At 39.6% G+C, this 85,533-nt stretch carries 89 protein-coding genes, 3 rRNA genes and 2 other annotated features; of the genes, 85 read left to right on the forward strand and 7 right to left on the reverse strand.

The genetic code is table 11. From position 1 onward, the window contains the following. The 66 genes from ACLIBH_RS08025 to rpsI form a co-directional block, all read left to right on the forward strand. Positions 1 to 95 (forward strand): 23S ribosomal RNA (locus tag ACLIBH_RS08025); the annotation flags it as partial. A 143-nt stretch (positions 96 to 238) separates the two neighbouring features. Continuing rightward, positions 239 to 354 (forward strand): 5S ribosomal RNA (gene rrf / locus ACLIBH_RS08030). Between the two features lie 557 nt (positions 355 to 911). Next, on the forward strand, positions 912 to 1,379 hold the full coding sequence (locus tag ACLIBH_RS08035) for a CtsR family transcriptional regulator (RefSeq protein ID WP_439316189.1): 468 nt from the start codon (positions 912 to 914) through the stop codon (positions 1,377 to 1,379). A gap of 12 nt (positions 1,380 to 1,391) precedes the next feature. Then, a complete protein-coding gene (locus ACLIBH_RS08040; protein ID WP_439316190.1) occupies positions 1,392 to 1,946 on the forward strand; it encodes a UvrB/UvrC motif-containing protein in 555 nt (184 codons plus the stop codon). After that, positions 1,943 to 3,007, forward strand: coding sequence for a protein arginine kinase (locus tag ACLIBH_RS08045; RefSeq protein WP_439316191.1), 1,065 nt, complete (start codon positions 1,943 to 1,945; stop codon positions 3,005 to 3,007). The genes ACLIBH_RS08040 and ACLIBH_RS08045 overlap by 4 nt, the downstream gene beginning before the upstream one ends. A gap of 15 nt (positions 3,008 to 3,022) precedes the next feature. Next, positions 3,023 to 5,449: an ATP-dependent protease ATP-binding subunit ClpC gene (gene clpC / locus ACLIBH_RS08050; RefSeq protein WP_439316192.1), complete on the forward strand. Its 2,427-nt coding sequence runs from the start codon at positions 3,023 to 3,025 to the stop codon at positions 5,447 to 5,449. 300 nt (positions 5,450 to 5,749) lie between these two features. Then, positions 5,750 to 7,123: a DNA repair protein RadA gene (radA, locus tag ACLIBH_RS08055; protein ID WP_439316193.1), complete on the forward strand. Its 1,374-nt coding sequence runs from the start codon at positions 5,750 to 5,752 to the stop codon at positions 7,121 to 7,123. A 326-nt stretch (positions 7,124 to 7,449) separates the two neighbouring features. Continuing rightward, the gene (locus ACLIBH_RS08060) at positions 7,450 to 8,559 is read left to right on the forward strand and encodes a PIN/TRAM domain-containing protein (protein WP_439316194.1); all 1,110 of its coding nucleotides are present in this window, start codon (positions 7,450 to 7,452) and stop codon (positions 8,557 to 8,559) included. 368 nt (positions 8,560 to 8,927) lie between these two features. After that, a complete protein-coding gene (gene gltX / locus ACLIBH_RS08065) occupies positions 8,928 to 10,400 on the forward strand; it encodes a glutamate--tRNA ligase (RefSeq protein ID WP_439316195.1) in 1,473 nt (490 codons plus the stop codon). Between the two features lie 42 nt (positions 10,401 to 10,442). After that, positions 10,443 to 10,667, forward strand: a binding site (T-box leader). Between the two features lie 183 nt (positions 10,668 to 10,850). Further along, a complete protein-coding gene (cysE, locus tag ACLIBH_RS08070) occupies positions 10,851 to 11,522 on the forward strand; it encodes a serine O-acetyltransferase (protein ID WP_439316196.1) in 672 nt (223 codons plus the stop codon). After that, on the forward strand, positions 11,503 to 12,903 hold the full coding sequence (cysS, locus tag ACLIBH_RS08075) for a cysteine--tRNA ligase (protein WP_439316197.1): 1,401 nt from the start codon (positions 11,503 to 11,505) through the stop codon (positions 12,901 to 12,903). Before cysE ends, cysS begins: the two co-directional genes overlap by 20 nt. A gap of 3 nt (positions 12,904 to 12,906) precedes the next feature. Then, positions 12,907 to 13,302 carry a Mini-ribonuclease 3 gene (locus ACLIBH_RS08080; protein ID WP_439316198.1) on the forward strand — a complete coding sequence of 132 codons (396 nt, stop codon included), beginning with the start codon at positions 12,907 to 12,909 and terminating at the stop codon, positions 13,300 to 13,302. A 15-nt stretch (positions 13,303 to 13,317) separates the two neighbouring features. Continuing rightward, the gene (gene rlmB, locus ACLIBH_RS08085) at positions 13,318 to 14,070 is read left to right on the forward strand and encodes a 23S rRNA (guanosine(2251)-2'-O)-methyltransferase RlmB (protein WP_439316199.1); all 753 of its coding nucleotides are present in this window, start codon (positions 13,318 to 13,320) and stop codon (positions 14,068 to 14,070) included. After that, positions 14,067 to 14,576, forward strand: coding sequence for an NYN domain-containing protein (locus tag ACLIBH_RS08090; protein ID WP_439316200.1), 510 nt, complete (start codon positions 14,067 to 14,069; stop codon positions 14,574 to 14,576). Before rlmB ends, ACLIBH_RS08090 begins: the two co-directional genes overlap by 4 nt. Positions 14,577 to 14,717: 141 nt before the next feature. Continuing rightward, positions 14,718 to 15,371, forward strand: coding sequence for an RNA polymerase sporulation sigma factor SigH (sigH, locus tag ACLIBH_RS08095; RefSeq protein WP_439316201.1), 654 nt, complete (start codon positions 14,718 to 14,720; stop codon positions 15,369 to 15,371). 107 nt (positions 15,372 to 15,478) lie between these two features. Continuing rightward, positions 15,479 to 15,628 carry a 50S ribosomal protein L33 gene (gene rpmG, locus ACLIBH_RS08100; RefSeq protein ID WP_439316202.1) on the forward strand — a complete coding sequence of 50 codons (150 nt, stop codon included), beginning with the start codon at positions 15,479 to 15,481 and terminating at the stop codon, positions 15,626 to 15,628. Positions 15,629 to 15,646: 18 nt separating this feature from the next. Next, positions 15,647 to 15,826: a preprotein translocase subunit SecE gene (gene secE / locus ACLIBH_RS08105; protein ID WP_439316203.1), complete on the forward strand. Its 180-nt coding sequence runs from the start codon at positions 15,647 to 15,649 to the stop codon at positions 15,824 to 15,826. 200 nt (positions 15,827 to 16,026) lie between these two features. Next, complete coding sequence (gene nusG, locus ACLIBH_RS08110; RefSeq protein WP_439316204.1) at positions 16,027 to 16,560, forward strand: transcription termination/antitermination protein NusG; 534 nt, start codon at positions 16,027 to 16,029, stop codon at positions 16,558 to 16,560. A 347-nt stretch (positions 16,561 to 16,907) separates the two neighbouring features. Beyond that, positions 16,908 to 17,333, forward strand: coding sequence for a 50S ribosomal protein L11 (gene rplK / locus ACLIBH_RS08115; RefSeq protein ID WP_439316205.1), 426 nt, complete (start codon positions 16,908 to 16,910; stop codon positions 17,331 to 17,333). Positions 17,334 to 17,492: 159 nt separating this feature from the next. Next, positions 17,493 to 18,188: a 50S ribosomal protein L1 gene (gene rplA / locus ACLIBH_RS08120; RefSeq protein WP_439316206.1), complete on the forward strand. Its 696-nt coding sequence runs from the start codon at positions 17,493 to 17,495 to the stop codon at positions 18,186 to 18,188. A 103-nt stretch (positions 18,189 to 18,291) separates the two neighbouring features. Beyond that, positions 18,292 to 18,437, forward strand: a sequence feature (ribosomal protein L10 leader region). A 28-nt stretch (positions 18,438 to 18,465) separates the two neighbouring features. Further along, the gene (gene rplJ / locus ACLIBH_RS08125) at positions 18,466 to 18,963 is read left to right on the forward strand and encodes a 50S ribosomal protein L10 (protein WP_439316207.1); all 498 of its coding nucleotides are present in this window, start codon (positions 18,466 to 18,468) and stop codon (positions 18,961 to 18,963) included. Between the two features lie 61 nt (positions 18,964 to 19,024). Next, positions 19,025 to 19,390, forward strand: coding sequence for a 50S ribosomal protein L7/L12 (gene rplL, locus ACLIBH_RS08130; RefSeq protein WP_439316208.1), 366 nt, complete (start codon positions 19,025 to 19,027; stop codon positions 19,388 to 19,390). A gap of 229 nt (positions 19,391 to 19,619) precedes the next feature. After that, positions 19,620 to 20,240 (forward strand): class I SAM-dependent methyltransferase, encoded by a 621-nt coding sequence (locus tag ACLIBH_RS08135; protein ID WP_439316209.1) that lies wholly within the window; start codon positions 19,620 to 19,622, stop codon positions 20,238 to 20,240. A 517-nt stretch (positions 20,241 to 20,757) separates the two neighbouring features. Then, entirely contained in the window at positions 20,758 to 24,294 is a 3,537-nt protein-coding gene (gene rpoB / locus ACLIBH_RS08140) for a DNA-directed RNA polymerase subunit beta (protein WP_439316210.1), read from the forward strand. 131 nt (positions 24,295 to 24,425) lie between these two features. Beyond that, a complete protein-coding gene (rpoC, locus tag ACLIBH_RS08145; protein WP_439316211.1) occupies positions 24,426 to 28,031 on the forward strand; it encodes a DNA-directed RNA polymerase subunit beta' in 3,606 nt (1,201 codons plus the stop codon). A 238-nt stretch (positions 28,032 to 28,269) separates the two neighbouring features. Then, positions 28,270 to 28,548, forward strand: coding sequence for a 50S ribosomal protein L7ae-like protein (locus ACLIBH_RS08150; protein ID WP_439316212.1), 279 nt, complete (start codon positions 28,270 to 28,272; stop codon positions 28,546 to 28,548). 196 nt (positions 28,549 to 28,744) lie between these two features. Then, complete coding sequence (gene rpsL, locus ACLIBH_RS08155) at positions 28,745 to 29,161, forward strand: 30S ribosomal protein S12 (protein WP_439316213.1); 417 nt, start codon at positions 28,745 to 28,747, stop codon at positions 29,159 to 29,161. Positions 29,162 to 29,203: 42 nt separating this feature from the next. Then, complete coding sequence (gene rpsG / locus ACLIBH_RS08160) at positions 29,204 to 29,674, forward strand: 30S ribosomal protein S7 (RefSeq protein WP_439316214.1); 471 nt, start codon at positions 29,204 to 29,206, stop codon at positions 29,672 to 29,674. 44 nt (positions 29,675 to 29,718) lie between these two features. Next, entirely contained in the window at positions 29,719 to 31,797 is a 2,079-nt protein-coding gene (gene fusA, locus ACLIBH_RS08165; protein WP_439316215.1) for an elongation factor G, read from the forward strand. A 117-nt stretch (positions 31,798 to 31,914) separates the two neighbouring features. Then, the gene (tuf, locus tag ACLIBH_RS08170) at positions 31,915 to 33,105 is read left to right on the forward strand and encodes an elongation factor Tu (protein WP_439316216.1); all 1,191 of its coding nucleotides are present in this window, start codon (positions 31,915 to 31,917) and stop codon (positions 33,103 to 33,105) included. A 1,010-nt stretch (positions 33,106 to 34,115) separates the two neighbouring features. Further along, a complete protein-coding gene (gene rpsJ / locus ACLIBH_RS08175) occupies positions 34,116 to 34,424 on the forward strand; it encodes a 30S ribosomal protein S10 (RefSeq protein ID WP_439316217.1) in 309 nt (102 codons plus the stop codon). A 32-nt stretch (positions 34,425 to 34,456) separates the two neighbouring features. Further along, a complete protein-coding gene (rplC, locus tag ACLIBH_RS08180; RefSeq protein ID WP_439316218.1) occupies positions 34,457 to 35,089 on the forward strand; it encodes a 50S ribosomal protein L3 in 633 nt (210 codons plus the stop codon). A 25-nt stretch (positions 35,090 to 35,114) separates the two neighbouring features. Further along, positions 35,115 to 35,738 (forward strand): 50S ribosomal protein L4, encoded by a 624-nt coding sequence (gene rplD / locus ACLIBH_RS08185; protein WP_439316219.1) that lies wholly within the window; start codon positions 35,115 to 35,117, stop codon positions 35,736 to 35,738. Further along, the gene (gene rplW, locus ACLIBH_RS08190) at positions 35,738 to 36,025 is read left to right on the forward strand and encodes a 50S ribosomal protein L23 (RefSeq protein WP_439316220.1); all 288 of its coding nucleotides are present in this window, start codon (positions 35,738 to 35,740) and stop codon (positions 36,023 to 36,025) included. The genes rplD and rplW overlap by 1 nt, the downstream gene beginning before the upstream one ends. 29 nt (positions 36,026 to 36,054) lie before the next feature. Beyond that, positions 36,055 to 36,885 carry a 50S ribosomal protein L2 gene (gene rplB / locus ACLIBH_RS08195; RefSeq protein WP_439316221.1) on the forward strand — a complete coding sequence of 277 codons (831 nt, stop codon included), beginning with the start codon at positions 36,055 to 36,057 and terminating at the stop codon, positions 36,883 to 36,885. Between the two features lie 141 nt (positions 36,886 to 37,026). After that, positions 37,027 to 37,305: a 30S ribosomal protein S19 gene (rpsS, locus tag ACLIBH_RS08200; protein ID WP_439316222.1), complete on the forward strand. Its 279-nt coding sequence runs from the start codon at positions 37,027 to 37,029 to the stop codon at positions 37,303 to 37,305. An 18-nt stretch (positions 37,306 to 37,323) separates the two neighbouring features. After that, positions 37,324 to 37,665 carry a 50S ribosomal protein L22 gene (rplV, locus tag ACLIBH_RS08205; RefSeq protein WP_439316223.1) on the forward strand — a complete coding sequence of 114 codons (342 nt, stop codon included), beginning with the start codon at positions 37,324 to 37,326 and terminating at the stop codon, positions 37,663 to 37,665. A 3-nt stretch (positions 37,666 to 37,668) separates the two neighbouring features. After that, positions 37,669 to 38,310 (forward strand): 30S ribosomal protein S3, encoded by a 642-nt coding sequence (gene rpsC, locus ACLIBH_RS08210; RefSeq protein ID WP_439316224.1) that lies wholly within the window; start codon positions 37,669 to 37,671, stop codon positions 38,308 to 38,310. A gap of 18 nt (positions 38,311 to 38,328) precedes the next feature. After that, positions 38,329 to 38,763, forward strand: coding sequence for a 50S ribosomal protein L16 (gene rplP / locus ACLIBH_RS08215; RefSeq protein WP_439316225.1), 435 nt, complete (start codon positions 38,329 to 38,331; stop codon positions 38,761 to 38,763). Further along, on the forward strand, positions 38,753 to 38,953 hold the full coding sequence (gene rpmC / locus ACLIBH_RS08220; protein ID WP_439316226.1) for a 50S ribosomal protein L29: 201 nt from the start codon (positions 38,753 to 38,755) through the stop codon (positions 38,951 to 38,953). Before rplP ends, rpmC begins: the two co-directional genes overlap by 11 nt. Positions 38,954 to 38,977: 24 nt before the next feature. Beyond that, entirely contained in the window at positions 38,978 to 39,241 is a 264-nt protein-coding gene (gene rpsQ, locus ACLIBH_RS08225) for a 30S ribosomal protein S17 (RefSeq protein ID WP_439316227.1), read from the forward strand. A gap of 40 nt (positions 39,242 to 39,281) precedes the next feature. Next, positions 39,282 to 39,650 carry a 50S ribosomal protein L14 gene (gene rplN, locus ACLIBH_RS08230; RefSeq protein ID WP_439316228.1) on the forward strand — a complete coding sequence of 123 codons (369 nt, stop codon included), beginning with the start codon at positions 39,282 to 39,284 and terminating at the stop codon, positions 39,648 to 39,650. Positions 39,651 to 39,691: 41 nt separating this feature from the next. Then, the gene (gene rplX, locus ACLIBH_RS08235; protein WP_439316229.1) at positions 39,692 to 40,003 is read left to right on the forward strand and encodes a 50S ribosomal protein L24; all 312 of its coding nucleotides are present in this window, start codon (positions 39,692 to 39,694) and stop codon (positions 40,001 to 40,003) included. Positions 40,004 to 40,029: 26 nt separating this feature from the next. Further along, the gene (rplE, locus tag ACLIBH_RS08240; RefSeq protein WP_439316230.1) at positions 40,030 to 40,569 is read left to right on the forward strand and encodes a 50S ribosomal protein L5; all 540 of its coding nucleotides are present in this window, start codon (positions 40,030 to 40,032) and stop codon (positions 40,567 to 40,569) included. A gap of 27 nt (positions 40,570 to 40,596) precedes the next feature. Next, positions 40,597 to 40,782 carry a type Z 30S ribosomal protein S14 gene (locus tag ACLIBH_RS08245; RefSeq protein WP_336263704.1) on the forward strand — a complete coding sequence of 62 codons (186 nt, stop codon included), beginning with the start codon at positions 40,597 to 40,599 and terminating at the stop codon, positions 40,780 to 40,782. Between the two features lie 28 nt (positions 40,783 to 40,810). Beyond that, positions 40,811 to 41,209 (forward strand): 30S ribosomal protein S8, encoded by a 399-nt coding sequence (gene rpsH, locus ACLIBH_RS08250; RefSeq protein WP_439316231.1) that lies wholly within the window; start codon positions 40,811 to 40,813, stop codon positions 41,207 to 41,209. 28 nt (positions 41,210 to 41,237) lie between these two features. Then, positions 41,238 to 41,774 (forward strand): 50S ribosomal protein L6, encoded by a 537-nt coding sequence (gene rplF / locus ACLIBH_RS08255; RefSeq protein ID WP_439316232.1) that lies wholly within the window; start codon positions 41,238 to 41,240, stop codon positions 41,772 to 41,774. Positions 41,775 to 41,799: 25 nt separating this feature from the next. Continuing rightward, complete coding sequence (gene rplR / locus ACLIBH_RS08260) at positions 41,800 to 42,162, forward strand: 50S ribosomal protein L18 (protein WP_439316233.1); 363 nt, start codon at positions 41,800 to 41,802, stop codon at positions 42,160 to 42,162. 23 nt (positions 42,163 to 42,185) lie between these two features. Further along, a complete protein-coding gene (gene rpsE, locus ACLIBH_RS08265) occupies positions 42,186 to 42,689 on the forward strand; it encodes a 30S ribosomal protein S5 (RefSeq protein WP_439316234.1) in 504 nt (167 codons plus the stop codon). Positions 42,690 to 42,702: 13 nt separating this feature from the next. Beyond that, a complete protein-coding gene (rpmD, locus tag ACLIBH_RS08270; RefSeq protein WP_439316235.1) occupies positions 42,703 to 42,885 on the forward strand; it encodes a 50S ribosomal protein L30 in 183 nt (60 codons plus the stop codon). A gap of 31 nt (positions 42,886 to 42,916) precedes the next feature. Continuing rightward, a complete protein-coding gene (gene rplO / locus ACLIBH_RS08275) occupies positions 42,917 to 43,357 on the forward strand; it encodes a 50S ribosomal protein L15 (RefSeq protein WP_439316236.1) in 441 nt (146 codons plus the stop codon). Next, positions 43,357 to 44,652: a preprotein translocase subunit SecY gene (secY, locus tag ACLIBH_RS08280; protein WP_439316237.1), complete on the forward strand. Its 1,296-nt coding sequence runs from the start codon at positions 43,357 to 43,359 to the stop codon at positions 44,650 to 44,652. The genes rplO and secY overlap by 1 nt, the downstream gene beginning before the upstream one ends. Before the next feature lie 117 nt (positions 44,653 to 44,769). Further along, the gene (locus tag ACLIBH_RS08285) at positions 44,770 to 45,414 is read left to right on the forward strand and encodes an adenylate kinase (RefSeq protein WP_439316238.1); all 645 of its coding nucleotides are present in this window, start codon (positions 44,770 to 44,772) and stop codon (positions 45,412 to 45,414) included. A 177-nt stretch (positions 45,415 to 45,591) separates the two neighbouring features. Next, complete coding sequence (locus tag ACLIBH_RS08290; RefSeq protein ID WP_439316239.1) at positions 45,592 to 45,927, forward strand: KOW domain-containing RNA-binding protein; 336 nt, start codon at positions 45,592 to 45,594, stop codon at positions 45,925 to 45,927. Continuing rightward, the gene (infA, locus tag ACLIBH_RS08295; RefSeq protein WP_439312422.1) at positions 45,905 to 46,123 is read left to right on the forward strand and encodes a translation initiation factor IF-1; all 219 of its coding nucleotides are present in this window, start codon (positions 45,905 to 45,907) and stop codon (positions 46,121 to 46,123) included. The genes ACLIBH_RS08290 and infA overlap by 23 nt, the downstream gene beginning before the upstream one ends. Positions 46,124 to 46,149: 26 nt before the next feature. Then, positions 46,150 to 46,263: a 50S ribosomal protein L36 gene (gene rpmJ / locus ACLIBH_RS08300; protein ID WP_029267374.1), complete on the forward strand. Its 114-nt coding sequence runs from the start codon at positions 46,150 to 46,152 to the stop codon at positions 46,261 to 46,263. A 25-nt stretch (positions 46,264 to 46,288) separates the two neighbouring features. After that, entirely contained in the window at positions 46,289 to 46,651 is a 363-nt protein-coding gene (gene rpsM, locus ACLIBH_RS08305) for a 30S ribosomal protein S13 (protein ID WP_439316240.1), read from the forward strand. Positions 46,652 to 46,674: 23 nt separating this feature from the next. After that, on the forward strand, positions 46,675 to 47,064 hold the full coding sequence (gene rpsK / locus ACLIBH_RS08310) for a 30S ribosomal protein S11 (RefSeq protein WP_439316241.1): 390 nt from the start codon (positions 46,675 to 46,677) through the stop codon (positions 47,062 to 47,064). A gap of 307 nt (positions 47,065 to 47,371) precedes the next feature. Then, positions 47,372 to 48,316 carry a DNA-directed RNA polymerase subunit alpha gene (locus ACLIBH_RS08315; RefSeq protein ID WP_439316242.1) on the forward strand — a complete coding sequence of 315 codons (945 nt, stop codon included), beginning with the start codon at positions 47,372 to 47,374 and terminating at the stop codon, positions 48,314 to 48,316. Between the two features lie 285 nt (positions 48,317 to 48,601). Then, positions 48,602 to 48,955, forward strand: coding sequence for a 50S ribosomal protein L17 (rplQ, locus tag ACLIBH_RS08320; RefSeq protein WP_439316243.1), 354 nt, complete (start codon positions 48,602 to 48,604; stop codon positions 48,953 to 48,955). A gap of 479 nt (positions 48,956 to 49,434) precedes the next feature. Next, the gene (locus tag ACLIBH_RS08325; RefSeq protein WP_439316244.1) at positions 49,435 to 50,274 is read left to right on the forward strand and encodes an energy-coupling factor ABC transporter ATP-binding protein; all 840 of its coding nucleotides are present in this window, start codon (positions 49,435 to 49,437) and stop codon (positions 50,272 to 50,274) included. Beyond that, positions 50,250 to 51,119 carry an energy-coupling factor ABC transporter ATP-binding protein gene (locus ACLIBH_RS08330; RefSeq protein ID WP_439316245.1) on the forward strand — a complete coding sequence of 290 codons (870 nt, stop codon included), beginning with the start codon at positions 50,250 to 50,252 and terminating at the stop codon, positions 51,117 to 51,119. The genes ACLIBH_RS08325 and ACLIBH_RS08330 overlap by 25 nt, the downstream gene beginning before the upstream one ends. Next, positions 51,116 to 51,916 (forward strand): energy-coupling factor transporter transmembrane component T family protein, encoded by an 801-nt coding sequence (locus tag ACLIBH_RS08335; protein ID WP_439316246.1) that lies wholly within the window; start codon positions 51,116 to 51,118, stop codon positions 51,914 to 51,916. Before ACLIBH_RS08330 ends, ACLIBH_RS08335 begins: the two co-directional genes overlap by 4 nt. 45 nt (positions 51,917 to 51,961) lie before the next feature. Beyond that, entirely contained in the window at positions 51,962 to 52,702 is a 741-nt protein-coding gene (gene truA / locus ACLIBH_RS08340; protein WP_439316247.1) for a tRNA pseudouridine(38-40) synthase TruA, read from the forward strand. 254 nt (positions 52,703 to 52,956) lie between these two features. After that, a complete protein-coding gene (gene rplM, locus ACLIBH_RS08345) occupies positions 52,957 to 53,394 on the forward strand; it encodes a 50S ribosomal protein L13 (RefSeq protein ID WP_439316248.1) in 438 nt (145 codons plus the stop codon). 19 nt (positions 53,395 to 53,413) lie between these two features. Continuing rightward, positions 53,414 to 53,806, forward strand: coding sequence for a 30S ribosomal protein S9 (gene rpsI, locus ACLIBH_RS08350; RefSeq protein WP_439316249.1), 393 nt, complete (start codon positions 53,414 to 53,416; stop codon positions 53,804 to 53,806). Positions 53,807 to 54,287: 481 nt separating this feature from the next. On the opposite strand, the gene ACLIBH_RS08355 is transcribed toward rpsI, so the two are convergent. The 3 genes from ACLIBH_RS08355 to ACLIBH_RS08365 all read right to left on the reverse strand — a co-directional run bounded on the left by ACLIBH_RS08355 (position 54,288) and on the right by ACLIBH_RS08365 (position 57,189). After that, positions 54,288 to 54,896, reverse strand: a complete 609-nt coding sequence (locus ACLIBH_RS08355) for a response regulator (RefSeq protein WP_439316250.1) — start codon at positions 54,894 to 54,896, stop codon at positions 54,288 to 54,290. 4 nt (positions 54,897 to 54,900) lie between these two features. Next, positions 54,901 to 56,031: a sensor histidine kinase gene (locus tag ACLIBH_RS08360; RefSeq protein ID WP_439316251.1), complete on the reverse strand. Its 1,131-nt coding sequence runs from the start codon at positions 56,029 to 56,031 to the stop codon at positions 54,901 to 54,903. A gap of 93 nt (positions 56,032 to 56,124) precedes the next feature. Then, positions 56,125 to 57,189: a fatty acid desaturase gene (locus ACLIBH_RS08365; RefSeq protein WP_439316252.1), complete on the reverse strand. Its 1,065-nt coding sequence runs from the start codon at positions 57,187 to 57,189 to the stop codon at positions 56,125 to 56,127. Positions 57,190 to 58,422: 1,233 nt separating this feature from the next. Between ACLIBH_RS08365 and ACLIBH_RS08370 the strand changes: the two genes are divergently transcribed. The 5 genes from ACLIBH_RS08370 to ACLIBH_RS08390 all read left to right on the forward strand — a co-directional run bounded on the left by ACLIBH_RS08370 (position 58,423) and on the right by ACLIBH_RS08390 (position 64,354). Beyond that, positions 58,423 to 59,460 (forward strand): TRAP transporter substrate-binding protein, encoded by a 1,038-nt coding sequence (locus ACLIBH_RS08370; RefSeq protein ID WP_439316253.1) that lies wholly within the window; start codon positions 58,423 to 58,425, stop codon positions 59,458 to 59,460. Between the two features lie 113 nt (positions 59,461 to 59,573). Continuing rightward, positions 59,574 to 60,092: a TRAP transporter small permease gene (locus ACLIBH_RS08375; RefSeq protein WP_439316254.1), complete on the forward strand. Its 519-nt coding sequence runs from the start codon at positions 59,574 to 59,576 to the stop codon at positions 60,090 to 60,092. Further along, a complete protein-coding gene (locus ACLIBH_RS08380) occupies positions 60,089 to 61,363 on the forward strand; it encodes a TRAP transporter large permease (protein WP_439316255.1) in 1,275 nt (424 codons plus the stop codon). Before ACLIBH_RS08375 ends, ACLIBH_RS08380 begins: the two co-directional genes overlap by 4 nt. Before the next feature lie 280 nt (positions 61,364 to 61,643). Beyond that, positions 61,644 to 63,107, forward strand: a complete 1,464-nt coding sequence (locus ACLIBH_RS08385; RefSeq protein WP_439316256.1) for a protein adenylyltransferase SelO — start codon at positions 61,644 to 61,646, stop codon at positions 63,105 to 63,107. A gap of 353 nt (positions 63,108 to 63,460) precedes the next feature. Continuing rightward, entirely contained in the window at positions 63,461 to 64,354 is an 894-nt protein-coding gene (locus tag ACLIBH_RS08390; RefSeq protein WP_439316257.1) for an ROK family protein, read from the forward strand. Between the two features lie 91 nt (positions 64,355 to 64,445). Here the strand turns inward: ACLIBH_RS08390 and ACLIBH_RS08395 are convergent, their stop codons facing one another. Next, on the reverse strand, positions 64,446 to 65,123 hold the full coding sequence (locus tag ACLIBH_RS08395; protein ID WP_439316258.1) for a GntR family transcriptional regulator: 678 nt from the start codon (positions 65,121 to 65,123) through the stop codon (positions 64,446 to 64,448). A 258-nt stretch (positions 65,124 to 65,381) separates the two neighbouring features. Between ACLIBH_RS08395 and ACLIBH_RS08400 the strand changes: the two genes are divergently transcribed. The 7 genes from ACLIBH_RS08400 to ACLIBH_RS08430 all read left to right on the forward strand — a co-directional run bounded on the left by ACLIBH_RS08400 (position 65,382) and on the right by ACLIBH_RS08430 (position 73,265). Next, a complete protein-coding gene (locus ACLIBH_RS08400) occupies positions 65,382 to 66,764 on the forward strand; it encodes a YfcC family protein (protein ID WP_439316259.1) in 1,383 nt (460 codons plus the stop codon). A 132-nt stretch (positions 66,765 to 66,896) separates the two neighbouring features. Further along, the gene (locus ACLIBH_RS08405; RefSeq protein ID WP_439316260.1) at positions 66,897 to 68,039 is read left to right on the forward strand and encodes a saccharopine dehydrogenase family protein; all 1,143 of its coding nucleotides are present in this window, start codon (positions 66,897 to 66,899) and stop codon (positions 68,037 to 68,039) included. Positions 68,040 to 68,303: 264 nt separating this feature from the next. Further along, positions 68,304 to 69,209 (forward strand): phosphate/phosphite/phosphonate ABC transporter substrate-binding protein, encoded by a 906-nt coding sequence (locus ACLIBH_RS08410; RefSeq protein WP_439316261.1) that lies wholly within the window; start codon positions 68,304 to 68,306, stop codon positions 69,207 to 69,209. A gap of 106 nt (positions 69,210 to 69,315) precedes the next feature. Further along, positions 69,316 to 70,086, forward strand: coding sequence for a phosphonate ABC transporter ATP-binding protein (phnC, locus tag ACLIBH_RS08415; protein WP_439316262.1), 771 nt, complete (start codon positions 69,316 to 69,318; stop codon positions 70,084 to 70,086). Further along, positions 70,083 to 70,880, forward strand: coding sequence for a phosphonate ABC transporter, permease protein PhnE (gene phnE / locus ACLIBH_RS08420; RefSeq protein ID WP_439316263.1), 798 nt, complete (start codon positions 70,083 to 70,085; stop codon positions 70,878 to 70,880). Before phnC ends, phnE (ACLIBH_RS08420) begins: the two co-directional genes overlap by 4 nt. Continuing rightward, positions 70,877 to 71,662: a phosphonate ABC transporter, permease protein PhnE gene (gene phnE / locus ACLIBH_RS08425; protein WP_439316264.1), complete on the forward strand. Its 786-nt coding sequence runs from the start codon at positions 70,877 to 70,879 to the stop codon at positions 71,660 to 71,662. The genes phnE (ACLIBH_RS08420) and phnE (ACLIBH_RS08425) overlap by 4 nt, the downstream gene beginning before the upstream one ends. A gap of 25 nt (positions 71,663 to 71,687) precedes the next feature. Beyond that, complete coding sequence (locus ACLIBH_RS08430; protein WP_439316265.1) at positions 71,688 to 73,265, forward strand: bifunctional metallophosphatase/5'-nucleotidase; 1,578 nt, start codon at positions 71,688 to 71,690, stop codon at positions 73,263 to 73,265. A gap of 68 nt (positions 73,266 to 73,333) precedes the next feature. Here ACLIBH_RS08430 and ACLIBH_RS08435 read toward each other — a convergent pair whose 3' ends face one another. After that, positions 73,334 to 76,324 carry an EAL domain-containing protein gene (locus ACLIBH_RS08435; protein ID WP_439316266.1) on the reverse strand — a complete coding sequence of 997 codons (2,991 nt, stop codon included), beginning with the start codon at positions 76,322 to 76,324 and terminating at the stop codon, positions 73,334 to 73,336. A 579-nt stretch (positions 76,325 to 76,903) separates the two neighbouring features. On the opposite strand from ACLIBH_RS08435, the gene ectA reads away from it, so the two are divergent. The 4 genes from ectA (at position 76,904) to ACLIBH_RS08455 (ending at position 81,573) form a co-directional block, all read left to right on the forward strand. Continuing rightward, positions 76,904 to 77,428, forward strand: a complete 525-nt coding sequence (gene ectA / locus ACLIBH_RS08440; protein WP_439316273.1) for a diaminobutyrate acetyltransferase — start codon at positions 76,904 to 76,906, stop codon at positions 77,426 to 77,428. A 62-nt stretch (positions 77,429 to 77,490) separates the two neighbouring features. Further along, positions 77,491 to 78,744: a diaminobutyrate--2-oxoglutarate transaminase gene (gene ectB / locus ACLIBH_RS08445; protein WP_439316274.1), complete on the forward strand. Its 1,254-nt coding sequence runs from the start codon at positions 77,491 to 77,493 to the stop codon at positions 78,742 to 78,744. A gap of 468 nt (positions 78,745 to 79,212) precedes the next feature. Beyond that, positions 79,213 to 79,929, forward strand: a complete 717-nt coding sequence (cwlD, locus tag ACLIBH_RS08450) for an N-acetylmuramoyl-L-alanine amidase CwlD (RefSeq protein WP_439316267.1) — start codon at positions 79,213 to 79,215, stop codon at positions 79,927 to 79,929. Between the two features lie 588 nt (positions 79,930 to 80,517). Continuing rightward, complete coding sequence (locus tag ACLIBH_RS08455; RefSeq protein WP_439316268.1) at positions 80,518 to 81,573, forward strand: P-loop NTPase; 1,056 nt, start codon at positions 80,518 to 80,520, stop codon at positions 81,571 to 81,573. 104 nt (positions 81,574 to 81,677) lie between these two features. Here the strand turns inward: ACLIBH_RS08455 and gerD are convergent, their stop codons facing one another. Continuing rightward, complete coding sequence (gene gerD / locus ACLIBH_RS08460; protein WP_439316269.1) at positions 81,678 to 82,301, reverse strand: spore germination lipoprotein GerD; 624 nt, start codon at positions 82,299 to 82,301, stop codon at positions 81,678 to 81,680. 242 nt (positions 82,302 to 82,543) lie between these two features. Between gerD and ACLIBH_RS08465 the strand changes: the two genes are divergently transcribed. Continuing rightward, positions 82,544 to 83,185, forward strand: a complete 642-nt coding sequence (locus ACLIBH_RS08465) for a KinB-signaling pathway activation protein (protein WP_439316270.1) — start codon at positions 82,544 to 82,546, stop codon at positions 83,183 to 83,185. A gap of 142 nt (positions 83,186 to 83,327) precedes the next feature. Here ACLIBH_RS08465 and pdaB read toward each other — a convergent pair whose 3' ends face one another. After that, the gene (pdaB, locus tag ACLIBH_RS08470; RefSeq protein ID WP_439316271.1) at positions 83,328 to 84,086 is read right to left on the reverse strand and encodes a polysaccharide deacetylase family sporulation protein PdaB; all 759 of its coding nucleotides are present in this window, start codon (positions 84,084 to 84,086) and stop codon (positions 83,328 to 83,330) included. A gap of 459 nt (positions 84,087 to 84,545) precedes the next feature. Between pdaB and ACLIBH_RS08475 the strand changes: the two genes are divergently transcribed. Both ACLIBH_RS08475 and ACLIBH_RS08480 read left to right on the forward strand, forming a co-directional pair. Further along, entirely contained in the window at positions 84,546 to 84,758 is a 213-nt protein-coding gene (locus tag ACLIBH_RS08475) for a hypothetical protein (protein WP_439316272.1), read from the forward strand. Between the two features lie 641 nt (positions 84,759 to 85,399). Next, positions 85,400 to 85,533: ribosomal RNA gene (locus tag ACLIBH_RS08480) — 16S ribosomal RNA — on the forward strand; the annotation flags it as partial.

Below are 85,533 nucleotides of genomic sequence, written 5' to 3' on the forward strand. Positions count from 1 at the left end.
AAGATCCCTCAGAGACGATGAGGTTGATAGGTCCGAGGTGGAAGCGTGGTGACACGTGAAGCTGACGGATACTAATAGATCGAGGACTTAACTAACTATTTTTGGCTGATGATGCCCATTGATGAAACAATTCTTATTTAGTTTTCAAGGTATGAATAAAAACCCTTGACTTTTTCTCAGAAACACTTATAATAGAAAATGTCGCTAAAAAAGTACGCGATTAACAAATGAACAACGGTCTGGTAGTTATAGCGGAGAGGTCACACCTGTTCCCATACCGAACACAGCAGTTAAGCTCTCCAGCGCCGATGGTAGTTGAGGCTTTGCCTCTGCAAGAGTAGGACGCCGCCAGGCGATATGAATTTCAAAAAGAGTGTAACTTATCATTATTGGTAAGTTACACTCTTTTTCGTATGTACGGAATAATCCCGGCCTTATATTGAATATCGGACTCTCCCTTATTGTGCTGCGGGTTGAAGCTAACATAATAATAAGACGAAAAAATACACCCATATTCTCTTTTTTGGTACCTTTAAATTGTAACATTTATAGGAGCGGCTCATTTTTAAGTTGCCATATACAGGTAAAATTATATGATTGGTTTGATGTAGTTGAACGTAAATACCTTAAGATTACGACATAGTTAATCGGGCCTTATACTATGTTAAAAAACCTTTTATTTTTTTGGTTTGGCTTTTAAGCTTGTTTTTATTTGCATAAATACAAGAGATCTCTATATAGCGAAAAACAGTAATTAGAGGTTTTGAATTCTCTTCAATTGTCTATTATATAGAGAGAGGGAAAAATTATTGGCAAGCGAAGCAAATTGACGTATAATATGAATATAGTCAAATATAGTCAAAGTCAACAATAAGTGGATAACTCCGTATATTGATAGAGGGGGAGGGTTCATGAGTAATATTTCGGATATTATTGAGGCTTATTTAAAAAAAATACTCCACGCAAAAGGAAAAAATATGATTGAAATTAAGCGCAGTGAAATTGCAGATCAATTTCAATGTGTCCCTTCACAAATTAATTATGTAATTAATACACGGTTTACAGTGGAAAAGGGATATATCATCGAAAGTAAACGTGGTGGTGGTGGATACATTCGAATTTTTCGAATTGAACACCAAAAAGCTTCTGATTTAATCGATGACATCATAAGCATGATTCATCCAGCTGTTTCTCAACAGGCCGCAGCGGATATATTAGAAAGATTACTGGAGAAAGATGTAATTACATTACGAGAAAAACGGATGATTTTAAGTGCTGTTGATCGAGACGTGATTTCTGTTCCTTTACCAATTCGGGATGAAGTACGTTCCCGAATTTTAACAGCGATGCTGACAACGTTAAAATACTTAAATAAGTAAGGAGGATGTATCGTGGAATGCCAAGAATGTCATAAACGGCCAGCTTCTCTGCATTTTACACAAGTTATTAATGGGAGTAAGACGGAAGTGCATGTATGTGAAGTTTGTGCTAAGAAAAAAGGCTATATGACATATCCAGAAGAAGGGTATTCATTGCACCATTTACTGTCAGGTTTGTTTAATTTTGAAAGTCCATCACTCGATAGTCATCCTCACGCACCTTTTCAACAAACTCAGGAATTACAATGTCCAAAATGCAACCTTACTTTAAGCGAATTTCAGCGTGCAGGAAAGTTTGGCTGTGCAACTTGTTATGATGCATTTTCTGAAAAACTTGATCCAATTTTTCGTCGCGTTCACAGCGGAAATACGAAGCACTATGGGAAGATACCACGACGAAAAGGCGGAAGTTTACATACTAAAAAACAATTGGAAGCGTATCGGAAGAAATTGCAGCAATTAATTGAGAAAGAAGCATTTGAAGAAGCTGCCACGGTCCGAGATAAAATTAAACAGCTTGAGCAAAAAAGTAATGATGATCGTAAGGAAGCGGGTGATGACTTATGAGCTTGCAAGAGTTTATGAACGAAGCGGTTAGCCCTTGGATGCGTGTAGAAGCTCCTAATAGTGATATTGTGCTGAGTAGCCGAATACGTCTTGCCCGAAACTTGGAAAAAACGGCTTTTCCTACGGTAGCAACCGAAGACGACTTAAAACGAATTCAACAGTTTTTTAAGCGTACGTATGCTCATAAGTCTTTTCAAAACTATACAGATCTAGAGTTCGTTTCTATTAGTGACTTAACGCAAATTGAAAAACGAGTCCTTGTAGAGAAGCACTTGATTAGTCCGTATCTCGCGAAGCAAGCAACGGCCGCGGGGACAATCATTTCAGAGAATGAACAAGTTTCGGTTATGATAAATGAGGAAGACCATATACGTATTCAGCTTTATTATCCAGGATTTCAGTTAAAAAAGGCATTAGAGGAAGCTTTTTTGTTCGATGACTGGCTAGAACAGCAAGTGGATTATGCATACGATGAGACGAAGGGTTATTTAACGAGCTGCCCGACAAATGTTGGCACAGGCATGCGTGCTTCGGTAATGATTCATTTGCCAGCTCTAGTGTTTACGAAGCAAATTAACCGAATGCTACCAGCAATTAATCAATTAGGGTTTGTGGTCCGAGGCATATACGGAGAGGGCAGTGAAGCGCTTGGTAACATTTTTCAAATATCCAATCAAATTACATTAGGTAAATCGGAGCAAGACATTGTAGAAGATTTACAAAGTGTTGTTGGTCAATTAATTGAACATGAGCGAACAGCACGAAGCCACTTAATGGAGCAATCATCGATTGGATTGGAAAATCGTATATTTCGTTCTTATGGTGTATTGGAATATAGCCGAATTATTGAATCTAAAGAAGCTGCAACATGTATTTCTGATGTCCGACTAGGGATTGATCTAGGTATCATTAATCATATATCGAAAAGTATTCTAAATGAATTAATGGTATTAACGCAGCCGGGGTTTTTACAGCAATATGCAAAGAAAGTTTTGAAAACGAATGAACGCGATGTATTACGTGCCTCGTTGATACGAGATCGTTTACAATTGGAAAAATAGAAGGAGGAACGTTATATGATGTTTGGACGATTTACGGAAAGAGCACAAAAAGTATTAGCGCTAGCCCAAGAGGAAGCTGTTCGGTTAGGACATAATAATATTGGTACGGAGCATATATTGCTTGGGCTTATTCGTGAAGGCGATGGAATAGCAGCAAAAGCATTACAGTCTCTCGGACTGGAAATAAAAAAAATACAAGAAGAAGTTGAGCAGCTAATCGGCAAAGGGAAACAGCCAATGCAAACAATACATTACACTCCGCGAGCAAAAAAGGTTGTTGAATTATCACAAGATGAAGCTAGAAAATTGGGTCATTCATACGTAGGCACGGAACATATTTTACTCGGGCTAATCCGTGAAGGAGAAGGAGTAGCAGCACGTGTATTAAATAACCTTGATGTTAGTTTAAATAAAGCAAGACAGCAAGTGCTTCAATTACTTGGAACGAATGAATCACAAGCGAATCGCCAAGGAAGAGGGCAAGCATCGAGTGCAAACACGCCGACATTAGATTCCCTAGCGAGAGACTTAACAGCGAATGTGAAGGAAGGAAATGTTGATCCGGTAATTGGACGGGATAAAGAAATCGAACGAATTATTCAAGTGCTTAGTCGACGTACAAAAAATAACCCAGTATTAATAGGAGAGCCTGGCGTAGGTAAAACAGCAGTTGCTGAAGGTTTGGCACATCAAATAATAAACAATGAAGTGCCTGAAATTCTACGTGACAAACGAGTTATGACGCTCGATATGGGAACGGTAGTGGCAGGAACAAAATACCGAGGTGAATTTGAAGATCGTCTAAAAAAAGTAATGGATGAAATTCGTCAAGCAGGGAATATTATACTGTTTATAGATGAGCTGCACACACTTATCGGTGCTGGAGGAGCAGAAGGAGCGATTGATGCTTCCAACATATTAAAGCCGTCGCTTTCACGTGGCGAATTACAGTGTATTGGTGCAACAACGTTAGATGAGTACCGGAAGTATATCGAAAAAGATGCCGCTCTTGAACGAAGATTTCAGCCAATTCAAGTAGATGAGCCTACTTTGGATGAAACAATTCAAATATTGCAGGGACTGAGAGATCGCTATGAAGCACACCATCGAGTGACAATTACCGATGATGCGATTGAAGCAGCTGTCCAGCTATCTAATCGATATATTACGGAACGATTTTTGCCAGATAAAGCGATTGATTTAATTGATGAGGCTGGCTCAAAAGTACGCTTACGCTCTTATACAATTCCACCTAATTTGAAAAAGCTCGAGGAAAAGCTGGAGGAAATTCGAAAAGAAAAGGATTCTGCTGTTCAAAGTCAGGAATTTGAAAAAGCAGCCTCTTTAAGAGATACAGAGCAACGGCTCCGAGAAGAATTAGAAGATACGAAAAATAAATGGAGAGAAAAACAAGGGCAAGAAGACACCGAGGTTACAGTGGAGGATATAGCAAGCGTCGTTTCTGTTTGGACGGGAGTTCCTGTATCTAAATTAACGAAAGACGAAAGTGATCGTCTGTTAAATATGGAGGAACTATTGCATAATCGCGTAATTGGCCAAACGGAAGCAGTACATGCTATTTCAAAGGCAATCCGACGTGCTCGTGCAGGACTTAAGGATCCGAAGCGACCAATCGGTTCATTTATTTTCTTAGGCCCGACAGGTGTCGGGAAAACCGAATTAGCTCGTGCATTAGCTGAAGCAATGTTTGCTGATGAAGATGCAATGATTCGTATTGATATGTCGGAATACATGGAAAAACATGCAACTTCGCGATTAGTCGGCTCGCCTCCTGGATATGTTGGTTATGAAGAGGGGGGTCAACTAACGGAAAAAGTCAGACGCAAACCATACTCGGTTGTTCTATTAGATGAAATTGAGAAGGCACATCCTGAAGTATTTAATATTTTGCTACAAGTACTTGAGGACGGTCGATTAACGGATTCGACTGGGCGAGTAGTTGATTTCCGCAATACCGTGCTTATAATGACATCGAATGTCGGCGCGAGTGAATTAAAGCGTAATCGATATGTGGGCTTTAACTTGCAAGAAGAAGGCCAAGAGCATGCAGATATGAAATCAAAAGTGACAGAAGAAATGAAAAAAACATTTCGACCTGAGTTTTTAAATCGAATTGATGAAACAATTGTTTTCCATTCCTTGGAGAAAAAGCATATGAAAGATATTGCTGCTTTAATGTTGAAGCAATTACAAACACGCTTAAAGGAACAAGAGATTGAATTTACTTTAACGGATCGGGCGATTGAAAAAATCGTTGAAGACGGATATGACCCTGATTACGGTGCTCGTCCTTTAAGAAGATCGCTCCAAAAAAATGTAGAAGATTTATTATCCGAAGAGCTATTAAAAGGGACAATTAAAAAAGGTGAAAAAGTGAAAATTGGTCTAAATAATAAGGGAGAACACATTGTTCTAGCTTGATTTATTCTTTATTTAGAAACGAGAAGTCGGATGAAACGTGTAGCTTGTTTTATCCGACTTTTTGCTGTAATTCCTGTAATAGGCAGTACAAATCGGCTACATATCAATTCTGTTTACCAAAGTCTTTTTCAAATTTAAAATGTGGCAAATTGGTGGAATGAATGGGTGGAATTGATAGGAAGTTGTAACCTCCTTAAGGCATAAATGGTTTATAATAAGAATAGATTGATAAAGTCTGCATCTCAGCATTTCAACTTCTGTCGTCGCGTACTGGATCAATAGAAGAAAGGTCGGATTGCATTGTCTAAACGAAAAACAAAATTTGTTTGTCAGGAATGTGGGTATGAATCTCCTAAATGGATGGGGAAATGCCCGAGCTGCATGAACTGGAATACATTAGTAGAAGAAATTATATCCAGGGACGCTGCGAAACGAAATTCGGCGAATTGGAATGTTCAAGCTGGTAAGACACCAGAGAAGCTTACTGCGATTACGTCAGAAAAAGAGCCGAGAGTAACGACATCGATGAAAGAGTTTAATCGTGTGCTTGGTGGAGGGATTGTACCAGGGTCACTCGTCTTAATCGGGGGGGATCCAGGAATTGGTAAATCTACGCTGCTATTACAAATATCCGCCCAGTTAGCGGATAAGGAATTAACCGTTCTTTATATATCAGGTGAAGAATCGACCCAACAGACGAAGCTTCGAGCAGACCGGCTCGCTATACGTTCCGAGCATTTATTTGTTTTATCGGAAACAAATATGTTAGATATAAGTCAGCAAATTGAACAATTGAAACCGAATTTTGTCGTAATTGATTCCATTCAAACTGTTTTTCGAGAGGAAATAACGAGCGCACCCGGGAGTGTTTCCCAAGTAAGGGAGTGTACGATGGAGTTAATGAAAGTAGCCAAAACGTATAGTATTCCTATCTTTATCGTTGGCCATGTTACGAAGGAAGGTGCAATTGCCGGACCAAGAATGTTGGAGCATATGGTTGACGCGGTTCTTTATTTTGAAGGTGAGCGCCATCATACGTACCGCATTTTACGAGGGGTGAAAAATCGATTTGGCAGTACGAATGAGATGGGGATATTCGAAATGAAAGAAGAAGGCTTGCGAGAAGTAATGAACCCTTCAGAAATCTTTTTGGAGGAGCGATCACAAGGAGCGGCAGGCTCTACCGTTGTCGCCTCAATGGAGGGTACAAGACCAGTATTAGTAGAAATACAAGCATTAATAGCCCCATCCAGCTTTGGAAACCCTCGAAGAATGGCAACCGGAATTGATACGAACCGGGTACCGTTATTAATGGCAGTATTAGAAAAGCGAGTTGGGCTAATGCTGCAAAACCAAGATGCATATATTAAGGTTGCCGGAGGTGTAAAGCTTGATGAGCCAGCAATCGACTTGGCGATCGCTGTTAGTATTGCTTCCAGTTTTCGGGATCAACCAACGAAACCAGAAGACATTTTTATTGGAGAGGTTGGTTTGACTGGAGAGATTAGGCGTGTCTCGCGTATTGAGCAACGTGTAAAAGAAGCGGCAAAGCTCGGCTTTAAGCGAGTGATTTGCTCGGCGAACAACTTAGACGGGTGGACTATTCCACAAAATATACAAGTTATTGGCGTAGAGACAGTCCAAGAAGCCTTGCATTTATCAGTAGAAAAATAAGGTGAGGTTGGGAAAAAAGGCCTAAAGACAATTTGACAACACTATAATAGTATGCTAGAATTTTATGTTTGCTCAATTGACTGTTTTTGTTTGCTGTGCTATGATTTATTTGAAATCATTTTCTTTTAAATTGGTATTACTATATACGCTTATGCTTATTCAACTTTTTAAATGGGTCGCTCGTGTTATGAGTGACTACTCACTTGCAGCATCGCTCATCTATGTGGAGCAATCGGTTTGGTGATTTAATTTTTAAATAGTAGTTATACATTATTTAGATTATATTTTTTTTATTAGGTAATAATAAAGGCAAGGAGGTGTCAGCGTTGCTGAAAAAAATAGTGCATTTATTCTTTGTTATAACGGGAGGTACCATAGGGTATTTATACGTACCAGACATTGTAAAACTATTGAATTTTACGGAGGCAAACTGGGTAGCATCCCCATACTTAGGATCGGTTTTAGGGGCTATTATATTGTTTCTTATTTCTTATTTGTTAGCTGACTATATTGTTGGATTTTTAAAATGGGTTGAAGAAGGGCTCATTAGAGTTCCAGTGGGTGATTTGTTTTTTGGTAGTTTAGGTTTAATTTTAGGTTTAGTTATCGCTTACTTAATAAATATTCCGTTACAGGACGTAAGTATTCAAGTCGTTTCGCAAGTTATTCCGCTCTTTTTAACAATTATACTCGGTTATTTAGGTTTTCAAGTCGGCTTTCGACGTAGAGAAGAGTTTGTCAATTTATTAAATGTGAATCGACGAGAGAAGACTAAAAAACGCACGAATTCGAACGATGATTTAGAAACAGACGACTTTCCGGCCAAATCGAAAGCAAAAATATTAGATACGAGCGTAATAATCGATGGTCGAATTGCTGATATTTGTCAAACAAATTTTTTAGAGGGTCCGATTGTTATTCCTCAATTCGTGTTGGGAGAATTGCAGCATATCGCAGATTCGTCAGACGTACTTAAACGAAATCGCGGCAGACGTGGCTTAGATATTTTAAATAGAATTCAAAAAGAGCTTGCTGTAGATGTTGAAATCTATGAAGGGGATTTTGAAGAAATTCATGAAGTAGATAGTAAATTGATTAAGCTGGCAAAGCAAATTGATGGTATTGTTGTGACGAATGATTTCAATCTAAATAAAGTATGTGACTTTCAAGGTGTACGCGTGTTAAATATTAATGATTTGGCGAATGCAGTGAAACCGGTCGTTCTTCCTGGAGAGGAACTGATGGTTCAGGTTATAAAAGATGGCAAAGAACAAAAGCAAGGTATTGCATATCTCGATGATGGTACAATGATTGTTGTTGAAGAAGGTCGAGAGTATATTGGTAAGAAAATAGAAGTGCTAATAACGAGTGTTTTACAAACATCCGCAGGAAGAATGATATTTGCCAAACCAAAATTACTTGAAAAAGCATTATAAAAAAGGTATAACTATAAGGGATATAAAAGTGATAACAAGCTATGTTATCGCTTTTTATTGTCTGTTTTTAGTTGCTGCTTTCTCTAACAGACTACACAATCCGATTTTAAAACGAAGACTATGTACCAGTTCGTATAGCAGACTGACTCAATTGGTGCAGCGCAGTTTCTCTATTTTAAAAGACTGCAATTACTTGCGGATTGTATCATATGGGAATCAGCCTACGTTTCATTAATTGAGTACATGATAGAAATGATAAACGATTTAAATTGTTACTATAATAGAAATGTAACTTTTATAGCGTTAAAAAATGCGATGCTTGATTCGTGCCGTATATATAGGCATATAAAACGAGAGGGGTACAATGGATGACAAACGACGTTCGAGTAAGATATGCACCAAGTCCGACTGGCGACTTACATATTGGTAATGCGCGTACAGCTTTATTTAATTATTTGTACGCTAAACACTTTAATGGGAAATTTATTATCCGTACAGAAGATACAGATGCTAAGCGAAATGTAGAAGGCGGAGAGGCGAGCCAGCTAACTTTTTTAAAGTGGTTAGGTATAGAATGGGATGAGGGTGCAGATATTGGTGGGGATTTCGGTCCATATCGTCAAATGGAGCGTTTAGATATATACAAAAAACACGTCAATGATTTGTTAAAGCGTGATTTAGCATATGAATGTTTTATGACGGCTGAGGAATTGGAAGAAGAGCGTGAAGAGCAGCGGGCAAATGGACAAGTTCCTAAATATTCTGGTGCGCACGCTCACTTAACTGAGGCAGAAAAAGAAGCTTTTCGTAATGAAGGCCGGAAACCAAGCATTCGCTTGCGTGTCCCGAAAAATCGTACGTTTACGTTTCGTGACCTTGTAAGAGGAAATATTTCTTTCGATTCCAGTGACTTTGGTGATTGGGTTATTGTTAAGAAGGATGGCATTCCAACGTATAACTTTGCAGTAGCAATTGACGACTACTACATGGAGATTACACACGTATTGCGTGGAGAAGAGCATATTTCGAATACGCCAAGACAGATGATGGTTTATGAAGCATTTGATTGGAAGCCACCACAGTTTGGCCATATGACACTTATACTAAATGAAGATCGAAAGAAGCTTAGTAAGCGAGATCAGCATATATTGCAATTTATTGAGCAGTACCGCGATTTAGGATATTTGCCTGAAGCGTTATTTAACTTTATTACATTGCTAGGCTGGTCACCTGTTGGAGAAGAGGAGATTTTCAATAAGGAAACTTTAATTGATATTTTTGATCCGGCGCGCCTGTCTACCTCTGCTGCCGTATTTGATGTTCAAAAGCTGAAGTGGATGAACGGAGAATATATAAAAGCAGCGGACTCAAAAACAGTAATTGACTTAGCGTTGCCACACTTAATCGAGGCAGGCAAGGTTTCTAATGATATGGATGATGCTAAGAAAAAGTGGGTAGAAGAAATTGTTAAACTCTACCATGAACAATTACGTTTTGGTGCCGAAATAGTAGAGCTTACCGACTTGTTCTTCAAGCAAGAGATTGACTACGATGAAGCGGCGCAGGAAGTGTTAGCGGGGGAACAGGTGATTGAGGTACTACAAGTTTTTGCCGATAAATTAATTCACTTAGATGAATTTAAAAGCGATAAAATAAAGGAACAAATTAAAGCGACACAGAAAGAAACGAAGCATCGGGGCAAAAAGCTGTTTATGCCTATTCGAGTAGCTACTACAGGGCAAACTCATGGACCTGAACTCCCAAAAGCGATTGAGCTGTTAGGGAAACAGGTTGTTTTAACAAGACTTGATCAAGTATTAAGTGACTTAGAAGCAGAATGATTCACAAATTCATTGGGATGTAATATAGTATAAATACGAATAGACTGAACGTGGAAAAGGAAAAGTAGAAAGCAATTGACTCGCACAGAGAGAATCACCATCGGCTGAAAGTGATTTCTAGTTGCTGCTTTTGAAATGCCCCTTTGAGTCCATAATGGAAATGATAGTACATTATGGCGGATACTCTACCGTTACAAGAGTCAAAGCTGGAAGCATCGTAGGTTGGTGCTTCAAACAGAGTGGGACCGCGTCGAAAGCGCCTCTGTGTATGAATAATACACAGAGGCGCTTTTTTTCGGTCAGTACGAACGGTCATTTTTCACTTATTAGGTAAATGATGTGCGATGATACAGTATAATCAGCAGCTTTCCACGATTAAGGGCGGTTTGCAGCCTAAATACGCCTAAGGCAAATAGATTAGTTAATTATTTCAAAGAGGAGGCAGCGAATTTGGGGATTTTTAAACGAATGAAAGAAGACATGGATGTCGTTTTTGAACAAGATCCAGCAGCACGTACGTATATTGAAGTTTTTTTGACATATTCTGGTTTGCACGCAATATGGGCACATCGTGTAGCGCATGTATTATATAAACGTAAATGGTTCTTTTTGGCAAGGGCGATTTCTCAGCTGAGTCGATTTTTTACGGGGATAGAGATTCACCCAGGAGCGAAAATAGGCAGACGCTTTTTTATTGATCATGGTATGGGCGTCGTTATTGGCGAGACGTGTGAAATTGGTGATAATGTTACGATTTATCAAGGTGTAACATTAGGTGGAACAGGTCATGAAAAGGGGAAACGTCATCCGACAATTAAAAGTAATGCACTTGTAGCAACTGGCGCGAAGGTCCTTGGTTCAATTACCGTAGGAGAAAACGCTAAAATAGGTGGAGGCTCTGTTGTTTTACATGATGTACCAGATCATTCAACAGTAGTTGGTATACCAGGACGTGTCGTTAAGCAAAAAGGGAAAAAAGTTCGTCGTGATTTGGATCATCACAAATTACCCGATCCTGTGACAGATAAATGCAATCAACTCCAAGCAGAAATTGATGAATTGAAAGAAGAAATTATGAAGCTGAAAGAAGGGGAGCATACGCATGTCGATAACAATTTATAATACAATGACACGAAAAAAGGAAATGTTTAAACCGATAATTGAAAATGAAGTAAGCATGTATGTTTGTGGGCCAACCGTCTATAATTATATTCACATAGGGAATGCCCGACCAGCAATTGTATTTGATACCGTTCGCCGCTATTTTGAATATAAAGGGTATCATGTTAAATATGTGCTTAATTTTACCGATGTTGATGACAAAATTATTGCCGCTGCCAACAAAACAGGCGAAAAGGTTAGTGATTTAACGAATCGTTTTATTGATGCTTATTTAAAAGATGTGGAAGCACTAGGAGTAAAACGAGCGACACATCATCCACGTGTTACAGATACGATGGAGGAAATTATTACGTTTATTAAAGGGCTTATCGACAAAGGATTCGCCTACGAAGTTGCAGGAGATGTTTACTTTAAACCACGCGAGTTTGAAGCATATGGAAAGCTTTCAGATCAATCTATAGATGAGCTTCGTTCAGGCGCTCGCATTAAAATTGGTGAAAATAAAAGCGATCCGCTCGACTTTGCATTGTGGAAAAGTGCTAAGCCAGATGAAATTGCATGGGATTCTCCATGGGGAAAAGGGAGACCTGGTTGGCATATTGAGTGTTCGGCTATGGCCAAAAAATACTTAGGTGATACGATTGATATTCACGCTGGTGGGCAGGACTTAGCGTTTCCACATCATGAAAATGAGATCGCTCAATCAGAGGCGCTAAACGAGCAACCGTTTGCGAACTATTGGATGCATAACGGCTATATGAATATTGATAACGAAAAAATGTCTAAGTCGCTAAACAATTTCATTTTGACGAAAGACTTAATTGACCAACATGACCCGAAAGTGCTGCGCTTTTTTATGTTAAGCGTTCACTATAGAAATCCGATTAATTTTACAGACGAATTACTATTAGGTGCGAAAAATAGCTTTGAGCGCATCCAAACGTCTTACTTTAATTTACAGCACCGACAAAAAACAAGCATGAATCTTGTAGATCATGCGGATGAATGGATCGGGAAAATAAATAGATTAAAGCAGCAATTTGAAGCAGCTATGGAGGATGACTTTAATACAGCAAATGCAATTTCTGCTCTATTTGAGCTGACGAAAGAGGCTAACCTATACGTAACGTTGGATCAGACAGATGCGAACGTGATTACTGCTTTTCAACAAGTCATTTCAGAGCTATTAAACATTCTCGGAATTCCTCTTGCAGAAGCGGGCGAACTGCTGGATGACGAGGTTGAAGCGTTGATTGAAGAACGCGCAGCAGCAAGGAAAAACCGAAACTTTGAACGAGCAGATGAAATTCGCGATATGCTACAAGAAAAGAATATTATTCTTGAAGATACGGCACAAGGACTTCGTTGGAGAAGGGGCTAAGTAATGACGCTTGATCCGAAACAAGTTAAAAGTTTAACACTAGCATATATGGGTGATGCGGTATATGAATTGCATGTACGAAAATTTCTCATTCAGTCTGGTGAAATAAAGCCGAATTCGCTGCACCAAAAAGCCGTTACTTTTGTGTCTGCAAAAGCTCAAGCTTACTGTGTCCGTCACTTACAGGAACATGCGCTTTTAACCGCTGAAGAAGAACGTATCGTGCGGAGGGGGCGGAATGCAAAAGCGTCTGCCCCAAAAAACACAAGTGTTCAAACGTACCGATTAAGTACAGGGTTTGAAGCATTGATTGGGTATCACTATTTGGCAAATAATAAACAAAGATTAGATGAACTGCTCGCTTTATCTATCCAATTAATAGCAGGAAGTGAAGCATAGGAAGGAATGTGAAAAATGGCCGAAGAAGAATTGATTATAGGGAAAAACCCTGTTTTAGAGGCGCTAAAGTCAGGTCGATCTGTAAATAAAGTGCTACTCTCTGAGCAACTACCTAATAAAGCAGTCCATCCGTTTGTACAAGCGTGCAAGCAAGCGAATGCGGTAATGCAAAAAGTACCTAGGAAAAAACTGGATCAGTTAACGCAGGAAAATCACCAAGGAGTAGTTGCCTATGTTGCATCTTATCCGTATGCAACAATTGATGATTTATTTGCTCGAGCTGAACAGAACGAAGAAGCACCATTTTTTGTAATCTTGGATGAATTGGAAGACCCTCATAATTTAGGGTCAATTATACGTACTGCTGAGGCTGTAGGGGTACACGGTGTAATCATTCCGAAGCGCCGATCTGTCGGATTGACAGCCACCGTTGCAAAGACAGCATCAGGCGCATTGGAGCACGTCCCTGTCGCTCGTGTAACAAATATAGCGAATACAATTGAAGACTTAAAAAAGCGGCATGTTTGGGTTGTAGGTACAGAGGCAGAAGCTACCGAAGACTATCGCGTGCTTGATGGACAGCTACCAATTGCTCTAGTTGTAGGGAATGAAGGAAAGGGAATGAGCAGGCTAGTAAAGGAGAAGTGCGATTGGACGATTAGCTTGCCGATGAAAGGCCATATTTCTTCATTAAACGCATCAGTCGCTTGTAGCTTGTTGCTTTATGAAGTATTTAGAAAGAGACACCCATTGGGAGCATCTCAATGAATATTTTATTAGTTGATGGGTATAATGTCATTGGTGCTTGGCAGGAACTCCAAGCACTAAAGCAGACCGATATGGAGCAGGCAAGAGATCGCCTTGTTGATTTAATGGCCGAATATCAGGCATATACAGGCACGCGAGTCATTATTGTTTTTGATGCGTATTCGGTTAGCGGCAGAGAAAGAACGTACAATGTCCATCACGTTGAAGTTATTTATACGAAAGAAAAGGAAACAGCGGATGAACATATAGAAAAGCTGATTAAATCACTAAAAAACATAAAAAACCAAGTGTACGTAGCAACTTCTGACTATACGGAGCAACGAACGATTTTTAGCCAAGGAGCATTACGTCTGTCCGCAAGAGAATTACTGGAAGAATTAAATCAAATCGAAAATCGAATTGAAAAAGAGGTAAGCGAACAACGAAAATTGAAGCCACAATCTAAGATAAATCTGAATCGCCAAACGTTGGAGATATTTGAAAAATGGCGAAGAGGGAAAGTTTAAGCACGAATTTGTCGATTACTCTATTACTATTTTGTCAGAAAAACAGTTTTATTGACGAGCCGCTGAATTATATTGATGTTTCATAAGCCTTGTTGTATAATGACCTTTAATAATGGCTGTGTTACGGTCAGGGGGTCATACATGGTGGCTGTCAATTCAATAAGAAAAGTAGATGTTTGCTTTCGCTCGATGATGGATGAAGAAATAATACATATGGTAAAGCAAGGCAATAAGCTCGCGCTTGATTATTTAATAGAAAAATATAAGAACTTTGTCCATGCGAAGGCACAAACGTATTTTTTAATTGGTAGTGATCGGGAGGATGTGATTCAAGAAGGTATGATTGGTCTTTATAAGGCTGTTCGTGATTATGATGGGGACAAGCTCGCCTCATTTAAGCGATTTGCTGAGCTATGCATTAAGCGACAAATCATCACTTCCATAAAAACAGCGACAAGGCAGAAGCACATCCCTTTGAACTCTTATGTCTCGCTCGATAAACCAATTTATGATGAGGAGTCAGAGCGTACATTGCTCGATGTTATCGCGGGGTCAAGAGCGATTGATCCACAGGAACTTTTGATCAACCGGGAAAAATTCACCTTTTTAGAAGGTAAATTATCTGAATCATTAAGCGATTTGGAAAAGAATGTGCTCCACCTCTATTTGGAAGGGTGTTCCTATGAGGAGATATCCGAGCAATTGAACCGCCATATAAAATCGGTCGATAACGCTTTGCAGCGAGTGAAGCGCAAATTGGAGCAATTCACCGAATCAAAAGAGCTCGTATTATAAAGCTGCTTCATACGAATGTAACGGAAAATATGCCCTTTGTTATTTGACATCAAAAGGCAGACGTGCTAAAGTGTAAAAAGCAAAAACCCTGATTAGGGATGATGAAAATGAATAAAAAAGTAACGTTAGCTTGTTCCGTATGTGCAAGCCGTAATTATACAACGAACAAAAATTCTTCCGCCAACGAGAACCGTTTGGAAGTAAAAAAATTTTGCAGTAGATGCCAACACCACACGTTGCATCAAGAGACAAAATAGGCAGTTTGGAGGAACAAAGTGAATATCTTTAAATTTTTAAAAGATGTATCTCGAGAGATGAAAAAAGTAAGCTGGCCTAAAGGTAGAGAATTGACCAGCTACACGATAACTGTTATTGTAACGGTAACATTTGTAGCGCTTTTCTTCGCGATTGTTGATCTAGGAATTACGCAAGTTTTAAACAACATTTTTGAATAATTAGCTAGATAGTATGCTATAATAAAAATTATTGTAATTATTACCAACAAAAACCCGCACATAACGGGTTTTTTTAATATGGTTTAAATTATACTACCTGCGTTGGTTGGATTGCTTTAAACGTGAATTTAGAAAAAGTGCTATACAAGCTTAATAAACACCGAAAGGGAGGGAAGGGCAAACAAAGTTGACCCGAATGAATGGAGAAGAATTGGTATGTTGTTCATACGTATTCTGGATATGAAAATAAAGTAAAAATGAACTTGGAAAAACGAGTAGAGACGATGGGGATGGAGGATAAAATCTTCCGTGTTATTGTCCCTGAAGATGAAGAAACGGAAATTAAAGATGGCAAGAAAAAGGTCTCTAAAAAGAAGTTTTTCCCTGGCTACGTGCTTGCCGAAATGATTATGACGGACGACTCTTGGTACGTTGTTCGTAATACACCAGGTGTTACGGGATTTGTAGGATCAAGTGGTCAAGGAACAAAGCCGACGTCTTTATTGCCGCATGAAGTAGATGCAGTATTAAAGCGTATGGGAATGGATGAAAAGGTTGTCCATATTGACTTTGAACTAAAAGAGAATGTTCGTGTTACGGATGGTCCATTTTCGGATTTTACAGGTACGATCGAGCATATTGATTTAGATAAACAAAAGATTAAAGTACATGTAAATATGTTTGGCCGTGAAACACCAGTCGAACTTGATTTTTCTCAAATCGATAAACTGTAAAAGATGGTAAAGATTACAGGTCTGAAGTGCGAATTGTGAAGGTTGCTTCCATTGCGTGTTGATAAAAGGATTACGCACGAATATAGTCTCGATAAGAGTGCAAAAGGGATTGTCCCGCTGTGCTCTTGCTTTTATATCCATAACATCTGCCGTACTGCTGCAAATAAAAAAATAAAATCATTATGTATTATTCTTGCATTCTATCTTAATTCATGCTAAAATTTTTTTGTTATTCATGTTCTCAAACCATTGGGATTGTGTTAACAGGAGTGGGAGGGTAATCCATATCTTTTAAATGAGAGAAGGAACCCATTTACCACATCACGGACTTTAAGGAGGTGTGTTTCGTGGCTAAAAAAGTAATCAAATTAGTAAAACTGCAAATTCCTGCAGGTAAAGCCAACCCGGCGCCGCCAGTTGGACCAGCATTAGGTCAAGCGGGAATTAACATTATGGGATTTTGTAAAGAATTTAATGCACAAACACAAGATCAGGCTGGTTTAATTATTCCGGTTGAAATTACAGTGTTTGAAGATCGTTCATTTACATTTATTACGAAAACTCCACCGGCTGCTGTTTTGCTTAAAAAAGCAGCGGGTATTGATAAAGCTTCCGGTGAACCGAACAAAAACAAGGTTGCCGTAGTTAAGCGTGATAAAGTAAAAGAAATTGCTGAACTAAAAATGCAGGACCTTAACGCCGCTGATGTAGACGCAGCGATGCGCATGGTTGAAGGAACAGCGCGCAGTATGGGTATTACGATTGAAGACTAACTTTTAATGCTAAAGAGGTTGCGGAGGCGCAACCTTTTTCATGAATATGTAGGCTGGCTTGCTTTAAAAAAAGTCGCTTGCATATGTTTGTAAAAGTACGTCTGTGCTTTTATAAGTGGGAGGTAGTACCGTTATTACCACAATAAAGGAGGAAATAGAATGGTTAAAAGAGGTAAAAAGTATCAAGAAGCGGTCAAGCAAATTGATCGTTCAAAAACTTATGATATAAAAGAAGCAGTTGCGTTATTGAAAGAGGTTGCTAAAGCGAATTTCGATGAAACTGTAGAAGTTGCTTATCGTCTTGGCGTTGATCCGAAAAAAGCAGACGAACAAATTCGTGGAGCGTTTGTATTACCACATGGTACAGGGAAAACACAACGCGTTCTTGTGTTTGCAAAAGGTGAAAAGCTAAAAGAGGCCGAAGCGGCTGGAGCGGACTACGTAGGCGACCAAGATTTAATTAATAAAATTAATCAAGGTTGGTTTGACTTCGACGTTATTGTTGCTACACCAGACATGATGGCTGAGGTTGGTAAACTTGGTAGAGTACTTGGACCAAAAGGATTAATGCCAAACCCGAAAACAGGCACAGTAACTTTTGAAGTTGAAAAAGCAGTGAACGATATTAAAGCAGGTAAAGTAGAATACCGTGTTGATAAATCAGCGAACTTGCACGTTCCTCTTGGTAAGTTATCCTTTGAGAACGATAAGTTAGAGGAAAACTTTAATGCGATGACAGAGACAATTGTCAAAGCGAAGCCACAAGCATCTAAAGGGACTTATTTACGAAATGTAGTCATTACTTCAACGATGGGTCCTGGAATTAAAATTGATGTTTCCGGCTTTCGTAAATAACAATCGGACTTGCTTCGAGTAAAGTAGCGTTTCTTTTGTGCATTCACTTGCAATTGCATGCTTGACTTATAACAAGATATCCGCTATACTTTAGTGCGTCTTAATAAAAAAATACGTTGTACCGTAGACAGTAGGTGCGAGTAATTCGCTTAATTTCCTGCCGAGGTGTTTAAAGCAAGTGATAAATCGTTGTGATGTTCATTTGTATAAAAGCCTCCATGTCTACGTGGAGGCTTTTTTGAATCGGTATGATGAGAGGAACTCAGGAGGTGGAAAAATGGCTAATGTTGATCAAAAGAAACAAGTAGTAGAAGAAATTTCAACTCATTTTCGTGAAAGTCAGTCAACGGTATTCGTTGATTACCGTGGATTAAATGTTGCTGAAATTACGCAATTACGTAAAGAGCTGCGTGAAGCTAACATTGAATATAAAGTGTATAAAAACACGCTAGCACGACGCGCAGCTGCAGAAGTTGAGCTTGAAGGCTTGCAAGATACGCTTGTAGGACCAACGGCTGTAGCGTTTAGTAAGGAAGATGTTGTAGCACCTGCTAAAATTATTGATAAGTTTGCTAAAGAGCACGAAGCATTGGAAATTAAAGGCGGCGTAATTGAAGGAAAGGTTGCAACTGTTGACCAAATTCAAGAGCTAGCGAAACTTCCAGATTACAACGGTCTTGTATCTATGTTGTTAAGCGTGCTTCAAGCGCCAGTGCGTAATCTTGCATATGCTACAAAAGCAATTGCAGAACAAAAAGAAGAGCAAGAAGCGTAAGTTTCATCGGATTATAATGATTCGGAATATAAATTAAAACAATTATTAGGAGGAAGAACAGATGACTAAAGAACAAATTATTGAAGCAGTTAAAGAAATGTCTGTTTTAGAATTAAACGATCTTGTTAAAGCAATCGAAGAAGAGTTTGGTGTAACAGCTGCAGCTCCAGTAGCAGTAGCAGGCGCAGCAGGTGGCGGTGAAGCTGCTGAAGAGCAGTCTGAATTTGATGTTGTACTAACGGATGCAGGCGCATCTAAAATTAAAGTTGTTAAAGCAGTTCGCGAAATTACAGGTCTTGGCCTAAAAGATGCGAAAGAATTAACAGACTCTGCTCCAAAAGCAGTTAAAGAAGGCGTGTCTAAGGAAGAAGCTGAAGAAGTTAAAACAAAACTTGAAGAAGCGGGCGCATCTGTAGAAGTAAAATAATGATATTTAAAAGCTCGTCAATGATTTGACGAGCTTTATATATCCATTTTATCCTCGCAACATACTTGTAAAGTCATGTTTTATTGAACACTCCAAAGTACGCTAGCGGAAAACAGCTGGCATTTTATTTAATTGTCCCGTACTAATACGCTGATGGTTTAACCATTTTTGTCATCAAGAACTGTAAAAAACGGCGTAATTGTAAAAAGCTTATAAGAGGTGCTGCAGCATGTCGGAGCATTATTATTCCAAAAGCCCAAAATCAAAGCGTTCCCCTAAAACGTGGACGTATCATCTAAAGGGAAACGATTATACGTTTACGAGCGATGTCGGTGTTTTTTCCAAAGATGAAGTAGATTTTGGATCACGCTTATTAATTGAACAATTCCAATTGCCGCCAGTCGAAGGAGCGCTACTGGATATGGGATGTGGATATGGACCGATCGGAATAGCCCTTGCTGCACAATTTAAAGATCGCGAAATTGTAATGGCAGACGTTAACGAACGAGCGCTTCAGCTTGCAAAGGAAAATGCCAAGCTAAATGACGTGACAAATGTGTCGTTTGCAAACAGTGATGGGTTCTCGACAATATCGACTCCCGAATTTGCGGCTATTGTAACGAATCCGCCAATTCGGGCAGGTAAGAAAGTGATTTATAAAATGTTTGAAGAGAGTAAACGGTTTTTATGTAACCAAGGTGAGCTCTGGATTGTAATACAAAAAAAGCAAGGTGCACCATCTGCGAAGGAAAAATTAGAGGGTGTTTTTGGGAATGTGGAGCTAGTAGGACGCAGCAAAGGCTATTACATATTAAAGTCCGTAATGGTTGACCAGTCCAATTCGATATGATACTATAGTTTAATGCTACAATGGAGTTATTTTGCCCCAAACGAAGTGAGGGGGCTGCACGTATAAATTGGTATAAACTGGAGAGAATAATTAAAATGTAAGGCATACTACGTTCATTCTCTGCAGCTTTTTCATACCAAAATTTCACATTTTTATTTAAGGTTTTATTGGTGGACTCACATGGATTGGGGACTTCATTTTATATATTTACTAAATTATATAGCTAACATATGCATTTAGCAATAATAAAAATAGTTATTATTGTGCGCGTAATGGACGAATGGTGCATTTACGACGCGCAGGCGGCTTGTGTTTAGTTAACAACCGTTTTCTTGTCTGCTAAAAAAATAATAACCTAAATTATGAAATAGCACAAGGGATTAAAAGCAAGATTGTTAATTTGATTAGTGGAACATTTGTTATTAATAATCGGAAAGCATGAGGGGTATGAGCCCGCCGGCTTTCTGACTTATATATATTTTCATTTGAAAAATGTTTGATTTGAGGGGTGAAGCAGTTGACAGGTCAGCTAGTTCAGTATGGGCGTTACCGCAAACGGAGAAGTTATGCACGAATAAGTGAAGTTTTGGAATTGCCAAATCTTATCGAGATCCAAACGGCTTCCTATGAGTGGTTTTTGGAGGAAGGATTAAAGGAAATGTTTGAGGACATTTCGCCTATTGAAGATTTTACAGGGAATTTGTCGTTGGAATTTATCGATTACAGCTTGGGGGATTATAAGTATCCGATTGAGGAATCTAAGGAAAGAGATGTTACTTATAACGCACCACTTCGTGTAAAGGTACGTCTAATTAACAATCAAACAGGTGAAGTAAAAGAGCAAGAAGTATTTATGGGCGATTTCCCGCTCATGACAGATACGGGAACATTTATTATTAACGGAGCGGAACGTGTAATTGTATCTCAGCTCGTTCGATCGCCGAGTGTTTATTATAATGAAAAAATAGATAAAAACGGAAAAAGAGGCATGACAGCGACTGTAATTCCAAATCGAGGCGCATGGCTAGAGTTAGAGACGGATGCACGTGATGTCGTATATGTTCGGATTGACCGTACAAGAAAGCTTCCGATTACTGTTTTACTTCGTGCGCTCGGCTTAGGAACCGATCAGGAGATGATCGATTTAATCGGCGATAACGAATATTTAAAGAATACGCTTGAAAAAGATAACACGGAAACAACGGAAAAGGCTTTGCTTGAAATTTATGAGCGTTTACGTCCTGGCGAGCCACCGACAGTTGAAAATGCAAAAAGCTTACTCGTATCTCGTTTTTTTGATCCGAAGCGGTACGATCTTGCACATGTCGGTCGTTACAAGATGAATAAAAAGCTGCACATTAAAAATCGACTCTTTAATCAAGTGCTAGCTGAAACAATTGTTGATAAAGAGACTGGTGAAGTGCTGGCAGAAAAAGGCGATAAGATCGAGCGTAAACTATTAAACAAATTAATTCCTTATTTAGATAACGAAGATGAAAAGCTTGGTGAAAAGACGATTGATCTTCGAGATGGCGTGCTTGACGAGGAGGTTCCTGTTCAGTCTATTAAAATTATGGACCCTACTGATCCAGAAGGTGAAAGGGAATTAACTGTTGTAGGCAACGCAAATGTAGACGAGGATGTTAAACATATTACTCCTGCAGACATTTTGGCGTCTATTAGCTACTTCTTTAATTTGCTGCATCGAGTTGGAGATACAGATGATATCGATCACTTAGGAAATCGTCGATTGCGCTCTGTCGGGGAATTATTACAAAACCAATTCCGTATAGGGTTATCCCGGATGGAACGTGTCGTTCGCGAGAGAATGTCCATTCAAGACACGTCTAGTATTACGCCACAGCAATTAATTAATATTCGACCTGTCATTGCTTCGATTAAAGAGTTTTTCGGAAGCTCGCAGCTGTCTCAATTTATGGACCAAACGAATCCACTCGCAGAGCTAACGCATAAGCGTCGTCTATCTGCATTAGGACCGGGTGGATTAACGAGAGAGCGAGCTGGAATGGAAGTGCGAGATGTTCACTATTCCCACTACGGGCGTATGTGTCCGATCGAAACACCGGAAGGGCCAAACATTGGTTTGATTAACTCGCTGTCGAGCTTTGCAAAGGTAAATAAATTTGGCTTTATTGAAACACCATATCGTAGAGTCGATCCAGAAACGGGTAGAGTGACCGCAGATATCGATTACTTAACAGCTGATGAAGAAGATAATTATGTTGTTGCACAGGCGAATGCTCGCTTGGACGAAGAAGGTAATTTTATAGATGAAGAAGTTATCGCGCGCTTCCGAGGAGAGAACACAATTGTTCCACGCGAACAGCTTGATTATATGGATGTATCACCAAAGCAAGTCGTATCTGCTGCAACAGCGTGTATACCTTTCTTGGAAAATGACGACTCCAACCGTGCGTTAATGGGAGCAAACATGCAACGACAAGCGGTTCCGTTATTACAGCCGGAAGCTCCAATTGTTGGAACAGGTATGGAGTATGTTTCTGGTAAGGATTCCGGAGCAGCAATAATTTGTCGAAATAGCGGTATTGTTGAGCGTGTTGAAGCAAAAGAAATTCATATTCGTCGAATTTCTGAAGTGGATGGCAAAGAAGTACGTGGCGATGTCGATCGTTATCGTTTAAGTAAATACATTCGTTCCAACCAAGGAACTTGTTACAATCAACGGCCGATTGTGCGGCTCGGCGACCGTGTTACTAAAGGTGAAGTACTTGCAGATGGTCCTTCGATGCAGGATGGTGAGTTAGCATTAGGTCGTAACGTACTCGTCGCATTTATGACATGGGAAGGCTACAACTATGAAGATGCGATAATTATGAGTGAAAATCTCGTTAAAGATGACGTGTATACTTCGATTCACATTGAAGAGTACGAATCAGAAGCGAGAGATACGAAGCTCGGACCGGAAGAAATAACAAGAGATATACCGAACGTTGGAGAAGACGCCTTAAAGAACTTGAATGAAGATGGAATTATCCGTGTCGGTGCAGAAGTTTCTGACGGCGATATCTTAGTAGGGAAAGTAACGCCGAAAGGGGTAACAGAGCTATCTGCAGAAGAGCGGCTGTTACATGCGATTTTCGGTGAAAAGGCTCGAGAGGTTCGAGATACTTCTTTACGTGTACCGCATGGTGCTGGCGGAATTGTACTCGACGTTAAAATATTTAACCGTGTAGATGGCGACGAATTAAAGCCAGGCGTTAACCAGCTTGTCCGCGTTTATATTGTCCAAAAACGAAAAATATCTGAAGGGGACAAAATGGCTGGTCGACACGGGAACAAAGGGGTAATTTCAAAGTTACTACCAGAAGAAGACATGCCGTTTCTTCCAGATGGAACACCAGTAGATATTATGTTGAACCCACTTGGCGTACCGTCACGAATGAATATCGGACAAGTGTTTGAGCTTCATTTAGGGATGGCAGCAAAACAGCTCGGCATCCACGTTGCATCTCCAGTATTTGATGGTGCAAACGAGGAGGATGTATGGAGCACATTGGAAGAGGCAGGCATGCCAAGAGACGCTAAAACGGTCCTATATGACGGTAGAACAGGTGAAGCTTTTGATAACCGTGTCGCTGTTGGAGTATCTTATATGATCAAGCTTTCTCACATGGTTGATGATAAGCTACACGCTCGCTCTACTGGACCATACTCGCTAGTTACACAACAGCCATTAGGCGGAAAAGCGCAGTTTGGTGGACAGCGATTTGGTGAAATGGAAGTTTGGGCACTGGAAGCTTATGGGGCAGCATATACACTGCAAGAAATTCTTACTGTTAAATCCGATGATATTGTTGGACGGGTGAAAACGTATGAATCTGTAGTGAAGGGCGACAATGTTCCAGAGCCTGGTGTACCTGAATCATTCAAGGTTCTTATTAAAGAGCTTCAAAGCTTAGGTATGGACGTTAAAATGCTTTCCAGTGATGAAAAAGAGATTGACCTGCGTGAACTAGAGGACGATGAGACACAGACGGCAAGCAAATTAAATCTCGAAATCAAACAAGACTAAAAAGGATCGGAGTGTTGGCTTAAATTTTAAAGTCAACCTCCCTAACCTTTTGTTTCTGATATGCTTGGCATGAAGCCGAGATTTCTAATAGAGCTTTGGTTAAATCGGACATTAAATGGGAGGTAGGCCCCTTGCTAGATGTAAATAACTTTGAATTTATGAAAATTGGTTTAGCTTCATCGGAAAAGATACGGTCCTGGTCTTATGGTGAAGTTAAAAAGCCAGAGACAATCAACTACCGCACCTTAAAGCCGGAAAAAGATGGCTTATTCTGTGAGCGGATATTTGGCCCTCAGAAAGACTGGGAATGTCATTGCGGGAAGTATAAGCGTGTACGTTATAAAGGCGTTGTTTGTGATCGTTGTGGAGTCGAGGTAACGAAATCCAAAGTGCGCCGCGAACGTATGGCACACATTGAACTTGCAGCTCCTGTTTCGCATATTTGGTACTTTAAAGGTATTCCAAGCAGAATGGGACTCGTACTAGATATGTCGCCACGAGCGCTTGAGGAAGTGCTGTACTTTGCAGCTTATGTTGTTACCGATCCAGGAAACACACCGTTGGAAAAAAAGCAATTACTCTCTGAAAAAGAGTATCGTACGTATTATGAAAAATATGGCAATGTATTTAAGGCAGAAATGGGTGCCGAAGCCGTCCGTAAATTATTGCAAGATATCGACTTGGAAAAAGAAGTTGCTGCTTTAAAAGAAGAACTTAAAACAGTGCAAGGACAGCGACGAACACGTGCAATTCGACGCTTGGAAGTGATGGAGGCATTCCGGCATTCCGGAAACGATACGTCTTGGATGATTTTAGACGTATTGCCAGTTATACCACCGGAAATTAGACCAATGGTCCAGCTTGATGGAGGGCGTTTCGCAACATCCGATTTAAATGACCTGTATCGCCGGGTAATTAACCGGAACAATCGTTTGAAGCGACTGCTCGATCTAGGTGCACCAAGCATTATCGTTCAAAACGAGAAAAGAATGCTACAGGAAGCAGTCGATGCATTAATTGACAATGGCCGACGTGGTCGTCCGGTAACAGGACCAGGAAATCGTCCGTTAAAATCGTTGTCCCATATGTTGAAAGGGAAGCAAGGACGATTCCGTCAGAACTTGCTCGGAAAGCGTGTAGATTATTCCGGTCGTTCCGTTATTATCGTAGGACCGAGCTTGAAAATGTACCAATGCGGCTTGCCAAAAGAAATGGCGTTAGAGCTATTTAAGCCATTTATTATGAAAGAGCTTGTTGGTCAAGGTATAGCTCATAACATAAAATCTGCTAAGCGAAAAATAGAACGTGTGCATCCAGAAGTATGGGATGTACTTGAAGAAGTAATTAAAGAGCACCCTGTATTATTAAACCGTGCTCCTACGCTACACAGACTTGGTATTCAAGCGTTTGAACCGACACTTGTCGAAGGGCGGGCAATTCGTCTTCACCCACTCGTTTGTACAGCTTATAATGCGGACTTTGACGGGGACCAGATGGCTGTTCACGTACCATTATCTGCAGAAGCTCAAGCAGAAGCACGTATTTTAATGCTCGCTGCGCAAAATATTTTAAACCCAAAAGATGGGAAACCAGTTGTTACGCCTTCACAGGACATGGTACTGGGGAATTATTACTTGACGATGGAGCGTAAAGGAGCAATTGGAGAAGGGAAAGTATTCAGCGATGTAAATGAAGCGTTAATTGCTTATCAAAATGGATATGTACATTTACACAGCAGAATCGCCCTCCATGCGGGCAGCTTAAATAATAAAACTTTTACAGATAAACAGCATAACCAGTTGATTTTGACTACAGTTGGTAAAATAATATTTAATGAAATATTGCCAGATTCTTTTCCATATATTAATGAGCCGACGAAGGCCAACTTGGAAATTGAGACGCCTGAAAAGTATTTTGTAGAAAAAGGTGTCAATATTAGAGAAGAAATTGCAAACCGAGAGCTAGTAGGCCCGTTTAAGAAGGGCATTTTAGGCGATATAATCGCTGAAGTGTTTAAGCGGTATAAGATTAGTGAAACGTCAAAAATGCTTGATCGAATGAAAGACCTAGGCTTCCATTACTCAACTCGTGCTGGAATGACTGTAGGCGTCTCCGATATCGTAGTTTTGAAGGAGAAAGGCCAGCTGCTTGAGGAAGCACAGATTAAAGTAGATAATGTGCTTAAGCAATTCCGTCGCGGTTTAATAACGGAAGAAGAGCGATATGACCGTGTCATTTCAATCTGGTCGGAAGTAAAAGATATTATTCAAGATAAATTAATGGGTTCATTAAGCAACGAGAATCCGATCTTTATGATGAGTGATTCCGGCGCACGTGGTAATGCTTCTAACTTTACACAGCTTGCTGGTATGCGTGGATTAATGGCTAACCCGGCTGGAAGAATTATTGAACTTCCTATTAAGTCAAGCTTCCGTGAAGGATTGACGGTACTTGAGTACTTTATATCTACCCACGGTGCACGTAAAGGACTTGCCGATACAGCGCTGAAAACAGCCGACTCTGGTTATTTAACTCGTCGACTTGTTGATGTTGCCCAAGATGTAATTGTACGAGAAGCGGACTGTGGAACAGATCGCGGACTTACTGTTACGTCATTAAGTGTAGGATCTGAATTAATTGAACCACTTATTGACCGTCTCATTGGTCGAACGTTATTCGAAACAGTGACACATCCGGAAACAAATGAAGTGATTGTTGAAAGAGACACAGTCATAACGGAAGATCAAGGAAAACAGATTGTAGATGCGGGTATTGAAGAGGTAACAATTCGTTCCGTATTCACGTGTAATACAAAACATGGCGTATGTAAAAAATGTTATGGCCGCAACCTTGCAACAGGAGATGAGGTTGAAGTTGGTGAAGCGGTTGGTATTATTGCTGCACAGTCCATCGGTGAGCCTGGTACACAGCTGACGATGCGTACATTCCACACAGGTGGAGTTGCTGGTGATGATATTACACAAGGTTTGCCGCGTATCCAAGAGCTATTTGAAGCTAGAAATCCAAAAGGGCAAGCGGTAATAAGCGAAGTCCATGGTACCGTCGATGAAATTAAAGAAGTAAAGGATAAGCACGAGATCGTTGTTCAAGGTGAAATTGAGAAACGTTCGTACGCTGTCCCTTATAACGCTCGTTTAAAAGTAGCAGTCGGAGATGAAGTAATCGCCGGTCAAGAGCTAACAGAAGGTTCTGTTGACCCGAAAGAGCTATTGGAAGTTCAAGGCATCGAAGGTGTTCAAGCCTACTTGTTGCGCGAAGTTCAGCGCGTTTATCGTATGCAAGGGGTTGAAATCGGCGACAAGCACGTAGAAGTAATGGTTCGTCAAATGCTTCGAAAAGTTCGGGTTATTGAATCTGGAGATACAGATGTTCTACCAGGCTCCTTGCTTGAATTGCATCAGTTTAAAGAAGCAAATGAAAAAGTTTTAAAAGAAGGAAAGCTTCCTGCTGTGGGAGAGCCAGTGTTGCTAGGAATTACAAAGGCATCACTTGAAACGGACTCCTTCCTATCGGCTGCATCCTTCCAGGAAACGACGAGAGTATTAACAGATGCAGCAATTAAAGGGAAAACCGACGAATTGCTCGGTCTGAAAGAAAACGTCATAATTGGTAAACTAATTCCTGCTGGTACAGGAATGCAACGATATCGCAAAATTAAATCAGCGTTGGATTTACCGGAAGAAGAAGTGGTCGAACAACCGGAAATTGTCCAATAATGATTTGTGAGCAAAAGCATTCTGTAGCCTACGAGCTGCGGAATGCTTATTGCATTCGTTTATTGAGTGTAGCGGTTTGGCTACAAAACTTACGCTCGTATGTTAATGATTTATTTTTATGTATCGTTAACAAGTAAATTTATTTAAAAAAAGATAGAAAAACAAGTAAAAAAGTAAGGTTTATGTTGACATTAAAATACGAGAATGGTAATATAACCAAGGTGATTCCGAATTTTACTTGTTTTCCATGGAGGAAAGACTGATGTCTTATGAAAAAGTGACTCAGCTTAAAGCACGTACAATTATCGGAACAAAACAAACGCTTAAAGCAATGAAAAACGGTGAAATAAGCGAATTGTTTATCGCCAATGATGCGGATCATCAAGTTACAGAAAAGGTAGTTGAACTAGCAAATCGTTTAAATATACCTTGTAATTATGTTGATTCGATGAGAAAGTTGGGAGCTGCCTGCGGAATAGAAGTAGGGGCATCCACGGTGGCTATAAGACAAAAGTAGTTTTGATGAATCCATTCATGAAGACTTTGTTTTTTGCCCGAACATGAACCACCTGGATGTGTGGGCTAAGGATTCGATGGTGCGGTTAGTGCATTAGCTTCGTTTAATGAGGGTAATGTATTAAGATGATTTGGATGTTATCTATTATATAGTAATATCCTGTCGATACATTATTTAGTAGAAAGGAGGACAATATATGCCTACAATTAATCAACTTATACGTAAAGGTCGTGTAAGCAAACCAAAGAAGTATGATTCACCAGCACTTAACAGAGGGTACAACAGCTTTAAGAAAAAGTTTACGAATGTAAACTCCCCACAAAAACGTGGCGTTTGTACTCGTGTTGGTACACTTACACCGAAAAAACCGAACTCTGCACTTCGTAAGTATGCGCGTGTTCGTTTGTCAAATAATATGGAAGTAACTGCATATATCCCTGGTATTGGTCACAATCTTCAGGAGCATAGTGTAGTATTGCTTCGTGGTGGTCGTGTAAAAGACTTACCAGGTGTTCGTTATCATATTGTTCGCGGTGCATTAGATACTGCAGGAGTAGAAGGACGTGCACAAGGCCGTTCTAAGTATGGTACGAAGAAACCAAAAAGCAAATAATAAGATGATCGTGATATAAGAACGAGGAAAGGAGGGGGACATATGCCAAGAAAAGGATCCGTACCTAAAAGAGATGTCCTACCAGATCCGCTTTACAATTCAAAATTAGTTACACGCTTGATTAATCAAATTATGATTGATGGTAAACGTGGAAAAGCACAAAAAATTCTTTACAATGCATTTGAGCTTGTTTCTGAAAAGAGTGGCCAAAATGCAATGGAAGTATTTGAACAAGCGATGAAGAATGTTATGCCGGTATTAGAAGTACGCGCTCGTCGTGTAGGTGGTTCTAACTACCAAGTACCGATGGAAGTACGCCCAGAGCGTCGTCAAGCACTAGGCTTAAGATACATTGTGAACTACTCACGCCTTCGCGGAGAAAAAACAATGGAAGAACGACTTGCCAATGAAATTCTTGATGCATCGAACAACACTGGCGCATCTGTAAAGAAACGCGAAGAGCTACACAAAATGGCGGAAGCAAACAGAGCTTTTGCACATTACCGCTGGTAAGCTAAAAACAACTAATATGTTTTTGAAAGGAAGGAGAAGAATACATGGCTAGAGAGTTCTCCTTGGAAAAGACGCGCAATATAGGAATCATGGCACATATCGACGCAGGAAAGACAACAACTACTGAGCGTATTCTTTTCTACACAGGACGCATTCATAAAATTGGTGAAACGCATGAAGGTGCTTCCCAGATGGACTGGATGGAGCAGGAACAAGAGCGTGGAATTACAATTACATCTGCGGCTACAACTGCTCAATGGAAAGGTCACCGTATCAACATTATTGATACCCCAGGGCACGTGGATTTTACAGTAGAAGTAGAACGTTCACTACGTGTACTTGATGGAGCGGTCACCGTTCTTGATGCACAATCAGGTGTAGAGCCACAAACAGAAACTGTTTGGCGCCAAGCAACAACTTACGGCGTACCACGAATTGTATTTATTAACAAAATGGATAAAATCGGTGCAGACTTTTTATATGCAACGAGTACTCTAAAGGATCGTTTAGGTGCGAATGCGCAACCGGTACAAATGCCAATTGGTGCAGAAGATAATTTCGAAGGGATTATCGATCTCATTAATATGGAAGCACATTTTTACTTGGACGATTTAGGTACAGTTGATGAAGCACGTGAAATTCCTGATGAATATAAAGAAAAAGCCGAAGAATTACGGGCAGAATTAATTGAGTCCGTTGCTGATTTAGACGAAGAACTAATGATGAAGTTTCTAGAAGGAGAAGAAATCTCTAACGAGGAACTTAGAAAAGTAATTCGTCAAGCAACATTGGATGTAGAATTTTACCCAGTATTTTGCGGATCAGCATTTAAAAACAAAGGTGTTCAGCTCATTCTTGATGGTGTGTTAGATTACTTACCTGCACCAACAGACATTCCGCCTATTCAAGGTATCGTTCCTGATACTGAAGAAGAGGTAGAACGCCCAGCTGACGATAAAGAGCCATTCTCTGCATTAGCATTTAAAGTAATGACAGATCCGTACGTAGGAAAACTAACGTTCTTCCGCGTATACTCTGGTGTTTTGAAATCCGGTTCATATGTTATGAACTCTGTGAAGAAAAAGCGCGAGCGTATCGGACGTATATTACAGATGCATGCGAACTCACGTGAAGAGATCTCTGAGATTCACTGCGGTGAAATTGCTGCTGCGGTTGGATTGAAGGATACTTCAACTGGTGATACGCTGTGTGATGAAAAAGCACTCGTTATTTTGGAATCTATGGATTTCCCAGAGCCGGTTATTCAGGTTGCAATTGAGCCTAAGACAAAAGCCGACCAGGATAAAATGGGGATTGCTTTAGGTAAACTAGCTGAAGAAGATCCTACATTTACTACGGAATCTGACCCAGAAACTGGTCAAACGTTAATTGCTGGTATGGGTGAGCTTCATTTGGACGTAATTGTTGACCGTTTGAAGCGTGAATTTAAAGTAGAGGCGAATGTGGGTGCACCACAGGTAGCTTACCGTGAAACATTCCGTGCATCGGCTGAGGTTGAAGGTAAATTCATCCGTCAGTCTGGGGGACGCGGACAATACGGACACGTTTGGGTTAAATATGAGCCAAATGAAGAAGGCGCTGGATTTGAATTTGAAAACAAAATTGTTGGTGGGGTCGTACCTCGTGAATACATTCCATCTGTTGAAGCCGGAATTAAAGAGGCTTTAGAAAATGGTGTATTAGCTGGGTATCCACTAATTGACGTAAAAGCGTCATTATATGATGGAAGCTACCACGACGTTGACTCAAACGAGATGGCGTTTAAAATCGCTGGTTCCATGTCTCTAAAGGCTGCTAAGAATAAGTGTCAGCCAGTATTATTGGAGCCAATGATGAAAGTGGAAATTGTTATTCCTGAAGAGTATATGGGCGACATCATGGGTGATGTTACATCCCGACGTGGACGTGTAGAAGGTATGGATACGCGCGGAAACGCACAGCTTGTAAAAGCATTCGTACCACTTGCTGAAATGTTCGGTTATGCAACTGCTTTGCGTTCGAACACGCAAGGCCGTGGAACATACACAATGTTCTTCGATCACTATGAAGAAGTACCGAAAAGCATCTCTGAAGAGATTATTGCTAAAAACGCTGGAGAATAATTGATTTTTTAATCATTCTCCAGTATAACTTGTATTAAAGACTAAGATAACACCAAGATAAATTCTTAGTTATAAATAAAAAATTAATGTTTCATTTATTAAAAGGAGGAACTATAAATGGCTAAAGAAAAATTTGACCGCTCAAAACCACACGTTAACATTGGTACGATTGGACACGTTGACCATGGTAAAACTACTTTAACTGCAGCAATCACAACTGTTATGAACAAAAGAAACGGTTCTGGAACTGCAATGGCGTATGACCAAATTGATGGTGCTCCAGAGGAAAAAGAGCGTGGAATTACAATCGCTACTTCTCACGTAGAGTATGAAACTGAAAACCGTCACTACGCACACGTAGACTGCCCAGGACACGCGGACTACGTTAAAAACATGATCACTGGTGCTGCACAAATGGATGGTGCAATTCTAGTTGTATCTTCTGCTGACGGCCCAATGCCTCAAACTCGTGAGCATATCTTACTTTCTCGTAACGTAGGTGTACCTTCAATCGTTGTATTCCTAAACAAAGTAGATATGGTTGACGATGAAGAATTATTAGAATTAGTAGAAATGGAAGTACGTGACCTATTGTCTGAGTACGACTTCCCTGGTGATGACATTCCAGTTGTTGCTGGTTCTGCACTTAAAGCACTTGAAGGCGATGCAGAGTACGAAGAGAAAATCGTTGAGCTTATGAGCGCTGTTGATGAGTACATCCCGAACCCAGAGCGTGACACAGATAAGCCATTCATGATGCCAATTGAGGACGTATTCTCAATTACTGGTCGTGGTACTGTTGCAACTGGCCGTGTTGAGCGTGGTCAAGTTAAAGTTGGCGATGAAGTAGAAATCATCGGTCTTGCTGAAGAAGCAGGAAAAACAACTGTTACAGGTGTAGAAATGTTCCGTAAGCTTCTTGACTATGCAGAAGCTGGAGACAACATTGGTGCACTTCTTCGTGGGGTAGGACGTGAAGACATTAGCCGTGGTCAAGTATTGGCTAAGCCAGGTTCTATTACACCACATACAAACTTTAAAGCAGAAGTTTACGTACTATCAAAAGAAGAAGGTGGACGTCATACACCATTCTTCGGTAACTATCGTCCACAGTTCTACTTCCGTACAACAGACGTAACTGGTGTTATCCAGCTACCTGAAGGAGTAGAAATGGTAATGCCTGGCGATAACATTGAAATGAGCGTTGAGCTTATTTCTCCAATCGCTATTGAAGACGGTACACGTTTCTCTATCCGTGAGGGCGGACGTACAGTTGGATCTGGTGTTGTATCATCTATTGAAAAGTAATTAACTTTTAAAGAAAACCCGAATGGCTTTTAGGAGCCGTTCGGGTTTTTGTATTTAAGAGACATAACGTACCATGTTCACCTACAATATATGGTTTTTTGTCAAATGACGTTGGTGGTGTAGATTAAGTCGAGGAATACTTACTAATTAAGTAGAACGAAAACATGAAAGCTTGTGCTCTGAATTCGCTGGCTTGCAAAATTAAACATGCAGACGATACAGGTACTAAAAACGGTACACAAATATCGATAATTACTTTACCTACCACAGTCACGCTTCCAACATATTTACGATTAAAGAAGCAACGTTTAGTAAGTAAATCGTGAAATTTACAAGTAGATAAGTGATTCCTCTCAATGGATATGGTTTTCGACGACTTTTATTCTACAGGGAAATTCACTTGTCTTCTATTAAGAAATCAAATTGACGTTAGTGAACTTTTATACGATGAAGAAGGTTTTCAAAATTAAATATCTACCTTACAAATACGAAACGAAATCTTCTCTCACGTATGAGTAAAAAGTTTGTGGGGGGACACATGCACGAATCTAACTAGATAATATGTGATCAATTTTACTTCGAACGATATACACATGAATAACACCGTTGATTTTCACTGCAGGTGGATGCTTTCCGCGGGCACGGCTTCAGCCTCCTCGGAAAGCGTAGTGTATATCTATTGCGGTCGGTAGGAATCAATACTAAAGTTAACGAATACAAAGAGAGGTTTTTTAACTTTTTAAAATAACACCCACAAATACGTGACTCAATCTTCTCTCACTTTTCCCTTGCAATCGTACTAAAAACTTTGTATAATATATAATCGTGCAATCAGTTAGATTTTGCATAAAATGATTGCATTGGCTAGCGTTTTTCTATATAATAGAAACGTTGGTCATTAGTGATGAAGTGGAAGGTTGTTGGCACACCCGGACCCTTTGCCATGGGTGGTGGTCAAGAAATTTTCATGGAGCAGTCTATTATAAAATGGACGAAAGGGAGGGAAGATAATGGCAAAAGAGAAGATTCGAATTCGTTTGAAAGCATACGATCACCGTATTTTAGATCAATCAGCAGTGAAGATTGTTGACACAGCGAAACGTTCTGGTGCTAAAGTATCTGGACCGATTCCGTTACCGACTGAAAAGTCAGTTTACACGGTATTGCGTGCGGTGCATAAGTACAAGGATTCTCGTGAGCAGTTCGAAATGCGTACACATAAACGCTTAATCGATATTGTTAGTCCAACGCCAAAAACAGTTGACGCATTAATGCGACTTGACTTGCCATCTGGCGTAGATATTGAAATCAAACTATAAATGAATGTTTTAACTAATAGGAGGTGTAACGGATGACGAAAGGAATCTTAGGTCGTAAGATCGGTATGACACAGCTTTTTTCTGAAAACGGTGAGTTGATTCCTGTAACGGTTATTGAAGCAGAGCCAAATATCGTTTTACAAAAAAAGACGGTAGAAAATGACGGCTATACAGCGGTACAAATAGGTTTTGCGGACAAAAAAGGATCACGCACTAACAAGGCGGAAAAAGGTCATGCTGAAAAAGCAAACACAAGCCCTAAGCGCTACGTTCGTGAAATCCGTACGGCTAAGCTTGACAACTATGAAGTAGGTCAGGAAATTAGCGTAGAAGTTTTTCAAGAAGGCGACAAGGTGGATGTAACAGGTACATCTAAGGGTAAAGGTTTTCAAGGATCTATTAAGCGTCACAATTTCGCTAGAGGTCCAATGAGTCACGGTTCTCGTTATCATAGAGGTTCAGGTTCGATGGGTGCAGCAGCTGACCCAGCACGTGTATTTAAAGGTAAGAAGCTTCCAGGACAAATGGGTAGCGAGCAAGTAACCATTCAGAACTTGGAAATCGTAAGAGTCGACACTGAGCGTAACTTACTTTTAATTAAAGGTAATGTTCCTGGTGCTAAAAAATCTTATGTAAAAGTAGCGACAGCCGTTAAAGGCAACTAATATACAGACGAAGGGAGGATATGTCATGCCTAAAGTAACATTGTTTAAACAAGATGGATCTCAAGCGGGAGATGTCGAATTAAATGATTCGGTATTTGGTATTGAACCAAATACGCACGTGTTGAACGAAGCTGTAAAGATGCAACGTGCTTCACTTAGACAAGGAACACATGCCGTGAAGAATCGTTCTGCAGTTCGTGGAGGCGGTCGTAAGCCATGGCGTCAAAAAGGTACTGGTCGTGCACGTCAAGGTTCAATCCGTTCACCACAGTGGGTAGGCGGTGGAGTGGTTTTCGGACCAACACCACGTAGCTATAGTTACAGACTACCGAAAAAAGTGCGTCGTCTAGCACTAAAATCTGCTTTGTCTTCTAAAGTGAAAGAAGAAAGCATTGTTGTTTTGGAAAATCTTGTATTAGACGCTCCGAAAACAAAAGATGTCGTTCAAATGCTAGGAGCTCTTAATGTAGAGAGTAAAGCACTAATTGTAACGACAGAAAAGGACGAAAACGTTATTCGTTCAGCAAATAACCTTCAATCAGTAAAGGTTCTAACTGTAAGTGATGTTAATGTATTAGATTTGCTTACGCATGACACACTGATCTTAACGAAGGATGCAGCCGAAAAAGCAGGGGAGGTGCTTGCATAATGAAAGACTTGCGTGATATTATTAAGCGCCCGGTAATTACAGAGCACTCTGCTGATCTAATGGCAGAAAAAAAGTACACCTTTGAAGTTGATACAAAAGCAAATAAAACAGAGATTAAAACTGCTGTTGAAACTGTTTTTGGTGTCAAAGTAGATAAAGTAAACACAATGAATCTGAAAGGTAAATTCAAGCGAATGGGTCGTTATGGCGGCTTTCGTCCAAATCGCAAAAAAGCGATTGTTCAACTTTCAGAAGACAGTAAAGATCTGGAGTTCTTTGAAGGATAAACAAATCCGAAGCGAAGGAGGGAAAAAACATGGCGATTAAAAAGTATAAACCAACATCAAATGGTAGACGTAACATGTCAGGATTGGACTTCTCATCCATTACGACAGACAAACCAGAAAAGTCATTACTAAGCCCATTGCATAAGCGCGGCGGACGTAATGCACAAGGGAGATTGACGGTTCGTCATCAAGGTGGTGGCCACAAACGTCAATATCGTATCATTGATTTCAAACGAAATAAAGATGGAATACCAGGACGCGTTGCTACGATCGAATACGATCCAAACCGTTCAGCGAACATTGCACTAATCCATTATGCCGATGGCGAAAAGCGTTACATTATTGCTCCAAAAGGCATTGAAGTAGGTCAAGTAGTTGAGTCTGGTGAAAATGCAGACATTAAAGTGGGAAATGCGTTGCCACTTGGAAGCATTCCAGTCGGAACAGTAATCCACAACGTTGAGTTGAAGCCAGGACGCGGCGGACAGCTTGCACGTTCAGCAGGTGCAGAAGCACAAATTCTTGGACGTGAAGGCAAATATAGTCTTGTACGCTTGGCATCAGGAGAGGTTCGCTTAATTTTGACAGCTTGTCGTGCGACAGTTGGACAAGTCGGAAACATCGAACATGAGCTTACAGTTGTAGGTAAAGCTGGACGTTCACGCTGGTTAGGTAAGCGCCCAACAGTTCGTGGTTCTGCGATGAACCCAGTTGATCACCCACACGGTGGTGGGGAAGGACGTACGCCGATTGGCCGTAAGTCACCTGTATCACCTTGGGGTCAGAAGACACTTGGCTACAAAACTCGTACACGTAATAAGCCATCAGATAAGTATATCGTTCGTAAACGTAAAAAATAATTAGATATGAATCACAATAGAATCATATCTTGTCTCTTATTCTCTAAGGTTAGCAGTTAAGGAAGTTCGTACTTTCTTGCTGCATCTGTACAACGAAGGCTTTGAGATAAGCCAAGTTTACAAACGAAAGGAGGTTTATTCATGGGACGTAGCTTAAAAAAAGGGCCTTTCGCAGATGACCATCTGTTAAAAAAGGTTGCAAGCCAAAGTGAAAGTGAAAAGAAAAGAGTCATTAAAACATGGTCTCGACGTTCAACAATTTTCCCTGACTTTGTAGGTCTCACCATTGCAGTTTATGACGGTCGTAAACATGTGCCGGTATACATTACAGAAGATATGGTAGGACACAAGCTAGGTGAATTTGCTCCAACACGCTCGTTTAGAGGTCATGCCGGTGATGATAGGAAAACAAAACGCTAATGAGAGGAGGCACTCTACATGCAAGCAAAAGCGATTGCGAAATCCGTTCGTATAGCTCCTCGTAAAGTACGGTTGGTTATCGATTTAATTCGAGGTAAAGACGTAGCTGAAGCAACAGCTATACTACGTCACACACAGCGCGGTGCTTCTCCAGTTGTAGAAAAGGTTTTGATGTCTGCTGTAGCAAACGCAGAACATAACTACGAAATGGATCCAGAGAATTTAGTTGTCTCTGAAGCATTTGTCAATGAGGGAGCTACTTTAAAACGTTTCCGTCCACGTGCACAAGGACGTGCAAGCAAAATTAATAAACGCACAAGCCATATTACAGTGGTTTTAACAGAAAAGAAGGAGGGGTAGTCCGTGGGTCAGAAGATAAATCCAATTGGTCTTCGTGTCGGTATCATTAAAGACTGGGAATCAAAGTGGTATGCAGACAAGGAATACGCTGATTTATTGCACGAAGATATCAAAATTAGGGAATATCTTGAAAATCGCCTAAAGACAGCTGCAGTTTCCTCAATTGAAATCGAACGTGCAGCAAACCGAGTGAATATTACCATCCATACAGGAAAGCCGGGTATGGTCATCGGTAAAGGTGGTTCAGAAGTAGAGAAGTTACGTAAAGCTTTAAACAATTTAACTGGCAAACGAGTTCATATTAACATTGTTGAGATTAAGAAAGTTGATTTGGATGCTAAGCTAGTAGCAGAAAACATTGCTCATCAGTTGGAAAGTCGTATTTCTTTCCGTCGTGCACAAAAACAAGCGATTCAGCGTACGATGCGCGCAGGAGCAAAAGGAATTAAAACACAAGTATCTGGACGTCTAGGCGGAGCAGATATAGCAAGAGCAGAACATTACAGTGAAGGAACTGTACCACTACACACACTTCGTGCCGATATTGATTACGGTAACGTAGAAGCAGACACTACTTATGGTAAGTTAGGTGTTAAAGTGTGGATTTACCGTGGTGAAGTCCTTCCGGAAAAGCCAAAAAAATAAGGAAGGGGGTAGTGCATTATGTTAATGCCTAAACGTGTAAAATATCGTAGACAACATCGTGGCCGCATGAGAGGTCAAGCAAAAGGCGGAACAACTGTGAGCTTCGGAGATTTCGGTTTGCAAGCAACAGAAGCATCATGGATAACAAGTCGTCAAATTGAAGCTGCACGTATTGCCATGACTCGTTACATGAAGCGTGGCGGTAAAGTTTGGATAAAAATATTCCCTGATAAGCCATACACTGCAAAACCCCTTGAGGTTCGAATGGGGTCCGGTAAAGGGGCACTCGAAGGATGGGTAGCAGTAGTGAAGCCTGGGAAAGTATTATTTGAGGTTGCAGGTGTACCAGAAGAAGTAGCGCGCGAAGCATTACGTCTTGCTTCCCATAAGCTACCGATCAAAACTAAGTTTGTTAAACGTGAAGAAATTGGTGGTGAAATCAATGAAGGCTAATGAAATCAGAGAACTAACCACTGCCGAAATTGAACAAAACGTTAAGTCACTAAAAGAAGAATTATTTAACTTACGCTTCCAACTAGCAACAGGACAATTGGAGAATACGGCAAGAATTAGCCAAGTAAGAAAATCAATTGCTCGTTTAAAAACAGTTGCACGTCAGCGTGAACTAAGCGTAAACAAGTAAAATTGAGGGGAGGTTAGCTCCAACATGAGTGATCGAAATAACCGTAAAGTATATACCGGTCGTGTTGTTTCCGACAAAATGGATAAGACAATTTCCGTAATGGTTGAAACGTATAAATTTCATAAATTGTACGGAAAGCGTGTTAAGTATTCTAAGAAGTTTAAAACACATGATGAAAATAATCAGGCTAAAATTGGCGACGTTGTTCGTATTATGGAAACGCGCCCGCTTTCAGCAACTAAGCGTTTTCGCTTAATTGAAATCGTTGAAGAAGCCGTAATTATATAATAGTCCGTGTTATTGTGTATCCGAAGGGAGGTTACAGCGAATGATTCAGCAGGAATCTCGTTTAAAAATCGCAGATAACTCAGGAGCTCGTGAAGTATTGACCATAAAAGTCCTTGGTGGCTCTGGGCGTAAAACGGCCAATATTGGTGATGTTATTGTTTGTACGGTCAAACAAGCAACACCTGGAGGCGTTGTCAAGAAGGGTGAGGTTGTAAAAGCCGTTATCGTTCGTACAAAGACAGGTGCTCGCCGCAAGGATGGTTCATATATTCGTTTTGATGAAAATGCAGCCGTAATTATCCGTGATGATAAAAGTCCAAGAGGAACGCGTATATTTGGACCAGTTGCTCGGGAATTGCGTGATGCAAAATTCATGAAAATCGTATCTCTAGCTCCAGAAGTACTGTAAGAGATAAGGTAATGATAAGCCCTATAGGAGGTGCGTAAAGTATGCATGTGAAAAAAGGCGATAAAGTAAAAGTGCTATCCGGTAAGGATCGTGGCAAAGAAGGCACCGTTTTAGAAGCATATCCAAAGACAGAACGTGTTCTCGTAGAAGGAATTAATATGGTAAAAAAACATGCAAAGCCTTCTCAAGATAACCAACAAGGTGGAATTCTAAACCAAGAAGCACCTATTCATGTTTCTAATGTACTGCCGATTGATCCGAAAACAAAAGAGCCGACACGCGTTGGTTATGAAATACGTGATGGAAAGAAAGTCCGTATCGCTAAAAAATCCGGTGAAGCGTTAGATAAATAGTTTCCAGGTGAAAGGAGGGCGACACAATGAATGAACTAAAGGTCAAATATCAAGATGAAATTGTTTCTTCGATGATGGAGAAATTCAATTATAAATCGGTAATGGAAGTACCGAAAGTAGAAAAAATAATTGTTAACATGGGCGTTGGAGATGCAGTTCAAAACTCCAAAGTACTTGATAACGCAGTAGAAGAGCTTACGTTAATTTCTGGACAAAAACCAGTCATTACACGTGCGAAGAAATCAATTGCTGGTTTCCGTCTGCGTGAAGGTATGCCGATTGGAACGAAAGTAACGTTACGTGGCGGCCGCATGTATGACTTTTTACAAAAACTAATCAAAGTATCCCTTCCACGTGTTCGGGATTTTCGTGGAGTATCAAAAAAATCTTTTGATGGTCGTGGAAACTACACGTTGGGAGTAAAAGAACAACTGATTTTCCCGGAAATCAATTACGATAAAGTAAGCAAAATTCGTGGAATGGACATTGTTATCGTAACAACTGCCAACACGGATGAAGAAGCACGTGAATTGTTAGCACAACTAGGCATGCCTTTCCAAAAGTAAGCTTAGAGCTATAAAGGAGGGAAATTTGTGGCTAAAAAATCAATGGTTGCGAAACAAAAGCGCCCACAAAAGTTTAAAGTACGTGAGTATACACGCTGTGAGCGATGTGGACGTCCACATTCCGTAATTCGTAAATTTAAACTATGCCGTATTTGTTTCCGTGAACTTGCCCATAAAGGTCAAATTCCTGGTGTCAAAAAAGCAAGCTGGTAATCCCCATTCGGGAAGGAGGTAATGAATAATGGTAATGACAGACCCTATCGCAGATATGTTGACACGCATTCGAAATGCTAATGTAGTACGACATGAGAAGCTGGAACTCCCAGCATCCAAAATTAAAAAAGAAATTGCCGATATTCTAAAACGTGAGGGCTATGTCCGTGATTATGAATTCATCGAAGATAGCAAGCAAGGAGTTCTGCGTATTTTCCTTAAGTACGGTCCGAACGACGAAAGAGTAATTACTGGCTTAAAACGTATTAGCAAACCTGGTCTTCGTGTCTATGCGAAAGCAGATGAAGTACCACGCGTTCTAAATGGTTTAGGAACAGCAATTGTTTCTACGTCAAAAGGGGTACTATCGGATAAGGAAGCAAGATCTCAAGCTGTAGGTGGAGAAATTTTAGCATACATTTGGTAATTAACTTTTTTGATAGGAGGTGCATGAAATGTCTCGTACAGGACTAAAGCCAATTGAAATCCCTGAGGGCGTTGAAGTTAAATTAAACGACAATACCGTTTCGGTGAAAGGCCCAAAAGGTGAATTAACAAGAACGCTTAATGCCGATATGATCATTAAAGTGGAGGATAACGTTGTTGTTGTATCCCGTCCAAATGATCAGAAAAAATATCGTCAATTACACGGTACAACACGCAGTCTAATTCAAAACATGGTGACTGGTGTTCATACCGGATTTCAAAAAGAATTGGAAATTATCGGAGTCGGTTATCGTGCACAAAAACAAGGCAATAAGCTTATTGTTGGTGCCGGTTACTCCCATCCAGTAGAAGTGGAACAGCAAGATGGAATTGAAATAGATGTTCCGAAAAACACAGAAATAATAATTAAAGGAATCGACAAAGAACTCGTAGGAGCAGTTGCAGCCAACATTCGTTCGATTCGAACTCCTGAACCTTATAAAGGAAAAGGAATTCGCTATAAAGGTGAGCACGTACGTCGTAAAGAAGGTAAAACTGCTAAGTAGTAAGCAGAAAGGAGTGTCTGGTTAGATGATCACAAAACCTGATAGAAATTTTGTACGCAAAAGAATTCATGCACGTGTACGTAAAAAGATTTCTGGAACAGCAGAACGTCCTCGGTTAAATGTATACCGTTCAAATAAAAATATGTATGCACAGCTTATTGATGACGAAAAAGGCATCACGCTCGTAAGTGCATCAACAATTGATAAAGATTTAACACTTGATTCTACAAGCAGTGTTGAAGCTGCAGAAAAAGTAGGACAATTAATTGCAAAACGTGCCCAGGATAAAGGTTACAAGTCAGTTGTATTTGATCGTGGGGGCTACCTTTATCATGGACGTGTGAAAGCATTGGCAGATGGAGCTCGTGCTGGAGGACTTGAATTTTAATTGATAAGGGAGGGAACGCTTAAATGAATTATAACATTGACCCAAACAAGCTAGATTTAGAAGAGCGTGTTGTAACCATCAACCGCGTAGCTAAAGTTGTTAAAGGTGGACGTCGTTTTCGCTTTGCAGCAATTGTCGTTGTCGGTGATAAAAATGGTCATGTAGGCTTTGGTACAGGTAAAGCGTTAGAAGTACCTGAAGCGATCAAAAAAGCAATTGATAATGCGAAGAAAAACTTAATTGAAGTACCAATTGTAGGAACAACTATTCCACATCAAATCAATGGCCGTTATGGTTCAGGTAACGTATTAATGAAGCCGGCAGCAGAAGGTACAGGAGTTATTTCCGGTGGCCCGGTACGTGCGGTATTAGAGCTTGCTGGTGTTGGAGATATTTTAACGAAATCACTAGGTTCAAACAACCCGATAAACATGATTCACGCTACGTTGAACGGTTTAACGAACTTAAAACGTGCAGAAGATGTAGCAAAACTACGCGGGAAGTCTGTAGAAGAACTGTTAGGATAAGGAGGGAAAGGCTATGTCTAAAAAATTAGAAATCACCCTCACGCGCAGTGTTATTGGTAGAACACAAAAACAAGTGAAGACCGTTCAAGCATTAGGTTTGAAGAGAATCAACGATTCCGTAGTGCAGCAAGACAATTCCGCTGTACGTGGTATGATTAATACGGTATCGCATCTTGTATCGGTTAAAGAAATATAAGTATTACCAATCCTAAAAAGGAGGTGCTCGCATGAAACTTCATGAATTGCAATCAATAGCAGGAGCTCATAAGTCTCGTAAGCGTGTCGGTCGTGGTACTTCATCTGGTCATGGTAAAACGTCTGGAAAAGGACATAAAGGCCAAAATGCCCGTTCTGGCGGCGGTGTGCGTCCAGGCTTCGAAGGCGGACAAATGCCATTATTCCAACGCTTGCCAAAGCGTGGCTTTACGAACATTCATCGTAAAGAGTTTGCTATTGTAAACTTGGATGCATTAAACCGATTTGAAGACGGCACGGAAATAACACCAGAGCTATTACTTGAAGAAGGTGTCGTAAGTAAAATGAAGACGGGTGTAAAAATACTCGCAAAAGGCACTGTTGAGAAAAAGCTAACAGTAAAGGCTCACAAGTTTTCAGCTGCTGCAAAAGAAGCAATTGAAGCAGCTGGCGGTAAAACAGAGGTGATTTAATGTTCCGTACAATCTCCAACTTTATTAAAATAGGTGATATTAGACGCAAAATCGTCTTCACATTATTAATGCTGATCATTTTTCGTCTAGGAACATTTATTCCAGTTCCGTTTACGAATAAAGAAGCAATCAACTTCATGAATCAACAGAATGTGTTCGGCTTTTTAAATACATTTGGCGGAGGAGCCCTACAAAACTTCTCCATTCTTGCCATGGGTATCATGCCGTATATTACTGCCTCGATTATTATGCAGCTATTGCAAATGGACGTTGTTCCTAAGTTTTCCGAATGGAAAAAGCAAGGTGAAATGGGACGGAAAAAGCTGGCTCAAATTACACGCTATGGAACAATTGTACTAGCCTTCGTTCAGGCGATCGCAATGTCCATAGGCTTTAACGCTATGGCTGGAGGCTTATTAATCGAAGAACCAAGTATTATGAAGTTTCTCGTTATTGCTATTGTATTAACAAGCGGGACTGCATTTTTAATGTGGTTAGGAGAGCAAATAACTGCTAATGGTGTAGGTAACGGGATTTCAATCATAATATTTGCTGGAATCGTTGCTGCTGTACCGAATGGAGTAAAACAGCTATATAGCCAATATTTCGTTAACCCTGGCGATGAACTTTTTATTAACATTATTATCGTAGCGTTAATCGTTTTGGTTGTTATCGCTGTTACAGTAGGCGTTATTTACATCCAGCAAGCACTTAGAAAAATACCTATTCAGTATGCAAAAAAGCTTGTAAATCGCGCTCCGGTTGGAGGACATTCCGCGCACTTGCCATTAAAGGTAAATGCAGCAGGTGTTATTCCCGTCATTTTCGCGATTGCATTTATCGTAGCACCTAGAACGGTAGCGAGCTTTTTTGAAGGAAATCAGATTGCCTCTACGATTGAGTTGATCTTTGATTATACACAACCGATAGGTATGGTACTATACGTCATTTTAATCATTGCGTTTACGTATTTCTATACATTTGTTCAAGTGAATCCAGAACAAATGGCAGAAAACTTGCAAAAACAAGGTGGATATATTCCAGGAATTCGACCTGGTAAAAATACAGAAACTTATCTTACACGTGTAATGTATCGTTTAACCTTTGTAGGCTCGATCTTTTTAGCTGCTGTATCTGTATTACCTATTCTATTAGGTGGTCTTGCTAACTTACCTACAGCAGTACAAATCGGGGGCACAAGCTTACTAATTGTTGTTGGTGTTGCACTACAAACAATGAAGCAATTAGAAAGTCAGCTCGTAAAACGACATTACAAAGGATTTATTAAATCATAACTTGGCAGTTAAGAAAGTGTATAACTTTCACTCTGCATAAGTATAGCTACGGCTAGCCAACGTAAGAGGCTAAGCTTCTCGAAGTTTTCTACTGCCAAGGAGAGCGAGGGAAGAGATTTGAATTTAATTTTAATGGGATTGCCTGGTGCTGGTAAAGGGACACAGGCAGAGAAAATAAATGAAAAATATAAAATCCCTCATATTTCCACAGGTGATATGTTTCGCTTGGCAATTAAAGAAGGAACAGCGCTTGGTCAAAAAGCAAAAGCTTTTATGGATCAAGGCGCACTTGTTCCAGATGAAGTCACAATCGGTATTGTTCAGGAACGCTTGAGCATGACCGATTGTAAAAACGGGTTTTTATTGGACGGATTTCCTAGAACGATTGCTCAAGCCGAAGCATTAAAGCAGCTGTTGGCAAATATGGATGAAAAGATAGACAATGTCATTCATGTTGACGTCCCGGAAGAAAAGTTGATGGAGCGTCTTACTGGACGTCGGGTTTGTCCGACATGCGGGAGAACATACCATGTTGTATATAATCCCCCGAAAAAAGACGGCATTTGTGATAAAGATGGCACAACGTTAATTCAACGAGAAGATGACACAGCTGACACCGTTAAAAACCGTTTAGCAGTGAATATCGATCAAATGCAGCCATTATTAAACTTCTATACAGAAGAAGGCACTTTAGTAACAATTGATGGTGATCAGGAAATTACTGACGTATTTAAGGACATTCAAAAGCAGCTTGACAATTAACCGTAAAGCCGCTCTAAATGACACAGAATAGATGCAATCCAGCTTGTTAAAAGTTATAATGTATTACGTAGCATTAAAATGAACGTGTACAACTTACTATGTAAAGTGACGCAGGATGTTCCTAAGTTCCATTTATCTGTCAATTAAATTATAGTTCTTGAGTGAAGGTGATCGTTGTTGAACGAAACTGATTCGGTACCGCAATTAGGACAAATAGTTCATATATTGCAAGGCCGGGAAAAAGGCCAGTATGCGGTTGTCATTAAGATTGTTGACGATCGGTATGTCATGCTAGCAGACGGAGAAAAACGCAAATATGATCGACCTAAGAAAAAGAACAGGCATCATATTGAGTTTATGGACTATATTTCTTCGGAAGTGCGGAGCAGTCTTCTGGAAACTGGTCGTGTCACAAATGGTAAGTTGCGATTTGCCATAGCTAAATTTATAAACGAGGTTGTGACTGATTTGAAGAAGGGAGATCAACACGATGGCGAAAGACGATGTAATTGAAATGGAAGGCGTTGTAACGGATACATTGCCAAATGCAATGTTTAACGTTGAACTGGAAAATGGTCATACGGTATTGGCGCATGTGTCCGGTAAAATACGAATGCACTTCATCCGTATCCTACCAGGCGATAAAGTTACGGTTGAATTATCACCATACGATTTAACTAAAGGCCGTATCACTTACCGTTACAAATAAGCTCCGATATAAAAGGAGGTAAAACAATGAAAGTAAGAGCATCTGTAAAACCAATCTGTGAAAAATGCAAAATTATAAAGCGTAAAGGCAAAGTAATGGTGATTTGTGAAAATCCGAAGCATAAACAAAAACAAGGTTAACAAGAATAGGAGGTGCATGTAGCTTATGGCACGTATAGCAGGTATTGATGTCCCACGTGATAAGCGTGTAGTAATCGCATTGACGTCTATTTACGGAATCGGTAAAAATAGTTCAAAAGACATTTTGCAAGAAGCAGGTGTTTCTGAAGATACACGAGTGCGTGATCTTACAGAAGAAGAACTAGGTAAAATCCGTAAAGCAGTAGACAACTATACAATTGAGGGAGACCTTCGTCGTGAAGTTTCCTTAAACATTAAACGCCTAACAGAAATTGGATCGTATCGCGGAATTCGTCACCGTCGTGGTTTGCCGGTACGCGGACAAAAAACAAAAAACAATTCACGTACTCGTAAGGGTCCACGTCGAAATGTTTCAGGTAAGAAATAAGCGATAAAGGAGGTATGAAATAAATGGCACGTAAAACGAACACACGTAAACGTCGAGTGAAAAAGACTTTTGACGCTGGGATCGCGCACATTCATTCCACGTTCAATAACACCATCGTAACAATTACGGACACGCAAGGGAATGCAGTTGGCTGGAGTTCTGCAGGTGCACTCGGTTTTAAAGGCTCACGTAAATCAACACCTTTTGCTGCACAGATGGCTGCGGAAACTGCTGCAAAATCTGCGTTAGAAACAGGCATGAAAAACTTAGAAGTAACCGTTAAAGGACCTGGTGCAGGTCGTGAAGCTGCTATTCGTTCGCTTCAGGCAGCAGGATTAGAAGTTACTGCAATTCGTGATGTAACTCCGGTTCCTCACAATGGTTGCCGCCCGCCAAAAAGACGTCGAGTATAATTATACCGTATAGATTTTGTCAACCTGTCTATAATGGTTAGATAGTGATAATTGTATCGATTATACTTTTGCATAGCTATTGTTGTAGCTATGCTACACGAAAGGCAAACAGGTTATTGTTTTTCTATCGAATTTCTAATAATAATCTTTGCTTTTCAAGAAAAACCTTTATATACAGCTATGTGAGACAAAAAGTACGAAAAACAGATGCAGACAGAAAGAGCGATTTTGTCTATCTGGGGAATTTCGGTTAGTTTTGCTATAACTGGGATTTCGACGTTAAAGTTTTAAAGGAGGGCTTTACGTAATGATCGAAATTGAAAAACCAAAAATTGAAACGGTTGAAATTAGCGAGGATGCTACATTTGGTAAATTTGTAGTAGAACCGCTTGAACGTGGATATGGTACTACTCTTGGAAACTCCTTGCGTCGTATCCTATTATCCTCCCTTCCTGGTGCTGCAGTTACGTCCGTTCAAATTGATGGTGCATTACATGAGTTTTCAACGATCGATGGGGTTGTTGAAGATGTAACAACCATCGTTTTAAATTTGAAAAAGCTAGCTCTCAAAATTTACTCGGATGAAGAAAAAACGCTAGAACTGGATGTCCAGGGAGAAGGAGTAGTTACGGCTGCAGATTTAACCTTTGACAGTGACGTTGAAGTATTGAACCCGGAGTTGCATATCGCAACATTGAACAGTACGGGCAATTTATATATGAAAATCAGCGCTGAACGTGGTCGTGGCTATCGTCCAGCAGAGGAAAACAAGCATGATAGCCAACCGATTGGCGTTATTCCTGTTGACTCCATATTTACACCAGTATCTCGTGTTTCCTACCAGGTTGAAAATACCCGAGTTGGTCAAGTATCGAACTTTGATAAATTAACGTTCGATGTTTGGACAAACGGAAGCATTCGTCCAGAAGAAGCGGTATCGTTAGGTGCAAAAGTTTTTACCGAGCATCTTAATATTTTCGTAGGATTAACGGACGATGCGCAAAATGCTGAAATTATGGTTGAAAAAGAAGAAGACCAGAAAGAAAAAGTAATGGAAATGACCATTGAAGAATTGGATCTTTCTGTGCGCTCATATAACTGCTTAAAACGAGCAGGTATAAATACCGTTCAAGAGTTGGCGGCTAAATCAGAGGAAGATATGATGAAGGTTCGAAACTTAGGACGTAAATCCTTAGATGAAGTTAAATCTAAGCTTTCTGATTTGGACTTGAGCTTACGAAACGATGATTGAGTAAAACGTAAACATAGCGTATGAGCATTCATCTGCTGCGTATCGATGATTCATGTTGATGGTGAGAGCAACCTCAACATTTCACTCGGCCTGCCTATTGGATCCATACGAATGACAACATATACCCAAGACTTTCTTTTACGGCTTGGGAACGAATAGGGCTATGAAGGAGTTATTTGAAATGGATTTTGCTCAGATTAAAGCATGCTACGTCTTTTGATATGCTGCTTCATTCTGATTAAACCTTTTAGAATGCCCATGTAACTAGAAAGGGAGGGATTATTCGTGGCTAGAAAGCTAGGTCGAACAACAGACAACCGAATGGCACTACTTCGTAATCTTGCTTCTGATTTAATCATTCATGAACGGATCGAAACGACAGAAGCGAAAGCAAAAGAACTTAAGTCTGTAGTAGAGAAAATGATTACACTTGGAAAACGCGGCGATTTGCATGCACGTCGTCAAGCAGCAGCATTTTTATACCATCAAAAAGCTTCTGAAGATGAAAGTGTGATTCAAAAACTTTTCGATGACATTGCTGCACGCTATGAGGATCGACAAGGTGGCTATACACGTGTTCTTAAATTAGGTGCTCGTCGTGGTGACGGCGCTCCAATGGCAATTATTGAGCTAGTTTAAGTGCATGTACACCGTAGAGGAAAAGCAAGAGCGTCGTGAGAATAGGCCTGCTTTAAACGTCTTTGAAGGCTGAAAGGCTGCAAAGCAAGCCAACGCTGACGTTCGATACTTTGACAATCCTCTTTAAGGAACATTTATGAGTTCAAGGGCAGGACTGCATCTCTTCCACGAGGTGAATCCAGGCCCTTTTTTGTTTAGAAAAAAGCGTACAAGTGAAGCTTTTTAAACGCGCTGATTTTTAAGCTTTTTCATTAAGAGTTATGAAACCAAAGTTGTCCATTCGTATAGTCGTACCCGATTATTTGTTGCTGTACATTCGAGTAATCTTCTTGCATGCATATAGAACGGCATCTATGTGCAGAACGCTTCTGATCTAGTGTATAATATAGAAGCTAAGCTTTGAAAAGACGTTCAACGGTAGTTATAGGCACGATAGATTACCCAAGGCTTAGATGAGCTTCAGGGGAGGTTTTGTTACAATGAAACATAAGTTGATAGAGTTTAGAAACGTATCCTTTCGATATGGAGAAGAGGCGCCTTGGGCTTTAAAAAATTGCTCTTTTACGATTTATGAAAACGAATGGGTAGCGATCATTGGTCATAATGGATCAGGAAAATCAACGATTGCCAAGTTAATGAATGGACTGCTGTTTCCACAAAAAGGCGAAATTATTATTAATGAGACCCCTTTAAATAAAGATACAATCTGGGAGATTCGTAAGCAAGTTGGTATGGTGTTTCAAAACCCAGATAACCAATTTGTAGGTGCTACAGTGCAAGATGATGTCGCATTTGGAATGGAAAATAGAGGCTTTCCTCGAACAGAAATGGTCACACGAATTGATGAAGCGCTTCACGCTGTTGAAATGCAAAAATATCGACTCACGGAGCCTCACCGATTGTCTGGCGGACAAAAGCAACGTGTCGCGATCGCAGGGGTCCTTGCTGTGTCTCCTCGAGTTCTTATTTTGGACGAGGCAACTGCTATGCTAGACCCAAAGGGACGGTTGGAAATTATGAAAACGATTGATGCTGTTCGCAGCAAACGTGAACTATCCCTATTAACGATCACACACGATTTGCATGAAGTCGTGCAAGCCGAGCGGGTTATTGTATTAAATAATGGTGAGATTTGGGACGAAGGTACTCCGAAAGATATATTTCCAAAAAAAGAAGCATTACAGAAAATGGGCCTTGATGTGCCGTTTGTAGCAACGCTTGCAGAAGAATTAAAAAATGTCGGTGTCCAGCTATCAAGCGAACCATTAAGTCATGAGGAATTATTGGAGGATTTATGGATATTACATTCAATGAAGTAAGCTATACGTATCAACCAAACACGCCTTTTTCCCATCAAGCTTTAGATAACCTATCATTTCATATTCCATCCGGTTCATTTGTCGCAGTAATTGGCCATACCGGATCAGGGAAGTCGACAATGATTCAGCACCTTAATGGATTAATGATCCCAACAAGCGGCGAAGTAACCATTGGAGATTACCAGCTGAATAACGATAAAAAGCTTAAAAATATAAAGCAATTACGTAGTCAAGTTGGCGTCGTTTTTCAATATCCAGAGCACCAACTATTTGAGGAAACAGTAGAAAAAGATATTGCCTTTGGGCCTGCCAATTTCGGTACGTCTGATGCGGAAATAAAATCCCGAATAAAAGATATCGTTCCAAAGGTTGGCTTATCGGATGATTTGCTTGAACGCTCTCCTTTTGAGTTAAGCGGTGGTCAAATGCGCCGTGTTGCTATTGCTGGTGTGTTAGCGATGAAACCACAAGTGTTAGTGTTGGATGAACCTACAGCAGGTTTGGATCCACGTGGACAAAAGGAAATAATGGATATGTTTTATCAATTGCATAAGGAGCAACAATTAACGACCATCCTAGTGACCCACAGCATGGAGGATGCAGTAAAGTATGCAGATCATGTTATTATTTTAAATAATGGCACGAAGTATATGGAAGGAAAGCCGGAGGAGATTTTTACGCAACAGCAAGCATTGCAGCAAGTACAACTTGATGTGCCTGAAATGGTACAGTTTCTAGCAAGCTTCAAAGAAAAATTCGGAAAGAGCATACCCTTCACTGGTCAAACGACGAAAGAAATCGCACAGGCGATTCAGCACATTGTAAAAGGAGCTGAATCCATATGAGTAATTCTATTGTTATTGGACAATATGTACCAGGTGAATCACTCATTCATCGACTCGATCCAAGAACGAAAATCATCATTATCTTTTTCTTTGTGTTATTCGTCTTTTTTGCGAATACATTTGTAAGCTATTCGATTTTAACGCTATTTGTATTAGCGAGCATTCTGATTACACGTATTCCATTTCGCTTTATAGCGAAAGGATTAGCTCCAGTTTGGTTTATTATTATTTTTACATTTGTTTTGCATTTAATTGTCACAAAAGAGGGAACCATCGTTTATGAAATAGGTTTCTTTGACATTTATTCAGGTGGCATTATGCAAGGGATCGCGATTTCCATGCGGTTTCTTTTATTGATTTTAATGACTTCATTATTAACGCTAACGACCACCCCGATTGAAATAACGGATGCGATTGAGTATTTGCTTCATCCGTTAAAAAAAGTGAAGTTCCCTGTTCATGAATTAGCTTTAATGATGTCTATTTCTTTACGCTTCATCCCAACGTTAATGCAAGAAACAGAAAAAATATCGAAAGCACAAGCATCACGCGGTGTTGATTTTAAGACAGGTCCAATTAAAGAGCGAGCGAAAGCGATCGTTCCACTCCTTGTACCGCTATTTGTCAGCGCATTTAAACGGGCAGAAGAACTCGCGATGGCGATGGAGTCAAGAGGGTATCAAGGTGGCGAGGGCCGGACAAAACTACGGGAGCTGCGAATTGAAAAAAGAGATATTATAATATATATTATTTTTATCGCTGTATGTGCAGGCTTATTTTATACGAGAAAGTACTAAATATGGAACGAACTAACGGAGACGCAAGCGCAGAGGATGAACGATATGGAAAAGCTAAAGTGTATAATTAGCTATGATGGCACGAACTTTTCCGGCTTTCAAATTCAACCGAAAAAACGGACGATTCAAGGGGAAATTGAAAAAGCGTTACTGAAAATGCATAAAGGCGAGCATATTCGAATTCAAGCCTCCGGTAGAACAGATACTGGCGTTCATGCAAAAGGGCAGGTGATCCATTTTACTTCTACGATCCAAATGGAGGAGCAAAATTGGAGACGTGCACTGAATACGTTACTACCGGATGATCTTCGCATACAGGACGTAAAAAAAGTGCCTGCATCCTTTCACGCTCGTTTTGATGCTGTTGAAAAGGAATATCATTATATTATTGATACGAGAGCTGAGAAAGATCTGTTTAGACGTAATTATGTGTATCATTTCCCGTACAAATTGGATATGGATGCTATACAGCAAGCTTGTGTTTTTTTAGAAGGCACACACGACTTTACTACCTTTTCTTCTGCAAGGGCAACGACAAAGGGGAGTAAGATCCGAACGCTTTACCACGTTTCCTGCAATCCAAGAGGGGAAGACATCGAGTTTATATTACGCGGCGATGGGTTCTTATATCATATGGTTCGCATCATTGTCGGTGTTTTGCTTGATGTTGGACAAGGACATATAGCCCCTAATCAAATTAACGTATTGCTCGAAAAGAAGGACCGAACACTTGCAGGTAAAACGGTACCCGCACAAGGGCTTTATTTATACGAGGTAGCCTATTGAGCGTGCAACGTTTATTATAGTAAGGTAACGGTAAATAAGCGTGCACGATTGGGTTATGGATCGGGAAACAGCCCGAGAATAGAATAAAAACAGTGGAAAGGTTTTACTCAAAATCCTTGACAAATCACTGTAATTTGTTATATTATGTTCTATGGCAATTTATTTATATACCACATAATTAGCCCCGGAATCTAATTGTGTTGAAATAGAAAACCAACTAATTAATATAATTGAAATTTGGAGGGAAACAGATCATGCGCACAACTTTCATGGCGAATGAAAACAATATTGAACGCAAATGGCTCGTTGTGGATGCAGAAGGTGAGCGTCTTGGACGTTTAGCTAGTGAAGTAGCTTCTATCCTTCGTGGAAAGCATAAGCCAACGTATACACCGCATGCTGATACTGGTGATCATGTAATCATCGTTAATGCAGAAAAAATTGAACTTACTGGAAATAAACTAAGTGATAAAAAGTACTATCGTCACTCTGGCTACCCAGGTGGTTTAAAGGAACGCAGTGCAGCAGAAATGCGTACAAATTATTCTGAAAGAATGATCGAGCTTGCAATTAAAGGCATGCTTCCAAAAGGGCCTTTAGGTCGTAAAATGATTAAGAAATTGCACGTATATAGAGGACCAGAACATAAAAATCAAGCACAAAAACCAGAAGCTTACGAGCTTCGCGGTTAATTAAAAGGAGGTTACACCATTGGCACAAGTACAATACTACGGCACAGGTCGTCGTAAAACTTCAACTGCACGTGTTCGCCTTGTACCTGGTACAGGACGCGTACTAATTAATAAACGTGACGCAGAAGAGTATTTCCCATATGAAACACAACGTCTAATTCTAAAGCAGCCGCTTGTTGCGACTGAAACAGAAGGCACATATGATGTATTGGTAAATGTTCACGGAGGTGGACTTACTGGCCAAGCGGGCGCAATCCGCCACGGTATTGCTCGCGCACTACTGGAAGCAGATCCAGACTACCGTACAACATTAAAGCGTGAAGGTTACTTAACACGTGATTCACGTATGACTGAACGTAAAAAATACGGTCTTAAAGGCGCACGTAGAGCTCCTCAGTTCTCAAAACGTTAATAGTAGATTACGTATATCAAGCCTCTCTCACATTTGTGGGGGAGGCTTTTTGAGGCTCTTTGTCAAATAGTGTTGGTGAAGAAAATTCACTAACACTATTTATTGCAGAGCCCTTTTTGATGTGTTCCAGGCATGGGCGAACTCTAACGGGTGAAAGTCCCGAGTGCGACCTTGTAGCGGTATGCACATAGACGAAAGCAAGGGTGTCCATGGTGAAGTGGAATCTGAAGGAAGCTCGAGGCAAGCCTCTCGTCTGACGAACATAAATCATATAGGAGGCAACGCATGAGGATAAGATTGTTAAAGAAGTTGAAGTCCAGTAGCTACTAGATCATGCGGTGTTATATATGGCAGATAGATGGAGGGAAAGAGTTCCGTACCTTAACTGGGGAGATCTCACTGATCTACAGCAAAATCTTATAGCGATATAAGACTGGATAGTGAGAAGTCAGCAGAAACCGGAGTAAGAGTTGTATTTTCTTTATTTAAACCATCCCTTTTCTGTAAAAAGGGAGATGGCTTCGATTCGATTACTTACTTGTAGTTTATCTAATATAACAGACATATAATTACGGACGGTTCCAGGCGATAAGAACAGTTCTTCGGCAACTTCTTTTGTTGACTTCCCTTTTGAGACAAGATGTAATACTTCCGTTTCTCTTGCGGTTAGCGGGTTTTCGATTAAATCATCACTGTAGATTATATCGACAAGCTCAGGTGCATAAATGCGACGATTATCCATAATGGAACGAATCGCATTTGCTAAATCTTCAATCGGGCTGTCTTTTAATAAGTAGCCACGGACACCTGCTTTTCGAGCACGTTCAAAATAGCCGGCTCGGGCAAATGTTGTTAAAATAATTACCTTGCAAGGATCATCCTTCAACTGTTCCGCTGCATCCAATCCGTTCATTAACGGCATTTCAATATCCATAATACAAATATCGGGTGAATGTTCCTTTGTTAAGGAAACAGCGTCCTTGCCATTCTCAGCCATACCAACTACTTCAAAATCATCCTCCATACTTAAAAGAGCCCCTAAAGCACCAAGCAGCATTCCCTGATCTTCGGCAATTACGATACGGATCATACGTTTATTCACCTCGGTTTATTTGTTTTATAATAATTGGCACAGTAATCGTTAAAGCAGTACCTTGGTTTGCTTCAATCTTTAAATGGCCATTTACAAATTCAAGTCGTTCTTTAATGCCATCAATCCCACTTCCCGGCATTCCAGCATCCATTTGAGGAATACCGATCCCATCATCTGTCACTTTGATAACAAATGCATTCGCAGTTTGCTTGAAGAGGATCGTACACGAATTGCCGTAACTATGCTTTACAACGTTTGTGACGGCTTCTTTCATGCACATACATAAAATGTTTTCGACAAGCGGAGAAATCGGTTCAAAGTCCGGCTCTCCATGAATGGTGAGATCCATTTCTGCCGCTTTTAAAATCTGCTGTACTCGAATAATTTCATTTTTTAATTTTTTGGAGCGCATATCGGATACGAGCTCACGCACTTCTTTTAAAGCAGAGCTAGCGGTTGTGCGGATATCTATCAGCTCTCCTTTTGCCCGCTCTATGTCTTTTGTTAGCAATTTAGCTGCTAGATCACTTTTTAAACCGATAAGGGAGAGCTTATGTCCGAGTGTATCATGAAGGTCACGAGCGATTCGTTGTCTTTCTTCAAAAACGACGAGCTCTGAAATTCGCTCGTTGGCAACCTCTAACTGTCCTTCGAGGTTTTCCTGCTTATTTCGGTTATATAAATGAAAAGGCAATAGTACAGTGCCGATTAAGCAAAGCAGTATAAAATGCACCTGGGGCAATAGAAGGTCAATTTTTATAAAAAAGCCTGCTAGAACTGCTCCGAGTGTTGTAAGAATATGCATTCCGTACATAATAAAGAAACCAGTTGTGCTTCTAATATTCCCTATGAAAAAAGCGGTAAACAATGCAAAATAAACGAAGCCAAATAATAGTGTCATGGCAATATTAATGATCATTTCAAAACTAAGCCACATGTAGACGAGTCCACTTTTCGATTTGAAGGAAAATCGATACGAAAGAAAAAATAACAATAATAAAGAAATCCCGATTAATATTTCGAATGGGGAGGAAGATTTAAAAATAAAAAAGAAAGGCAGCAAACAAAAAGCGATCCACGTATAAATGCTTAGCCAAGGGTTTTTTGGGAAAATACTATACCATCTATGCATGCTACATCTCCTTCCCATAATTCATTACTATTGTATCAACTTTTCACGCATTAAAACAGCCACCTCTTTTAAGATGGCTGAACGTGTTTGAATCTATTTGCTTTGCATACTTGTTCGGCTCGTAGGCTTAAGCAAGGCTTGCTTCGCTTTTGTAGTTACCATTCGGTTGCGACGCTTAAATTCGCCAAATGTAATAAATAATTTGCTTTCAGGGTCGTATAAACGATAACGAAGGGAATCCAAGCTTGTTTTAATTGTAATCGTTGTTGCATGTTGAAGGGGCGGTGTCGTTTCATGTGCCTCTTCCAAGTTATAATTTGGTACGCGCGGTGCTAAATGGTGAACATGATGATACCCGATATTGCCACTTAACCATTGTAAAACGCGAGGTAATTGATAATAAGAACTGCCATCGACTGCTGCTTTGACATAATTCCAGTCGGATTCCTCCTCAAAATAGGAGTCTTCAAACGTGTGCTGAATATAAAATAACCAGATCCCTAATGCCCCCGCCATATATAATGAAAGACCGTGAACGAGCAGAAACGCTTTCCATCCTAAAAGGAAAATAATTACTGCCGCTAGGGTAAGGATAAGAAAATTAATAAGATATGTGTTGTTTCGCTCCTTTTTCTTTGCGTCTTTTCGGTTAAAACGATTGGATACAAGTATTAAAAAGAGTGGCCCAAGACCGAACATAACGATCGGATTGCGATAGAGGCGATAAGCGATACGTTGCCACCTAGAGGCATTCGTGTATTCTTCTACCGTCATTACCCAAATATCACCAACGCCTCTTTTATCAAGATTAGAGCTGGAGGCATGGTGTATGGCATGCTCTCTTTTCCATTTTTTATATGGAAATGAAGTTAATACACCAGTAATCGTGCCAAGGACATCATTTTTACTTTTACTATTATAAAATGAGCCGTGTGTACAATCATGAAAAATAATAAACGTTCTTACGATAAAACCGGAAGCAATCAAAGCTAGTCCAATAGTAAGCCAGATCGAAACGGATAAACTAAGGTATGCTAACGTCCACACGAGAAGAAGTGGTGGAATTGTATTTAAAAGTTGGATTGTGCTTTTTTTATTGTTTGCATTCGCGTATGGCTTCACACTTTTATGTAATGTATTTATTTTATCTTTAGACATTGTGTTTCCTCCTCGTTCAATTCTAATTTTAATTATAAGGAAAATATAGATTCGAAATTAGACGCATATGTCATGACTTTTAAATGACAAATGTCATATCATTGGTAACGGTTGGAAGTGCAATGCGTAAAATAACGCTACAATAATAACGCTGTATTAAAGGGCTAATGTATGGATCAGGTCGACAGCTGCTGCAATGAGTAGATTCCTTCATACAATTAATAAGTAAGAATAGAGAGTTGTTTAGACAATTTGTCGATTGAGCGAAAGACAGAATTGCTCTATAATAAAGTCAGATGACATGGGAAAATGGTCTGGAAATTTATTAATGGAATGTATGTAAATATGTTACGACAATAAAGTATATATATACAAAAGACTAAAACATATTGAAGTTGGCGTACGGTTCTATGAAAGCGATTTATCGTTGTAATTACGATAAAATGGTTGTTTTGTGGTTTCATTTGTAATTATCTATTGGGTAGGGTAGTATGATTATTAAATTCTGAATGTTACGTAGCTTTTACAGAAAGGTTTATCCTCTATTTGCCTTGTGCGGACCATTAACTACTTAAGTATATCTCTTTAATGCGTACTATCTCCAATGTTCATACGCTAGGCAACCGTTAAAAGCCCTTGTGAAATAAATTGCAACTTCCAAGTATAGTGCATTTCCAAAGCGTAACACTATGGTGTGATAACACAACAACGTCTGCAGCTTAACCTTATAAAGGCTGACCATTTAATCATTGTCGCACAAGTAAACGGTTACACACATTACACTGGTGCGATTTGGAAAATGGAGCCTATACCTGTTTGCCAAAAGTTTTGTCGATTGTCGACTGTCGAAACACGATTTGCTTATTGAAAAAGAAAACACGTTCTACATAGCCCTTTTCGTGTGCGTGTATGCTTTTATTGATCCTTTGTATACTACGTAGCTTTATATATGTATTGCTTTACTTTTTGGATAACTTTAAGGAGGTGACAATTAGCGATCAATGCATATGTACATCTCTAGCAGTAACCTCATTTTCTAGGCGACATATGCTTATGAACTGCAAGAGATGGTTAATTATTTCCAATTAAGCTTTACACTCTAGTTTTTTAGAACTAGAACGCAATAATATTTTAATTCAATTTTGTGTGCTGACATGCGTTCTAAGTCTATCATCTAGTTCGGAAAACTTGAAGTACATTACGTTTTACTAATTAAGGAAGGTGTATATTAGTATGAAATCTTTATTATCAAAAGGAACACTTGTATTTGCATTACTTGGTCTATTAATTTTGTCCGCATGTGGTGACAAAGCGTCAGATGAAAAGAGTTCTTCGGATTCATCCGGTGAATCCTATGAATGGAGTGTTGGCTTTAACACGGTGGAAGATTCCATTAGAGGTGTAGCTGCTCAGAAGTTTAAAGAGATCTTAGAAGAAGAATCCGAAGGTCGTATTACTATAGATTTATTTCCGAATGAACAGTTAGGTACGGATAATGAAATGGTCGAATCTGTTCAAGTAGGTGCTTTAGATTTTCAACTATCCAGTAGTGGAGTGTTAGCAGAAATAATGCCAGAATTCTCTGCAACAGATTTACCATTTATGTTTGAAAGTGCAGACGAAGCACATGCCGCTTTAGATGGGTCCTATGGTGACTTATTGAAGAAAGCTTCAACAGAAGAAGGAATTAAAATGTTAAATACGTTTAGCATTGGATTTTCGCAAATAACGACAAACGCAAGCCCGATTAATGGACCGGAAGATATGAAAGGTGCTTCCATTCGTAGCCCAAATGAGCCTGTACCTATTGCAACATTTGAAGCTTTAGGTAGCCAAGTGACGACAATGCCATTTACAGAAGTGTATCTTGGTTTACAACAAGGCGCAATTGATGGTCAATTTAATCCACTTACAGCAATCAGAGATTCGAACTTCCATGAGGTTCAGGACTACCTAGCGATGACGGATATTATCTTTTATCATGCGCCATTTATTATGAACCAGGAGCTTTGGGATAGTTTAGATTCCGAAACACAAGAATTAATTCAAAAAGCTGCGGATGAGGCAACAGAAGCAGCAAGAGCCTTTGAAGCCGAAACAGAAGCAGCGGTTTTAGGCGAAATTGAAGGGGACTTCAAAGAGGTTACAAATCCAGACAAAGCTGCTTTCCAACAAGCGGTACAACCTGTTTATCAGCAATTTGAAGATAAGATTGGCAAGGATGTTTTAGACGATCTACAAAGCTTCTTAGAAGAATATAGAAGTAAATAATTTGCGAAGAGCTTTTAATATCCAGAAGTGTACAACTTCCCTTCTCACGGTTAATTAGAAGGGAAGTTGTTATTCTATAAATATTTATTTTACTAGAGAAATGAGGACAAAAAATGAAGATGATTCAGATTCGGTCAGTTAAAGACATTTTTGAGCTGTTGGCAAAAGTAGTTATCGCTTTTACCAGTGCACTCATGGTCTTGCTTACTGCAGTCGTGTTTTTTAATGTTATTGCCAGATACTTCTTCGATGTCCCAATTGCTTTTACGTATGAGTTGGTTGAGCTCCTCTTTCCATGGATTGTATTTTTGGCAGTGATTAATGTTACATATGACAATGAAAATATAGATATTCAGTTTTTTGCAAAGTTACTACCTAAGCCTATTCAAGTCATTTTGGCGTTTTTTGTAAAGGCTGTTATGTTGTTTTTTTCAGTATATATAACAATATCTAGCTTTAGTTTAGCGAGTGCCGTACAAAATCATACGATGCCGCTTCTAGGTATTTCTAAATCGTGGTTATATTGGTCTGTTAGCTGTAGTTTTACAGGAGTTTCGCTCGTCATCATTTATCAAACAATAGTAATGATTATGAGTAAGGGTGATTTACAAGAAGGAGGCAAGGCACTTTGATTTGGGTAATGATTATTAGCTTATTCGTATTAATGCTTGCAGGTGTTCCGATTGCATTTGCAATGGGTGCCTCTGCTTTATTTTATATTATCGTGGAAGGGATATCTTTGGAGATAGTAACTCAGAGATTCTTTACGAGTACACAATCATTCGCATTTTTAGCTATTCCGTTTTTTATATTAATGGGTAGTATTATGGAACATGGCGGAGTGGCAAAGCGTATTATTAACTTAGCAAACTCTCTAGTTCGTTCACTACCGGGTGGATTAGCATCCGTATCCGTTGTTACTAATATGGGTATGGCTGGGGTATCCGGTTCGGCAGCAGCAGATGCAGCCGCGGTAGGTGGCGTGCTCATGCCTGAGATGAAAAAAAAGGGTTATCCAGCATCTTTTTCCGCCGCTTTAAACGCATCTGCGTCCGTTGTCGGTGTTATCATTCCACCGAGTAGTGTGATCATTATTATTGCTTGGTTATCCAAACTTTCCGTTGGAGAAATGTTTTTGGCAGGTGCGATTCCAGGAATCCTAATATCTCTTGCTTACTTGGTACTTACAATTACGATTTCGATTAAGCGTAAGTATCCACGTGAGCAAAGAGCAACACTTAAGGAGATTGGAAAAAATCTGCTAAATGCGTCATTAACGATTGTTTTACCAATCTTTTTGGTATTGAGCATTGCGATGGGCATTGCCACTGCAACCGAGGCGGCGGCATTGGCAGCCGTTTATGCATTTGTCATTTCTGTTTTCGTATATCGATCCCTTAATGTTCGACAAATTGCTCGTGCTTTACGTGATACGGTTTATACGTCGACAGTTGTCATGTTTATCGTTTGTTCGAGTATGATTTTTTCATGGGTGCTTATTAATGAAGGAGTGCCTAAACTTATTTCCGATATTTTACTTGGTTTTGGACTGCCGAATTGGGCATTATTGTTAGTAATTATTCTCGTCATGACACTTGGTGGAATGTTCTTGGATACAGTACCAAACCTGTTCATTTTTGTACCTATTTTTTATCCAATCACTGCAGAAATGGGAATAGACCCAATGCATTTTTCGATTATTATGTTATGCACACTATCTGTAGGTTTATTCACCCCTCCAGTCGGTACTTCGCTATTTGTTTCTTGTCGAATTGCAAAAATTCGCATGGAGGATACACTTAAGGATTTAGTGCCTTATTTTGCAGTAGGAATGGCAATGGTTATTGTTGTTGCGTTTATCCCAGCACTTACGCTATGGTTGCCTAATTTGTTAAGTCAATAATACGATCTATCGTAGTGTGCTTCTATAATCTCGATGCGATGCATTTCTCACAGAGTAGAAAACAATTGGGTTTTAAAGGGTAAAGGGTGTATCAATGAGGGATGTGGTATTCTCTTGGTGCATCCTATTCTTTTTTTATCTTAAGCGTATTGCCTTTTAATTTAAAAGGCGATCCTAATTTGGAAATGTACTTCTTTTTTAGTAGTATGAGAAAATAATTACCATAAAAAAGGAATGATAATAAAGCTGTACGTAAACCCTAAAAAAAGAAGGTGATCGTATGTCCAAAAATAAAACGACCTGTTGGAATTTGGAAAACAGTTATACAAAGCTCCCTAAGCGGTTTTTTGCACATATTCATCCGACCATTGTCAAGGATCCTGCCATTGTTCTATTTAATGAAGGATTAGCGGAGCAGTTAGGACTAAGCTGTACATCCTTTCAAGCAGAAGAAGTGGTGAAGTGGTTGAGCGGGAATGCGATACCACCACAATCCAAGCCGCTTGCACAAGCGTATGCTGGTCACCAATTTGGAAATTTCACACGACTGGGGGACGGCCGTGCTATTTTACTCGGTGAACAAATTACACCAGAGGGACATCGCGTTGATATTCAATTGAAAGGCGCAGGACGGACCCCTTATTCTCGTGGTGGTGATGGACGTGCAGCCCTTGGCCCGATGTTGCGGGAATATATTATTAGTGAAGCGCTTCATGCATTACACATTCCGACGACACGGAGCTTGGCGGTAGTTTCTACTGGAGAAAGTATTTTGCGGGAAAAAGAACTCCCTGGCGCAATCCTCACGCGTTCAGCGTCAAGCCATATCCGAGTTGGTACATTTCAGTATGCTGCAGCATGGGGGTCATTAGATGAACTTCAGTGCCTGGCAGATTATGTCATCAAACGCCATTATCCAAATGCGCTTAATGTGGATAACCGATATATACAACTGTATAAAGAGGTAATCGATGGACAAGCGGCGCTAATTGCTAAATGGCAACTCGTTGGCTTTGTGCACGGTGTTATGAATACGGATAATATGACAATAAGCGGAGAATCGATTGACTATGGCCCTTGTGCATTTATGGACGCTTTTGATCCAGCTACTGTTTTTAGTTCTATTGATCAGACGGGAAGATATGCATATGGAAATCAGCCTGCAATTGGTGGCTGGAATTTAGCCCGATTTGCTGAAGCATTATTACCGCTGTTTCATAAAGAAAAAGAAAGAGCGATTAAAATTGCCCAAGACGTACTCTCTTCCTATGATGATCGGTTTTTAGAGTACTGGCAGAATGGTATGCGTTCAAAGCTCGGCCTAATAAATAAAGAGCCTGGAGACGAAAAGCTCATTAGTGACTTACTTGACCTTATGAAAAAGCATAAGGCGGATTATACGAATACATTTATTGCCTTAACGAACGACAAATGGGGCAACCATTCAATTTATAATGAAAAGGAATTTAAGCAATGGCATCAACGCTGGAAAAAAAGGAAGAACAAGCAGCAAGCTTCAAATAAAGAAATTCATACGTTAATGCAAAGCAATAATCCAGCCGTCATTCCACGAAATCATCGTGTAGAAGAAGCGCTGAACGCAGCAGTTGAACATGGAGATACGCGTGTAGTAAAAGAGCTCGTACATGTATTATCTACACCGTATGCGCATACAGAAGAAAAGGCATCATACCAGCAGGCTTCGAACGCTGACACACCGTATCGAACCTTTTGTGGGACGTAAAATATCGTTCATCTTCGTGCAAGAGCAGTCATTTCGTAAAGTGACTGCTTTTAATTCGCCATACAATATAGAGAGCTATGGGTGCGAGTTGAAAAGCCTTAACTAAATATAGAAGCAATTTATTAACTAAAACGGTCTTGTTTTTTCATAGCTTGCGCGATAGAATTGTGCCTAAGCATAAGGCGTATAGCTTAAAAATATTATGCAACATTACCACACCAATTCACACCAATCTTAAAATCCTCTATAAAACTTCTAAACTAATAAGTATGTAATACATTTGTAAAGGAGGGAGTCTACAACGCGAAAATGTCATTTACCATTAATCTATGTGTAAATATGGAGAGCTAAGGATGAATAATATGAAAATAGCGATGATAGATATTGGTGGAACTTCGGTTAAGTTAGGGGTCGCCAACGAAAAAGGGGTAATGGAGCATCAAACGGAGTATGCAACGGAAAGTTATAAAGGTGGCGAGTACATATTAAATACCGTAATCGAAAAGCTGAAAAAAATAGACGGGATCACTGGGATCGGTGTCTGTGTGCCAGGTCAAATTGATCGAAAAAACGGTATTATCGTGAATGAATCAGCAAATATACCGAATTCATCGGGTCTTTCACTAAAAGGAACGCTAGAGGACTACTTTCAAGTTCCAGTACAGGTAGAAAATGATGTGAATGCAGCGGCACTAGGTGAAAGTTACTTTGGACTAGGCAAGCACGTAGGAGATTTTATTTATTTGGCGTATGGCACAGGAATAGGTGGAGCGATTGTATATGACTCAGAAATTTACTACGGAAGAAGTGGATTTGCTGCGGAATTTGGCCATATGATAACCCATCCGTTCGGGTATCGCTGTAATTGTGGCTTACAAGGCTGTTATGAAAAGTATGCTTCCACTACTACACTCGTGCAACAAGCGGAAAAGATAGATCCTCAGCTTACAAATGGTAAAACGATAATGGAAAAGTATATGGAAGGCGATGAGCGTGTACAGCTGCTCATAAAAAATTGGGTGTCGGAAATCGTACTAGGTATTATATCGATCGTTCATATTTTTAACCCTTCTACTATTATTTTGGGAGGAGGGATTATGGAGCAAGAAAGGATTGTAAGTATGATATCAGACCAAGTAAAGGCTTCTATTTTAGAAAGCTTTCTTCCGATTAATATACATTCGGCTTCCCTAGGGAATACAGCTGGTATGTATGGCGCATTATCGCTTCATTTGCCACCACGATAACAGAAAGCACCCTATTTCATTCACCAAAAATAAGTAGGAATCGAATCCCATTAATGGTGCAATTAGTGAAAAAGGGTGCCTTAGTCTCAATTTAAAATAAGTCATGAATCTCTTTATATTCATTTTCATGTATCGATAAGCTATCAATTGCATGCTTATAGTGATGATGCAAGCTCTGTTCGAGTTCAGTAGACTTTTTCGCTTGTAATAGCTGTAAAATTTCTTGGTGTTCCAAAGGACTAACTGGAGGTGTCGTTGTGTTTTCAAAGAAAGAATCGTACAAAATCAAATAAATATTTGTTTGATTTATTAACCGTTCTATAAACTCTGCTAGAAACTTATTTCCGGAATTTTGCGCAATAACCATATGAAACTTTTTGTTGGCATTTAAATAATCAACAAGGCTTTTCTTTTTTAAAGCATCTTCTTCTTCTTGTAAAAAGAGCCTCATTCGATTAAATTCTTTTTCATTTAAATGGTGTAATGCTTTTATTGCCGCCATTGTTTCCAGATCTTTTCTAAGATCAAACGCCTGGATGATCTCCTCTTTGCTTGGACTTGCAACAAAAGCACCTCTGTTTGGATAAATATTAACTAATCCATTTACAGCAAGCTTCCTTATTGCATTTCGGACGGGTGTACGACTTACATTTAATTGTGAGGAAATGGCTGTTTCTACAAGCTGTTTTCCGGGAGCTAGTTCTCGAGAGAGTATCGCCTCGTTTAAGGTTTCATATACCGTTTGCTCGACCGATTGTTTTTTTCTCATGTATGATCACCCACTTATATTAAGAGTACAATTATAGTCATTATACACGATTATACATAATTTGAATAACTAGTTAAAATTGTTTGAATCTTCTTGACACCGTGTATTCAATGTTGTAAACTGCTTGTAATTGTACAACAATCTTGTTCTACAAATAATTATACTTCTTTTTTAAGAAAATGTAAGCGTTATCTACTATTCGATGAACGTGTTTGACCGAGCATAGCAATTAGTATAGAAATTTAAGGAGTGAATACATTGAAATTGAAAATACCGCACACATTTGTGTTGATTTTCAGTATTATTGTCGTTGTTACGGTCGCAACGTATTTCGTCCCTGCAGGTCAGTTTGAACGTGTAGAAAATCCAGATACAGGGGTCGTTGTTATCGATCCGGATTCCTATGAAAGGATAGAGCAATCACCGGTCCCGATTACTGGAATATTTACATCGATACCAACAGGAATGGGAGAGGTTGGCTGGATTGTCTTTCTTATTTTCATTATTGGTGGATCGTTTGGAATGATTAATCGAACGGGAGCAATTGAAGCGGGGATTTCTAAGCTAGTGCTAAGTTTAAGAAATAAAGAAAAGCTGCTTATTCCAATTACATTGCTCATTTTTTCATTAGGTGGCGCAACATTTGGGATGGCAGAATCTACGCTAATTTTTATTCCAATGGGTGTCGTGTTGGCTAGAAGCCTCGGTATGGATGCGATTACAGGTATGGCGATTGTTTTTATTGGAGCAATGGCTGGCTTTTCTGGAGGATTTCTTAACCCATTTACAGTAGGCGTTGCTCAAGGAATCGCAGGCCTACCGCTGTTTTCAGGGTTGGGACTTCGAATAATTATTCAACTGACGCTTGTTGCTATTGCATCTTGGTATATTATTGCTTATTCCGAAAAGGTAAAAAAGAACCCGAATCATAGTCTAGTCTATGACTTGGAAAAGGATAGTGAAATCGCTGCAACGATAGAAGATGTACCGTTTACGTTAAGACATAAATTAGTTCTTCTCGTAGTAGCAGCTGGTTTCGGATTAATCATTTATGGTGTATTCAATGGGTGGAGCACGAGTACGGACTTGGCAGCAATCTTTTTAGCCGTCGGAATCCTCTCTGGGTTAATTGGTGGAAATACGCCGAGCGAGCTCGCAGATCATTTCATCGATGGCGCTAAGGAATTAACATATGGCGCGCTAATTGTAGGGTTGGCACGTGCAATTGTCGTAGTTTTAAATGATGGGCAAATTATGGATACAATTATTCACAGCTCGGCGCAATTGTTATCGTGGCTTCCGGGATATTTATCGGCAACGGGTATGTATTTTTTCCAAGTATTGTTTAATTTTTTCGTACCGTCCGGAAGTGGTCAAGCGGCTACGACGATCCCAATCATGGCTCCGCTTGGTGAATTATTAGGGGTGTCGAGACAAAGCGTTGTACTAGCGTATCAATTAGGGGATGGCTTCACAAACGCGCTGTTTCCGACTTCAGCTATCTTAATGGCAGGGTTAAGTATTGCTAAAATTCCGTATGAAAAATGGGTAAGGTGGGTAATGCCACTCATGCTCTGGTGGATTTTAGCAGGGGCATCCTTTATGGTAATTAGTGTTCTAATTGGATACGGTCCTTATTAAAATGCATCACGCGTAACGAACTACCGTGAACGTAAATGTAAAAAAATTGATACAAATACATAAACATAGGCGTGCGGCGATGTATCAAGTGAATCTGAACAACTAAACGTAATTTACGAGGAGGGCCAATTCATGCATGCAGTTGTGTTAGGGCTAGGGATGATCGGAAAAACAGTAGCGGAGGAGCTTGCAAATAATCGGGCGTTTTCAACTGTAACTGCTGTAGATGCAATTGAAGATAACATACATCGGCTGAGGAAGGATTGTGCGATAATTGGAGAAGTTGCTGATTTATCATCGGAAGAAAGCATATCTCTAGCGATACAAGGGGCAGACATTGTCGTTTCCTGCTTGCCACATTCGTTAAGCATGGCTGCATCGAAGGCCGCAATCCGAACGAACTGTCATTTAATTGACCTCGTTGGCGCGGGATTTTCTACGAAGTTAAAGCTTCATAAACAGGCGGAGGAAGCTGGTGTCATACTAATGCCAGGCTGTGGCGTTGCACCGGGAATTGTTAATATCCTCGCAAGAAGAGGCATTGATTTGCTTGATCATGCAGAGGAAGCCGTTTTGTTTTGCGGTGGATTGCCTCGTCACCCCTTGCCTCCGCTGCATTATCAAGTCGTCTTTCGACTGGAGAGCTTATTAAATTTGTATATGAATCCAGCAGTAGCGGTTGAAGCGGGCGAACGAGTAGAAGTCCCCCCCTTTTCTGGGCTTGAAAAAATAACTTTCTCTGAGCCAGTAGGAGAATGTGAGGCGATTATTACCGATGCTCATAGTACGGCCTATACGCTTAAAGATAAAGTCGATAAGCTGTATGAAAAAACGGTACGTTACCGAGGGCATTGGGAAAAGATGCACGTACTTGCTGAATTAGGTTTTTTAAATAAAGAACCTGTAGAAATAGATGGTAAAGCAGTAAGCCCAAGGGACTTTTCGCGTAAAATATTGGAGCCAAGCTTGAAAGGGAGTTCGTTAGAGGATATTACTGTATTGCGAGTAATTGTAGAGGGAACGAAAGATGGCAGGCGAGCGAAGCATCAGTGGGAAATGATTGATCACTTTGATCACGAGTTAAATATTACATCCATGGCAAAGACGACCGCGATGCCTGCGGTTGTGCTCGCTCAGTGGCTAGCAGAAGGAGCAATTACTGAAAAAGGCGTTCTCGCAATCGAACAAGTAATAACTGGTGAGCGATTCAATCGCTTTCTGAACGCGCTAGAGGAAGTAGGCATACATATTACGTATAAAGAAAATACGAACTAAATTTATAAAACATAGTTTGGATGGCTCTCGTCTTTTTAATAGGCGAGGCCTTTTTGTTGCGCTTAATTTAAATTAGGGCGGAATAAATAACAATACGTTTACAAGTGATTAACAGGGAGTAAACAAATGAACGGTACACTTAAGTATGTACAAGAACAACGTCAAAAAGATGGGAGCGAATAATTCTATGCGTTAAATGAATGGTCCATTACATAACCCATGTACGCGCACGAATGAAAATTATATTATGGGGGTTTATTATCGATGAAAAAGTTAAGTTGTTTACTTTCACTTGTAGTGTTAATGGGAATTCTCGCAGCTTGTGGAAATGGTGAGGCGAAATCTGAAATAGAGGAATTGTCTGTTCAATTTGTTCCTTCACAAAACGCAGATACGTTAGAAGCAAAAGCAAAGCCTTTAGAAGAATTGCTTAGTGCGGAGCTTGATATTCCCGTTAAAGTAAGTGTGTCAACAGATTATAATACGATTATCGAAGCGATGGACTCGGAACAGGTAGATGTAGGCTTTTTACCACCTACTGCTTATGTGCTTGCTAAAGAACAAGGAGCAGCCGAAGTAATCTTACAGGCGCAGCGCTATGGCGTAAACGATGATGGTTCGCCGACTGAAGAGCTTGTTGATTTTTATAAATCAATGTTTATCGTCCGAGCAGATTCAGATATTCAAACTATTGAAGATTTAAAAGGGAAGAAAATAGGCTATCAAAACGTAACTTCATCTGCAGGATTTGTTTGGCCAGCAGCTACATTAATGGAAGCAGGTGTTCACCCACTGGATGATGTAAATCCAGTTACGTTAAAAGGGCACGACCAAGCAGTTATCTCGCTATTAAATAAGGATATTGATGTAGCGGTGACGTTCCAGGATGCACGAAATATTGTAGCGGGTGATTATGAAAATGTATTTGATGAAACAAGTGTTTTACAATTTACCGAAGGCATTCCGAACGACACAATTGCTGTACGTCCAGAAATAAATGAAGAAATGAAGCAAGCGATTACGAATGCGTTTATTGCTATCGGTCAGGACGAGGAAGGTCGTGAAATTATTCGGGAAATTTATTCACATGAAGGCTATGTGAAATCCGAGGATAGTAACTTTGACATAGTACGAGAGTACGAGGAGAAAGTAAGTGCTGAAGTAGAGTGATCGAACACGAACTAATTCAATAAGTTTCGTAAAAGGATGGCTGACGAAATAGACAATTATGTTGGCCTCTTTTTGCGCATTTTCAAGAGAAAGTGGGAAAAGAAAATTGATCGAAATGAAGCGTGTTTCCAAAGTATATTCAAATGGTACGAGAGGGTTAAATAATATAAATCTACGTATAGAGCAAGGAGAGTTTGTCGTTATCGTTGGCTTGTCTGGTGCAGGTAAGTCAACATTGCTTCGCTCTATTAATCGACTCATTGAAATAAGTGAAGGAGATATCGTAATTAATAATCAATCTATTACGAAGGCGAAAGGAAACGAATTGTATCGAATACGCCGCGATATCGGAATGATTTTTCAAAACTTTAATCTCGTCAAACGTTCTACCGTGCTAAGAAATGTATTATCTGGTCGAGTTGGGTATCATTCCACGTTTCGTATGATTTTAGGGTTGTTTCCTAAGGAAGATAAAAAGCGAGCTATCGATGCGCTACATCGGGTCAATATTGCCGAAAAAGCGTACATTCGAGCCGATCAACTTTCGGGTGGCCAGCAACAACGTGTTTCGATCGCTCGAGCATTAGCTCAAGGCTCGCGATTTATTTTAGCAGATGAACCGGTTGCTTCGCTTGATCCACTTACAACGAATCGAGTAATGAACGATCTACGTCGAATTAATCAAGAGTTGGATATAACGATGATCGTTAATCTCCATTCAATTGAATTGGCAAGGAAATATGCAACGAGAATTATAGGGATGAAGCAAGGAGAAGTTGTTTTTGATGGTACGGCAGAGGAAGCGACGGATGATGTATTCGATATTATTTATGCCCGAAGCTTAGACGTGGATATGCCGAGGAGCGCAGGCGAATGAATATGGATGGAAAAATAGTTGTTGATCGCCTACTCACGCCTAAAAAGTGGAAATACATTATTATTTCAGTCACTATTGTATTTTTATTAATAGCCGGAAGTTGGAAAATAGAGATTTCATTTTCCGAATTAGTTAAAGGGCTTCCCGAAATGTTTGACCTAGTAATTCGCATGGTGCCGCCGGATTGGAGTTATTTTACGGTTATAACCTCGCCAATTTTAGAAACGATACGAATGGCGGTTGTGGGCACGACCTTAGGAGGGATACTAGCTTTTATTCTATCTGTTTTTGCAGCGAGAAATGTATTTCATACAAAATGGATCACTGTGCCAGCCCGCCTAATTCTTAATTTCATTCGAACGTTGCCTGAATTATTAATCGCCGCCTTATTTGTAGCTGTTTTTGGAATAGGTCCGATTCCAGGGATCTTTGCTCTGATGTTCTTTTCGCTCGGCATTATCGCTAAGCTATTTTATGAATCGATTGAGTCGATTGATCCAGGTCCAATGGAAGCAATGACAGCCGTTGGTGCAAATAAAATAAAGTGGATCGTATTTGGTGTCGTGCCCCAAGTGATGGCTTCCTTTATGTCATTTTTTCTTTATGCTTTTGAGATAAATATACGTGCTGCCGCCGTGTTAGGATTAGTTGGTGCTGGTGGAATCGGCTTGTATTATGAAAAAACACTAGGTTTCTTGGACTATGAAAAAACAACCTCCATTATTATCTACACGTTAATCGTTGTTTTATTGATTGATTACGTGAGCTCAAAAATAAGGAGGAAACTAACATGAATGTAGAAAAGCGAAATAAAGCAGTGCAACGTGCTTTTATTGGTTTAGTTGTCATTTGTATTTATGGGTGGGCGTTTATTGGCTTGCCTGCATTCGAAATAAAGGAAACATCGCTGAATGTTATCTCGTCAATTTTTTCTGGTTTTATACACCCGGATGTAGATTATATATATGATCCCGGTGGAGAGGATTTGCTTAGGAGCTTACTAGATACAATAGCAATAGCGATCTTGGGTACTTTTATTGCTGCAGTACTCTGTATACCTTTTTCCTTTATGGCGGCTGCAAATATTGTCCAAACAAAAGCGATCATTGGGACAAACAAGTTTATTTTAAGTTTTATACGTGTCTTTCCAGATATTGTTCTTGCTTTGTTATTTATTAAAGCAGTAGGACCTGGACCGTTTGCAGGAGTTCTCGCTTTAGGCATCGGAGCAGTCGGCATGCTTGGAAAGTTAATTTCAGAAAGTATTGAAGGGATCGATCTAAGTGCCAAGGAAGCTTTAACTGCAACTGGAGCAAATCCAGTAAAAACATTCGTTTATGCGATCATCCCCCAAGTACTGCCAAACTTTTTTTCTTTTATTATGTACCGATTGGAAGTAAATGTTCGAGCAGCAACTGTGTTAGGAATTATCGGAGCTGGTGGAATTGGTACCCCATTAATATTTGCTTTAAGTGTTCGAGATTGGGAGCGGGTTGGTATTATATTAATTGGTATTATTGTAATGGTGACAATTATTGATATTATTTCTGGAAAGATTAGATCACGATTTGTCTAAAACACTTTAGGGAAGGAAGGGTTATGTGCCAAAAAAAACAACCGTAACTATTTTATTTACGAGTGATATCCATGGTCATATTTTGCCGCATCGATATGGGAGAAATGAGCAAGCAGATTTAGGGCTTGCTAAGTATGCAACTGTCGTAAAGGAATACCAAAAAAGGGGATCTGTTCTCATAATTGATAATGGAGATTTACTTCAAGGCACGCCTTTAATGACCCATTATGTGAACGCGCATTCTGAGAAAAAAAACCCGATTATTGAGGTAATGAATGCCATCGGTCTCGATTGTGCAGTCGTGGGGAACCATGAATTTAATTTTGGAAAGAAAGTATTAACGAAAGCGATTAAAGAGTCAGTTTTTCCGTGGTTGTCTGCTAATATTTTGGATAAAGCTACGGGAGCACCTCTTTTCGGAAAGCCGTATATTATTAAGAAGTGTGAAACAGGCCTAAAGATAGCAGTCGTTGGAGTGACCACTCATTTTATTCCTAAATGGGAGAATCCTAATCATATTGAAGGAATTGAATTTATTGACGCTTACGCCACGTTAAAAGGGTTGGTAGAGCATATCCGTGCTGTTGAAAAGCCGGATATCCTAATTGCATCTTATCATGGTGGATTTGAAAGAGATATTGAAACGGGGGAACCATTAGAGCCTTTAACCGGGGAAAATCAAGCATTTCAAATGTGTACAGAAATTGATGGTATTGATGTATTGTTAACAGGGCATCAGCATAGACAAATTATCGGGAAGCTAAATGGTGTGCTCGTTGTACAACCAGGAAGTAATGGAGAAATGTACAGTGAGATAACGATTGATATGGCTACTCATGGACAAGGGTGGCGGCTTATAGATAAACAGGCACAGCTTTGCACCTTAGAAGGTGTACGGGCAGATATCAATAGTTTATCAATTGTAAACGCCTTTGAAAGATCGACCCAGAAATGGCTTGATGAACCAATTGGCTATATTATTGGAGATATGACAATAACAGACCCGCATCAAGCTCGAATGAAAAAGCATCCATTTATTCAATTTATTCAAGATGTACAGAAGGATGCGAGCGGTGTGGATATATCTGTCTCATCTTTGCTGAATAATGAAACAGCTGGCTTCGGAACAGTAGTTACGATGCGTGATGTTGTGTTTAACTATATGTTTCCGAACACACTCGTTGTTTTGGAATTAACAGGTAAAGACATTAAAGCGGCACTCGAAAAAAGCGCTACGTATTTTACGTTAGATGAAGACGGTGCTATTGTTGTAGATCCCTCTTATATTTATCCTAAAGCGCAGCATTATAATTACGATATGTGGGAAGGGATTTATTATGAGATTAATGTCGCAAACAATCCTAGTAATCGAATCGTTCGACTTGACTATAAAGGCAGCCCGCTAAAAATGAAACAGTCCTACAAGGTAGTCTTAAACAACTACCGCGCATCGGGTGGGGGAAACTACGACATGTTTATAAATAAACCAATTGTAAAAGAAATTCAGCAAGACACAGTACAATTAATCGAAGCATACTTTCAAAAGCAACGTACGGTGCAGGCATATGCAATGGAAAACTTTTATATCGTAAACAATAAATAAGCATAGTTATGACTAGCTTGAAAAAAGCTCTTTTGCTTCTCATTGTACAAGCAAAAGAGCCACTTTGTTTATAAAGGATTTTGATTAAAGTACGCCTCGGGACTTTCTTCAATAAATCCCGTACCAGTAATTTTTTGCTTAGTGTTCTTTAATACGGTCAGACGATTTATTGCTCCAGCAAGATGGTCTCTTTCCGACTCAGAAATGCGAAATGAAATGCCATAATGGAAGACATTTCTATTCCCCTCTTTTTTCCAAACAATGTTTCCAGCTATATCAAAGGTTTCATGGACCAGTGTAAAGGAGAAATTTAATTTTATACTCGTATTTACAGGGAGCCTTAATGTAGAAAGTATTTTTATTCCGCCTAAGCTAATGTCTTCTATTAATATTGTTGCAGAGCCTAAGTCGACCTTCCGCTTATTCACTTCCGTTATATTCATTTGTGCTGGAACCCATGTAGGTAATTTTAAACGGTAATAGCTTCTTCGTTCTTCCCGTTGGTTGTCTTTGACTTGTTGATTACGTAGCTCTAAATGCCCTTTTCGCATTAGTTTCTCGTATACACTTGCCGGAACGGGCTTTGAAAAAATATACCCTTGGATAAAATCACATTCATTTTGTTTTAAAATTTCGTATTGCTCATAGAGCTCTACACCTTCGGCAACCGTTATTACTTCCAGTTTTTTTGCTAAATAAATAATCGATGAAACAATCGCTAGATCATGGTTGTCCATTTCGTGTAATCGTTCAATAAAAGTTTGATCAATTTTTATTGTATCCGCATGAAACTTATTTAAATAGCTTAAGGATGCGTAGCCTGTACCGAAGTCATCAATTGCTATTTTTACGCCTAGATTTTTCAACTCTTGTAACGTCATCAAGACAGTTCGTTCGTTTTTTAACTGTGTGCTTTCTGTTATTTCTAATTGAATATATTTTGCAGGAATGTTATACGTTTCTAAATGGTGTTGAACAACATTCACCAACCCTTTTTTTAAAAAGCGAATTGGGGATATGTTAATTGAAATTGGGCGCATCGTAAATCCTCCGTCTTTCCATTTTCGTAACTGTGCACAGACGGTTTCGATGACCCAATTTCCAAGATCGTGTATAAGGTGGTTTTCTTCAGCAATTGGTATAAACTCACTTGGAGATACGATCCCCCATGTTTCGTGGTTCCAACGGATAAGGGCTTCTGCTCCGGCAATTCGTTTTGTTGCCGTATGGACAACCGGTTGATAATACAGTTCAAAGTCCTCGTGTTCAATCGCACTTCGCAAATCTTGCTCAAGTAGATACTTTTTGTAAGTTGAAATATCTCTAGAGAATGAATAGAGCTGATAATTATTTTTCCCTTGCTTTTTTGCGTGAAATAAAGCAGAATGTGCAGCGTCTAAAACCGATAGCTTGTTATCCCCATTTTCGGGATAAAAGCTAAGTCCAACACTCGCGGTTAAGTATAATTCATAGTCTTCAATTTCCATTGATGTGCCAACATGTTTAATAATTCGTTCGGCTAGTGAAAAGACTTGCTTTTTATGATCGTACGTAGGAACAATCGCTGCAAAGTCATTACCACTGATGCGTGCTAAGTAGCTATCTCCTGGCAACATTACCTGGATACGCTTTGCCACTTTCTGTAAGGCCTGATCGCCAATATCGTAACCGAGGGAATGATTGATTCGATTAAAATGGTCCAGATCAACATATATTAAAGCAAATTGAAGAATTGCATCATTCGAGCAGAAATGCTCTAGCTTTTCATAAAGGCTCTTTTGATTAGGTAGTGACGTTAATGGGTCATGGCTCGCTTGATACTGTAGCTTTTGTTCCATTTCTCTTTGGTGGGTAATATCCAGTTGAACCCCAAACAACCTGTTCAACTTACCGTCATGGTCAAACCAAGGAATTGTTTGATCAAAAACCCATTTGACCGATCCGTCGCCACATAAAATACGATAATAATGCTGAATTGGTTGTCCTGTTTCTAGTGATTGCCCGTTCTTTAAAGCTTGCTCTTTATCTTCAGGATGAAGGGAGTCCTCCCAAAAGGTCTTGTGCTTATAAAGAGACTCCAACGGATACTCATAAAGCGTAGCTAATCCTCTTGATAAATATAATACATCTCTACTTTCATATTCTTGTAACCAAAAGCCGACATCTAAATGATCGAACATATGTTTAAGGTTTTTAATTTGATTAGCTAATTCTTGCTCGACCAGCCGTTGTTCGGTTATATCGATTACAACTCCAATCAGCTTATATGGTGCTCCGTTATAGAAGGTAACTTCAGCTTTAGAATTTGCATAGCGTACTTCTTTGGTTTTTCCGTGTACGATCCGATATTCACATTCATAACTGACGCCGTTTATAATCGCGTGCTTAATTTTTTCTCTTAATTTTGTTTTGTCTTCATCGTGTACGTATACGAGTGGCAAATCCATAGACATGTTTTCGTTCTTATCAAAACCGAATAACTCATAGCAATTGTCTGTCCATGTTAACTTGTCGATTGCTATTTCATATTCCCAGCTGCCGATCGCTGCTAGGTCTTGGGCATGATTGAAGTGCTTTTCTTTAAGCTGCAAATTGTTAAGCATGTGATGGTAAGCAGTACGATCTTGAACGATTACGTGTATAAAATTTGGTGTTTTTGAAGTCATTTTAATCGGGATAAATGTCACATCTAGGTGCATTTTAGCTTGGTGGGAGTTCGTTGCTTCAATTGTTAGTTTTTTTGTGCTTCCTTTCAAAGCATGCTCAAAGCTTTTTCGTAAGGCTTTGTACGTTTCCATAGAAACGAGATCTTTATAATTTAATTTCTTCGACTTTGAATAGCCTAATAATTTGTTTACCCGATGCGTGTTTTGAAAAAGGGTTTCTCTCTCTGCAGATAATACGAAAATTAAATCGGGATGATGCGTGGCAACTGTTTTATAGTACTCATAAAGGATAGAAAAATCCGTGCTCCCTCTATCTTGTTCGTTCTTGTCAGATGATTTACGATCTTTTTTAAATAATTGAGCAAATAATTCCTTCCGTGTCCGGTTATTCACAACGACGTTCCCTCCCTTTATTGAAGTGTTACGAATGTATATATGTATATATTATATGGTGTGTTTGTATTTAATTAAAACGGAAAGGGTGAAATGACGATTGAAAATTAACGAATATACAAAGTTTAGACGGCAATTTTCACCCTTTTCTACAAAAAATAATGCAATTACTTACTGATTTTTTGTGCGATTGGCTATTTTTGAAGTGACGTGCCTGATTATAAAAATAATTGAAAATAACCGATTATGCACCATTTATTGGTAGCATCCTTTCGTTCAATCTGTTTTAAATAAAATTAGAAAACGAGTACACCTCAATATAATGTGGCAAGTCAAAGTTAAAAAATAGTTCTTTTGGCTCATTTTTTGGGGTAAAGACCTAAAAAGCTAATAAATGACCTTATACTGGATTATTTATTAGCATTTATTAGTCGCAGTTCAATATTTATTGGAAATCGTCATTAATCCAGCAGAATGCGGATATTTCCAAATTAATTCGCTTTGACGAAATACTTTAATACCGATAGCCTTATATACGAAGATAAAATTATTGGGAGGCGAACAGTTATTACAACTGGAATAAAGGAAAGAACGAAGACGAGAAGGAAGCAGCTGTTTTTTAGGAAACCGGATAAAGAAGATGGTGCAGGGGTTTGGGAACTTATTAAAGAGACAGGAGTTCTTGATCTGAACTCTTCTTATAGCTATGTTATGTGGTGTGAAATATTCTCAGAAACATCTATTGTGGTAGAAGATAAAAATGGGGATACCGTTGGTTTTATTTCCGGTTTTATTCATCCAGATACACCGGACACACTATTTATTTGGCAAGTAGCAGTAGATGAATCTGCACGAGGGCAAGGCTTGGCAACTCGCATGTTGTTCAAGTTGTTGGAACGTGAGCAAGAAAATTCAATCCGCTATGTAGAAGCGACGGTTGCTCCATCAAATGTTCCTTCAAAACGTCTTTTTCAAGGATTAGCACAAAAATTAGATACGAAATGTTTAATAACCGAATATTTTTCATCTGAACACTTTCCAGAAGAAGGTCAAGAGGATCATGAAGATGAGTTGAAATTTAGAATCGGACCAATTGAGAAATAATAACGAACATAACAGAATAAAGGATGAGTCCATTGACAACGCCAACAGTAGGCGAAAAACAGATGAAAACATTTGAAGAGCTTGAATCGGTAGTAAGAAGCTATAGCCGAGGGTGGCCAACAGTCTTCACACAATCGAAAGGCTATAAGCTTTGGGATATAGATGGGAAAGAATATATTGATTTCTTTGCTGGTGCAGGCACGTTGAATTATGGCCACAACAATGAAGCTATGCAAGAAATAGTGATTGATTATATACGCCAAAATGGTGTAATTCATAGTTTAGATATGGCGACAAAGCCAAGAAAAGAATTTCTTGAACGTTTTAATGAAGTGATTTTAAAACCGCGTAACTTAGATTATAAAGTTATGTTTCCTGGTCCAACTGGTACGAATGCAGTGGAAAGTGCCTTGAAGATTGCCCGGAAAATAACGGGAAGACAAACGATAATTAGCTTTACGAATGCGTTTCATGGCATGACGATCGGCTCATTGGCGATAACTGGTAATGCAATGAAACGTAGAGGTGCGGGAATTCCGCTGGACAACAGTGTGTTTATGCCATTTGATGAATATGTTGATGGGCAAAGCTCAATTGACTATTTGGAACGTTTTATACAGGATCAAGGAAGCGGCATTGATTTACCTGCAGCGATTATTTTAGAAACCGTTCAAGGGGAAGGCGGCATTAATGCTGCGAGCCTTGAATGGATAAAACAAATCGAAAAATTGTGCAATCGGTGGGGAATTTTATTAATTGTTGACGATATCCAAGCTGGTTGTGGCCGGACAGGAACGTTCTTTAGCTTTGAAAAGGCAGGAATAAATCCCGATATTGTTTGTCTGTCGAAGTCAATCGGTGGCTTTGGATTACCGATGGCTATTACGCTTATCAAATCACAATTTGATCAGTGGAGTCCAGGAGAGCATAACGGTACGTTTCGAGGCAATAACCTTGCATTTCTATGTGCCACGGAAGCGTTAAAGTATTGGGAGGACGACGCATTCAGCAAGGAAATATCCAAAAAGTCAAATTTCTTACGTTCCTCTATTAATGCGATTATTAACAAGTACCCTCAATTGCAAGCTACCCGACGGGGCAGGGGATTCATGCAAGGTATCGCAATTGGAATTCCGGAATTAGCAGGAAAGATATGTGCGCAAGCGTTTGAAAATGGTTTAATTATCGAAACATCTGGTCCAGATGATGAAGTAGTCAAATTTCTTGCACCATTAGTTATAGATAAAGAAGGACTGGAAAAAGGTTTTGAAATTTTAGATATGAGCATTAAAGAAGTTCTTGATCGCCAAAAATGACACGTATAAAATTATGGCGAGGTATTATTGGTTGCAGATGTTAAAAAGAAGGCAAATAGTCCATCAGTTGATGCGTGCTACTTGCCTTCTTTTTTGGTTCTTTGTTAAATGATGTTGGTGATGTATTGTAAGTCGAGGAATACCTAATCATGAAGTAAAACGAAACATGAAAGCTTGCGCTCTGATTTCGCTTACTTGCACTACAGCCGATAGGCTTTCCACGGTTACGGCCTCAGCTTCTGTAGCTCCTCTATCCGATTCGCTACAGCGATCTTCGGACGCGTGCTATTTCCGCAGGAGTCCGAAGGTTTTTCGTTCCAGTCAGCTTAAAGAGGGCTAATAGCCTTATTGCACACACTTCAATTATGGGTACTTTAATAAACCTTCGTGTACAAGCTATTGACAGTCATAATCACCGAACCTGTCCCATAAACTGTTAAAAAGAGACGTAAGGGGCGAAGGAATGAAATGCAAAAAAGAAAGTTCCTATTGTGGATTGCGGGCTGTGCACTCTTAGCCTTTTTAATACAGTTTCCAATAAAAGAAAACGACCCGGTATGGAATACATGGACACTTCCTCTCACAGGAAAAGTGATCGTTATTGACCCAGGACATGGTGGGCCTGATGGTGGAGCAGTAGCGGCTGATCAAACGTATGAAAAGGATATTGCGCTTGCTGTTGCACAAAAGACGAAACACTACTTGCAGCAGTCGGGTGCGCTCGTTTATTTAACGAGAGAAAAGGATGAAGACTTGGCGGGAGAACATACAAAGGGACTTGCACGTAGAAAGTCAGAGGATATTCGAAACAGACTTGAATTTATTCATGATAAGGAAGCGGATTTTTTTATTTCTATTCATTTAAATGCACTTCCATCTTCACGGTGGCACGGTGCACAAACGTTTTATTACAATAAATTTGAAGAAAGCAAACATTTAGCGAAAATGATTCAAGCAGAAATTACTCGAAACATGGAAAACACAAAGCGAGTTGCATTGACTTTAAATAGCATGTATTTGTTAAAGTATGCAGAAGTTCCGGGAGCACTCGTTGAAATCGGATTTTTATCAAACGAAACAGAACGAGAGCTATTGAAAAAGGAGGATTACCAGCAACAAATGGCAGGGAGTATTTACAATGGCATATTAAGATATAGTACAGAAGAAGCTGACGAAGTCGAATAATCATATAAATCCCGTCTAAATGAAAAGCGCCGTGATAAATTCAAATCCCTTAGATTTTTTGGATTTTTGTGTGGAAAGTTAGGAGACTCTCCAACACGAGTGAATGGAAGATGTGATGCTCCAGCGGGAAGAAAGAGAGCGGTGAGCCTCCGCAGTGCATAGCAAGCGGAGGCTCATCGTTTGGCCGCGAAAAGCGCTTATATTCCATGAGCGGAAATGTTAGAAAATTTCTCCATCTAAACGATTTGTATGAGTAAAATGTTTGTGGGGGAACAGATGCACGAATCTAACTAGATAATATGTGATCAATTTTACTTCGAACGATATACACATGAATAACACCGTTGATATTCACTGCAGGTGGATGCTTTCCGCGGGCACGGAAAGCGTAGTGTATATCTACTGCGGTCGGTAGGAATCAATACTAAAATTAACGAATACAAAGAGCGGTTTTATAACTTCTTAAAATAACACCCACAAATACTTGACTCAATCAAACGATTTCCCGGATACCCGATTTTTTTTGAAGTATGTTATACTAACGTTGATGTACAGGATGTACAAAGCTAAAAAGGACGGTGGCTCATTTTGTTGACGAAGGAAGAAGTTATTGCACTTTTGAATCCAGTTAAGGATCCATTTTTACATAAAACACTAGAAGAAACTGGTGGAATAGTTGAAATATCAATTCGGGAAGAGAAAAAACATGTAAGTGTCAAGCTCGCAATTGGTAAGCCAAACACTGCAGAACAAATGCAGCTGCAGCAAGAGCTCGTTGGTATATTGAAAAGAAACGGGGCAAATACAGTTGGGCTTCGCTTTGAATCACTTCCGGACGAAGTCATTCAAAAGTTCCAGCCGACGGCAGAGCAAGACAATTCGATATTAAGTGGCACAACTAAACAACCGCATTTTGTTGCGATTGCAAGTGGAAAAGGCGGGGTTGGTAAGTCGACCGTTACCGTTAACTTAGCGATGGCCTTAATGCGTTTAGGAAAAAAAGTCGGTATTATTGATGCGGACATTTATGGTTTTAGCGTACCTGACATGATGGGTGTCGAAGAGCGTCCACAAGTGCGCGGCGAAAAAATTATTCCAGTAGAGCGCTTCGGTGTTAAAGTTATTTCAATGGGCTTTTTTGTTGAGGATAACTCACCTATTATTTGGCGTGGCCCAATGCTAGGGAAAATGTTGTCTAACTTTTTCAAAGAAGTAGAGTGGGGAGATTTAGATTATTTATTGCTTGATTTACCTCCGGGTACAGGGGACATTGCAATGGATGTGCATGATTTGTTGCCAACGTGTAATGAAATTATTGTAACAACCCCTCATCCAACCGCAGCGTTTGTTGCAGCACGGGCTGGACAGATGGCATTAAAAACAGACCATGAAATTTTAGGTGTCGTTGAAAATATGGCTTATTTCGAAAGTGAAAAAACGGGAGAAAAAGAGTTTGTATTCGGAAAAGGTGGCGGAGACAAACTTGCTGAAGTTTTAAAAACGAAAGTGCTCGGCAGGTTATCTTTACAACAGCCTTATGAGGAAGAAGATATTTTCGCTCCGTCTATTTATCAAGAAGATCACCCGAATGGGAAGGAATATCATAGAATAGCTGCAAAAGTAATTGCAAAAATGGAAGAATAATATGATGCGCTTTGCTCAGCAATAGACATGTTGAGCAAAGCTTTTTTCATGTGCTTAACCAGTCGCCTTTCTATATGAGAGAAGATAAGTAAAAGTGAAGGACGTTATTCTCCTTCACTCCCGCTCTCACTACCTTCACCGCCACCACCTTGCTGTTCGCCTTCTTTCCCTTTTTCCTGTCCTTGCTTTTCGGCAGCCTTTAATAACGTTTCTTTCATTTTCTCTTGAAATAATGGTGTTTCTAACGTTTGCTGGATCGTTTCTTCTAAATGCGCCCGGAATTGCTGACTTTTAATTAAGCTAAGTATGTGCTCGGAAATTTCAGGGTTTTGCAGGATTTCAATCATTTGCTTTTGGTATTCCGCGTCATTCATCAAGCTTTTCATTAGTTTTTTTTGTTCATCCTCTAATGACTTAGCATAATCCTTTACAAATGAAGGGTCCTTAAATAAATTTTTCCACATTTCAGCGCCTTTTTCCGAAACAAGTACGTTATTTATGGAGTCCTGAACGAGATCGGACTCAATGACGAGTTGTTTCTTTAGTTTTTCATCTGAAAGTATTTCGGTAAGCGCCTTTTTTCCGTCTTCTGTTTGTAAAATATCTACAACCATTTTCTTTGTCGTTTCATAATTGGCTTCTTTACCAGAGGAGTCTTGGCCATTGCAGGCAGCAATGAAAATAACGAATAAACAAATGGAAAATAGTGCATGGATAGAACGTCGCATAAGGTCTTCCTCCTTCATATGTTTAATATGAGTCATGCATAAAATTATATGCACGTTAAAAAGGAAAAAAGAGTAGGTTCATGTTAAAATAGCTACTGGATAGAGAAAGATCAAGTTGTTCGTAAGCATGTGAGTGTCCATTTTTATTGAGAGGTAATATGCGTGGAGCAGGTTTACCGAGCCTTATACGAATGATTTTTCTTCTTGTGTTTATTATGAACTGTTAGCAGGAGGCAACCGGATTGAAGAGTCGAAGCGTCGTAAAAATGTTTACAAACACATTAATTATAGGTGGTTTCGTTGGGTTGATTACAAGTTTCTTTGTAAAAACAAATGACTATATGGATGTACTTAGCCCATTTGATTTTAAAGAACTTAGCGGATTAGTTGTATTTTTTGTAGGAATCGGACTCGTATTTAGTGTCGTAAGCCAAACAGGCTTTTTTGCCTACTTATTCATTCATCGATTTGGTTTAAGCTTATTTCGCTCCTTTTGGCCAACTGTCCAAATTTTATTAATCGCTTTTGTTCTATTTGACTTAGTTTATTTTCCTTATAATGCAACAGAAGGGGAAGTGGCGGTATGGTGGTTTATTCTCATGGCTGCAAGCTTGCTCGGATATGGATGGCTTGTTGCACGAAGAAAAGCTAAAGAGACAAATCAAAACGCATTTATCCCCGCGTTGTTTTTAATGGTCGTTATTACTACAGTTGAATGGGTTCCGGGCTTGAGAGCGAATGGTACGGATTATGCGTGGCTCATGATTATGCCATTGCTTGCCTGTAATACGTATCAGCTGTTTGCTTTGCATCGGTTAGCGGTTGATAAAAATGGGAATTCTAGCAAGAATAGCAAAGGTGAATCAAATAAGAAATCGAAATGAGTTGTCACTCCAGCAGGCTTGTGCCTAGAGTTAATTGCTGGAGTGATTTTTATTGTAATACGTCGTACGTTGTAGTGGATGTAAAGAAAATTCTGGTCGGTAATGTGCAAATGATCGATTTTTAATAAAAAAGGTACCCGGTCTATTCAACCAACTCTGCTTGTGCATGTGCTTGGTTCATTAATTCTGTAATCGATACAAATGCAAACCCTTTCGTTTTCAATCCAGGTAAAATTGTATCTAATGATTTAGCGGTTTGCTTCGCCGAGTCCGATGCATGTAGTAAAATAATATCTCCATTTGAGGTCTTATCCATTACGGTATTAATTATTGCTGTAGAACCAGGGTTTTTCCAATCGTTCGGGTTAATATTCCAATGGATTACGTTAAAGTTAAGCTCTTTTGCCAGCGTAATAATCTCTTTGTTAAAATGACCGCTCGGCGTTCGTAATAATCGAACATCCTTATACCCGAGTTTTTTGAATACTTCTATAGCATGCAGTAAGTCTTTGCGTACCTCATTAATGTCTTGGTCTAAATAACTTTTATAACGATAGCCGAGCATACCTAGTTCATGTTTGTTCTCTACGATTTTCTCTAAAATGCTCGGGTGACGTTCCGCCCATTCTCCACTGACAAAAAAAGTGGCTTGTACATCGTGCTGATCTAGTTGCTTTAATATATCGTACACTTTTTCCTCACCCCAACTAATATTAAAAGTTAGTGCAATGCTGTTTTCATCGGCGTTACCTTTTGAGAGCACTGCAGGCTCGTCTGTTGAAAAGACGGAAAAAGTACCATCACGTTCTAGCCAAATGAATATAGCTGCAAAGAAAGCAAATAGAACAACAATGAACCATCGTTTCCAACGGGGAAGCCGCCATACATAAAAATGCTGCATAATATCCCATCCTTGTACCTATTGTTTTATCATCTTAATATTTAATATTTATGATTACTGTAATAGAAATATGTACAAGCAATCATAAATAAAAAACGATGAAGCATATAGACGGGGAGCGCACCATGTAAAATTGAGCAAAAATGAAATTATAACCCCTCCTATATATAAAAAGGACTAAACGAACAATTACGTAGATGGATGATTGAATAGAAGAAAGTAAATAATACGAATAAACGACAAAGCGCTTCCGTTTTTTACAAAAAGGCTTAAAGTTTTTTAAATTAGGGAATAGAGACCTTTGAAAGGATAAGAAGCTGCTCGTAAAGTGAAATGTTAATTATTAGAAAACAGCCCCCCATTCATTGAAAACAGTTTTTCGTATAAATATATAGTATCGAGATGATGATATAAGTAGTATTATTACGACTTTATTTAGAATTGTAAGAGGTGAAAGTCATGCTTGGATTATTAATTAATCATTTAGAACATAGGGAAATAGAATACTTAATTAAAAGAGAGCTAGAAGAGATATTATTTGATTTGGAAGATCCACGTATAGATCCGTCGGTAAAGTTAGCTATGAAAGATAGGTATCGAACATTATTTCAGCTTTATCGGAGAGTAGCTGATCCGAATGAATGTTATAAATATGTCTTACCGACAAAATAACTTATAATACGATGTTTTCTAACGCGTTCCCCCCTTGGCTGTATTTTGTTTACGTGGCGTTTGTTTTAAAAAGGAACTGTTGATATAAAGCTCTCTTTCTATTGTGCTCTTAGAAAGATCGAGCAATACTTGATCTCTTTACGTGAAAACGTAACACGGAAATTGAAACTTTGCGCCCTTATTCCAGCCTTTATAGAAGTTGGAATAAGGGTGCAAGCGAATCGAGGCAGGTTTTTTGTAGTTTTCAATTGAATAGAAAGCTCTGTTTTTATACTTATTAACACGTGCCTCCAAATGAATAGCACGAAACAATGATAGAGAGAACTTTTTATTTTTTTATAAAATAGTGTTGCCATTATTATTTTTTTATGATATATTATTTTCTGTTGTCATTTAAGCGCACGTTTTGACAACTGGCAGTTGACATTTTTACATGAGCGTGTTAACTTATAAATCGTGCTAAAAAAAGCAAGACATTGCTCCTTGAAAACTGAACAAAACAACTCGTATGTCAAGAGACGAAGAAACACCTCCGTGTTTCTTCGGAAGGTCAGCCTTTCTATTATGAAAGCTGACGATAAATGAAACAAGCTAAGACAATTGTATAAGATTAACGGTGTTAATCTTATTTCAAACTTACTTTTATGGAGAGTTTGATCTTGGCTCAGGACGAACGCTGGCGGCGTGCCTAATACATGCAAGTCGAGCGCGGGAAGCAGACGGAATCCTTCGGGAGGAAGTCTGTGGAACGAGCGGCGGATGGGTGAGTAACACG

Origin of the sequence: Virgibacillus sp. W0430, assembly GCF_051846935.1 — a bacterium.
Classification (GTDB): domain Bacteria; phylum Bacillota; class Bacilli; order Bacillales; family Amphibacillaceae; genus JBPYCR01.

Coding starts and splice junctions, on each gene's coding strand:
- ACLIBH_RS08035 (WP_439316189.1), top strand. CDS start 912: ATGAGTAATATTTCGGATATTATTGAGGCTTATTTAAAAAAAATACTC.
- ACLIBH_RS08045 (WP_439316191.1), top strand. CDS start 1,943: ATGAGCTTGCAAGAGTTTATGAACGAAGCGGTTAGCCCTTGGATGCGT.
- clpC (WP_439316192.1), top strand. CDS start 3,023: ATGATGTTTGGACGATTTACGGAAAGAGCACAAAAAGTATTAGCGCTA.
- gltX (WP_439316195.1), top strand. CDS start 8,928: ATGACAAACGACGTTCGAGTAAGATATGCACCAAGTCCGACTGGCGAC.
- cysS (WP_439316197.1), top strand. CDS start 11,503: ATGTCGATAACAATTTATAATACAATGACACGAAAAAAGGAAATGTTT.
- ACLIBH_RS08080 (WP_439316198.1), top strand. CDS start 12,907: ATGACGCTTGATCCGAAACAAGTTAAAAGTTTAACACTAGCATATATG.
- rlmB (WP_439316199.1), top strand. CDS start 13,318: ATGGCCGAAGAAGAATTGATTATAGGGAAAAACCCTGTTTTAGAGGCG.
- ACLIBH_RS08090 (WP_439316200.1), top strand. CDS start 14,067: ATGAATATTTTATTAGTTGATGGGTATAATGTCATTGGTGCTTGGCAG.
- sigH (WP_439316201.1), top strand. CDS start 14,718: ATGGTGGCTGTCAATTCAATAAGAAAAGTAGATGTTTGCTTTCGCTCG.
- rpmG (WP_439316202.1), top strand. CDS start 15,479: ATGAATAAAAAAGTAACGTTAGCTTGTTCCGTATGTGCAAGCCGTAAT.
- nusG (WP_439316204.1), top strand. CDS start 16,027: ATGGAGAAGAATTGGTATGTTGTTCATACGTATTCTGGATATGAAAAT.
- rplA (WP_439316206.1), top strand. CDS start 17,493: ATGGTTAAAAGAGGTAAAAAGTATCAAGAAGCGGTCAAGCAAATTGAT.
- rplJ (WP_439316207.1), top strand. CDS start 18,466: ATGGCTAATGTTGATCAAAAGAAACAAGTAGTAGAAGAAATTTCAACT.
- rplL (WP_439316208.1), top strand. CDS start 19,025: ATGACTAAAGAACAAATTATTGAAGCAGTTAAAGAAATGTCTGTTTTA.
- ACLIBH_RS08135 (WP_439316209.1), top strand. CDS start 19,620: ATGTCGGAGCATTATTATTCCAAAAGCCCAAAATCAAAGCGTTCCCCT.
- rpsL (WP_439316213.1), top strand. CDS start 28,745: ATGCCTACAATTAATCAACTTATACGTAAAGGTCGTGTAAGCAAACCA.
- rpsG (WP_439316214.1), top strand. CDS start 29,204: ATGCCAAGAAAAGGATCCGTACCTAAAAGAGATGTCCTACCAGATCCG.
- fusA (WP_439316215.1), top strand. CDS start 29,719: ATGGCTAGAGAGTTCTCCTTGGAAAAGACGCGCAATATAGGAATCATG.
- tuf (WP_439316216.1), top strand. CDS start 31,915: ATGGCTAAAGAAAAATTTGACCGCTCAAAACCACACGTTAACATTGGT.
- rpsJ (WP_439316217.1), top strand. CDS start 34,116: ATGGCAAAAGAGAAGATTCGAATTCGTTTGAAAGCATACGATCACCGT.
- rplC (WP_439316218.1), top strand. CDS start 34,457: ATGACGAAAGGAATCTTAGGTCGTAAGATCGGTATGACACAGCTTTTT.
- rplD (WP_439316219.1), top strand. CDS start 35,115: ATGCCTAAAGTAACATTGTTTAAACAAGATGGATCTCAAGCGGGAGAT.
- rplW (WP_439316220.1), top strand. CDS start 35,738: ATGAAAGACTTGCGTGATATTATTAAGCGCCCGGTAATTACAGAGCAC.
- rplB (WP_439316221.1), top strand. CDS start 36,055: ATGGCGATTAAAAAGTATAAACCAACATCAAATGGTAGACGTAACATG.
- rpsS (WP_439316222.1), top strand. CDS start 37,027: ATGGGACGTAGCTTAAAAAAAGGGCCTTTCGCAGATGACCATCTGTTA.
- rplV (WP_439316223.1), top strand. CDS start 37,324: ATGCAAGCAAAAGCGATTGCGAAATCCGTTCGTATAGCTCCTCGTAAA.
- rplP (WP_439316225.1), top strand. CDS start 38,329: ATGTTAATGCCTAAACGTGTAAAATATCGTAGACAACATCGTGGCCGC.
- rpmC (WP_439316226.1), top strand. CDS start 38,753: ATGAAGGCTAATGAAATCAGAGAACTAACCACTGCCGAAATTGAACAA.
- rpsQ (WP_439316227.1), top strand. CDS start 38,978: ATGAGTGATCGAAATAACCGTAAAGTATATACCGGTCGTGTTGTTTCC.
- rplN (WP_439316228.1), top strand. CDS start 39,282: ATGATTCAGCAGGAATCTCGTTTAAAAATCGCAGATAACTCAGGAGCT.
- rplX (WP_439316229.1), top strand. CDS start 39,692: ATGCATGTGAAAAAAGGCGATAAAGTAAAAGTGCTATCCGGTAAGGAT.
- rplE (WP_439316230.1), top strand. CDS start 40,030: ATGAATGAACTAAAGGTCAAATATCAAGATGAAATTGTTTCTTCGATG.
- rpsH (WP_439316231.1), top strand. CDS start 40,811: ATGGTAATGACAGACCCTATCGCAGATATGTTGACACGCATTCGAAAT.
- rplF (WP_439316232.1), top strand. CDS start 41,238: ATGTCTCGTACAGGACTAAAGCCAATTGAAATCCCTGAGGGCGTTGAA.
- rplR (WP_439316233.1), top strand. CDS start 41,800: ATGATCACAAAACCTGATAGAAATTTTGTACGCAAAAGAATTCATGCA.
- rpsE (WP_439316234.1), top strand. CDS start 42,186: ATGAATTATAACATTGACCCAAACAAGCTAGATTTAGAAGAGCGTGTT.
- rpmD (WP_439316235.1), top strand. CDS start 42,703: ATGTCTAAAAAATTAGAAATCACCCTCACGCGCAGTGTTATTGGTAGA.
- rplO (WP_439316236.1), top strand. CDS start 42,917: ATGAAACTTCATGAATTGCAATCAATAGCAGGAGCTCATAAGTCTCGT.
- secY (WP_439316237.1), top strand. CDS start 43,357: ATGTTCCGTACAATCTCCAACTTTATTAAAATAGGTGATATTAGACGC.
- infA (WP_439312422.1), top strand. CDS start 45,905: ATGGCGAAAGACGATGTAATTGAAATGGAAGGCGTTGTAACGGATACA.
- rpmJ (WP_029267374.1), top strand. CDS start 46,150: ATGAAAGTAAGAGCATCTGTAAAACCAATCTGTGAAAAATGCAAAATT.
- rpsM (WP_439316240.1), top strand. CDS start 46,289: ATGGCACGTATAGCAGGTATTGATGTCCCACGTGATAAGCGTGTAGTA.
- rpsK (WP_439316241.1), top strand. CDS start 46,675: ATGGCACGTAAAACGAACACACGTAAACGTCGAGTGAAAAAGACTTTT.
- ACLIBH_RS08315 (WP_439316242.1), top strand. CDS start 47,372: ATGATCGAAATTGAAAAACCAAAAATTGAAACGGTTGAAATTAGCGAG.
- ACLIBH_RS08325 (WP_439316244.1), top strand. CDS start 49,435: ATGAAACATAAGTTGATAGAGTTTAGAAACGTATCCTTTCGATATGGA.
- ACLIBH_RS08330 (WP_439316245.1), top strand. CDS start 50,250: ATGGATATTACATTCAATGAAGTAAGCTATACGTATCAACCAAACACG.
- ACLIBH_RS08335 (WP_439316246.1), top strand. CDS start 51,116: ATGAGTAATTCTATTGTTATTGGACAATATGTACCAGGTGAATCACTC.
- truA (WP_439316247.1), top strand. CDS start 51,962: ATGGAAAAGCTAAAGTGTATAATTAGCTATGATGGCACGAACTTTTCC.
- rplM (WP_439316248.1), top strand. CDS start 52,957: ATGCGCACAACTTTCATGGCGAATGAAAACAATATTGAACGCAAATGG.
- ACLIBH_RS08355 (WP_439316250.1), bottom strand. CDS start 54,896: ATGATCCGTATCGTAATTGCCGAAGATCAGGGAATGCTGCTTGGTGCT.
- ACLIBH_RS08360 (WP_439316251.1), bottom strand. CDS start 56,031: ATGCATAGATGGTATAGTATTTTCCCAAAAAACCCTTGGCTAAGCATT.
- ACLIBH_RS08365 (WP_439316252.1), bottom strand. CDS start 57,189: ATGTCTAAAGATAAAATAAATACATTACATAAAAGTGTGAAGCCATAC.
- ACLIBH_RS08370 (WP_439316253.1), top strand. CDS start 58,423: ATGAAATCTTTATTATCAAAAGGAACACTTGTATTTGCATTACTTGGT.
- ACLIBH_RS08375 (WP_439316254.1), top strand. CDS start 59,574: ATGAAGATGATTCAGATTCGGTCAGTTAAAGACATTTTTGAGCTGTTG.
- ACLIBH_RS08385 (WP_439316256.1), top strand. CDS start 61,644: ATGTCCAAAAATAAAACGACCTGTTGGAATTTGGAAAACAGTTATACA.
- ACLIBH_RS08390 (WP_439316257.1), top strand. CDS start 63,461: ATGAATAATATGAAAATAGCGATGATAGATATTGGTGGAACTTCGGTT.
- ACLIBH_RS08395 (WP_439316258.1), bottom strand. CDS start 65,123: ATGAGAAAAAAACAATCGGTCGAGCAAACGGTATATGAAACCTTAAAC.
- ACLIBH_RS08405 (WP_439316260.1), top strand. CDS start 66,897: ATGCATGCAGTTGTGTTAGGGCTAGGGATGATCGGAAAAACAGTAGCG.
- ACLIBH_RS08410 (WP_439316261.1), top strand. CDS start 68,304: ATGAAAAAGTTAAGTTGTTTACTTTCACTTGTAGTGTTAATGGGAATT.
- phnE (WP_439316263.1), top strand. CDS start 70,083: ATGAATATGGATGGAAAAATAGTTGTTGATCGCCTACTCACGCCTAAA.
- phnE (WP_439316264.1), top strand. CDS start 70,877: ATGAATGTAGAAAAGCGAAATAAAGCAGTGCAACGTGCTTTTATTGGT.
- ectB (WP_439316274.1), top strand. CDS start 77,491: ATGAAAACATTTGAAGAGCTTGAATCGGTAGTAAGAAGCTATAGCCGA.
- cwlD (WP_439316267.1), top strand. CDS start 79,213: ATGCAAAAAAGAAAGTTCCTATTGTGGATTGCGGGCTGTGCACTCTTA.
- gerD (WP_439316269.1), bottom strand. CDS start 82,301: ATGCGACGTTCTATCCATGCACTATTTTCCATTTGTTTATTCGTTATT.
- pdaB (WP_439316271.1), bottom strand. CDS start 84,086: ATGCAGCATTTTTATGTATGGCGGCTTCCCCGTTGGAAACGATGGTTC.
- ACLIBH_RS08475 (WP_439316272.1), top strand. CDS start 84,546: ATGCTTGGATTATTAATTAATCATTTAGAACATAGGGAAATAGAATAC.